Genomic DNA, 113,906 nt, shown 5'->3' on the forward strand with positions numbered 1-113,906 from the left:
TCGCGCGGGCCTTCGTCAACCGGCCCAAGCTGCTGATCGCCGACGAGCCCACCGGCAACCTCGACCCGCAGACCTCCGTCGGCATCATGAAGCTGCTCGACCGCATCAACCGCACCGGAACCACCGTGGTGATGGCCACGCACGACCAGAACATCGTGGACCAGATGCGCAAGCGCGTCATCGAGCTGGAGAAGGGCCGTCTCGTCCGCGACCAGGCTCGCGGCGTCTACGGCTACCAGCACTGACCGCCGCCCGAGACACGTCCACGGAAAGGCTTGACCGAAGGCCATGCGCGCCCAGTTCGTCCTGTCGGAGATCGGTGTGGGTCTCCGCCGCAACCTGACGATGACCTTCGCGGTCGTCGTCTCCGTCGCCCTGTCCCTCGCCCTGTTCGGCGGGTCGCTGCTGATGAGCGACCAGGTCAACACGATGAAGGGCTACTGGTACGACAAGGTCAACGTCTCGATCTTCCTCTGCAACAAGAGCGACGCCGAGAACGACCCCAAGTGCGCCAAGGGCGCCGTCACCGAGGACCAGAAGAAGGCGATCCTCGCCGACCTCGACAAGATGTCGGTGGTCCAGAAGGTCACCCACGAGTCCCAGGACGAGGCGTACAAGCACTACAAGGAGCAGTTCGGCGACTCCCCGCTGGCCAGCTCCCTCACGCCGGACCAGATGCAGGAGTCGTACCGGATCAAGCTGAAGAACCCCGAGCAGTACCAGGTCATCGCCAGCGCCTTCAACGGCCGTGACGGCGTGCAGTCCGTGCAGGACCAGAAGGGCATCCTGGACAACCTCTTCGGCCTGCTCAACGGCATGAACTGGGCGGCCCGCGCGGTGATGGCGCTGATGCTGGTGGTCGCGCTGATGCTGATCGTCAACACCGTGCGCGTCTCGGCGTTCAGCCGGCGCCGCGAGACCGGGATCATGCGCCTGGTGGGCGCCTCCGGCTTCTACATCCAGGCGCCGTTCATCATGGAGGCCGCGGTCGCCGGACTGATCGGCGGCACGGTCGCGTGCGGATTCCTCGTCGTCGCGCGGTACTTCATCATCGACCACGGCCTGGCCCTGTCCCACAAGCTCAACCTGATCAACTTCATCGGCTGGGACGCCGTGCTGACCAAGCTGCCGCTGATCCTCGCCACGAGCCTGCTGATGCCGGCGCTCGCCGCGTTCTTCGCGCTGCGCAAGTACCTCAAGGTGTGACGCACGCCTCCACGCGCCCGGAGGGTCGTACGGTCAAGGGGCCGTACGGCCCCGGAGCGTTGTCCTAGACTCACCGCCATGTCAGGTCGTGACCTGTTCTGCCCGCCCCGCCGCAGCCGCCGCGGGGCCGCCCTGACATTGGTCTTCGCCAGCGTCCTCGTGGCCGGCGCGGCCACCGGCTCCCTGCCCGGCTCCCCGCCCGGGTCCGGCGGCCGCAAGTCCCCGGCGCGCACGGCCGGTTCGGCCGCCCCGGCGCACCACGCGGCCGTGACGGAGGCCGCCGCCGAGGCCCTGGCCGACGGCAAGTCCCCCATGGAGGCCGCCGAACGGGCCGTCAGCCGCAGCGGCGACCGCTGGGGCGCCGTCTACTCCCAGGGCGACTTCCAGGAGTTCCAGGAGGCCCTGGACGGCCAGTACACCGGCGTCGGGCTGTGGGCCCGGCGCGAGCGGGACGGCGCCATCGACGTCACCCGGGTCCAGACGGGCTCGCCCGCCGCCGACGCGGGCATCCGCAGCGGCGACCGGCTGCGCAGCGTCGACGGCGAGAAGGTGGACGGCCTGCCGGTCACCGAGGTCGTCTCCTTACTGCGCGGCGACGCCGACGACGCGCCCGCGGGCACCGCCGTCACCCTCGGCCTGGAGCGCGGCACGCGCGCGTGGACCGAGACCCTGCGCCGGGCCCGCCTGTCGACCGACCCGGTCACCGTCCGCCGCCTCGCCGACGGCGTGACCGTCATCAGGATCGCCGCCTTCACCAAGGGCGTGGGCGACAAGGTCCGCACCGCGGTACGGGGCGCCCCCGCCGCCTCCGGGATCATCCTCGACCTGCGCGGCAACTCCGGCGGCCTGGTCACCGAGGCCGTCACCACCGCCTCCGCCTTCCTCGACGGCGGCCTGGTGGCCACGTACGACGTCGACGGCCACCAGTGCGCCCTGCACGCCGAGCCCGGCGGCGACACGGCCAGACCCCTGGTCGCTCTCGTCGACGGCGGCACGATGAGCGCGGCCGAACTGCTCACCGGGGCCCTCCAGGACCGCGGCCGCGCGGTCGTCGTGGGCTCGCGCACCTTCGGCAAGGGCTCGGTGCAGATGCCGAGCCGGCTGCCCGACGGTTCCGTCGCCGAGCTCACCGTCGGGCACTACCGCACCCCGGGCGGCCGCAGCGTCGACGGCCACGGCATCACCCCCGACCTGGACCCGGGCAGCGACGCCGTCCAGCGGGCCCGCACGGTACTGACCGGCCTGGGCGACCCCTCCTGACCTCTCACCTGGCCTGTTGAAGATCGCCGGGGCCGGGCGCCTGACGTATGCTGCGCCGCGTCGGCGACCGCACACGGCCACCACACCCCCCGCCCCGACGACCTGGGAGACCCCGATGATCTTCATCACCGCGAAGTTCCGCGTCCTGCCCGAGCACGCCGACGCCTGGCCCGAGATCACCCGCGAGTTCACCGAGGCCACCCGCCGCGAGCCGGGCTGCCTGTGGTTCGAGTGGTCCCGCAGCCTCGACGACCCGAACGAGTACGTGCTGACCGAGGCCTTCCGCGACGGCGAGGCCGGCGCGGCGCACGTCGGCTCAGAGCACTTCACGACCGCGCGCCAGGTCCTGCCGCGCCACCTCGCCGAGACCCCGCGCATCGTCAACGCCGACGTGCCCCAGGACGACTGGTCGCGCCTGGGCGAGATGGCCGTGCCCCAGGAGGGCTGACCCGGTCCGCGCCGCCACCGGAAACGACTGGCCCGGCGGCCCCCCTGCAGTGCGAAAATGGGCGGCACTATGGCTAAGGAAAAAGGGCGCAAGCTGATCGCGCAGAACAAGAAGGCGCGGCACGACTACCACATCCTCGACACCTACGAGGCCGGCCTGGTCCTCACCGGCACCGAGGTGAAGTCGCTGCGCCAGGGGCGGGCCTCGCTGGTGGACGGCTTCGTGCAGCTGGACGGTCACGAGGCGTGGCTGCACAACGTGCACGTGCCCGAGTACAGCCAGGGCACCTGGACCAACCACAGCGCCCGCCGCAAGCGCAAGCTGCTGCTGCACCGCGTCGAGATCGACAAGCTGGAGTCGAAGTCCCAGGAGACGGGTCACACCATCGTGCCCCTCGCCCTGTACTTCAAGGACGGCCGCGCCAAGGTCGAGATCGCGCTGGCGAGGGGCAAGAAGGAGTACGACAAGCGCCAGACCCTGCGCGAGAAGCAGGACCGGCGCGAGGCGGACCGGGCGATGTCGGCGGTGCGGCGCAAGCAGCGCGCCTAACCAGGTGACCGGCGGGAATACGGTGGCACGGGCGGGTGTTGTTCCCGTACGATGGGATCAGCACCCCAGGTGGGTGCGCACCTTGAGAAATCAACATGGGGATGATCGGTTTCGACAGCGGCTGTCGAAGCAGGGGAAGCGTGTCGAGGAAGCGGCCATGATCTCGTAAACCACAGGCCGAAAAAAATAATCGCCAACACCAAGCGCGATTCCTCCCAGGCTTTCGCCCTCGCTGCCTGATAAGCAGCTAGAGCGAGCCTCCTGACGGGAGTGTCAGCCCGGGGCTGTTCCCGACCCGGATCCTGGCATCAGCTAGGGAACTAAACCTTGATCCCGGTCACGGGGTGAAGAGGGAAACCAAACAGTGACTGAGCCCGTCGGAGACTTGTCCGCGTGATCTCCGGGGCTGAGAAAATCGAAGCGGACTGCACACGGAGAAGCCCTGATTCCGCACCGTTGGACGCGGGTTCGATTCCCGCCATCTCCACTTGCCCCATGTGGGCGAAGGCCCCGCCGCTCGCGAGCGACGGGGCCTTCGTCATGCCCGCGGCCCCCTCAGTGCTCCAGCTCCAGGACCAGCGAGGCCGTGCCCGCCCCCGCGTGCGCCACGCGCGTCCCGGTCGCCAGCGACCACGGCTTCGACGGGTCCGCGCACGTCGCCCGCAGCGCGCCCCCCTCGCGTACGACGGTGAAGTCCACCCCGCCGGCCCGTACCGCCACCCGCCGGCCGTCGCCCAGCCGGTACGCCCGCAGGGTGACGCCGTCCGCGTGGTCGTAGTCGGGCCGGTCCTCCACCGCGCCCACCGGGATCACCGCGCCGGGCCTGACCAGCAGCGGCACGCTGGAGAAGCCGTGCCGCTCGCGCACCCAGCCCGGGCCGCTCACCTCACGGCCGGTCACGAAGTCGGTCCAGGTGCCCTCGGGGACGTAGTACGTCACCTCGTCCTCGTCGCTGAAGACGGGCGCGACCAGCAGGTCCGGGCCGAGCATGTACTGCCGCTCCAGCTGGGCGCACCCGGGGTCGTCCGGGAAGTCCAGCACCATCGCCCGCATCATGGGCACGCCCTCGGTGTGGGCGGTGCGCGCGGCCTCGTACAGGTAGGGCATCAGGCTCAGCTTCAGCCGGGTGAAGTGGCGCAGCACGTCCACCGACTCCTCGTCGAACAGCCACGGGACCCGGTAGGACGACGACCCGTGCAGGCGGCTGTGCGAGGACAGCATCCCGAAGGCCAGCCAGCGCTTGAACAGCGCCGGTGACGGCGTGCCCTCGAAGCCGCCGATGTCGTGGCTCCAGTAGCCGAAGCCGGACAGGCCCAGCGACAGCCCGCCGCGCAGCGACTCGGCCATCGACTCATACGTCGCCTCGCAGTCGCCGCCCCAGTGCACGGGGAACCGCTGGCTGCCGGCGGTCGCCGAGCGGGCGAAGACCACCGCCTCCTGGTCGCCCCGGTGCTTGCGCAGCACCTCGAAGACCGTGCGGTTGTAGAGGTGGGTGTAGTAGTTGTGCATCCGCTCCGGGTCGGAGCCGTCGGACCAGGCGACGTCGACCGGGACGCGCTCGCCGAAGTCGGTCTTGAAGCAGTCCACGCCCTGCGCGAGCAGCGCCTCGAGCTTGCCCGCGTACCACTCGCGCGCGGCCGGGCTGGTGAAGTCGACCAGCGCCATGCCGGGCTGCCACAGGTCCCACTGCCACACGCTGCCGTCGGGCCGCCGCAGCAGATGGCCGAGCGCCTTGCCCTCCGCGAACAGCGGGGAGCGCTGGGCGATGTAGGGGTTGATCCACACCGAGATCCGCAGCCCCCGCTCCTTCAGCCGGGCCAGCATGCCCTCCGGGTCGGGGAAGACCCTGGGGTCCCAGCGGAAGTCGCACCAGTGGAACTCGCGCATCCAGAAGCAGTCGAAGTGGAAGACGGACAGGGGCAGTTCGCGCTTCCGCATGCCCTCGATGAAGGAGGTGACCGTCTCCTCGTCGTAGGAGGTCGTGAAGGACGTCGACAGCCACAGGCCGAACGACCAGGCGGGCGGCAGGGCGGGGCGGCCGGTGAGGGCCGTGTACTTGCGCAGGATCTCCTTCGGGCTCGGGCCGTAGACGACGTAGTACGTCAGCTGCTGCGTCTCGGCGCTGAACTGGACCCGCGAGACGGTCTCCGAGCCGACCTCGAAGGACACCTTGCCGGGGTGGTCGACGAAGACGCCGTAGCCCGCGTCGGTGAGGTAGAAGGGCACGTTCTTGTACGCCTGCTCGGTGGCCGTGCCGCCGTCCGCGTTCCAGATGTCCACGACCTGGCCGTTCTTCACCAGCGGGCCGAAGCGCTCGCCGAGCCCGTACACGCTGGTGCCGACGCCGAGTCCGAGCTGCTCGCGCAGATAGTGCGCCCCCGTCGCGTCCCGCATGATGCCCATGCCCTTGGGGCCGCTGCCGGTCAGCGTGCGGCCCTCCGCGAGGAAGTCGACCCGCCAGGGGCCGCCGCGGGCGACCCGCACCGACAGGGCGCCGGAGGTGAGCGTGGCGTGCTCGTCGTCGCAGGAGACCAGCGGGGTGTGCTCCGTGCGGTTCAGCTCGAACCGGGGTCCGCGCGGCTGCTCGCCCTGGAAGTGGGTGAGGGTGACGCCGACGACGTCGGGCATCGGCGCATGCGCGGCGATCGTCACCACCGGCCCCTTCAGCAGGTCGCCGCGGTGGCGGATGGGTTGGGTCGGCGCGTGGATCTCCAGCGTGCCGTCCCGCGCGGTGACGTCGAGCACCTCCACCGGGTGCGCGGCGGTGACGCCCTCGCGCAGCAGCCAGTAGCCGTCGGTGAACTTCACGCCGGTACCCCTTACTTGACCGCGCCCACGGCGATGCCGCGGGTCAGGGTCCGCTGGAAGACGAGGAAGAAGACGATCGCCGGCAGCACGCCGAGCAGCGCGGCCGCGTTGGTCATGGTGGCGTCCATCAGGCGCTGGCCCTGGAGGACGCCGAGGGCCACCGACACGGTCTGGTTGTCGTTGGAGATCAGCATGACCAGCGGCAGCAGGAACTCGTTCCAGGTCCAGATGAAGAAGAAGACCAGCAGCACGCCGAGGGTCGGGCGGCTGACCGGGACCACGATCCGCCACAGCACCTGCCAGGCGTTCGCCCCGTCGATGCGGGCCGCCTCGATGATCTCGCGCGGGAACCGCCCCAGCACCGAGGAGAGCAGATACGTGCCGAACGCGGCCTGGATCACCGTGAAGACGATGATCACGCTCAGCCGGGTGTCGTACAGGCCCACCTGCTTGCTCAGGTAGTACACCGGGTACACCAGCGCCTCCTGCGGGAGCACGTTGGCCAGCACGAAGAAGGCCAGCACCCAGGTGCGGCCCCTGATCCGCCCGATGCCGACGGCGTACGCGTTGAGCACCGACAGCACGGCCGCGAGCACCGCCACCGAGCCGCTGATCAGCACGGAGTTGACCAGTTTGCGGCCGAAGTCGACGCGCTGCCAGAAGTCCTTCAGGCCGTCCAGGTACAGCCCGCGGGGCAGGCTGAGCGGCCCGTGCCGGGAGTACTCGGCCGGCGACTTGACCGCGTTGACGGCGACGACCAGGAACGGCACCACCATGAACAGCGCGGCCAGGCACAGGGCGATGAGCACCGGGTACCGGCGCAGTGCGGTCGTCATGCGCGCCCTCCCTCCTCCGCGTCCTCCGCCCGGGTCTGCAGCCGCAGCCCCGCCAGGGCGAGCACGAGGATGATCACGGTCAGCACGGTGGAGATCGCGGCCCCGTAGCCGACCTGGGTCTTCTCGAAGAACGTGGTGAAGGAGAAGTACGACGGCACGTCCGTCGCACCGCCCGGGCCGCCCTTGGTCAGCACGTACACCGCGCCGAACACCTTCAGCGCGGCGATCGTGCACCAGGTCAGCACGACGGCGATCTCCGGGCGGATCTGCGGCAGCGTCACGTGCCGGAAGCGGCGCCACCAGCCGGCGCCGTCCAGTTCGGCCGCCTCGTACAGCTGCGGGTCGACGCGCTGGAGGCCCGCCATGAAGATCACCAGCGGGAAGCCGAGCTGCACCCACACCATCACGCCCATGACGCTGTAGAGCGCGATGTCCGGGTCGCCCAGCCAGTCCTGCTGCCAGGACGACAGGCCGACCGCCTCGAGCAGCGCGTTGAGCGAACCGCCCTCGGGGGCCAGGATCCAGCTCCACACGATGCCGGCGACCGCGATCGGCAGCACCTGGGGGAGGTAGAAGCAGGCCCGCAGGAATGCCGCGAGCCGGTCGCCGAAGTGCTTGCCGACGAAGTCGAACAGCGCGGCGGCCAGCACCAGCCCGGCGAGCGTCGGCACGGCCGCCATCGCCACCACCATGAACAGGCTGTGCCGGAAGGACGCCCAGAACTCCCCGTCCTCCAGGAGCCGCCGGTAGTTGGCGAGCCCGGTCCACCTCGGGGCGCCCACGCCCTGCCAGTCGGTCAGGCTCACGCCCGTGTTCATCAGGAACGGGACGATCACCACGGCGAGGAAGGCCAGGGCGCCGGGCAGCAGGAACAGGGCGTAGGAGGTGCGCGTGCCGCGCGGCGGCGCGGGGGCGGGGCGGCCGCCCGCCGTCCGCGTGCCGCGCGCTCCCTCTTCGACGGTGACCGTCATCGCTTCGGCACGCCCTGGTCGTACGCCTTCTGGAGGTTGCCGAGATAGGCGTCCGGCTTCTCGCTGCCCGTGATCAGCTTCTGGGTCTCGGAGACGAGGGTGTCGTAGAAGCCGGCCACCGGCCAGTCCGGGTAGAAGGCCAGCCCGTCACGGGCCGAGACGGTGTTGAAGCCGGAGATCAGGGCCTTGGCCCTGGGGTCGGTGATGGCCGAGGCGTCGGCCGCGACCGGGACGCCGCCCTTGTTGCCGAGCAGGTTCTGGATCTTCTTCGACAGGGTGATGTCGATGAAGTCGTAGGCCAGTTCCTTGTTCTTCGCGCCCTTGGGCACGACCCACAGGTTGCCGCCGGAGCCCAGGGTCAGGTTCGAGCCCGGCCACAGCGAGGTGTCCCAGTCGAACGTGGCCTCCGTCTGGAAGCGGCCGTACCACCAGCTGCCCGAGAACAGGATCGGCGCCTTGCCCCGGATCCAGGACACGCCCGCGTCCTCGGCCTTCGTGCCGCTGGACGCCTTGCTGATCCAGCCCTTCCTCACCCAGTCGGCGAAGGTGGTGGCGGCATACGTCCAGGCGGCGTCGTGGAAGTCGGTCCTGCCTTTGTAGAGCTCGTACTTGTCGACCCAGGAGCGGTCCGCCCTGGACAGGGCGAGCTGGTAGAGGTACTGCTGCGCCATGTACTCGGCGCCCGCGTTGGCGAGCGGGGTGACGCCGGCCCTGGCGAACTCGTCCATGGCGGCGGTCAGCCGGCCGAAGGTCCTCGGCTCGGCGATCTTGTACTTTCTGAACAGGTCCTTGTTGTAGAAGACCATCGTGTACTCGCCGTAGTTGGGCACGCCGTACCACTTGCCGGAGCCCATCACGCCGTTGGCGTCGTACATGCTGGTCGTGCGCACGCTCGCCGGGATCTCCTTGTCCCAGCCGCGCTTGCCGGCCTCGGCGGTCAGATCGGTGAGCAGGCCCTGGCGGGAGAGCAGCCCGGCCGTCGCGTTGCCCTTGTTGTACTCCATGATGTCTGGCGCGTCCGAGGAGTTCAGGACCATCGGCGCGGTCTTCTGGATCTGCTCGAAGCCCTTCTCCTCGAACTTCACCTTCACGCCCGGGTGCTTGGCCTCGAACTCCTTGATGGCCTCGTTCCAGGCCACGCCCATCGCGCTGTCGGGCCCCTCGTAGTGCCACAGCCGCAGGGTCTTTCCGTCGGACGTACCGCTGCCCGAGCCGCCGCAGGAGGTCAGGAGCAGTGATCCGGCCAGGACCACCGCCGTCGCCACCACACGCCTTCGTGCCGTCAACATCCCGTGCCTCCGGGGGGTCGGATGGGTTCCATGGGATTCCGCCGGGCGCCGCCCTGTCGCATGCATGCATGCATGCATGCATGCATGCCCGTCGAAGCGATTCGACCAACTGAATCGAAGCGCTTCGACGGGTGAACGTAGGTGGCCTCCGCAGGCGCGTCAATGGGTGCGACGGGAATCGCGGTCAGTGTTCGGCGGGCCGAACGGACCGCCGGGTGAGGGCGAGCCCGGCGAGGGAGATCAGCAGCGCCAGCGCCGCCGCCCCCACCGGCACCGCGTAACCGGCCGTCGGCGACACGTGCTCGACCACCCAGCCGCCCGCCGCGCTGCCGCAGCCGATCCCGCCGAGCAGACCGGTCACCGCCAGCGTCATGCCCTCGTTGAGCCGGCCCTCGGGGCTGCGCTCCTGCACCAGCGTCATGTTGGTGACCATGGTGGGCGCCGTCGCCGTACCGGCCACCAGCAGCGCCGTCGACACCAGCACCAGCGAGCCGGTGAGCGAGGCGGCCAGCAGCGGCAGCGCCATCAGCACCGTCATCGCGGCCACGCACCACGGCAGCCGCCGCTCGGCCGGTCCCGCCGGCCGCACCAGCCCGTACACCAGCCCGGCCGCGCACGACCCGGCCGCCTGGAGCCCCAGCGCCACGCCCGCCGCCGGCCGGTGCCCCTGGGCGTCGGCGAACGCCACGGTGACCACCTCCATCGCCCCGAACACCGCGCCCATGGCCAGGCACACCGCGAGCTGGGCGGGCATGCCCGGCGCCCGCAGCGGGGCCGTCGCGGGCGTACGGCGCCGGGGCGGCGGCTCGGTCGAGCGCTGCGTGGCGAACAGCAGCACGCCGGTGAGCAGCAGCACCGCCGCGACCAGCGTGCCCGCCTCCGGGAAGAACGTCCCGGTGAGGAAGGCCGCGAGGACCGGCCCGAGCATGTAGCACAGCTCGTCGGCGGCCTGCTCGAAGGAGTTGGCGGTGTGCACGGCCCCGGGATCGCCCTTGAGCAGATGGGCCCAGCGGGCACGGGACATCCCGCCCGTGTTCGGGGTCGTCGCGGTGGCGGCGTACGCGGCGAACAGCGTCCAGTCCGGGGCGCCGCCGCGCACGCAGAGCACCAGCGCCAGGCTGCCCAGCACCGCGCACACCGTGGCGGGCACGGCGACCCGGGCCTGCCCGTACCGGTCGACCAGCCGGGCGACCCAGGGCGCGGTGACGGCGGTCGCGGCGAGGCCGGTCGCGGTGACGGCCCCGGCGAGCGCGTACGAGCCGCGCGCGCCCGCGATCATCACCACCGCGCTGACGCCGAACATCCCTTGCGGCAGGCGGGCGATGAGGTTGCCGACGGTGAAGGCGCGGGTGCCGGGCAGGGTGAAGAGGCGGCGGTAGGGGTTGGGTCTCGCGGGTGGCTGAGCGGACTCCGTTGAGCTTCTCGTGGGTGGCTGAGCGGACTCCGTTGAGCTTCTCGTGGAACTTCTCCGGGAGCTGCTCGCGGCAGGGGGAGCGGTGGGCTTGGGTGGCATGTCCACCACCGTCGCGCCGAGTGGATCACAGCGTCCAACACCTTCTGAGGGCCGATTGACGCACTCGCGTTGTAAGTTCTGCGCATGCCCGCCCCGCACGCCCGCCACCTGGACCCGCGGCTGCTCGCCGCCTTCGTCGCCGTCGCCGAGGAACTGCACTTCACCCGCGCCGCGTCCCGGCTGTACGTCGCCCAGCAGGCACTGAGCCGGGACGTACGGCGGCTGGAGCGGGAACTGGGCGCGGAGCTGTTCGTCCGCACCACCCGGCAGGTCACGCTCACCGCGGACGGCGAACGGCTGCTGCCCCACGCCCGCCGCGCCCTGGAGGCCCAGGACGAACTGCTGGCCGCCTTCGGGCACGCCCGCCCGCTGCTGGTCGACCTCAACTCCCCGGGCCTGACGACCGGCCGCAGCGTGCTGCTCCGCGCCCGCGAACTCGTCCCCGAGCAGGAGATCATGGCCCGCTACGAGAGCGGACTGACCGGCGCGGCCGCCGAGTTGCTGGCGGGCCGCCTGGACGCCTCCTTCGGACGGTTCGCCGGTCTCGAACCGGCGCTGCGGGGCCGCCTCGACCACCAGTTCGTGCGCTACGAGCCGATGGCGATCGTGCTGCCCGAGGACCACCGGCTGGCCCCGCTGCCCGCCGTGCCGCTGGCCGGACTGGCCGGCGAGACCGTCTACGCCGGCGCCGGCAACCCGCGCACGCCGGAGTGGACCGACCTCGCCCACCTGCTCTTCGCCGGGCGCGGGATCGCGGTCGCGCCGCCCGCCCCCCTCGCGGTGGGAGTGGAGGAGTTCGAGCGGCTGATGGCCAAGACCGGCCACCCGGTCCTCGCCGTGGTCGGCTTCCCCGCGCTGCCGCACACCGTCGTACGGCCGCTCGTGGACCCCGTTCCGCTGTCCCCGGTGTCACTGGTGTGGCGCAAGGGGCTGGTGCATCCGGCGTTCGAAGCCGTTCGACGCGCGGCCGCGGAACTGGCGAGGACGGAGGGATGGTTGAGGCGACCCGAAACAGGATGGATTCCAGCCATCGACGAAGCGATCAATTCCGTTCACCATTGATACTTCGCAAATCCGGAACTCCCTCAGGCGCTAGGTTCGTGGCGCCGAGCACGGTGTGGCAAGGGGGCGCGCGGGACAGGTGGGGGCCTGGTTCCGGCGACGCGGGCTCGGGGTCGTACGCGCACCCGGAACTCCCTTGGGGGAAGGTACGTGCGCGTGAAAAAGGGGCCGGAAGAGGCCCAACCCGAATGGCCCGCCGCAGCATCCGCGACCGGTGAGACGCCTGCCGTGGAGGGCGGCGGAGCCGCCCGGAGACCGCAGCCGCAGACGTTCCCGGAGACGGGGGCGGTCGCGGAGGCCGGGGCGGCCGTGGAGGCGGAGGCGACCCCGCAGACCGGGGTGCTCCCGCAGGGCGGGCCCGGGAAGAGGGTGCGGGTCGAGGACCCGTGGGGGGACGGCGCGGGAGCGGGTGAGACGCCGGGCCCGGACCTGGATTCCGGCCTCGGTCCTGATCCTGAGGAGCTTACCGTCCGGCTTGACCGCGCAGCGGGACGGTCCGGCAAAACGTTCGCTCGTGCGAGCGAAGGGGGTATTGGCGGGACGGGACTTGACGGTTCAGGTGCCGGTGACCCTGAGGGCCCCGGCGGCCCCGGCGGGCTGGACGGCGGGCCGGTGTTCGTCGACGAGTCGGGCCGCCGCAGCCGCCGCTTCCGCCGGCTGGGGATGGCCGTGGGCCTCGCCTGCGCGGTGTACGCCGTCGTCATCGTCGTCACCCTGGTCTCGGGCAACTCCACCGCGCCCTGGCTGCCGGTGCCCGGCCAGGCCGACGACCGGCCCTCGAGCAAGGTCGACACCTCCCCGGTGCCCTCCGACCCCGCGCGCCCGCCCCGCACCGGCGGCGGATTCGTCGTACCCGAGGCACCCGTGACCGCACCGGGCGTCGTACGGCCGACACCGGGCGCCACCGGCACGGCGCCGCAGCCCTCCGCCGGACCGAGCAAGCCGGGCAGCACCCCGGCCGGTCCCCGGCCGAGCGCCGGCGGGCCCAGCAAGGTCCCGGGTCCGGGCACCACCGGCCCCGCCGCGCAGCCGACCCCGCCTCCCTCCTCCGCCTCGCCCGAGCCGAGCCCCAGCGGGGGCGGCGGCCCGTCCACGTCCCCCGATCCGTCACCCACGGCGGGCGGCACCGGTGGAGGGCCAGGCTCCGGCACCGGCGGGCCCGGCACGGTCGCGGACGGCCCCGGCACCCCCGTACCGGTGGCCGGCGGGACGGGTTCGGCGACGTCCCCGGGCTCCACGCCCCCCGGCCCCACCACCGCACCCGGCCCGACCACGGCCCCCGGCCCCACGGCCGGGCCCGGCGCCGGCGGGACACCGGCGGAGGCCGGACAGCGGTCCGCCTCACCCGCCCCGTCGACGGCGGCACCCGCCTCGCAGGGCTCCGGGACGACGGTCGTGATCTCCTCGAGGAGCACGACCTGATGGGACCCCGCAACCGCCGTACCACCGGCACCGCGACGGGACCCGCCCGTCCCTCACGGTCTTCCGGCTCCTCCCCCTCCTCCCGTTCCCTCCGCATGTCCGGGCCGGCCCCCCGGTCCGCCGCGCGGCGCCGCCGGCTGCCGCTGCGCCTGCTGCTGCCGACCCTCCTGCTGGCCGCGCTGATGGCGATGCTGATGCTGCGCGGTTACGTGCACAGCGAGATCCTCGCCGACCACCGGATCCGGCCCGAGGCCACCACCGACGAGGTGCCGCAGAAGATCCTCGACGGCGGCCCGGTCATCGACACCCGGGACGGCCACGAGACCGGCCTGCGCGTGCCCGACCACCGCCTGGTCCTCACCTTCGACGACGGCCCGGACCCGACCTGGACGCCCAAGGTGCTGGACGTGCTCGAGAGGCACCACGCGCACGCGGTCTTCTTCGTCACCGGCACCATGACCTCGCGCTACCCCGCCCTGGTCAGACGCATGGTGGCCGAGGGACACGAGGTGGGCCTGCACACCTTCAACCACCCCGACCTGTCGTACCAGTCCCGCAGCCGCATCGACTGGGAGCTGTCCCAGAACCAGCTCGCCATCACCGGCGCGGCCGGCGTGCGCACCTCGCTGTTCCGGCCGCCGTACTCCTCCTTCGCCGACGCCATGGACGACCGCTCGTGGCCGGTGACGCGGTACATCGGCTCGCGCGGCTACATCACGGTCGTCAACGACACCGACAGCGAGGACTGGCAGAAGCCGGGTGCCGGGGAGATCGTCCGCCGGGCCACCCCGAAGGGCGGCAAGGGCGCGATCGTCCTGATGCACGACTCCGGCGGCGACCGCCACCAGACCGTCGAGGCGCTGGACCGCTTCATCCCCGAACTCCAGGCGCGCGGCTACCGCTTCGACAACCTCACCGAGGCGCTCGGGGCGCCCAGCGCGCTCACCCCGGTCACCGGACCCGACCTGTGGCAGGGCAAGGCGTGGATCTTCCTCGTACAGGCCTCCGACGACATCACCGGAACGCTCGCGATCTGCCTCGCCGTGGTCGGCGGCCTGGTGATCGCCCGGTTCGCGCTGATGCTGCTGCTCTCGGGCGCGCACTCGCGCCGGGTGCGGCGCAAGGACTTCCGCTGGGGCCCGCCGGTCACCGAACCGGTGTCGGTGCTGGTGCCGGCGTACAACGAGGCCAAGTGCATCGAGGCCACGGTCCGTTCACTGGCCGCGAGCAAGCATCCCGTCGAGATCGTGGTCGTGGACGACGGTTCGGCGGACGGCACCGCGGACATCGTGGAGGCCCTGAACCTGCCCGGCGTACGGGTGGTCCGCCAGCGCAACGCGGGCAAGCCGGCCGCGCTCAACCGCGGCATCGCGCACGCCTCGTACGACCTGATCGTGATGATGGACGGCGACACGGTGTTCGAACCGTCCACGGTCCGCGAACTGGTCCAGCCCTTCGGCGATCCCGGGGTCGGCGCTGTGGCAGGCAACGCCAAGGTAGGCAACCGGGATTCGCTGATCGGGGCCTGGCAGCACATCGAGTACGTGATGGGCTTCAACCTCGACCGCCGGATGTACGACGTGCTGCGCTGCATGCCGACGATCCCGGGAGCGGTGGGCGCCTTCCGCCGCTCGGCCCTCGAGGAGGCCGGCGGCATGAGCCACGACACCCTCGCCGAGGACACCGACATCACGATGGCGCTCCACCGCGCCGGCTGGCGCGTCGTCTACGCCGAGAACGCGCGCGCCTGGACCGAGGCGCCGGAATCCGTCCAGCAGTTGTGGTCCCAGCGCTACCGCTGGTCGTACGGCACCATGCAGGCGATCTGGAAGCACCGCGGGGCCCTGCTGGACCGGGGCCCGTCGGGCCGCTTCGGCCGCGTGGGCCTGCCGCTGGTGTCCCTGTTCATGGTGGTGGCCCCGCTGCTGGCGCCCCTGATCGACGTCTTCCTCCTCTACGGGGTGGTCTTCGGCCCCACCCGCAGGACGGTCCTGGCCTGGCTCGGCGTACTGGCCATCCAGGCGGTCTGCGCCGCGTACGCCTTCCGCCTGGACAAGGAGCGCATGACGCACCTCATCTCCCTGCCGCTCCAGCAGATCCTCTACCGGCAGTTGATGTACGTGGTCCTGCTCCAGTCCTGGATCACGGCACTCACGGGCGGCCGCCTGCGGTGGCAGAAACTGCGGCGCACGGGGGTGGTGGAGGCGCCGGGTGGCCCGGTGCGACGCGAGCGGGCGGCCGTGGTATCCGGCGACGGGGGCGGCGTGGACCGGGCGCCGGATCGGAGCGCGGTGACATGACGGTGCCTGATGAGAAGGCGGAGCCTGCTGTGACGACGCGATCCGGTGAGGAGGCGGAGCCCGGTGGGCTGCCGCAGACACTGGCCACCGACCCGACGGCGGACCGCAGGCCACCGCCGCCCGGTGGCCGGGACCGCTACCTGGACCTCCTCCGGGCCCTGGCCCTGGTCCGGGTCGTCGTCTACCACCTCTTCGGCTGGGGCTGGCTGACGATCCTGTTCCCGTCCATGGGCGTGATGTTCGCCCTGGCCGGCTCGCTGATGGCACGCAGCCTGAACCGCCCCGCGCCGAGCGTGATCCGGGGCAGGCTGAGGCGACTGCTGCCCCCGCTGTGGGTCTTCGCGGCCGTACTGGTCCCGCTCATGCTGTACGCGGGCTGGAACCCGGTAAGCGACCCGGACCTGGGCGGCCTGACGGGCCTGCCGAAGCTCCTGGACTACCTGGTCCCGGTAGGCGCCCCGCCCTACCCCGAGCACCTGGGCTCGGACTCGGGCCTGCTGGACCCGACCTGGCCGACAGACGCGGCGGGCCCACTGTGGTACCTGCGCGCCTACCTGTGGTTCGTAGTGGCCTCGCCGGTGCTCCTGTGGGCGTTCCGCAGGGTCCCGTGGCCGACCCTGCTGGCGCCTCTGGCCCTCACGGCGGTGGTCGGCACGGGGCTGGTGACCATCCCCGGCGAGACGGGCGAGGCGATCAAGGACTTCGCGGTCTACGGCAGTTGCTGGATCCTGGGCTTCGCCCACCACGACGGAGCCCTGAGGCGAGTCCCGCGCTACATCGCGGTGTCGTCCTCGGCCCTGCTGATGGCGGTGGGCCTGTGGTGGGCGTCGGGTCACCGGGGCCCGGACGGCTGGGACCTGAACGACATCCCGTTGGCCCAGGCCACCTGGTCCTTCGGCGTGGTGGTGATCCTGCTCCAGTACTCCCCGTCCTGGACGGAACTCCCCGGCCGCCTGCGCCGCTGGGACGGCCCGATCACGTTGGCGAACAACCGAGCGGTGACGATCTACCTCTGGCACAACGCCCTGATCACCGCGGCCGTCCCCCTCCTGGACCAGGCCTACAACCTCCCCTTCATGCAGACCGACACGGCAACGTCCTTCCTGGACAAGACCTACCCCTTCTGGACCTTCACCCTGGTCTGGCCCCTCATAGCCCTGGCCATCCTCACCTTCGGCTGGATCGAGGACCTGGCAGCAAACAGAAGCCCCCGACTGTGGCCGAACGGGAGGGGAGGGCGGGGGAACAGGGCCTCTTAGCCTCGCGGAACATGACTGAGAGCCCGGTCACGGGCGAGTAGGCGCCAGGCTCTTGTGTGCGTCCTGGAGGTGGCTGGAAGTATCCACCAGCCGTCCTTCCTGGCCGAGCCGGCACCGTCCACACGTTGCCGGCCGCCGGCCACAACCGGCGCTCGATCCGGCGCCGGCTCGGCATATCCCGCTCGGCCCACAGGCGGTTAATCACGCGGCCGGTCGCAGCCGGGGCGAACCCATATGGATGGTGTCGCAGACCGTCGCACGAATCCGCCGGCCCCTGGGGTCGGTCATCTGCACCGAGGCGCCGTAGTCAGTGGGTGCCGGGTGCGGTGGTCGTGCGCTGATGCGGGGATCCTCGTCAGGCTGTATGGCGCAGTACCCGTCGCGGAGACGGACCGCCGGATAGAAGAGCGGAATCTCGATTGTGCGGCCGTGGCCCAGTAGCAGTCGGACCCGTGTCGTCGTCTTCGGCTTCGCGTCCACCGACGGCCCCTTGCCCAGATAGACCTCCAGATCCGGGTAACCGTCGAAGGTACAGGGCGTGGCACCGGTGTTCGTGAGGCTGAGCAGGGCAGTCGGCCCCTTGGACGGGTTGGCGGTGAGACGCGTCAGCCGCCATCGCAATTGCTCTGTGCCGCATGCGACACGCGCTCGGGCACCAGCCGAGGCCGTGGAGGACACACTCGTCCGGGTCGGACCGGGGCTTGATGCCGGGGGCCGCGACGGCGGTCGGGCGGTCGGCTTCCGCGTCCCGCCGTCCTGATGCGCCGGACCGCACGCCACAGCGACCCCGATCACTGCCAGGGTGATGGCGGAGACTGCGATGGTCCGCGGTGTTGCCACGACGACTCCCCTGGGAAAGTGGTCCCTGCGCGGCCGGGTGCCACCGCTTCTGCCTCCCGGTCGGGGAGATGAGTCCGTCTCCGCCGGGGTTCCGTGTTCGTGACTACGGCTTGACGCAGTCTTCAACCCGTCGCACATCCTCTTCACGGAACCCGAGTACCTGCTCGCCGAGGATCCGCGCATAGGCGACCGCGCCACCTACCACGCCATCTGGGAGGCCGTGGCCTCCGGCGCAGCCACGCCCACCCAGATCGGCGGGCTGGTCGGGATGGGCGCCAAGTCGCTGACGTACCACCTCAACATCATGAAGGCGGCCGCCTTCATCCGTTACGACCAGGACCTGCTCCTCCAGCGCAAACCCGTGATCACGGTCGCCGACCCGATCGTGCGGTTCCACGACCTGATCGTGCGGCCGAACCTCGTCGACTTCGAGATGCGGGAGGGGAGTGCGGCCTGGGAACGGTCGCGGGAGACCTTCTCCTCCAAGGTCCTGGGGCCGCACTTCGAGGACCTGGCCCGCCAGTGGACCCTGCGCTACGGCCGCGAGCGCGGCCTCGACGACATCGGGCAGGTGGGGACCACCACCGTCCCGTGCCGCGAGCACCGTGGGCACGAGGTCGACGTCGTCGCGCTCGGCCGGGAGTCCCGGGCGCGTGACAAGCGGGCGGCCCGCATCACCCTGCTCGGGGAGGCGAAGGCGACCAACAAGTCACGGACGACCGCCGATCTCAGACGGCTTGAGCACATCCGCGACGTGCTCTGCGCCCAGGGCTGGGACGCGGAGGGCTGTGCGCTCGCCCTGTATGCGCGCAGTGAACCCGCCCCCGATCTGGTCGCGGCGGCGAAGGAGGGGCGGGTGCTGCTCGTGGGGATGACCGAGATGTACGGCGGCACGCCGGCCCAGGCACCTCTCACAGGCCCGCCCCGCCCCCGGTGAGTGCAACGTTCCCTGCCGGTCACCCACAGCCACAGCGTGGAAACGCCGTCTCCCTACCTTCGGGAATCGGCCACTCAGCGGACCGTGGAGGCGTGATGGCAGGCAGTCGTGGGAGTCGTTGGATCGGGCGGTGGGATCCTGAGGACGAGGCGTTCTGGGCGGGCACCGGGCGGAGGGTCGCCCACCGGAACCTGCTCTTCTCCGTGCTCGCCGAGCACATCGGGTTCTCCGTGTGGACCATGTGGTCCGTGCTCGTGCTGTTCATGGGGCCCGAGTACGGGCTGAGCCCCGCCGACAAGTTCCTGCTCACCTCCGTGGTGACGCTGGTGGGGGCGGCGGTCCGGGTGCCGTACACCTTCGCGGTGGCCGTCTTCGGCGGGCGGAACTGGACGATCGTCGCCGCGAGTCTGCTGCTCCTGCCCACCGTGGCGGCGTTCGCCGTCATGCGGCCGGGCACCTCCTTCTCCACCTTCCTGTGGATCGGGCTGCTCGCCGGTATCGGGGGCGGCAACTTCGCCTCCTCCATGACCAACATCAACGCCTTCTTCCCGATGCGCGAGAAGGGGTGGGCGCTCGGGCTCAACGCCGGGGGCGGGAACATCGGCGTGCCCGTCATCCAGCTGGCCGCGCTCGCCGTCATCGGGGCGGGCGGCGGGCCGCGCGTGCTGCTCGGGATCTACATCCCGCTGATCGTCGCCGCCGCCGTGCTCGCCGCGCTGTTCATGGACAACCTCGCCGGCGTGAAGAACGACACCGGGGCCGCCCTGGACGCCGCCCGCGACCGGCACACGTGGATCATGTCCTTCCTCTACGTCGGGACCTTCGGTTCGTTCATCGGGTACAGCTTCGCCTTCGGGCAGGTGCTGACGAACCAGTTCGGCCGTACGCCGCTCCAGGCCGCGTACCTCACCTTCATCGGGCCGCTGCTCGGCTCGCTGATCCGCCCCCTGGGCGGCCGGCTCGCCGACCGGTACGGCGGGGCCCGCATCACCCTGTGGAACTTCGTCGCCATGGCCGCCGCGACCGGCGTCCTCGTCGTCGCGAGCACGCACAGGTCGCTGCCGCTGTTCGTGGCCGTGTTCGTGGTGCTGTTCGTGCTCAGCGGGCTCGGCAACGGGTCGACGTACAAGATGATCCCCGGGATCTTCCAGGCCAAGGCGCTCGCCCGCGGGCTGGAGGGCGAGGCGGCCGCGGCCTACGGGCGGCGGCTGTCCGGAGCCTCCATGGGGCTCATCGGGGCGGTGGGCGCGCTCGGCGGGGTCGGCATCAACCTCGCCTTCCGGCAGTCCTTCCTCTCCTACGGCTCCGGGACCGGCGCCTTCGTCGCCTTCCTCCTCTTCTACGGCGCCGCCTTCGCCGTCACCTGGGCCGTATACCTTCGCCGGACCGGCCCGCTTCCGGCCACCGCGGCCGCCGCCGGCACCGAGCCGCGGCTCGGCTACGCCGAGGTGTGACGCGAAGGCGTGGCGGACGGCGTAACACTGGTGACATCACACCGAACCGAGCCTGTCACGCACCGTTGACAGGCTCGGCGGTACGACAAGCGACACGACAAGCGACACGACGAGCGACACGACGAGCAGTGCGACGAGTGACACGACGAGCGGCACCACGACTCGAGCGCGGGACGAGAGCCATGTACGACGAACAGCAGTCACCGGAGCCGGGACCGGAGCCGGAACCCGAAGCGGCCCAGCGGGCGCGGCGGTCCGAGCACGGGCCCCTGGCCGGGTTCACCATCGGCGTGACGGCCGCGCGCCGGGCCGACGAGCTGATCGCGCTGCTCGAACGGCGCGGTGCCTCGGTCGTGCACGCGCCCGCGCTGCGCATCGTGCCGCTCGCCGACGACGGCGAGCTCCTCGCCGCCACCAAGGAGATCATCGACCAGGCCCCCGACGTCGTGGTCGCCACCACCGCGATCGGGTTCCGCGGCTGGATCGAGGCGGCCGAGGGCTGGGGGCTGGGCGAGGCGCTGCTCGCCGGGCTGCGCGAGGTGGAACTGCTCGCCCGCGGGCCGAAGGTCAAGGGCGCCGTGCGGGCGGCCGGGCTCACCGAGGAGTGGTCGCCGTCCTCGGAGTCCATGGCGGAAGTGCTCGACCGGCTTCTGGAGGAGGGCGTCGACGGGCGCCGGGTCGCCGTCCAGCTGCACGGGGAGCCGCTGCCCGGGTTCGTGGAGGCGCTGCGGGCCGGGGGAGCGGAGGTGGTCCCCGTGCCCGTGTACCGGTGGATGCCGCCGGAGGACGCCGGGCCGCTGGACCGGCTGCTGGACGCCACCGTCTCGCGCGGGCTCGACGCGCTCACCTTCACCAGCGCGCCGGCCGCCGCCTCGCTGCTGTCGCGGGCCGAGGAGCGCGGGCTGCGGGAGGAACTGCTCGCCGCGCTGGGCCATGACGTGCTGCCGTCGTGCGTGGGGCCGGTCACCGCGCTGCCGTTGCAGGCGCACGGGATCGGCACCGTGCAGCCGGAGCGGTTCCGGCTGGGGCCGCTCGTGCAGTTGCTGTGCCAGGAACTGCCGGGGCGGGCCCGGGCGTTGCCCGTCGCCGGGCACCGCATGGAGATCCGGGGGCACGCCGTGCTGGTGGACGGTGAGCTCAGGCCCGTACCGCCGGCCGGGATGTCGCTGCTGCGGGCGCTCGCGCGGCGGCCGGGCTGGGTGGTCTCACGGGCGGAGTTGCTGCGCGCGCTGCCCGGTGCCGGACGCGACGAGCACGCCGTGGAGACGGCGATGGCCCGGCTGCGCAACGCACTCGGTTCGCCGAAGCTGGTCCAGACGGTGGTCAAGCGCGGGTACCGGCTCGCCCTGGATCCGGCGGCCGACGCCAAGTACGCCGACGGGTAGCCCACCACGGCCCCGACGCCCCCTGCCCCGGTGGGCGGTACGGCTGCGGTACCGGGGCGGTACGAGGGGTTCCGGCCGCGGGAATGGGCAGGCACTGTGGGAGGGGAAGCTTCCTCCAGTCCTGACGAGCACTCCGTGCCGCCCTCCGGCGGGAACCGGAGTGGCCTAGGCGGTGACAGGCACATGGCACTGGGTACGGCCACGGTTCTGTACGAGCCGCGCTTCGACGCCGGGCGGATCTGTCTGGACCTCCTCGCCACGACCCACCCCGTGGAACGGCTGGACTCCCTCCCCCCGCTGCGCGCCTGGATAACCGGCTCCGGACTCGTCCCGCCGGGCACCCCGCTCGCCCACGCCGACACCTCCTGGCTCGCCGGCTTCCGGGAACTGAGGGTGTGTGTGGGGCAGTTGGTGCGCGGCAGCCTGGGCGGCGAGCACCGCTCGTACGATCTCGGCCCCGGCCGCGACCCCCGCTCGTACGATCTCGGCCCCGGCCGCGACCCCCGCTCGTACGACCGTGCTCTCAGCCGTGTCAACGATCTCGCCCGTGCCGCCGCGCCCCCGGCCCTCCGTGCCGTGCGCGGTGAAGACGGCGGGCTCGTGCGGGAGTTGGCGGGACCGCCCGAGTGCGCCGCCCTGCTCGCCGCCCTCGCGCGGGACGCCGTGGAACTGCTCACCGACCCCGTGGCCCGGGCGAGCCTGCGTCAGTGCGAGGGCGACAACTGCCCGATCGTGTACCTGGACATGTCGCGCGGGCGCAGAAGGCGCTGGTGCTCCAGCGAGGTGTGCGGGAACCGCGAACGGGTCGCCCGGCATCGCCGCCGCGCGGCCCTCGCCCGGGCCTGAACGGCCCGCCGCGCCAGGCCGGATGCCCGGATTGCGGCTCTTGTGAAGGGGGCCTTCGGGCATCTCCCAAGTGATTTCCGCAACATGCGGTTTGGCGTTCCCGGCCCACGGGCACTGTTGACAGCCTTTCTAACGTGTCGGAAATGTAAAGAACACACGGTGGGAATGTGCGCCCATGTCCCGCTCGTCACGTCACCCCGGGGAAAACTGTCGGTCCGGTTTGAACACCACGCGTTCCGCATCCGTACCCGTCGACGAGCGACCGACTGGGGGAACCCCCGGACATCGGAGGTGGGCGTGCGCAAGGATTCCGTCGTGGCCAATGAACGTGGATCGAGGGCCCGACATCGCATGTCCCAGCCCTCGGAACCTGACGAGGAGCTGATGCGTGCCCTGTATCGGGAGCACGCCGGACCCCTCCTTGCGTATGTCCTCAGGCTGGTCGCCGGAGACCGCCAGCGTGCCGAGGACGTGGTGCAGGAGACGCTCATCCGTGCCTGGAAGAACGCCGGCCAGCTCAATCGAGCGACCGGTTCGGTACGCCCCTGGCTGGTGACGGTCGCCCGGCGCATCGTCATCGACGGCCACCGCAGCCGGCAGGCCCGGCCGCAGGAGGTCGATCCGTCGCCGCTGGAGGTCATCCCCGCGGAGGACGAGATCGACAAGGCGCTGTGGCTGATGACTCTGTCGGACGCGCTCGACGACCTGACCCCTGCCCACCGGGAGGTCCTCGTCGAGACGTACTTCAAGGGGCGTACCGTCAACGAGGCGGCCGAGACACTGGGTATACCCAGCGGCACCGTGCGCTCACGGGTGTTCTACGCCCTGCGGTCGATGAAGCTGGCTCTGGAGGAGCGGGGGGTGACGGCGTGATGAGCATGTACGGGGGGTTCGGAACGGGTGGTTCGGGTATGTCTCGGTCCATGCAGGGATCACCGGCCCCGAACGAGCACGAGACAGTCGGCGCCTACGCCCTCGGCATCCTCGACGACGCCGAGGCGACCGCCTTCGAGGCCCACCTCGCCACCTGCGAGTGGTGCGCCCAGCAGCTCGACGAGCTGGCCGGAATGGAACCGATGCTGGCCGCCCTCGCGGACCTGCCCGGCTCCGGTACGCCCGCGATCGGTGAGTCCCTGTCGGCCAAGCCCAGCCCCAGGGTGGTGGAGAGGCTCGTCGACGAGGTCTCCGAGCGCCGCGCCCAGAAGCGCAGGCGCGGCTTCTACCTGGTCGCGGCGGCCGCGGCGCTGATCATCGGCGGCCCGATCGCGGTGCTCGCCGCGAGCGGCGGCTCGGACGGCGGGAGCGGTACCAACGTGGCGGCGAGCCCCGCGAAGGCGGCGTTCGACACGATGACGGACAAGGTCACCGCGACCGACCCGACGACGCACGCCACCGCGACCGTCGCGCTGGAGAAGAAGGACTGGGGCACCAACGCGGTCCTCCAGCTGAAGAACGTCACCGGCCCGGAGAAGTGCTCGCTCATCGCCGTCGGCAAGAACGGCGAGCGCGAGACCCTGACCTCCTGGTCCGTGCCGAACTGGGGCTACGGAGTGCCGAACGCCAAGACGGAGGAGGCCAAGAACCCCCTCTACGTCCGCGGCGGCGCGGCCTTCAAGCCGAACGAGATCGACCACTTCGAGGTCATGACCTTCGACGGCAAGCGCATCGTCCAGGTCAACGCATAGAGCGCCCGGCGGGACACAGCTTCCGCCGACGGGTCCCCTTCGCGTACGGTTGACGGCTGCCCAGCACGTCAGAAGGGGGCCCGGTGGCCGCTCAGGCTCAACATGATTCCGCGGTCGAATCGGTTCACGACGCGATCGACGGCGCGTCCCGCGCCGACGTTCACGACCACGCCCACGACTCCGTGCGCGAGCGCGAGATCGGCGTGGAGCAGGCCCACCTGGACCGGGTGTACCGGCGGCTCGAGGAGAAGATCCACGAGGCCGAGTTCCTCATGCGGGACGCGGCCAGGCGCGGCCAGGTCGGCACGCCCGGCGCGCTGGCCGAGCGGGACGCGCAGGTGTTCCGGGCGGGCGTCCACCTCAACCGCCTGAACAACGAGTTCGAGGACTTCCTCTTCGGCCGTATCGACCTGCTGCGCGGCAAGGACGGCAAGAAGGGACCGGACGGCGCCTACACCGCCGTCGAGCCGGCCGAGGGCGCGGTGCGCGAGGACGGCACCGCGGACATCGCCGAGACGCTGCACATCGGCCGTATCGGCGTCCTCGACGAGGACTACGCCCCGCTCGTCATCGACTGGCGGGCGCCCGCCGCCGCCCCCTTCTACCGCTCCACCCCGGTCGACCCCGGCCGGGTGGTGCGCCGCCGGGTCATCCGCTCCAAGGGGCGGCGCGTGCTCGGCGTCGAGGACGACCTGATGCGTCCCGAGCTGAAGGCGTTCCTCGACGGCGACGAGCTGCCCGTGATCGGCGACGGCGCGCTGATGGCCGCCCTCGGCCGGGCCCGCGGCCACACCATGCGCGACATCGTCGCCTCCATCCAGGCCGAGCAGGACCTGGTCATCCGGGCCCCCGCCGCCTCCGTGACGTACGTCGAGGGCGGCCCGGGCACCGGCAAGACGGCGGTCGCCCTGCACCGGGCGGCCTACCTGCTCTACCAGGACCGGCGCCGGTACGCGGGCGGCATCCTGATCGTCTCGCCGACCCCGCTGCTGGTGGCGTACACCGAGGGCGTGCTGCCCTCGCTCGGCGAGGAGGGCCAGGTCGCCATCCGGGCCATCGGCTCGCTCGTCGACGGCGCCGAGGCCACCGTGTACGACACCCCGTCCGTGGCCCGCGCCAAGGGCTCGTACCGGATGCTGAAGGTGCTGCGGAAGGCCGCGCGCGGGGCCCTGGAGGCGAACGAGCCGCCCACCCGGCTGCGGGTCGTCGCCTTCGGCCGGCGCCTGGAGCTGGAGGGCGCCGAACTCGACCGGATCCGGCACACCGCCCTCGGCGGCACGGCCCCGGTCAACCTGCTGCGCCCGCGCGCCCGCAAGCTGCTGCTGGACGCCCTGTGGGCGAAGTCCGGCGCCGGGGCCCGGCACACCGACCCCGAGCTGGCCGCCGAGCTGCGCTCCTCCTTCGACGAGGACGTCACCGCCGAGGACTCCTTCATCGCCTTCCTCGACGCCTGGTGGCCCGAGCTGACCCCCGGGGCCGTGCTCGCCGCGATGGCCGACGAGCGGCGCCTGGGCCGCTGGGCGCGCCGGATCCTCAACCCCGGCGAGGTGCGCCGCGTCGCCCGCTCGCTCAAGCGGGACGGGCACTCGGTGCACGACATCGCCCTGCTGGACGAGCTCCAGGCGATCCTCGGCACCCCGGCCCGCCCGCGCCGCAAGCGCGAGCTGGACCCCCTGGACCAGCTCACCGGTCTCGAGGAGCTCATGCCGGTGCGCGAGGAGTCGCAGCGCGAGCGGGCCGAGCGGCTGGCGCAGGAGCGCACGGAGTACGCGCACGTCATCGTGGACGAGGCGCAGGACCTCACGCCCATGCAGTGGCGCATGGTCGGCCGCCGCGGCCGGCACGCCACCTGGACGGTGGTCGGCGACCCGGCCCAGTCCTCCTGGTCCGACCCGGACGAGGCGGCCGAGGCCCGCGACGAGGCCCTGGGCTCCCGCCCGCGCCGCCGCTTCGAGCTCACGGTGAACTACCGCAACCCGGCCGAGATCGCCGAGCTGGCCTCCAAGGTGCTCGCCCTCGCCATGCCCGGCGCGAAAGCCCCCTCCGCGGTGCGTTCCACGGGCGTGGAGCCGCGCTTCGCCGTCGCGGACGGCGGCCTCGGGCACACCGTGCGGGAGGAGGCGGCACGCCTGCTGGACCGGGTGGACGGCACGGTCGGCGTGGTCGTCGCCATGAACCGGCGCGAGGAGGCCCGGCGCTGGCTCGCCGGACTCGGCGACCGGGTGGTGGCGCTGGGCAGCCTGGAGGCCAAGGGCCTGGAGTACGACGCGACGCTGGTCGTCTCGCCCGCCGAGATCGCCGACGAGTCCCCGGCCGGCCTGCGCGTGCTCTACGTGGCCCTCACCCGGGCCACCCAGCAGCTCACCGTGGTCTCCGGGGAACGCGACCAGCCGGACGCCTCGGGGGTGCCCGACCTGCTGCGGGACTGAGCCCCGGACGGTGCCCGAGCCGCCGCGGGACTGAGCTACAGGCGGTGCCTGACCTGCCTCGCGACCGGGATCCGGGCGCTCCCGCGGCAAGGGGAATGGCTCACGGGCATCTGTTTGTTAGCCTGGGTGTGGCACCGGCCCGATCCAAGCCCCCGGGCCCAACCTTAGTCGCTACGAGCGACCACTTGCCGCGAGGCGAGCATGGCGGGTCGGTGTCATTGAACGTCCGAGAGGTCCACGTCCGAAGTGACGTGGACCTCTTTCGTTCGTGAACAAAACGTCCGTAATCCGATGCGGCTACCACGTACTCGGTGGTAGGTGCGACGATCGGACGGCACAACTCGCGACACGGTGAAAGCAGAGGAAGTCGGCCATGGCAACGGCGCCCAGCGTCTCCTACTCGATGACCATCCGGCTGGAGGTGCCCGCGAGCGGAACGGCCGTCTCGCAGCTCACCACCGCCGTGGAGTCCTCCGGAGGCTCGGTCACCGGCCTCGACGTCACCGCGTCCGGCCACGAGAAGCTCCGTATCGACGTCACCATCGCGGCCACCTCCACCGCGCACGCCGACGAGATCGTCGAGAAGCTGCGCGGCATCGAGGGCGTCACGCTCGGCAAGGTCTCCGACCGTACGTTCCTCATGCACCTCGGCGGCAAGATCGAGATGGCGTCCAAGCACCCCATCCGCAACCGTGACGACCTGTCCATGGTCTACACGCCCGGCGTGGCCCGCGTCTGCATGGCGATCGCCGAGAACCCCGAGGACGCCCGCCGCCTCACCATCAAGCGCAACTCCGTTGCGGTCGTGACGGACGGCTCCGCGGTGCTGGGCCTCGGCAACATCGGCCCGAAGGCCGCGCTGCCCGTCATGGAGGGCAAGGCGGCCCTCTTCAAGCGCTTCGCCGGCATCGACGCCTGGCCGCTGTGCCTGGACACCCAGGACACCGACGCCATCGTCGAGATCGTCAAGGCGATCGCCCCCGGCTTCGCCGGCATCAACCTCGAGGACATCTCCGCCCCGCGCTGCTTCGAGATCGAGGCCCGGCTGCGCGAGGCCCTGGACATCCCCGTCTTCCACGACGACCAGCACGGCACCGCGATCGTCGTGCTCGCCGCCCTGACCAACGCGCTGCGCTGCACCGGCAAGTCGATCGAGAGCATCCGGGTCGTGATGTCCGGCGCCGGCGCCGCGGGCACCGCCATCCTCAAGCTGCTGCTCGCCGCGGGCGTGAAGAACGCCGTCGTGGCCGACATCCACGGCGTGGTCCACGCCGGCCGCGAGGACCTGCGCGAGGCCGCCCCCGGGTCGGCGCTGCGCTGGATCGCCGACAACACCAACCCCGAGAACCTCACCGGCACCCTGAAGGAGGCCGTGCGCGGCGCGGACGTCTTCATCGGCGTCTCCGCCCCCAACGTGCTCGACGGCGACGACGTGGCCGCCATGGCGGAGGGCGCCATCGTGTTCGCGCTCGCGAATCCCGACCCCGAGGTCGACCCGGCAATCGCCCGCCAGACGGCGGCGGTTGTGGCCACCGGCCGCTCCGACTTCCCCAACCAGATCAACAACGTGCTGGTCTTCCCGGGCGTCTTCCGCGGCTTGCTGGACGCGCAGTCCCGCACCGTCAACACGGAGATGATGCTGGCCGCGGCCAAGGCCCTGGCCGACGTGGTCACCGAGGACGAGCTGAACCCGAACTACATCATCCCGTCCGTCTTCAACGACAAGGTCGCGGGCGCGGTGGCCGGCGCGGTCCGCGACGCGGCGAGGACGGCCGCCCCGGCGGCCTCCGCGTCCTGAGGCCGGGCCCGTCCGGCACCCCTGTGAGGATCGCCACGGCCGTTCCCCGGCGCGTCGCTGAACCGGGCGCCTCGCCGCGCCCTCTATGGTGACGGCCGGGCCAGCCCTCTTTTCGTGTGACTCCCAAGGGTGTTCTCACGACTCCTACGGGTGCCGGATTGGCTTTACCGCCGCAGGTGGGGGCAGGATGCCTCCCTGGGCGCGAGGGTCTGGCGACGGACCCGGGTCCGGGGACCCACCGAGGATCCTGGCAGCATCGGCCTCGCTGTGCCCGATATGCGGCTGAGCCGCGTGGCACGCCTCAACGGCAAGAAGAACATGGGAGTAACAACATGAACCGCAGTGAGCTGGTGGCCGCGCTGGCCGACCGCGCCGAGGTGACCCGCAAGGACGCCGACGCCGTGCTGGCCGCGTTCGCCGACGTCGTCGGCGACATCGTCTCCAAGGGGGACGAGAAGGTCACCATCCCTGGTTTCCTCACCTTCGAGCGCACCCACCGTGCCGCTCGCACCGCCCGCAACCCGCAGACCGGCGAGCCGATCCAGATCCCGGCCGGCTACAGCGTGAAGGTCTCCGCGGGCAGCAAGCTCAAGGAATCCGCCAAGGGCAAGTGACCTTGCCGTCGGTACGCCGCGGGACGGCGTACTCGGCCCCCTAGGGCGGGCCACGACGTCAATGGGGCGGCCCCCCTTCCCGGGGGCCGCCCCATCGTCGTACGCGCGTCCTCGCGCGGTCAGCGGTCAGCGTCAGCGGCCGGCGTTCGGGTCAGCCGAGGGCCTGGCCCGGCAGTTCCACCTTCGCGCCGAGCTCGACGAGCTTCTCCATGAAGTTCTCGTAGCCGCGGTTGATCAGGTCGATGCCGTGGACACGGGAGGTGCCCTGGGCGGCGAGGGCGGCGATGAGGTACGAGAAGCCGCCGCGCAGGTCGGGGATGACCAGGTCGGCGCCCTGGAGCTTCGTCGGGCCGGACACCACCGCGGAGTGCAGGAAGTTGCGCTGCCCGAAGCGGCAGTCCGAGCTGCCCAGGCACTCGCGGTAGAGCTGGATGTGCGCGCCCATCTGGTTCAGCGCGGAGGTGAAGCCGAGGCGGGACTCGTAGACCGTCTCGTGGATGATCGACAGGCCGGTGGCCTGGGTCAGCGCGACCACCAGGGGCTGCTGCCAGTCGGTCTGGAAGCCGGGGTGCACGTCCGTCTCCAGCGCGATGGACTTCAACTGCCCGCCGGGGTGCCAGAAGCGGATGCCCTCGTCGTCGATCTCGAAGGCGCCGCCCACCTTCCGGTAGGTGTTCAGGAACGTCATCATCGAGCGCTGCTGGGCGCCGTGGACGTAGATGTCGCCCTCGGTCGCCAGCGCCGCCGACGCCCAGGACGCGGCCTCCAGGCGGTCCGCCAGGGCGCGGTGGGTGTAGCCGCCGAGGCTGTCCACGCCGGTGATGCGGATCGTGCGGTCGGTGTCCATCGCGATGATCGCGCCCATCTTCTGCAGTACGCAGATGAGGTCCTCGATCTCCGGCTCGACCGCCGCGTTGGACAACTCCGTGACGCCCTCGGCCAGTACGGCCGTCAGCAGCACCTGCTCGGTCGCGCCCACCGACGGGTACGGCAGGCGGATCTTCGTGCCGCGCAGCCGCTGCGGCGCCTCCAGGTACTGCCCGTCCGCGCGCTTCTCGATCCGCGCGCCGAACTGCCGCAGCACGTCGAAGTGGAAGTCGATGGGCCGGCCGCCGATGTCGCAGCCGCCGAGGCCGGGGATGAACGCGTGCCCGAGACGGTGCAGCAGCGGACCGCAGAACAGGATGGGAATGCGCGACGAACCCGCGTGGGCATCGATGTCGGCGACGTTCGCGCTCTCCACGTGGGTGGGGTCGAGCACCAGCTCACCCGGCTCCTCACCCGGACGGACCGTGACACCGTGCAGTTGCAGCAGACCGCGTACGACACGCACGTCACGGATGTCCGGAACGTTGCGCAGCCGACTTGGCGCACTGCCCAGCAGAGCGGCGACCATGGCCTTCGGTACGAGGTTCTTCGCACCGCGGACACGGATCTCGCCCTCCAGCGGGGTTCCGCCATGGACAAGCAGGACATCGTCGTTGACGGTCATGTATCTCGCGTTCCGATGAGTTGGGCAGGGGCCGGCCGATCACTTCGGTCAGGGGCCGGAGAGACAGAGTAATCGCCGTGCGCCCCCCTTAAGTAAGCCCGAGGACCACCCAGTCAGGTCATAGCTGTGTCACAACACGAACCGTTGAGCACCGGGCACATGGGGTCACCGGCGCCACCGTGCGCCCTCGGTGCTCCCGGCGGGCGTGAGCAGGCCTCACTCACGTAGCCGGATTGGCTCCCCACGCGTGGGGAAGATGCGGGATCATGTCTGGCATGACCGAGGTGTCCTCGCTCACAGGGCGGCTGCTCGTGGCAACCCCCGCCCTGGCGGACCCGAACTTCGACCGCGCGGTGGTGCTCCTTCTCGACCACGACGAGGAGGGCTCCCTGGGTGTCGTCCTCAACCGCCCCACCCCCGTGGACGTGGGCGACATCCTCGAGGGCTGGGCCGACCTCGCCGGGGAGCCCGGCGTGGTCTTCCAGGGCGGCCCGGTCTCGCTGGACTCCGCGCTCGGCGTCGCCGTCATCCCCGGCGGCGGCGCGGGCGGCCGGGCGCCCCTCGGCTGGCGCCGGGTGCACGGCGCGATCGGCCTGGTCGACCTGGAGGCCCCGCCCGAGCTGCTGGCCTCCGCCCTCGGCTCGCTGCGCATCTTCGCCGGGTACGCCGGCTGGGGCCCGGGCCAGCTGGAGGACGAGCTCGCGGAGGGCGCCTGGTACGTGGTGGAGTCCGAGCCCGGTGACGTCTCCTCGCCGTCCCCGGAGAGACTCTGGCGCGAGGTGCTGCGCCGCCAGCGCAGCGAGCTGGCGATGGTGGCCACGTACCCGGACGACCCCTCGCTCAACTGATGCGTGTGAGCTTCACCGGGGCTTCAGTACCCTGGGGCTTATGAGCACTCTCGAGCCCGAGCGCGGGACTGGTACGGGGACCCTCGTAGAGCCGACGCCGCAGGTGTCCCACGGCGACGGCGACCACGAGCGCTTCGCCCACTACGTCCAGAAGGACAAGATCATGGCGAGCGCCCTGGACGGGACGCCCGTCGTGGCGCTGTGCGGCAAGGTGTGGGTGCCCGGCCGCGACCCCAAGAAGTACCCCGTGTGTCCCCTGTGCAAGGAGATCTACGAGTCCATGGGCAGCGGCGACGACAAGGGCGGCAAGGGCGGCGACAAGTAGGGCCCAGCCATTCTTTGGTCCAGACCTCTTGTGGGCGCCGGGGGCAGTCCATAGGCTCGCCGCGTGCCGCAGGACGAGATCGACCGTGACGTTCATGACGTGATCCCGGCGCCGCGCTCCGTCGAGGGCGGGGCTCGCGGAGGGTTCCGGCTCGACCGGGACACCGCCCTGTGGGCCGCGCCGGGTACGGGGACCGCCGAGCGGTGGCTGCGCGGCACGCTCGGGGCCGCTCTCGGGCTGCCGTTCCCGGCCGCCCGCGACCGCGACGAGGCCGGGCCGAACGCGGTCCGGCTGGAGCTGGACGGCGCGCTGGCCCCCGAGGCGTACCGGCTGGACGTCACCGCCGGACACGGCGCCGAGATCCGGGGCGGCGGTCCGGCCGGCGTCTTCTGGGGCGCGCAGACCCTGCGCCAGCTGCTCGGCCCGGACGCCTTCCGCCGCGCCCCCGTACGCCCGGACGCCTCCCACGTCCTGCCCGCCTGCGCCGTCGAGGACGCGCCCCGCTTCCGCTGGCGCGGACTCATGCTGGACGTGGCCCGCCACTTCACGCCCAAGGACGGCGTGCTGCGCCACCTCGACCTGATGGCCGCGCACAAACTCAACGTGCTGCACCTGCACCTGACGGACGACCAGGGCTGGCGCGTCGAGATCCAGCGCCACCCGAGGCTCACCGAGGCCGGCTCCTGGCGGGCGCGCACCAGAATCGGCCACGGGACCTCCACCCTGTGGGAGGACAAGCCCCACGGCGGCCACTACACGCGCGACGACATCCGCGAGATCGTCGCCTACGCGGCCGAGCGGCACATCTCCGTGGTGCCCGAGATCGACGTGCCCGGCCACTCCCAGGCCGCCATCGCCGCGTACCCCGAACTCGGCAACACCGACGTCGTCGACACCGCCGCCCTCACCGTCTGGGACGACTGGGGCGTCAACCCCAACGTGCTCGCCCCCACCGAACGCACCCTGCGCTTCTACGAGGGCGTCTTCGAGGAACTCCTCGAACTGTTCCCCGCCGACGCCGGGCCCCTCTCGGCCTTCTTCCACATCGGCGGCGACGAGTGCCCCAAGGACCAGTGGCGCGCCTCGCCCACCGCGCAGGCCCGCATCAAGGAACTCGGGCTCGCCGACGAGGACGAGCTCCAGGCGTGGTTCGTCGGCCACTTCGACAACTGGCTCTCCGCGCGCGGGCGCAGGCTCATCGGCTGGGACGAGATCCTGGAGGGCGGCCTCGCCCCGGGCGCCGCCGTGTCCTCCTGGCGCGGTTACGCGGGCGGGATCGCCGCCGCGCGGGCCGGGCACGACGTGGTCATGTGCCCCGAACAGCAGGTGTACCTGGACCACCGTCAGGCGCCGGGCGGGGACGAGCCGGTGCCGATCGGGTACGTGCGCACCCTGGAGGACGTCTACCGGTTCGAGCCGGTCCCGCCCGAGCTGGAGCCGGCGCGGGCCCGGCATGTGCTGGGCGCACAGGCCAACGTGTGGACCGAGGTGATGGACAGCCAGGAGCGCGTGGACTACCAGGTGTTCCCCCGGCTCGCCGCCTTCGCCGAGGTCGCCTGGAGCGCCCTGCCCGCCCCGGAGCAGCGGGACTTCGCCGGCTTCGAACGGCGCATGAACAGCCACTACCGGCGCCTGGACGCCCTCGGCGTCGCCTACCGCCCGCCCGCCGGACCGCACCCCTGGCAGCGGCGCCCCGGAGTCCCCGGCCGGCCCGTGCAGGGGCAGCCGCCCGCCCGGTGAACGGTCCCTCGGGCTGTCTCGAACACACACGGGAAAAAACCCGCAAGAGTCAGCGAAGAGTGGGAATTCGCTCGCACCGGTGATGCCGTGCCAAATCGGACCATGTCCCCGATGAGGTGGGCGAATGCCTCCTAGCGGACCCCCGTCCTCGGCCCCTGCGAAGATGTGCCAGAGTTGCCACGTCCGGCCTGTCAGCACGTACCGTACGGCAGCACAGGTGGGACCAGTGGGGCAGTGGGAAGGGGCAGCCGGTTTGACCACGCACGCACCGCAGGCGGCGCAGGCCGTCACGCTGCCCACGACGCTGGACGAGGCCGTGGCGGCGCTCACCGCCATGCCCGCCGCCGTGCCCGTGGCCGGCGGCACCGACCTCATGGCGGCCGTCAACTCCGGGCAGCTCCGGCCCGCCGCGCTGGTCGGCCTCGGCCGGATCAGCGAGATCCGCGGCTGGCAGTACCAGGACGGCCACGCCCTCCTCGGCGCCGGCCTCACCCACGCGCGCATGGGGCGCCCCGACTTCGCCGCGCTGATCCCGGCGCTGGCCGCCGCGGCGCGCGCCGCCGGACCGCCGCACATCCGCAACGCGGGCACCCTGGGCGGCAACATCGCCTCGGCCGCCCCCACCGGGGACGCGCTGCCGGTGCTGGCCGCCCTCGAGGCGACGCTGATCATCGCGGGCCCGGGCGGAGCCCGCCGGGAGATCCCGGTGTCGCACCTGCTGGCCGGCGTGGAGATGCTCCGCGCGGGCGAGCTCATCGGCTACGTGCGCGTGCCGCTGCTGCACGCGCCCCAGGTGTTCCTCAAGGCCACCGGCCGCACCGGCCCGGGCCGCGCGACCGCCTCCGTGGCGGTCGTCCTCGACCCGGCCCGGCGCGGTGTGCGCTGCGCGGTGGGCGCCATAGCGCCGATGCCGCTGCGGCCCCTGGACGCCGAGCAGTGGGTGGCCGGGCTCATCGACTGGGACAACAACCGCGCGATCGTCCCCGAGGCTCTGAACGCCTTCGGCGAGTACGTCGCCGCGGCCTGCATCCCCGACCAGCCCCCGGCCGAGGACGGCTCCGTACAGCAGCTTCCGCCCGCCGTACTGCACCTGCGGCGCACCGTCGCCGCGCTGGCCCGACGAGCACTGGGGAGGGCGCTGTCGTGACAGACGACCAGCACGCGGAAGGCGCGGCGGGCAGCGGCGGCCGCTGGGACCCGCTGCCCCAGGGCGACTACGACGACGGCGCCACCGCGTTCGTGAGACTCCCCGAGGGCGGTATCGACGCGCTCCTGGCCGCCGACAGCCCGCTCGCCGCGCCCGGCCACGGGTACGTGCCCCCGCAGATAACGGTCACGTCCGCCCCGGCCGAGGCCACCGACCCGTCCGCCACCGGCGGCTGGGCCGCGCCCGGAGCCCCGGCGGGCGGCGACCGGTGGCCCGACCCCAACGCCGTGCCGCGGGACGCGGACACGGGCGCGGACGACCGGTTCACCTACCGTCCGGGCGCCACCCAGCAGTGGACCTTCGAGGACGCCCAGGCGGGGACGGCCGGCGCGGAGCAGGCGCCTTCCGCGCACGGACGGTCCGGGCACGGTGGTGACGCGGCCGGTCAGGATGTGACCGGGCAGTGGTCGATTCCCGTCGCCGGGGGCGATCTTCCGGACGAATCGGGCGAGTTCACCACCTCGTCCCTCGTGCAGCAGTGGGGCGGCACCCCGCCCGCCACCCTTCCCGGCGGCGCGCCCGCCCCCTGGGCGACGGAGCCGTGGGGCAGGCCGGAGCCCGAGGACGAGGGCGTGACCCCGCGCGGGGGCGCCGGGGAGGTCTCCGCCCAGGCGGCGACGCGGCCCGCGCCCGGCGCGGGTGAGTTCGCCCAGGGCGCCAGGGGCGACGAGGGAGCCGGGGGCGCCGAGGACGGGGAGGGCGCCGAGGACGGCGAAGGGGCCGTGGAAGGCGCCGGCGGGCCCGCTGAGCCGCCCGCGCACCCCTCCGTGGAGGAGGAGACCGGGCCGGCCGTCCGGGCCGCCGAGGAGGCCGTCACGGGTTCGGGCGGTGCCGGGGTTCCGGCCGCGTCCGCGCGGGACGCGTCGGCGGAGGCCGACTCCGCCGAGACGCATCCGCACGGCTCACCCGACGCGCACGGCCCGCGCGATGCGCACGGCTCGCCGGAGGAGGCCGCGCCGGCGGACGACCCGGGCGACGCGCCCCGGGCGCCCGAAGCACACGATCCGCCCCCCTCCGCCCCGCACGACGAACACCCCCTCGCCTCCTACGTGCTGCGCGTCAACGGCGTCGACCGGCCCGTCACCGACGCGTGGATCGGCGAGTCGCTGCTGTACGTGCTGCGCGAGCGCCTGGGCCTGGCCGGCGCCAAGGACGGCTGCTCGCAGGGCGAGTGCGGGGCGTGCAACGTCCAGGTCGACGGCCGCCTCGTCGCCTCCTGCCTGGTGCCCGCCGTCACCGCGGCCGGCAGCGAGGTCCGTACGGTCGAGGGTCTCGCCGCCGACGGGCAGCCCTCGGACGTGCAGCGGGCGCTCGCGCGGTGTGGCGCGGTGCAGTGCGGCTTCTGCGTGCCCGGCATGGCGATGACCGTGCACGACCTGCTGGAGGGCAACCCGGCCCCGACCGAGCTGGAGGCCCGGCAGGCCCTGTGCGGCAACCTGTGCCGCTGCTCGGGCTACCGGGGAGTGCTGGCGGCGGTCAAGGAGGTCGTCGCCGAGCGCGAGGCGCAGTCCGCCGGCGAGGACGCCGAACCGGACGGCGACGAGCCGCGCATTCCGCACCAGGCGGGCCCGGGAGCCGGGGGTGTGCACCCCTCGGCGTTCGAGCCCAGGGAACCGCACGGCCCGTACGGCCGGGACGGAGGCCAGGCGTGAGCAACGAGGCAACGACCGCCGCCACCGCTGCCGCCGCGGAGGCCGCACCGGCCCCGGAGCCGCTGCGGCACGGCCTCGGCTCCTCACTGCCGGCCGCCGACGCCCGCGCCAAGACCGAGGGCACCTTCCCCTACGCGGCCGACCTGTGGGCCGAGGGCCTGCTGTGGGCGGCCGTGCTGCGCTCACCGCACCCGCACGCGCGCATCGTGTCCATCGACACCACCCACGCGCGCGAGATGCCCGGTGTGCGTGCCGTCGTCACCCACGAGGACGTGCCCGGCCGCCCGCTGTACGGGCGCGGCACCGCCGACCGTCCCGTGTTCGCCTCCGAGGTCGTACGCCACCACGGCGAGCCCATCGCGGCCGTCGCCGCCGACCACCCCGACACCGCGCGGATGGCCGCCGCGGCCGTCATCGTCGAGTACGAAGTACTCGACCCGGTGACCGACCCCGAACAGGCCTTCCAGGCCGAGCCGCTGCACCCCGACGGCAACCTGATCCGGCACATCCCGCTGCGCCACGGCGACCCGGAGGCGGCCGGCGAGATCGTCGTCGAGGGCCTGTACCGCATCGGCCGCCAGGACCCCGCGCCCATCGGCGCCGAGGCGGGCCTGGCGGTGCCCCGGCCGGACGGCGGCGTGGAGCTGTACCTGGCCTCCACCGACCCGCACGCCGACCGCGACGCGCTCGCCGCCTGCTACGGCCTCGAACCCGAGCGCGTGAAGATCGTCGTCACCGGTGTCCCGGGCGCCACCGCCGACCGCGAGGACCAGGGCTTCCAGCTCCCGCTCGGCCTGCTGGCCCTGCGCACCGGCTGCCCGGTGAAGCTGACCGCGACCCGCGAGGAGTCCTTCCTCGGTCACGTCCACCGCCACCCGACCCTGCTGCGCTACCGCCACCACGCCGACGCCGAGGGCAGGCTGGTGAAGGTCGAGGCGCAGATCCTGCTGGACGCGGGCGCCTACGCCGACACCTCCGCCGAGGCGCTCGCCGCCGCGGTGTCCTTCGCCTGCGGCCCGTACGTCGTGCCGAACGCCTTCATCGAGGGCTGGGCGGTACGCACCAACAACCCGCCCTCCGGGCATGTGCGCGGCGAGGGCGCGATGCAGGTGTGCGCCGCCTACGAGGCGCAGATGGACAAGCTCGCCAAGAGGCTCGGGCTCGACCCGGCGGAGCTGCGGCTGCGCAACGTCATGGCGACCGGTGACGTACTGCCCACCGGCCAGACGGTGACGTGCCCGGCGCCGGTCGCCGAGCTGCTCCAGGCGGTGCAGGAGCACCCGTTGCCCCCGCTGCCCAAGGACACCCCCGAGGAGGAGTGGCTGCTGCCCGGCGGCCCCGAGGGCGCGGGCGAACCGGGCGCGGTGCGCCGGGGCGTGGGGTACGGCCTTGGCATGGTGCACATGCTCGGCGCGGAGGGCGCCGACGAGGTGTCCACGGCCACCGTGAAGGTGCAGGGCGGTGTGGCGACCGTGCTGTGCGCGGCCGTCGAGACCGGCCAGGGCTTCACCACGCTGGCGAGGCAGATCGTCCAGGACACGCTCGGCGTCGACGAGGTGCACGTGGCGCCGGTCGACACCGACCAGCCCCCGGCCGGCGCCGGCTGCCGCGGCCGGCACACCTGGGTGTCGGGCGGTGCGGTGGAGCGCGCCGCGAAGATGGTCCGTACGCAGCTGCTCCAGCCGCTGGCGCACAAGTTCGGCATGTCCACCGAGCTGCTGCAGATCACCGACGGCAAGATCACCTCGTACGACGGGGTGCTGTCCACGACCGTCACGGAGGCGATGGACGGCAAGGAGCTGTGGGCCACCGCGCAGTGCCGCCCGCACCCCACCGAGCCGCTGGACGGGGCCGGGCAGGGCGACGCGTTCGTGGGCCTGGCCTTCTGCGCGATCCGCGCGGTGGTGGACGTCGACATCGAGCTGGGCTCGGTCCGGGTGGTCGAGCTGGCGGTCGCCCAGGACGTGGGCCGGGTCCTGAACCCCGCCCAGCTGGCCTCGCGCATCGAGGCGGGCGTCACCCAGGGCGTCGGCATCGCCCTCACGGAGAACCTGCGCACCCCGCGCGGCCTGATCCGCCACCCCGACCTGACGGGCTACGCCCTGCCGACCGCCCTGGACGCGCCCGACATCCAGATCGTGAAGCTGGTCGAGGAGCGGGACGTCGTCGCGCCGTTCGGCGCCAAGGCGGTCAGCGCGGTCCCGGTGGTCACGTCCCCGGCCGCCATCGCCTCGGCGGTACGGGCCGCCACCGGCAGGGCGGTCAACCGCCTCCCGATCCGCCCCCAGGCCGCGGTGGTCACCGGCCGGTGACCGGCCCGTCCCCGGGTCTTCCACAGGGGTTTTCCACAGGCCGGGGGCGTTGTCAGTGGCGCGGCGTAGTGTTCCGGGCAGTGGGGCGAGGGCTTCGCGGCACTGTCAGGAACACGGGGGACCACATGCGCACGACCTGCACCGCCGCGGCGGTGATCACACGGACCGGGGAAGTCGCGGCCCGCTTCGCGCCCTACGCGACGCACCGCCGCGGCTCCTCGGGCCTGGCCCTGGACCTCCCGGGCCGCCTGCTGGAGCGGGAGTTCGGGCGGGGCCGCCTCATCCGGTTCGAGGAGGTCGACTTCCCGCCCACGCTCACCCACGAGCCGACCCGCCGCTTCCTCACCGAGACGGGCCTCCCCGACGACCCCCGCCTCCTCGCCCAGGACACGGACATCCCCCTGCCCACCCTCGCCGAGCACCACGCCGACGACCCGGCCACCGAACTACCTCCCCGCGCCGCCCACTTGATCCACCTCGGCACCATGCCGGGCGCCCGCACCCCGCTCCTCGACGGCGCCACGGGCGAGATACACCTGTGGAGCCCTTCACAAGCGACGGTCCACCCCCTGAACGAGGACATCTCCACCCTCGCCCACAGCCTGATACTGCTGCACCGGGCCATTGGCTGAGCCGGGGGATCCGCCGCCCGGCCGGGCTCTCTGGTTCCGTTCGCGCTGGGTGGCGTAAGCCGCGGCCACCGACGCGCAGTTGACCCGGGGGTTCCCGGCGGGCACCGACTGCTCCAGGTGCTGCAGGACGTGAACTCGTCCTCGTCGTCGACGCCGTTCTTCTTCAGGTCTTCCCGCGTGGCGTTGACGACGGCCGTCAGGCGCGGGCGGTCCTCCGTGCAGCGCGGCGCCAACGCGTCGAGAACTTGCTGGTACGCGCCGGCGGGCCGACCGTTGCCGTCGAGGTCGGCCTCTTTCCCCTGCTCAGCGGCTTCTTCGGCGCCGGAACTGGCTGCTGACCCACGATCCCCCCAGTACAGGCCGGGCGTCCCTCGTCCCGGACGCGGCATCGGGACCGTACACCTCACACGCACCGGAAGGGCGGCGCCCCGTGCGAGGTGCCGCCCTTTCCTTCCGCCTGATCAGGCAGTGGGAGGCCGTGGCGGGAATCGAACCCGCGTTGCTCGCTTTGCAGGCGAGCCCCTGATCCACTCGGGCACACGGCCGTGTCGGTGTTCGTGATCGACGGTAGGTGGGGGGTGGGGGTGGTTCAAGGGAGTGGGGCGGGCCGCAACGGGACTGCCATACGGCGTTCACGAAAGGGGGCGTACGACCAATGTCGGAGAAGGGAGTCCTACCCCCGACAGGGGTGAAGAGCGGGCTTGGACCTTACTCTGGCGGGCATGACCGTGCTTGAACCACGTGACACCGGCGTCACGGACGTACCCGGCGAAGCCGGCCCCGGCGACGAGGCGGGCGAGGGTGTGCTGAGCCGGGCCTACCGCTCGCTCAGCATCGGGATCGTCTCCGTCGTGCTGCTGATCGCCTTCGAGGCGACCGCCGTGGGCACGGCGATGCCGGTCGCTGCGCGGGAGCTGGACGGGGTGTCGCTGTACGCCTTCGCGTTCTCGGGGTACTTCACGACGAGCCTGTTCGGGATGGTGCTCGCCGGGCAGTGGTCGGACCGGCGGGGCCCGCTGGGGGCGCTGACCGGGGGGATCGGGGCGTTCGCGGCGGGGCTGGTGCTGGCCGGCACCGCGGGCTCGATGTGGGTGTTCATCGCGGGACGGGCCGTGCAGGGGCTCGGCGGCGGGCTGGTGATCGTCGCGCTGTACGTCGTCGTCGGCCGGGCCTACCCGGAGCGGCTGCGGCCGTCGATCATGGCGGCGTTCGCGGCGGCCTGGGTCGTGCCGTCGATCGTCGGGCCGCTCGCCTCGGGTGCGGTGACCGAACACCTCGGCTGGCGCTGGGTGTTCCTCGGCCTCCCGGTGCTCGTGGTGTTCCCGCTGGTCATCGCCCTGCCGCAGATACGCAGGCGGGCGTCCGGACCGGTGGGGGAGACCGCGGGGGAGGACTTCGCAGGGGCCTCGTTCGGTCCGCGCCGGATCCGGCTCGCCCTCGGCATCTCGCTCGGCGCGGGGCTGCTCCAGTACGCGGCCCAGGACCTGCGCTGGCTGTCCCTGCTGCCCGGGGCCGCGGGGGCCGCGCTGGTCGTCCCGGCCGTACGCGGGCTGCTGCCGCGCGGCACCTGGCGGGCGGCGCGCGGACTGCCGTCCGTGGTGCTGCTGCGGGGCGTCGCGGCGGGCTCCTTCATCGCCGCCGAGTCCTTCGTCCCGCTGATGCTCGTCACCCAGCGCGGCCTGTCGCCCACGCTCGCCGGGTTCTCGCTCGCCGCGGGCGGGTGCACCTGGGCGCTGGGCTCCTGGGTGCAGTCACGGCCTCGCGCCGCGCCGTACCGGGAACGGCTGATGACCCTCGGCATGGTGCTGGTGGCCGCCGCCATCGCCGCCGCGCCCAGCGTGCTCGTCCACGCCGTACCGGTCTGGACGGTCGCGCTCGCCTGGGCGTTCGGCTGCTTCGGCATGGGCCTGGTCATCGCCTCCACCAGCGTGCTGCTTCTCCAGCTGTCCGCCCCCGAGGAGGCCGGCGCCAACTCGGCGGCCCTCCAGATCTCCGACGCCCTGTCCAACGTCCTCCTGCTCGCCGCGGGAGGCGCCGCCTTCGCCGCGCTGGGCGGCGGCACGGTGAGCCACGTCACGGCGACGGCCGGCGGCCCGGCCGCCCACCCGGCCGCGTTCGCCGCGGTGTTCCTGCCGATGGCCGCGGTGGCGCTGGCCGGTGCCTGGGTGACCAGGCGGCTCCGGGAGCGGTGAGGCTGCCGGGTGGCGTGGTGGCGTGGTGGCGCGTCGGGGTGTGGGGGGTACTGACGTGGTGACGTTGGTGATCTGTGACCCGTGTCGCAACTGCCTTCCCCGCGGCGTCGTTGGCCCGAGTGGCGGGTGGGGTCACCGGTAGGGTGGCCCGGTTGTCATACGTAGCCGAGCCCCCAGCACCACGAACGAACCGGAGACCGTGAGTACCGCCGCCAGCTCCAGCTCGTCACACTCGCACCACCTCTCGCCCGCCTTCCCCGGGCGCGCGCCCTGGGGTACCGCCAGCAAGCTGCGCGCCTGGCAGCAGGGCGCGATGGAGAAGTACGTCCAGGAGCAGCCGCGCGACTTCCTCGCGGTGGCCACCCCCGGCGCCGGAAAGACCACCTTCGCGCTGACGCTCGCCTCCTGGCTGCTGCACCACCACGTCGTCCAGCAGGTCACCGTGGTCGCGCCCACCGAGCACCTGAAGAAGCAGTGGGCGGAGGCGGCCGCGCGGATAGGCATCAGGCTCGACCCCGAGTACAGCGCGGGCCCGCTCAGCCGGGAGTACCACGGCGTCGCCGTCACCTACGCCGGTGTCGGCGTGCGGCCCATGCTGCACCGCAACCGCGTCGAGCAGCGCAAGACGCTCGTCATCCTCGACGAGATCCACCACGCCGGCGACTCCAAGTCGTGGGGCGAGGCGTGCCTGGAGGCGTTCGAGCCGGCGACGCGGCGGCTGGCGCTCACCGGTACGCCGTTCCGGTCGGACACCAACCCGATCCCGTTCGTGACGTACGAGGAGGGACCGGACGGCATCCGGCGGTCCGCCGCCGACTACACCTACGGCTACGGCTCCGCGCTCTCCGACGGGGTCGTGCGGCCCGTCATCTTCCTCTCCTACAGCGGCAACATGCGCTGGCGCACCAAGGCCGGCGACGAGATCGCGGCGAGGCTCGGCGAGCCGATGACCAAGGACGCCGTCAGCCAGGCATGGCGGACCGCGCTCGACCCGCGCGGGGAGTGGATGCCGGCCGTGCTGCGCGCCGCCGACCGGCGGCTGACCGAGGTCCGCAAGGCCATCCCCGACGCCGGCGCCCTGGTCATCGCCTCCGACCAGGACTCGGCGCGCGCCTACGCCAAGCTGATCCGTGAGATCACCGGCAGCGGGGCGACCGTCGTCCTGTCCGACGACGCCGGCGCCTCGAAGAGGATCGACGAGTTCAGCGCGGGCGACGACCGGTGGATGGTCGCGGTGCGCATGGTGTCCGAGGGCGTCGACGTGCCGCGGCTCGCGGTCGGGGTGTACGCGACGACCATCTCCACACCGCTGTTCTTCGCCCAGGCCGTGGGCCGTTTCGTACGGTCCCGGCGGCGCGGCGAGACGGCCTCGGTGTTCCTGCCGACCGTGCCGGACCTGCTCACCTTCGCCAACGAGATGGAGGTGGAGCGGGACCACGCCCTCGACAAGCCGAAGAAGGAGGGCGAGGAGGACCCGTACGCCGAGTCCGAGAAGGAGATGGAGGAGGCGAACCGGGAGCAGGACGAGGACACCGGTGAGCAGGACATGCTGCCGTTCGAGGCGCTGGAGTCGGACGCGGTGTTCGACCGGGTGCTGTACGACGGGGCCGAGTTCGGCATGCAGGCCCATCCGGGGAGCGAGGAGGAGCAGGACTACCTCGGTATTCCGGGGCTTCTCGAGCCGGAGCAGGTGCAGTTGCTGTTGCAGAAGCGGCAGGCTCGGCAGATCGCGCACAGCCGGAGGAAGCCGGATGAAGAGGCCGATCTGCTGGAGTTGCCCGCCGAGCGGCGGCCTGTGGTCAGTCACAAGGAGCTCATGGAGCTGCGGCGGCAGTTGAACACGTTGGTGGGGGCGTACGTCCATCAGAGCGGTAAGCCGCACGGGGTGGTGCACACGGAGTTGCGGAGGGTTTGCGGGGGGCCGCCGAGCGCGGAGGCCACTGCGGGGCAGTTGCGGCAGCGGATCGACAAGGTGCGGGAGTGGGCCACTCGGATGCGGTGAGCTGCGCTGGGCTTGTGGGGTGTGTTTCCCACCCGCCCGCCCGTCTCGGTGGGCCGAGCAGCCCCCGCCACGGGGCTCCGCCCCGGACCCCGGCGGGATCGGCCCACCCTGCACCCCCCGCCCCGCCGCGGGGCTCCGCCCCCAACCCCGGCGGGATCGGCCCACCCTGCACCCGCCCGGGGCCCGGTGCCGTACTCCGCGCCCCGTGCGTGCCCCAACGCGCCTGGGGCGTATGGGGACAAAGGCAGGTAGTCCGAACCGGTCACTGACCGGATTCTGGACGGAGGCTTCCGCTGAGCGAACCGGCTTCGCTAATGTCCCGCTACGCACACGCCCCGTGGCAGCGCCGCCGCGGAGCGCAGCCGTGAAGCGACTTGGGCCCGGAACCGCAGCCGGCCCGCCGGCCGATCGGCGGCCTCTGTTGCAGCGTCACTGACGGGACTCGGTGACGTACACCGCCGCGCGGAGGGACGCCGACCTCACCACTTAAGGAGTGGGCGTCGTGACCGCGGAGACCTCCCAGACGCTCGACCGGGGACTCAGGGTCCTCAAACTGCTGGCCGACACGGACCACGGGCTGACCGTCACCGAACTCTCCCAGAAACTGGGGGTGAACAGGACCGTCGTCTACCGGCTGCTCGCCACGCTGGAACAGCACGCCCTGGTGCGCCGCGACCTCGGCGGCCGTGCCCGCGTCGGGCTCGGAGTGCTGCGGCTGGGGCGTCAGGTGCACCCACTGGTACGGGAGGCGGCGCTGCCCGCACTGCGGTCGCTGGCCGAGGACATAGGGGCGACGGCCCACCTGACCCTCGTCGACGGGTCCGAGGCGTTGGCCGTCGCCGTGGTCGAGCCGACCTGGACGGACTACCACGTGGCCTACCGCGCCGGTTTCCGGCACCCGCTGGAACGGGGCGCCGCCGGCAAGGCCATCCTCGAGGCCCGTCGCCGGCCGGCCGCGGACCCCGGCTACACACTCACCCACGGCGAACTCGAGGCCGGAGCCAGCGGCGCCGCCGCCCCGCTCCTCGGCGTCACGGGCGTCGAGGGCAGCGTGGGTGTCGTCATGCTCGCCGACTCCGTGCCGGAGCGCGTGGGACCGCGGGTCGTCGACGCTGCGCGCGAGGTCGCCGAAGCCCTCCGCTGAGCCGAGACCGGCGGCACTCGGTCCGGCGCGGGCGCCGGGGCCGCGCTGACGCGTGATGGGCTGCCGCGACTGCCGACAGCAGGGCGCGGACCACCCCGTCCTCGAACACGCACGCGTGCCACCCGCACCACGCCTCGCCCTCGCACCGCGGGCGTAGGACGCCCAGCAGGCGCAGCGCGGCCCGCTCGGCTCGGGCGCGCTCGCGGCGGAGTCCAGTACGAGCGCGTCGACCCGCACGGCGGGCTCGGGGCCCAGGCGGTGACCGGCCCCGGCCGGACGCCCTGCCCCGCTTCACCCGGGAACGGCGGGACCGTTCAGCAGACGAGGCGGACAGTCCCGCCGCAGACACCAGGCAGGCACGCCCGCCCGCCGCCGGTCCCCAGGTAAGGCTGCGGTGACCGTCGCCCGGCCGGATGCGGTCCTCGCGTTAGATTGATCCCGTGCTCTCACGCCTCACACGCCCCCAGGCCCTCACCGTCTGCGCGCTGCCCGTAGTGGGCCTCCTCGCGGCGGCGGTGTTCGCGCCGCTGCCGTTCTCGGTGGCGCAGCCCGGGATGACGGCGAACGTGCTCGGCCAGAACAAGGGCACGGAGGTCATCACCATCACCGGCGCGCCCACCCGCACGACGAGCGGGCAGCTGCGGATGACGACGATCGAGGCGACCGGCCCGGACGCGAGCGTCTCGCTCGGTGACGTGATCGACGGCTGGTTCGCCACCGACCGGGCGGTCATGCCGCGCGACGCGGTCTACCCGAGCGGCAACAGCGTCACGGAGATCGAGCAGCACAACGCCGAGCAGATGAAGCAGTCCCAGGACGCGGCCACCCGGGCCGCCCTGGGCTACCTCGGCGACAGCGACAAGCACATCAAGGTCACCCTGCGGCTCGCGGATGTCGGCGGGCCCAGCGCGGGTCTGCTGTTCTCCCTCGGCATCGTCGACAAGCTCGACGGCGACGGCAGCGGCGGCGACCTCACGGGCGGCCGCACCATCGCGGGTACGGGCACGATCAGCGCCGACGGCACGGTGGGGGCGGTCGGAGGCGTCTCCCTCAAGACCCAGGCGGCCCGCCGCGACGGCGCCACCGTCTTCCTCGTCCCGAAGGCCGAATGCTCCGACGCCCGGGCAGAACTCCCCAAAGGCCTCCGCCTGATCCCCGTGACCACCCTCAAGGGCGCGGTGAGCGCCCTGACCGCCCTGGAAAAGGGCAAGGGCGCCATCCCCAGCTGCTAGCCCACCCCCGCCGACGCCCGGCAGCGGGGGCCCGCGCCCCCGCTACTCCCCGGCCGCCTGTTCCACCAGGGGGATGATGCGCAGGGGGACCGGGTTTTCCATGACGATGGCTGTGGAGGCTCTGACGATGCCCTCGATGGCCACCACGCGGTCGATGACGCGTTGGAGGTCGGCGTTGGAGCGGGCGACCAGGCGGCAGAGCATGTCGCCGGTGCCGGTGGTGGTGTGCAGTTCCAGGACCTCGGGGACGGTGGCGAGGTGGGCGCGTACGTCCGGGCCCTGGCCCTGCCGGATCTGGAGGGTGGCGAACGCCGTCACCGGATAGCCGAGGGCCGCCGGGTCCACCTCCGGGCCGAAGCCGCGGATCACCCCGCGCCACTGGAGGCGGTCCAGGCGGGCCTGGACCGTGCCGCGCGCCACCCCCAGCCGCCGGGACATCTCCAGCACGCCGATGCGCGGCTCGCGCGCCAGCAGCACGATGATGCGGCCGTCCAGATGATCGATCGCCATGCGCCCGCCTCCCGGGTTGGACATCCTGCACAGAAAGCCCGAAGAGCTCCGCCTTTCACTGGTCAGAATGCCCAGTGAAAATGCGAACTATTGCGCACCTTGCAGGGCCGGGTGACCCTTCCGCTATGACGCAGACCACACACCACACTCCCGACGCGACCGCCCGGCAGGCCGACCCCTTCCCGGTCAAGGGAATGGACGCGGTCGTCTTCGCCGTGGGCAACGCCAAGCAGGCGGCGCACTACTACTCCACCGCCTTCGGCATGAAGCTGGTCGCCTACTCCGGACCGGAGAACGGCAGCCGGGAGACCGCCGCCTACGTCCTGGAGAGCGGCTCCGCCCGGTTCGTCCTCACCTCGGTCATCAAGCCGGTCACCACCTGGGGCCACTTCCTCGCCCAGCACGTGGCCGAGCACGGCGACGGCGTCGTCGACCTCGCCATCGAGGTGCCCGACGCCCGTGCCGCGTACGCCTACGCCATCGAGCACGGCGCCCGCTCGGTGGAGGAGCCGTACGAGCTGAAGGACGAGCACGGCACGGTCGTCCTCGCCGCGATCGCCACCTACGGCGAGACCCGCCACACCCTCGTCGAGCGCACCGGCTACGACGGCCCCTACCTCCCCGGTTACATCGCCGCCAAGCCCATCGTCGAGCCGCCCGCCCAGCGCTCCTTCCAGGCCGTCGACCACTGCGTCGGCAACGTCGAACTCGGCCGCATGAACGAGTGGGTGGAGTTCTACAACAAGGTCATGGGCTTCACGAACATGAAGGAGTTCGTGGGCGACGACATCGCGACCGAGTACAGCGCGCTGATGTCCAAGGTGGTGGCCGACGGCACCCTCAAGGTCAAGTTCCCCATCAACGAGCCCGCGATCGCCAAGAAGAAGTCCCAGATCGACGAGTACCTGGAGTTCTACGGCGGCGCCGGCGTCCAGCACATCGCGCTGAACACCAACGACATCGTCCAGACGGTCCGTCAGATGCGCGCGGCCGGCGTCGAGTTCCTCGACACCCCCGACTCGTACTACGACACCCTCGGCGAGTGGGTCGGCGACACCCGCGTGCCCATCGACACCCTGCGCGAGCTGAAGATCCTCGCCGACCGCGACGAGGACGGCTACCTGCTCCAGATCTTCACCAAGCCGGTCCAGGACCGCCCGACCGTCTTCTTCGAACTCATCGAGCGCCACGGCTCCATGGGCTTCGGAAAGGGCAACTTCAAGGCCCTGTTCGAGGCGATCGAGCGCGAGCAGGAGCGCCGCGGCAATCTGTGACGCACGGCCGCCGAAGCCGACGTAGGCTGCCCCCATGGCCAGGATCAACGACGTGGGCGGCACGGTCGGCTTCGGCGCCGTCGACACCGCCGACGACCCGGCGCCCTTCCACGCGGACTGGGAGGCCCGGGTCGTCGGGCTGTTCAACGCCCTGCGCGCCGAAGGGCTGTTCAACACCAACGAGTTCCGCGACGCCATCGAGTCGATGCCGCCCGCCGAGTACCTGACGACCTCCTACTACGAGCGCTGGTTCGAGGCGATCCGCGCCCTGCTGGAGCGCAAGGGCGTGATCGAGCCGGGTGAGCTGGATGACTGACCGGTTCCCGCCGGGCACCCGCGTGCGGACCTACGACCACGACCCCGCCCACCACACCCGCCTGCCCCGCTACGCCCGCGGCAAGCGGGGCGTCGTCGTGGAGCCGGAGGGACCGGCCGAACTGGCCGACATCAGCGCACAGGGCCGCGGCGACGCGCCCCTCCAGCAGATCTACGCCGTGCGGTTCGCCGCCCGCGACCTGTGGGGCGAGGGCGACCACCACGTCGTACTGGACCTGTGGGAGAGCTATCTGGAGGAGGACCCCGATGAGCGGTGACCACTCCGACGCGGCGATCGCCCGGCGGGTACGGCGCATGGAGACCCTGCTGGAGGAGAAGGGCGTCCTCTCCGGGGCCCGCCTCGACGAGATCATCGACGCCTCCCTCTCCGGGGCCTCACCGGCCAACGGCGCCCGCGTGGTGGCGCGCGCCTGGACCGACCCCGGCTACCGGCGCCGGCTGCTCGCCGACGGCACCGCAGCGGTCCGCGAACTCGGGTTCATGGAGGGCTCGTACCAGCGGCTGCGGGTCGTCGAGAACACCGCCGACACCCACAACGTCATCGTGTGCACGCTCTGCTCCTGCTACCCGCTGCGCCTGCTGGGCCCGTCCCCGAGCTGGTACAAGTCGGAGGCCTACCGCTCACGGGTCGTGCGCGAACCCCGCACCGTGCTCGCCGAGTTCGGCCTGGAGCTGCCGGCCGGCACCGAGATCACCGTGTGGGACTCCAGCGCGGAGACCCGCTACATGGTGCTGCCCCGGCGGCCCGAGGGCACGGAGGGCCTCGGCGAGGAGGAACTGGCCGCGCTGGTGACCCGCAACGCGCTCATCGGGACGGCCGCGGTCTGACGGCGGCCGCCGGGGAACCACCGGCCGGGGCCCCGTCGGCCCCCTGGCCCGCACCACCACCGGCCGCCTGGCCCCTGCCGGCTCCCGCACGCGTGGCGGGGGCCCCGGCGGCGCCTGCCGTCGCGCCGCCCGTGCCGCCGCCCGTCGTGGCCCCGGAGCCCGCCGGGGCGTCCGAGCCGGCCGTCGCCGTCGCCTCACCGCCGGAGGCGGCCGCCGGCCCCGCCTGTCCCTGCGCCTCCGTCCCGGCCGCCCCCGCCGCCCGCGCCCCCGTACCCGCCTCCGCTCCCGCCGCAGCACTCGCCGGCGAACCCGCGTCCGCGTCCCCCGGAACGTCCTCCACCGACGGCTCGCCCAGCGCGTCCAGCGCGGCCCGCGCCTCGGGCCCCCACAGCGGGGAGAAGTACGGGTTGGTCCGCAGCGCCTCCTCCAGATGGCGCCGGGCCGCCCCCGTCCGGTCCAGGCTCTGCTCGATCACCCCCCGGTGGAACGCGTACAGCGCGTCGCGCACCCCGCCGCCCTTGGTCGAGTCCATCGCGGCGGTGGCGAACTTGAGCGCCTCCTCGTCCTGGCCCGCCCGGTGCAGCGCCCACCCCAGCGCGTCGGCCACCGGGATCCCGGGCTGCCGCCGCCACTCCGCGCGCAGCCGCCGCACCGCCGGCTCGGCGCCCGCGTGGTCCGCCTCGAACCGGCCCAGCACCAGCTCGTCGTCCACCCCGGCCGCCGTCTCCTGCCGGACCCGGTCCCGCAGCCGGGCGTACTGCGCCGCCGCCTCCCGCTCCCTGCCCAGCGACTGGTACAGCTCGCCCAGCTCCAGCAGGTACTGCGGGCTCGGCCGCCGGTCGACCGCCTGGTGGTACGCCTTCAGCGCCTGCTCGGTGCGGCCCAGCGCGGCCAGCGCCCGCCCCCGCCCCGCCCGCGCCTCCCGCTGGTCGGGGTCCAGGCGCAGGGCCGCGTCGAAGTGGCGCAGCGCGTCCTCCCGGTCCCCGCGGTCGAAGGCGATCCGCCCCGCCCGCTCCACGTACGCCGCCTGCTCCACGGGCGTGGCCGCGGCCGCCGCCGCGTCCGACAGCTGGGCCGCCGCGTCCTCGCGCCAGCCCCGGTCCCAGTACACGCCCGCCGCGCGCGCCTTCACCGCGGGTGCGTGGCGCAGCTTCAGCAGCTTGTCGAGGGCACGCCCGGTGGCCTTGTAGTCGCCGAGCCCCGTGCAGGCGTCGATCAGCGGCGGATAGGCCGTCCACCGCTTGGGGTCCAGCTTCAGCGCCGCCTCGCCGTAGGAGCGGGCCGTACGGAAGTCCCGCCGCTCGTCCGCCAGCGCCGCGAGGCCCGCCAGCGCCTCCGCGTTGTCCTTCGGGCGCAGCCGCAGCGAGGTGCGCAACGCGTCGTCGGCCATCGGATAGTTCGCCGGGTTGGCCGTGCGCCGGCCCCGTTCGACGTACGCCGCCCCGAGCACGGCCCACGCCCCGGCGTCCCGCGGTCGCAGCCGCACCCTGCGCTCCCGCTCGCCGATCAGCGCCGCCAGATCGCCGAGCGCGGCCGGCGCCCCGTCGGTCACCGCGCTCAGCGCCTCCGTCCCGGGCGCCGGCGCGGGGGCCCGGGAGGCGGGCCGCTCGGCGGGCAGCGCGAGCCACACCGCGCCGAGCACCCCGGCCGCCACGAGCAGCGCGACCAGCAGCCGCAGCAGCAGCCCGGTCCGTGGGCGGCGCCGGCGCGGCGGCTCTGGGGTCAGGGACGTGGCGGGGCTCGGCGCGGGCTTCTCCATGGCCCACACTGTGCGCCCGCGCCCGCCCGCACCCCGGCCGCGACCCGGGCGTGGCACCCACCGCCACCCGGCAGGCGGAGGTCTGCGGCGCTCGGGCTTCACACGGATGGTCCCCGGTGCGACGCTGTGATCATGAGCCGTATTCAAGCCCCACCCGACGAAGCCCAGGGCAACCTCACCGACCGGCTCCTCGCGGGCCTGCCGGCCGAGGCGGTCCTCATCGATCCCGACGTCACGGCCTCCTACGCCAACGACATGGCGAGCTTCTGCCCGTCCGGCGCCCCGGCCGTGGTCGTCCTGCCGCGCACGGTGGAACAGGTCCAGCACGTCATGCGCACCGCCACCGAACTGCGTGTCCCCGTCGTCCCGCAGGGCGCCCGCACCGGCCTGTCCGGCGCGGCCAACGCCTCCGAGGGCTGCATCGTGCTGTCGCTGACCAAGATGGACCGCATCCTGGAGATCAACCCGGTCGACCGCATCGCCGTGGTCGAGCCGGGCGTGATCAACGCCGCGCTGTCCCGCGCCGTGAACGAGCACGGCCTGTACTACCCGCCGGACCCCTCCAGCTGGGAGATGTGCACCATCGGCGGCAACATCGGCACCGCCTCCGGCGGCCTGTGCTGCGTGAAGTACGGGGTCACCGCCGAGTACGTGCTGGGCCTCGACGTGGTGCTCGCCGACGGGCGGCTGATGTCCACCGGCCGGCGCACCGCCAAGGGCGTCGCCGGGTACGACATGACCCGCCTGTTCGTCGGCTCCGAGGGTTCGCTCGGGATCGTCGTACGGGCCGTCCTCGCGCTGAAGCCGCAGCCGCCCCAACAGCTTGTGCTGGCCGCCGAGTTCGCCTCCGCGGCCGCCGCCTGCGACGCGGTGTGCCGGATCATGAAAACAGAAGGGCGCGGAGCGCTTCCGCAGAAGGGTGGTGGTGGGCGACGGGCGGGAGGCCACGTGCCCTCGCTGCTGGAGCTCATGGACCGCACGACGGTGAAGGCGGTCAACGACCTCGCCCACATGGGCCTGCCCGAGACCACCGAGGCCCTGCTGCTGGTCGCGTTCGACACGCCCGACCCGGCCGCCGACCTCGCGGCCGTGGGCGCCCTGTGCGAGGCGGCCGGCGCCACCCAGGTCGTCCCCGCCGACGACGCCGCCGAGTCGGAGATGCTGCTCCAGGGCCGCCGGCTCTCGCTCACCGCGCTGGAGGCGGTCAAGGGCACGACGATGATCGACGACGTGTGCGTGCCCCGCTCCCGGCTCGGCGAGATGCTCGACGGCATCGAACAGATCGCCGGGAAGTACCAGCTCACCATCGGGGTCTGCGCCCACGCCGGGGACGGCAACACGCACCCCACCGTCTGCTTCGACGCCGGCGACGCCGACGAGTCGAGGCGGGCCCGCGAGTCCTTCGACGAGATCATGGCCCTCGGCCTGCGGCTCGGCGGCACGATCACCGGCGAGCACGGCGTGGGCGTGCTGAAGAAGGAGTGGCTGGCCCGCGAGATCGGCCCGGTGGGCGTGGAGATGCAGCGGGCGGTCAAGCAGGTCTTCGACCCACTGGGCATCCTCAACCCCGGCAAGCTGTTCTGAGGTCGCACGGGGATGGCCCGCTCGGGTGACCGGCCCGGCGTGAGTTCCAGGTCGCGCTCGACCACGGTGTGCCGCGTGGCTGCGCGTCCTCTCCGTCGTGTCCGGTGTGCGTGACCGCCGGGTCGTACGGGCCCGGAAGCGGGCTCGTGGAAGGGAGGAGGCGGGTGTGCGGCGGGCATGACGCGGTTGTGCCGGACTTTCTTCCGTCTCGGCTTCCGCGGTTGTGAAGCGGATGTACGAGGTTGCCCGGAAAGGAGTGGGTCCGGCCGGACTGGCGGTGCGGTCCTCGCGGGTCTGATAGATGTTGATGCCCCCAGACGACCCCGAGCAGATACGGGACGACGGACATGAGCGCCCCAACCCCGGCACCCGGTGACGACAGGCCCCGTGAGGGGTACTACCCGGACCCGTCCATCCCTGGATACGTCCGGTACTGGAACGGCGCCGCCTGGGTGCCGGGCACCAGCAGGCCGGCGCCGGGCGACGGCGAGCCGCTCAGCCCGCCGCCCGGAGCGCGCCCCGCGCGGCCCGTCACCCCGGCGGCGGTCGAGGAGACCGGCCCGCACTTCTTCGACGAGGACCCGGTCGACGCCGCAGGCCCCGGCCCGGGCCCGGCGGGCGGGGCCCCGGCGCAGCACGGCAGCCGTCCCGAGCCCGCCTCCGCCTGGGGCGCCGACCGCTCCCTCCAGTCCGGCTTCGGCGGCGACCAGGACCGCCGGGTCTCGTGGGGCGGGGGTGCGGGCGCCGACCCCAGGGCCGCCATCGCCGGGCCCGGCGCGGGCACGGGTGCCGGGGCGGGGCCCGCCGAGGGCGCCTTCCCCGCGCCCGCGATCCCGTCGCCCGGGGGGCCCGCAGACGAGGGGACGACGACCTTCCGCGGGGCGAGCGTGCCCGCCCAGGGCGGGGCGGCGCTGTCCGGCCCGCAGCACTCGGCGGGGGCGCCGGGTTTCGCGGCGGGCAGGGCGGCGGCCGAACGCGCGGCGACCGACCAGGGGCAGGCGCAGCCTCCGGCCCAGGCCCCGGCTCAGCCCGCCCAGCAGCAGGCCCGGCCCGCGCAGCAGCAGCCCGCATCGCAGCAGCCGGTACGGCAAACGCCCGTACATCAGCAGCCCCTACCGCAGCAGGTCCACGCACAGCCCGCCCCGCAGCCCGCCGTCCCGGCCGCATCCCAGGGCGAGCCCGCGTCCGCTTCCGCGGCGCCGGTCACCAGTGGTCCCGGTGGCGGGCAGTCCTCCTGGGCCCAGCAGGTGCACCAGCTCGCCGGGGCCGGCGAGGACCAGCCGGTGGTGCCGTGGAAGCCGCCGGTGGAGGACCCCTTCCAGGCGGTCGCGCGGCGGCAGGCGGCGGCCCGGCCCGCCGGTCTCGGGCGGCGGCTGGCCGCCCGGCTCGTCGACTCGCTCGTCCTCGCGGGCGTCACCGCCGTGGCCGCCGTGCCGCTCGGCACCCGGGCGGCCGACCACGTCCAGGCCAAGATCGACGCGGCCAGGCTCTCCGGCCGCACCGTCACCGTCTGGCTCCTGGACGGCACGACCGCCGGCTACCTCGGCGTCGTCGTCGGCGTGCTCCTCCTCTTCGGCGTCCTCTACGAGGCGCTGCCCACCGCCAAGTGGGGCCGCACCCTGGGCAAGAAGCTCTGCGGGCTCCAGGTGCGCGACATCGAGGCGCACGAGCCGCCCGGGTTCGGCGCGGCCCTGCGCCGCTGGCTCGTCTACAGCGTCCCCGGTCTGCTCGGCGTCGGTCTCCTGGGCGTGCTGTGGTGTCTGTTCGACCGGCCCTGGCACCAGTGCTGGCACGACAAGGCGGCGCACACCTTCGTGGCCGGCTGATCCGTGGCGGGCTGACGAGCGCGCCCCGGTACGGCCCCGGACCGGACGCGCCCGTGTCATCCGTACGGCCGCTCGCCGGATGCGACCGGACCGGCCCCGCGATGCACTCGCCCCATGAGCACCGAACCGCCCCCCGGCTCAGAACCGCCCCACGGCTCCGGACCACCGCCCACGCCCCCCGGTGACCAGCCCCCGCCCCCGGGCGGCAACCCGTACAGCGGCGGCCCGTACGGCGGCGATCCGCACGGCGGCGGCAGCCCGTACGGCGGCGGGAATCCGTACGGGGGCGGGAATCCGTACGGCGGAGGCGGCGACCCGTACGGCGGAGGCGGCCCGTACGGCGGTGGCGGCCCCTACGGTGGTGGTCCCTACCCCGGCGACCCGCTCGCCGGCATGCCCCCGCTCGCCGACAGCGGCAGGCGCACCCTGGCCCGGATCATCGACCTGATCCTGGTCGGCATCGTGGTCGGGCTGCTCACCTGGGCGTTCCAGGTCAACGAGTACGCGATGAACACCAACCGGGTGGAGGTGGGCAGGTCCATCGGGCAGTCGGTCATCGGCGTGGTGCTCTACATGGCGTACGACACCCTCATGATCGCCAGGACGGGGCAGACCCTGGGCAAGAAGTGGCTGGGGATGCGGGTGGCCAACCTGTCCGACGGCTCGAACCCGTCCGCCACGACCGCGCTGGGGCGCGCAGCGGTGCTCTGGATCCCGTTCTGGTTCTGCTGCGCCTGCATCTGGCTGGCGGTCGCGGGCGGTTGGAGCTACTTCGACCGCCCCTACAAGCAGGGCCTGCACGACAAGGCCGCCAAGACGGTGGTGGTCAGCACCGGTTGAGGACCGGGCCGGGCCGCGCCCGGCGGCTCAGGAGGCGGCCCGCTCCCGCACCGGCTCCGCACCGGCCGTGACGGACCGGCGCCGTGCGGCAGCCGCCTGCGGCCGGACAACCGCGGACGCGGGGCCGGGTGCGGCGGACGGGGCGGCGGAGGCGGGCGCGGCCGGCGCGGCGGTACGCACCGGCGCCACCGCGCGTGCCTTCGGCAGTGGCACGGTCATGGCGACCAGCAGCCCCAGCGCGAGCGCCGCGAGGGCGATGACCGCGATCCCGAGACCCGAACTCGTCTGTGACAGCAGCAGCATGGCGAGCGTCGAGAAGATCACGGTGCAGGAACCGTAGGCGAGCTGTGCGGCGGTCGGACGAGGCATGGCAATCGTGTCCTCGGAAGGATTCGGGGTGCGACGGGGGGTGACGGCCTGGCTTTCCGCCGACTTCCGGGCGTTCCGCCAATCGACTCTAATGGCCTGCATGCCCGAGCGGAACGCCTGGTAAGCGTGACCTAACCCACGGTGCCGATGCACAGGGGGCGCACGGAGTCATGGCGTCCACCAGGTGGACATCCCGCGCGCCCGTGGCTCGTGTCCGTAAAGCGAACGTCGGCTCCGCATAGTGCACTTGAACTGTCCAAGTCAAGATCTGTCTTTTCTCGTAAACCTCTAGTCAAATGTCGTCACTTGACTACACGCGTTGCTCGCGCGGACTTTCGCATGCCCGAAGCCCCCCTTCCGCGCCCAGGGGCACGCGTCAGGGGAGGACATCAAGTGACAACTAGACCCTGGACGTTCAGAACGGCCGCGATCGGTGTCGCGCTCGCGGCGGCCACCGCCACGTTCTCGACGTTCGCCGTCGCGGAGGCCGCCACCACGGGCGCCTCCGCCTCCGCGAACCGGCACGACCCGCAGCCGGTCAAGATGGAGAAGCACGACCTCGACGGCCCGCTGAGCAAGACCCAGGACGCCCAGCGCCAGGAGGCCCTGAACCAGCTCATCGCCGGCAAGGCCAAGGTGCAGGACCGCCACGGCTCCAAGGTCGTCCAGCTCAAGGGCAAGAAGGGCGACACCAAGTACGTCGAGCTGGGCCGGGAGAAGACCGACAAGATCTTCACCATCCTGGTCGAGTTCGGCGACAAGACGGACCCGAAGTACGGCGGCACGCCCGGCCCCCTGCACAACCAGATAGCCGCGCCGGACCGCAAGCAGGACAACTCCACGGCCTGGCAGAAGGACTACAACCAGCAGCACTTCCAGGACCTCTACTTCGGCACCGGCAAGAAGACCGAGTCGGTGAAGAAGTACTACGAGAAGCAGTCCTCGGGCCGCTACTCGGTCGACGGCGAGGTCTCGGACTGGGTCAAGGTCCCCTACAACGAGGCCCGTTACGGCTCCAACTACTGCGGCTCCACCAACTGCCCGAGCGTGTGGAACGTCGTCAAGGACGGCGTCAACGCCTGGGTCGCCCAGCAGAAGGCCGCCGGCAAGTCCGACGCCGACATCAAGGCGGACCTGGCCAAGTACGACCAGTGGGACCGCTACGACTACGACGGCGACGGCAACTTCAACGAGCCGGACGGCTACATCGACCACTTCCAGATCGTGCACGCCGGTGAGGACGAGTCCGCGGGCGGCGGCGTCCAGGGCACCGACGCGATCTGGGCGCACCGCTGGTACGCCTTCGGCACCGACGCCGGCGCCACCGGCCCGGACGCCAACAAGCTCGGCGGCGCGCAGATCGGCGACTCCGGCATCTGGGTCGGCGACTACACCATCCAGCCGGAGAACGGCGGACTCGGCGTCTACGCCCACGAGTACGGCCACGACCTCGGTCTGCCCGACGAGTACGACACCGCGGGCGGCGAGAACTCCACCGGCTTCTGGACGCTGATGTCCTCCGGTTCCTGGCTCGGCCGCGGCAAGGACGCCATCGGCGACCTGCCCGGCGACATGAACGCCTGGGACAAGCTCCAGCTGGGCTGGCTGAACTACGACACCGCCAAGGCGGGCGTGAAGTCCTGGCACAAGCTGGGCGTGGCCGAGTACAACACCAAGTACCGGCAGGCCACGGTGGTCTCGCTGCCCGACAAGGCGGTCACCACCCAGGTCGTGAACCCGGCGCAGGGCGCCACCCAGTGGTGGAGCGGCAGCGGTGACAACCTCAAGAACACGCTGACCCGTTCCGTGGACCTCACCGGCAAGAAGTCGGCCACCCTCTCGCTCGACGGCTGGTACGACATCGAGGCCAACTACGACTACCTCTACACCGAGGTCTCGACCGACGGCGGCGCCAACTGGACCGCCGTGGACGGCACGGTGGACGGCCAGGCCATCCCGCGCGACGGCAGCGACAAGCCGGCGCTCACCGGTTCGGTCGACGCCTACAAGAAGCTGTCGTACAACCTCGACGCCTACGCGGGCCAGAAGATCCAGCTGCGCTTCCGCTACCAGACGGACGGCGGCGTGGCGCTCAAGGGCTTCGCGGCCGACGAGATCGCGCTGACCGCCGACGGTTCGCCGCTGTTCTCCGACAACGCCGAGAGCGCCGACCCGGCGTGGACGGCGAGCGGCTTCTCCCGCATCGGCGCGTCCTTCACCAAGGACTACAAGCAGTACTACATCGCCGAGAACCGTCAGTACGTCTCGTACGACACCACCCTGAAGACCGGCCCGTACAACTTCGGCTTCAAGTCCCGTCCGGACTGGGTGGAGCACTACGCGTACCAGAACGGCCTGCTGATCTGGAAGTGGGACACCTCCGAGGCGGACAACAACACCAGCGCCCACCCGGGCACCGGTCTGATCCTGCCGATCGACTCCCACCCGGCCCCGCTGAAGTGGAGCGACGGCACGCTGATGCGCAACCGCATCCAGGCCTACGACTCGCCCTTCAGCAAGTACGGCACCGACGGCATGCTGCTGCACAAGGCCGACGTCGCCGCCTGGGTTCCGTCGTCGGACGGGGTGCCGGTCTTCAACGACCACGCGAGCACCTACTACGACGCGTCGAACAAGGCGGCCGGTGTCAAGGTCACTGACACCAACACCAAGATCAAGATCACCAAGGAGCCCAAGGACGGCTCCACGATCGAGTTCGAGGTCGGCCGCGCGGTGAAGTAGTCGACATCCCCGCAGGTCAAACGCGTATCGGCGGCAACCCCCTGGCGGGTTGCCGCCGATCGTGTTTAGGTGCGTGCTGTGCCTTTCTTATTGACACCGACCGGAACGGGGATGTGAACGCATGGCCGCAGGAGGCTTCAGCAAGCTGCCGGACGGCAGGGTGGTGGTGGCCCTGAACCTGCCGGGCACCGCCCCCGACGGCGTCGGCGGCGTCCGGGTGCTCGTCCACGCCCAGAACCGCCCCCGCGCCCTGACGCGCCTGCGCAACCTGGGTCTGCGCGCGGTCTACCTCCGGGGCAACGCCGCCCCGCCGACCCCGGACGAGATCACCGCGGTGCTGCACCACCCCGACGGCCTGATATGGCGTACGTCCCCCGACAACGCTGTCGGCGCCCCGGCCGGCTGCCCCGAGCTGTGGCACCCGATCAGGACCCTGCTGAGGAGCCGCACGGCCGCCCAGGTCCGGCCCTGACAGCACGCGGCCCGGGCGACGACGGAAGTCAGACCACGACGGGGGCCAGGCCGCGACGGGAGTCAGACCGGGGAGCCAGGCCACGACGGGAGCTAGGCCACGACCGGCTTGCCCGAGAGCTCCACGCCCGCCTGGCGCAGCTCCTCGAGGGCCCGCTCGGTGGTCTCCGCGGCCACCCCGGCGGTCAGGTCCAGCAGGACCTGGGTGCGCAAGCCCTCCTTGACGGCGTCCAGGGCGGTGGCGCGCACGCAGTGGTCGGTGGCGATGCCCACCACGTCCACCTCGTCGATCTCGCGGTCCCTGAGCCAGTCGGCCAGGGACACGCCGTTCTCGTCGGTGCCCTCGAAGCCGCTGTAGGCCGCCGAGTAGGCGCCCTTGTCGAACACGGCGTCCACCGCGCCGGAGGCGACGGCGGGGGCGAAGTTCGGGTGGAAGCCCACGCCCTCGGTCCCCGCCACGCAGTGCGCGGGCCAGGAGCGCACGTAGTCGGGGTCGTCGGCGAAGTGGCCGCCGGGTGCGATGTGGTGGTCGCGGGTGGCCACCACGTGCCGGTAGCCGGCGGGTGCCTGCCCGATCAGCTCGGTGATCGCGGCGGCCACGTCGGCGCCGCCCGCGACCGCGAGGCTGCCCCCCTCGCAGAAGTCGTTCTGCACGTCTACGACGATCAAGGCGCGGCGCATGGTCGGTGTCCTTCGGCTGTCGGTTCGGAGGGGAGGTAGGGGATACGGGGCCCGGTCGGTGAACCTACGAGCCTAGGGACTTCGCCGGCCGCGGGGGAGGGCACTTTCGGCGCTGTCGTGGGGGAGCGGGCGGGGGACACCAGCTTTAGCTACCCGAGGGCCCGTGCACGTACTCCGTCGGGAGGACCGCTTCCCCGCGCGAGAGCTGGGTCGCCGACAGCGGCAGGCCCGCGCGGGCGGCCGCGTGCCGGTCGCGTACGACGTCCAGCGGCTCGCGGGCGACCACCTCGCCGCCCTTGACCAGCTGGACCAGCAGCTGCCGGTCCGCCAGCTCGGCCGGCACCGGCCCGGTGCCCACGACCTCGGCCTCGGCGACCCCGTCCGCGTCCAGTCGGCGGGCCGCCCACTTGCGGCCGCCCACGGAGGTCTTGCCCCCGCTGGACTTCTTCGCCACCGGCTTCAGCGGCGCGTCCGGCTCGGCGCTCTCGGCGCGCGCGACCAGCTTGTAGACCATGGAGGCCGTCGGGTGGCCGGAGCCGGTGACCAGCTGGGTGCCCACGCCGTAGGCGTCCACGGGGGCGGCGGCGAGCGAGGCGATGGCGTACTCGTCGAGGTCGGAGGTGACGACGATCTTGGTGTCGCGGGCGCCCAGCTCGTCCAGCTGCTGCCGCACCCGGTGCGCGACCAGCAGCAGGTCCCCGGAGTCGATGCGCACGGCGCCGAGGCCGGGCCCGGCGACCTCGACGGCGGCGCGCACCGCCTCGGCGACGTCGTAGGTGTCCACCAGCAGCGTGGTGTCCCGGCCGAGGGCGTCGACCTGCGCCTGGAAGGCGTCCCGCTCCCGGTCGTGCAGCAGGGTGAAGGCGTGGGCGGAGGTGCCGACGGTCGGGATGTTGTAGCGGAAGCCGGCGGCCAGGTCCGAGGTGGTGGCGAAGCCGCCGATGTAGGCGGCGCGGGCGGCGGCGACGGCGGCCAGCTCGTGGGTGCGGCGGGCGCCCATCTCGATCAGCGGCCGGCCGGCCGCGGCGGAGGACATCCGGGAGGCGGCGGCCGCGATCGCCGAGTCGTGGTTGAGGATCGACAGGATCACGGTCTCCAGCAGCACGCACTCGGCGAAAGAGCCCTCGACCCGCATGACCGGCGAGCCCGGGAAGTACACCTCGCCCTCGGGATAGCCCCAGACGTCGCCGCCGAACCGGTAGTCCGCGAGCCACTGCAGGGTCGTGTCGTCGACGACGCCGCGCTCGCGCAGGAAGCGCAGCACGTCCTCGTCGAAGCGGAAGTTCTCCACCGCGTCCAGCACCCGGCCGGTCCCGGCCACCACGCCGTAGCGGCGGCCGTCGGGCAGGCGGCGGGTGAAGACCTCGAAGACACTGCGCCGGTCGGCGGTTCCCGCCTTCAGCGCGGCCTGGAGCATCGTCAGCTCGTAGTGGTCGGTGAAGAGCGCCGTCGAGGGCACGTCCACCGGCAGCCGAAGGTCCGCTGTGTTCATGGCGAGGAATCGTACTCCCATTTCGTCAGTCTGACGATTTAAGGGGTGCGGGACCCGTCCCGGCGCCGCCACCCGGGTGCCGCGCCCGCCCGTTTGTGCTCCCACCCCCCTGTGGTGGCAGCATGGGCCGTGTGACGGCAGCCGCACCCATCGAGATCGAGAAGACCGAGTCGGCGGAGGAGGTCTTCGCCGTACCAGAGCCCGACGTCCCCTGGGTGACGATCGTCCACAACGACCCCGTGAACCTCATGAGCTATGTGACGTACGTCTTCCAGACGTACTTCGGCTACCCCAAGGACAAGGCCACCAAGCTCATGCTCGACGTCCACCACAAGGGGCGGGCGGTCGTCTCCAGCGGGACGCGCGAGGAGATGGAACGGGATGTGCAGGCCATGCACGGCTACGGTCTGTGGGCCACTCTCCAGCAGGACCGCAAGTAGTACGTCCACCAGGACCGTGAGCGGCGCGAACAGCGCACGGTCCGGACCGCAGACAGCAGCCCGCAGACAGCCCGGACCCGGAAGCAGCGAACCCCCTCCATGCCAGGAACCTTCGAACCGCTCCCCGGCGGCGGCGCGGCCGTCGCCCTCGACGACGTAGAGATCTCCATCATCCGCTCGCTGGCGGTGCAGCTCCTGGAGCTGATCGGTCCCGGGCCCGCCGAGGACGCCCCGGGCGCCGGCGACCCGCTGGCAGAACTCTTCGCCGAGGGCCCGAGCGAGCCGCCCTCCGACCCGGTCCTCAGAAGGCTCTTCCCGGACGCCTACAGCGACCCCGCCCAGCCCCCGGCCACCGAGCAGGAGGCCGACGAGCGGCGCGCGTACTCGGCGGAGTTCCGCCGCTTCACCGAGAACGACCTGCGGGCGGGCAAGCGCGAGAACGCCCTCGCGGTCATCCGCTCGCTCAACGCGCTCGCGGCGGCGTCGGCCGGCGAGGGCGGCGCGGTGCTGAAGCTGTCGCCGCAGGAGTCGCGGCACTGGCTCGGCACGCTCAACGACCTGCGCCTGGCCATCGGCTCCCGGCTGGAGATCACCGACGAGGACGACACCGACGGCCTCTACGGTCTTCCGGACGAGGACCCGCGCAAGCCGATGGTGATGGCGTACCTGTGGCTGGGCGGGCTCCAGGAGACGCTCGTCTCCACGCTCATGCCCTGACTCGTCCACATTTGTGGGGATTTCTCGTTCGCTCAGCGGACGCTCAAATCCGGATAACGATCCCGTCACCGTAGCGGCCGGTTGTGCACCCTTCGGGCGCACTTTGTCCGCTTCTTCCTGTGTCTTGCGCCACACGGGGCCCGGGCGATCAGTGTTGCGGGCGTGATAAATCTTCACGACCGCCCGCCGGACACCACCCATGTCCGTCCGGGTGCGCCACCGAGCCGGCGACCGCCGGCCAGGCACCAACTCCATCATCCGGGGGGATCGAAACCCGATCCGCGGCCGACGAGCGGCCCGGGTCGGCATGGAGAAAGGCGCACAGCACATGACCTCCTCGAAGGTCGAGAACACCGCTTCGCAGGGCACCGAAGCCCCCGAAGAGGGTTATGAGCGAGGGCTCGGCAGCCGACAGGTCCAGATGATCGCGATCGGCGGCGCGATCGGCGTCGGCCTCTTCCTGGGAGCCGGGGCGAACATCGCCAAGGCCGGCCCCAGCCTCATCCTCATGTACGCCCTGGCCGGCCTGATCATCTTCTTCATCATGCGGGCGCTCGGCGAGCTGCTGCTCTACCGCCCGGTCTCGGGCTCCTTCGCGGAGTACTCCCGGGAGTTCCTCGGTCCGTTCTTCGGCTACTTCACCGGCTGGACGTACTGGCTGATGTGGGTCGTCACCGGCATGGCCGAGCTCACGGCCGCCGCGATCTACGTCAACTACTGGTTCCCCGCTGTTCCGCAATGGGTCACGGCGCTGGTCTTCCTGGTGATCCTCTTCGGTGTCAACCTGATCTCCGTCAAGCTCTTCGGCGAGCTGGAGTTCTGGTTCTCGATGGTCAAGGTCACCGCGCTCATCGGCATGATCGTCATCGGCCTGGGCGTGCTCACCTTCGGTTTCAGCCAGGCCGGCGACACCGCCACCGTCTCCAACCTCTGGCAGTTCGACGGCTTCTTCCCCAAGGGCATCGGCTCGTCCCTGATGACCCTCCAGGGCGTGATGTTCGCCTACCTCGCCGTCGAGCTGGTCGGCGTCACCGCCGGTGAGTCGGAGAACCCGGAGAAGACCCTCCCCAAGGCGATCAACACCCTGCCCTGGCGCATCGCCCTGTTCTACGTCGGCGCCCTCACCGTCATCCTGTGCGTGGTGAAGTGGACCGAGTTCGCCGCCGGCGTGAGTCCCTTCGTCAGGGCGTTCGCGGTCATCGGCATCCCGGCCGGCGCCGGCATCGTCAACTTCGTGGTGCTCACCGCGGCCCTGTCCTCCTGCAACTCGGGCATGTACTCCACCGGCCGCATGCTGCGCACCCTCGCCGACAACGGCGAGGCCCCCCGCGGCTTCAGCCGCCTGTCGGCCTCCAAGACCCCGGCGCTCGGCATCACCGTCTCCGTCGCCTTCATGGGCATCGGCGTCCTCCTCAACTACGTCGTCCCGGAGAAGGCCTTCGGCTACGTCACCTCCGTCGCCACCGCGGCCGGCATCTGGACCTGGCTGATGATCCTGGTCAGCCACGTGCTGTACCGCAGGGCCGTGGTCGCGGGCCGGCTGCCCGCCTCCGCCTTCCCGGCGCCGGGCGGCGCGAAGTGCTCGTACGTGGCCATCGCCTTCCTGCTCTTCGTCACCTGCCTGATCGCCTACGATGCCGACTCCCGGGTCTGCCTGTACGTGATGGCGGTGTGGGCCGCCGCCCTGGCCGTCGGCTGGGCGGTGCTCAAGGCGCGCAACCCGCAGGTCACCGAGCGCCGCGAGCCGGAGCTCGAGAAGGTCGGCTGAACCGGCCGGAGGGCGGCCCCGCGGGGCGCCTTCCACCCAAGGGCCGGACGTCCCGCCGGAGCGGATACTCGTGGAAACCGCTCCGGCAGCCGCTCAGGACGTCCGTCATGTGGGCCGTTCCGTACCACTCCCCGGTACGGAACGGCCCCTCTCCTATCCTTGCGGGCATGCTGACCATCACCCAGTCGCTCCACGACCAGATCGTCGCCCACGCGCGCGCCGACCACCCCGACGAGGCCTGCGGGGTCGTCGCCGGCCCGGTGGGCTCCGGCCGGCCCGAGCGGTTCATCCCCATGCTGAACGCGGCCCGCTCGCCCACCTTCTACGAGTTCGACTCGCAGGACCTGCTCAAGCTGTACCGCGAGATGGACGACCGCGACGAGGAGCCGGTGATCGTCTACCACTCGCACACGGCCACCGAGGCCTACCCCTCCCGCACCGACATCTCCTACGCCAACGAGCCCGGCGCCCACTACGTGCTGGTCTCCACCGCGGACGCCGACGGGGCCGGGGAGTTCCAGTTCCGCTCCTTCCGCATCCTGGAGGGCGAGGTCACGGAGGAGGAGGTCCGGATCGTCGAGGCCTACTGATCCCAGGCCGGTCTCAGCTGATGGATGAGAACGGTCCGAGGTGTGGAACGACACTCCGGTTCGCGGGGCGGGAATCGATACGATGAGCCCATGGTTATTCACGACGTGAGCGAGAAGACGCCGGGCACGCTGCTCGTGGCGCGGCTGCACGTCGACCTGTGCAGGCTGGCCAGCGCCATCTGTTGACGCCCTCCCCTGCCGCCGTACGGCCGTGAGCCGGCGGCGCCCCGCACCGCGTCGCACCGGACGCCCGCGTCGCCCATCGTCGCGCCCACCGACCTGACTCTTCCCGACAGGAGCCCTGAAGCCATGGCCATCGAGGTCCGCATCCCGACCATCCTCCGCACGTACACCGACGGCCAGAAGGCGGTGGAGGGTGCCGGGGAGACCCTCACCGAGCTCTTCGCCGACCTCGAGTCCCGGCACCCGGGCATCCAGGCCCGCATCGTGGACGGCGACAAGCTGCGCCGCTTCGTCAACGTGTACCTGAACGACGAGGACGTGCGCTTCCTGGACGGCATCTCCACCAAGCTCGCCGACGGCGACAACGTGACGATCCTGCCGGCCGTCGCCGGCGGCATGCGCTGATCGGCCGCTGAGCAGCGATGCGCTACGACTCCCCGCTGGCCGCGGTGGGCAACACCCCTCTGGTGCGCCTGCCGCGGTTGTCGCCGTCCCCCGACGTCCGGATCTGGGCGAAGCTGGAGGACCGCAACCCCACCGGCTCGGTCAAGGACCGCCCCGCCCTGCACATGATCGAGCAGGCGGAGAAGGACGGCCGGCTCACCCCGGGCTGCACCATCCTGGAGCCCACCTCCGGCAACACCGGCATCTCGCTGGCCATGGCGGCCAAGCTCAAGGGCTACCGCATGGTGTGCGTGATGCCGGAGAACACCTCCTCCGAGCGCCGGGACCTGCTCGGCATGTGGGGCGCGGAGATCATCTCCTCCCCGGCCGCGGGCGGCTCCAACACCGCCGTACGGGTCGCCAAGGAACTGGCCGCGGAGCACCCGGACTGGGTGATGCTCTACCAGTACGGCAACCCGGACAACGCGGGCGCCCACTACGCCACCACCGGCCCCGAGATCCTCGCCGACCTGCCCTCGATCACGCACTTCGTCGCGGGCCTGGGCACCACCGGCACCCTGATGGGCGTCGGCCGCTATCTGCGCGAGCACAAGCCGGACGTGCAGATCGTCGCCGCCGAGCCGCGCTACGACGACCTGGTGTACGGCCTGCGCAACCTCGACGAGGGCTTCGTGCCCGAGCTCTACGACGCCTCCGTGCTGACCACCCGCTTCTCGGTCGGCTCCGCCGACGCGGTCACCCGCACCCGTGAACTCCTCCAGCAGGAGGGCATCTTCGCGGGCGTCTCGACCGGCGCCGCGCTGCACGCCGCGATCGGCGTGGGCAGGAAGGCGGTGAAGGCCGGACAGGCCGCCGACATCGCGTTCATCGTCGCCGACGGCGGCTGGAAGTACCTCTCCACCGGCGTCTACACGGCGGCCACCACGGAAGAGGCCATCGACACCCTCCAGGGCCAGCTCTGGGCGTAGTGCCGCCGCCTCCGCGCGAGGCGCGGCCCCGCGGGACGCGACTCAAGCCCGTGTCAGCCCCCTCCTATGAGGGGGCTAAGTCATTCCTATGGCCGGGCAAAGAAATGCGTCCACCCGCTGCCGGTCCGATCGTGGCGGGACTACGGTCCTCCCGCACCCTGTCATGTCACGATCAGCGACAAGGCGGGTGCCTGAGAGTGTCATGCTCATGACTGCGCGGTTTCGCCGCCGCTTCGCGCGTCACGGGCCTGCCAATCCAGTGCGAATCCCCACTTCACAACCGGAGGCAGTTCCCCATGCGTGAGTCACGCCCGAGCGGGCGCAGACGGAGTCTGAGAAGGCTCCTCTCCATAGCCCTCCCCTCGCTCGCCCTCACCGTCGCAGGCCTCGCGGTGGCCCCCACCGCCGGCGCCCAGCCCGCCACCGCGCACCCGCACACCTCCAAGGCCGCCCAGAACGCCAAGGCCCTCACCGACCCGAAGCGGCAGACCTTCCACAGCACCGGCAAGGCCGGCCAGAAGGTGCCCACCCAGCACCTGTGCGCCACCGCCCACCCCGGTCACGCCTCCTGCTTCGCCCAGCGGCGCACCGACATCAAGCAGCGCCTCGCCTCGGCGCTCGCCGCCGCGGCGCCCTCCGGCCTCAGCCCGGCCAACCTGCACAGCGCCTACAACCTGCCCACCACGGGCGGTTCCGGCCTGACCGTCGCCGTCGTCGACGCCTTCAACGACCCCAACGCCGAGTCGGACCTGGCCACTTACCGCTCGACGTACGGCCTGTCCTCGTGCACCAAGGCCAACGGCTGCTTCAAGCAGGTCAGCCAGACCGGCTCCACCACCTCGCTGCCCACCAACGACAGCGGCTGGGCCGGCGAGGAGGCCCTCGACCTCGACATGGTCAGCGCCGTCTGCCCCAACTGCTCCATCACCCTGGTCGAGGCCAACTCCGCCAGCGACACCGACCTCGGCATCGCCGAGAACGAGGCCGTCAGCCTCGGCGCCAAGGTCGTCTCCAACAGCTGGGGCGGGTCCGAGTCCTCCACCCAGACCAGTGAGGACTCGCAGTACTTCAAGCACCCCGGCGTCGCCATCACCGTCTCCGCGGGCGACTCCGGCTACGGCGCCGAGTACCCGGCGACCTCCCAGTACGTGACCGCCGTCGGCGGCACCGCGCTCACCACCGCCTCCAACTCGCGCGGCTGGAGCGAGTCGGTGTGGAACACCAGCTCCACCGAGGGCACCGGCTCCGGCTGCTCCGCCTACGACCCCAAGCCGAGCTGGCAGACCGACAGCGGCTGCTCCAACCGCATGGAGGCCGACGTCTCCGCGGTCGCCGACCCGGCCACCGGCGTGGCGGTCTACGACACCTACGGCGGCTCCGGCTGGGCGGTCTACGGCGGCACCAGCGCCTCCGCCCCGATCGTCGCCGGCGTCTACGCCCTCGCGGGCACCCCGGGCTCGGGTGACTACCCGGCGAAGTACCCCTACTCCCACACGGGCAACCTGTACGACGTCACCAGCGGCTCCAACGGCTCCTGCTCGACCTCGTACTTCTGCACCGCCCGCACCGGCTACGACGGCCCGACCGGCTGGGGCACCCCCAACGGCACCGCCGCCTTCACCGCCGGCACCACCACCGGCAACACGGTGACCGTCACCAACCCCGGCAGCCAGTCCACCGCCACCGGCGGCTCGGCGAGCCTGCAGATCCAGGCCAGCGACAGCGCGGGCGCGTCCCTCACCTACAGCGCGACCGGTCTGCCCCCCGGCCTGTCCATCAACAGCTCCACCGGCCTGATCTCCGGCACCGCGAGCACCGCGGGCACCTACCAGGTGACCGTCACCGCCAAGGACTCCACCGGGGCCTCCGGATCGACCTCCTTCACCTGGACCGTCGGCACCTCCGGCGGCTGCACCTCCGCCCAGCTGATCGGCAACGCCGGTTTCGAGTCCGGCAACACCACCTGGACCGCCTCCAGCGGAGTCATCACCAACGACACCGGTGAGGCCGCCCACTCCGGCTCCTACAAGGCCTGGCTCGACGGCTACGGCTCCAGCCACACCGACACCCTGTCCCAGTCGGTGACCATCCCCGCGGGCTGCAAGGCCACGTTCACCTTCTACCTGCACGTCGACACCGCCGAGTCCACCACCAGCACGCAGTACGACAAGCTGACGGTGACCGCCGGCTCCAAGACCCTGGCGACGTACTCCAACCTCGACGCCGCCACGGGCTACACGCAGAAGTCCTTCGACCTTTCCTCGCTGGCCGGCTCCACGGTCACGCTGAAGTTCAACGGCGTCGAGGACTCCTCGCTGCAGACCAGCTTCGTCGTCGACGACACGGCGCTGACGACCAGCTGACCAGCTGACCGACCCTGATCCGTGCGAGGGGCCCCGGCCGTGCAGCGGCCGGGGCCCCGGCGTGCGTGGGGGAAGGGATCCTGATGTGCTGGAGGAACGTCACATCGGCAGCGAGGCACTGGGTATCCGAAACGACGACGAGCAGAAAGGCGGCCGCCCCATGCGCCGTACGACGCCCCACCGCATCACCGTCGCCGCCGCGGCGGCCGCGACCCTGCTGCTCGCCGGCTGCGGGACGCAGAACGACGGCAAGGGCTCTACGGGCAGCGCGACGGCGTCCGGGCCGGCCGGCGCCCCGTCCACCTCCGCCTCCCCGGCCCCGTCGGCGTCCGGGTCGCTGCGGCCTTCGGCGACCCCCTCCGACTCGGCGTCGGCCTCCCACCCGGCGACCCCGTCCGGGTGCACCGCCAAGGCCGAACTCATCACCGCCGACAACGGCCGGACCGTGTGCCTCACCCCGGGCGGACAGCTCCGGCTCACCCTGGACGGCACCAAGGACCGCCCCTGGACGCCGGTCAAGGCCACCGGCACCGCGCTCAAGGCCGCCAACCCGGGCTTCGTCATCCAGCCCGGCGACGCCGTCGCCGCCTTCGACGCGGTCGCCCCCGGCACCGCCCGGCTGACCTCCTCCCGCCCCCTGTGCGCGACCCGCCCCGGGCAGGTGTCGTGCAAGGGCGTCCAGGAGTGGGCGGTCACGGTACGGGTGGCCGCTCAATGAACACCGCCGGACTCAGCCGGCCAGGTAGCGCACCTGGTCCCACAGGACCGGGTCCACGACCCCCACCCGGCGCCGGAAGTCCCACACCGGCACCTCGCGCACCTCGTCGGTCTCCAGGAAGCTGGTCCGCCCCTGCGCGTCTCCCACCGAGCCGGGCGGCAGCGGGATCACCCCGGCGCGCTCGTCGTGGTACTTGCTGGTGATCTTGGCGACCCTGGCGCGCTTGCCCCGCACGGACAGCACCAGACAGGGCCGGTCCTTGGACCCCGGGCCCTCCTCGTAGGGCACGTTGGCCCACCAGATCTCCGCCGGCTGCGGCCGCGCCGCACCGCCCCGGCGCTCCGGGCGCCCCGGCGGACGCGTCCTCCGCCCGGCGGGCCGGCGGCCACGTCCCCACCCGTCGACGAGCGTGGCGACGAGCGCGAGCAGGACCACTGCCGCGAGCGCCAGCCACCAGGACGTGTCCATAGGGACGACGTTACCGGCGCGCGAGATCCGGCGCGCGCCCTCTCCCGAACCCCATGCGCCCCACGTCCAGCCGAACCGGTGACACCACAGGTGAGTTCGCCCACAACAGCCCTTGCCGGAGGAGCCACTGGGGGTTTCGCGCCTTACTCTCGACGGACCGCACACCCCCGTCACCTTCCTTTTTGACGTTCCCCGCCAGCGGAGGTTTCTGCTCCATGAAGCTCACCGTCGTCGGCTGCTCGGGGTCGTTCCCGTCCGCGGAATCGGCCTGCTCGAGCTACCTCGTCGAGGCCGACGGCTTCCGGCTGCTCCTCGACCTGGGCAACGGCGCCCTCGGTGAGCTGCAGCGCCACTGCGGTCTCTACGACCTCGACGCGATCTTCCTGAGCCACCTGCACGCCGACCACTGCATCGACATGCTGGGCTACTTCGTGGCCCGCTACTACCGCTTCGACGGCGGCCGCCCCGGCCCCCTGCCGGTCTACGGCCCCGAGGGCACCGAGCACCGCCTCACCACGGCCTACGCGGACACCCCCACCGCCTCCTCGATGAGCGAGGTCTTCGACTTCCACACGGTCAAGCCGGGCACCTTCGAGATCGGCCCCTTCACCGTGCACACCGAGCGCGTGGCCCACCCCGTGGAGGCGTACGGCATCCGCGTCGAGCACGGCGGCCGGACGCTGACGTACTCCGGGGACACCGGACCGAGCGACGCGCTGGAGGAACTGGCGCGCGGGGCCGACCTGTTCCTGTGCGAGGCGGCTTTCACCCACGGCAAGGAGGACATCCCCGACCTCCACCTCAACGGCCGCGAGGCCGGCGAGACCGCCACCCGCGCCCACGCCCGCCGCCTGGTCCTCACCCACATCCCCCCGTGGACCGACCCCCAGGTCAACCTCGCCGACGCCCGCGAGGTCTTCGCCGGCCCGGTGCACCTGGCGGCGCCGGGGGCGACGTACGAGATCTGACGCACGTACGGGATCCGGCGCACGTACGGGATCCGGGGCGCCCGCGCATGACGAGGCCCCCGCAGCCGTGCGGCTGCGGGGGCCTCGTGGCGTCGGCGGGGCCTACGCCTTGGTGAGGTCCTCGACCTCCTCCTCGGGCTCACGGCCCGGGGTGGGGAGGTTGAACTTGGTGATGGCGAAGCGGAAGGTCACGTAGTAGACCGCCGCGAACACCAGGCCGATGGGGAGGATCAGCCATGGCTTGGTGGCCAGGTTCCAGTTGAGGACGTAGTCGATGGCGCCCGCGGAGAAGGTGAAGCCCGCGTGGACGCCGAGCGCCCAGGTGATCGCCATGGACAGGGCGGTGAGCACCGCGTGGATCGCGTAGAGCACCGGGGCGATGAACATGAACGCGAACTCGATCGGCTCGGTCACACCGGTGACGAAGGAGGTCAGCGCGACCGAGACCATCATGCCCATCACGGCCTTGCGGCGCTCGGGGCGGGCGGAGTGCGCGATGGCGATCGCCGCGGCCGGCAGGCCGAACATCATGATGGGGAAGAAGCCGGACATGAACTGTCCCGCGGTCGGGTCGCCGGCGAAGAAGCGGTTGAGGTCGCCGTGCACGATGTCGCCCGCGGCGTTCTTGAAGTCGCCGATCTGGAACCAGGAGACGGTGTTCACGAACTGGTGCATGCCGACCGGGATCAGCGCGCGGTTGACCAGACCGAACAGACCGGCGCCGGCCGCGCCGAGACCGGTGATCCACTCGCCGAGGTTGGAGATGCCCTCACCGATCGGCTCCCAGACCAGACCGAAGAAGACACCCATGACCGTGCCGACGAACGCCATGAGGATCGGCACCAGACGGCGGCCGTTGAAGAAGCCGAGCCAGTCCACCAGCTTGGTACGGTGGTAGCGCTGCCACACCACGGCGGCCAGCAGACCCATCACGATGCCGCCGAGGACACCGGGATTGTTGTAGGTTGCGGCTATGTCCGCACCCTTCTGGATCTTCGCCTCGGTGACCGGGAAGGCCTTGAGGACGTTGCTGTAGACCAGGAAGCCGACCAGACCGGCCAGGGCGGTGGAGCCGTCGGACTTCTTGGCGAAGCCGATCGCGACACCGATGCAGAACAGCAGCGGCAGGTTGTCGAAGATCGCGCCGCCGGCCGTGGCGAAGACCGCCGTGACCTTGTCGGGAAGGTGCAGCTTGTCGTGGATGTCCTGCTGGCCGAACCGGAGCAGGATGCCCGCCGCCGGCAGCACGGCGATCGGGAGCTGAAGGCTTCGGCCTACCTTCTGCAGGCCCTGGAACAGGCCTGATCCCCGCTTCTTCGCGGGGGCCGCCGCTGGTTTCTCGGTGGCGGTGCTCATGCTTCCTCCATCGGGTGGTGGTCTACACCACTCAGTGGTGTAGACCTGTTGTAGCACGATGAAGGCGGCGTAAGGAACCCACGATTCCTGCGACGAAACCGCTACTTTCCGTATGTGTCGCGGATCACGCCTTGGTGGTGTCCTCGACCTGCTCGACGGGCTCCCGTCCGGGCGTCCTGAGGCGGAACCTCGTGATCGCGAACCGGAACACCACGTAATAGAGGACGGCGAAGCACAGGCCGATCGGCACGACCGCCCACGGCCTGGTCGCCAGACGCCAGTTGATGACGTAGTCGATCAGCCCCGCCGAGAAGCTGAACCCGTCGTGCACCCCCAGCGCCCACGTCACCGCCATCGACACCCCCGTCAGCACCGCGTGCACCGCGTACAGTGCGGGCGCGATGAACATGAACGAGTACTCGAGCGGCTCGGTGATCCCCGTGACGAACGACGTCAGCGCCACCGACAGCATCAGCCCGCCCACCTCCGCGCGGCGCTCGGGCCGGGCGGTGTGCGTGATCGCCAGCGCCGCGGCCGGCAGCGCGAACATCATGATCGGGAAGAAGCCCGAGGTGAACAGGCCCGCGTTCGGATCGCCGGCCAGGAACATGTTGATGTCGCCGTGCACCACCTTCCCGTCCGGCTGCGTGTAGCCGCCGAACTGGAACCACAGCGGCACGTTCAGGAACTGGTGCAGCCCCACCACCAGCAGCGCCCGGTTCGCCACCCCGAAGATCCCCGCCCCGTAGGGACCCAGCCCGTACAGCCAGTCGCTGAAGCCCTCCAGCCCGCTGCCGACCGCCGGCCACACCCACAGACTCAGCCCCGCGAACGCGATCGCCACGAACGACATCACGATCGGCACCAGCCGCCGGCCGTTGAAGAAGCCCAGCCAGTCCACCAGCCGCGTGCGGTGCAGACGCTGCCAGAAGAACGCGGTCAGCAGCCCCATCACGATCCCCCCGAACACCCCCGGATTCTGGAACGTGAACGCCGTGAGGCTCCCGTCCGCCGACCGGCAGCCGAACTCCGGCACCACCCGCGAGCCGCCCGGGCACCTCGGGAACTGGCGCAGCACGTTGTAGTAGACGAGGAACCCCGCCACCGCCGCGAGCGCGGTCGAGCCGTCCGCCTTCTTCGCCATGCCGATCGCGACCCCGACGCAGAACAGCAGCGGCAGGCCGAGGGAACTGTCGAGCAGGGCGCCGCCCGCGCCCTTCATCACCTTCGACAGGCCGATCCAGCCGAGCCCGTCCGCGCCGAAGACGTCCGGCTGTCCGAGCCGGTTCAGGATGCCGGCGGCCGGCAGCACGGCGATCGGCAGCTGGAGGCTGCGGCCCATCTTCTGCAGCCCCTGGAACAGCGAGTTCCAGCGCTCGCGCACGGGGGAGGGGGCGGCCTGGGCGCCCCGGGCGCTGCCGGCACTCATGAACGACCTCCCCGCGTGGTCCGCGTGACCGGTGCGCGCACCGCGTTTGGCCACCGCGCCGACGGTGGTGTAGACCAGTCGGCACGGACGGTACCGCTGTCGTGAAGGCCATCCTTCGGCACCCACGGCACGGCCGCTCGCGAAGATGGGCCAACTGTGGATTACTGCGACTAAGCGGTTCGGATCAGGGAGACAGAACATGGCCAGCAAGGCTGAGAAGATCGTCGCCGGGCTCGGCGGAATCGACAACATCGAAGAGGTCGAGGGCTGCATCACCCGCCTGCGCACCGAGGTCAACGACGCCTCGCTGGTCGACGAGGCCGCGCTCAAGGCCGCCGGCGCCCACGGCGTGGTCAAGATGGGCAACGCCATCCAGGTCGTCATCGGCACCGACGCCGACCCCATCGCGGCCGAGATCGAAGACATGATGTGAACCCGCTGACGCACTGCTGAGGGGCCCTTCCCACCACGGGAAGGGCCCCTTTCGCGCACCGGAAGGGCCCTCTTCGCGCGCGGGACGCAGGGTTACGGGCCCCCGCCCCCGTGCGCACGGGCTTCCCGTACGAGGGAGCGGGCCCGGCGGGCTAGGCTCGGCGGCATGTCTCGAATCGACGGCCGCACGCCCGATCAACTCCGCCCGGTCACCATCGAACGCGGCTGGAGCAAGCACGCCGAGGGCTCCGTCCTCGTCTCCTTCGGCGACACCAAGGTCCTCTGCACCGCCTCCGTCACCGAAGGCGTCCCGCGCTGGCGCAAGGGCAGCGGCGAAGGCTGGGTCACCGCCGAGTACGCCATGCTGCCCCGCGCCACCAACACCCGCGGCGACCGCGAGTCCGTCAGGGGCAGGATCGGCGGCCGCACCCACGAGATCTCCCGCCTCATCGGCCGCTCCCTGCGCTCCGTCGTCGACTACAAGGCGCTCGGCGAGAACACCATCGTGCTCGACTGCGACGTCCTCCAGGCCGACGGCGGCACCCGCACCGCCGCCATCACCGGCTCCTACGTCGCCCTCGCCGACGCCATCGCGTGGGCCCAGGGCCGCAAGCTCATCAAGGCCGGCCGCCAGCCCCTCACCGGAACCGTCAGCGCGGTCTCCGTGGGCATCGTCGGCAAAGTGCCCCTCCTCGACCTCTGCTACGAGGAGGACGTGCGCGCCGAGACCGACATGAACGTCGTCTGCACCGGCGACGGCCGCTTCGTCGAGGTCCAGGGCACCGCCGAGGCCGAGCCCTTCGCCCGCGACGAACTCAACGCGCTGCTCGACCTCGCCGTCGCCGGCTGCACCGACCTCGCCGCCGCCCAGCGCGCCGCCCTGGAGGCCGCACAGGGCTGAGGCACGCGGGTAAAGGGAACCCCAAGGAACGCGGCCGGCGAGGGCAACCTCCCTCCCCTCTGCCCGCGTCCCTACCGGTACGGGCGTACGGCACACCGCCGTACGCCCGGCCAGCAACGGGGAAGGAACCGTACGCCATGCCCGCGAGCCGCCGCCGTCACCGCCACCGAGCCCGCACCGGCGCCGCCGTCGCCGCCACCGCGCTCGCCGCCCTGACCCTGACGACGACGGCGGCCTGCTCGGCCGTGAACAAGGCACTCGACTGCGTCCAGACCGCCGACTCCATCGCCGACAGCGTCACCGACCTCCAGCAGGCCGTGCAGAACGCGGCGAACGACCCGACGCGGACCGACGCGTCCCTCGCCGCCATCGACAGCGACCTGCGCGAGATCGGCGACAAGACCGACGACGCCGACGTCAACAAGGCAGTCGACGACCTCGGCCGCGCCGTGTCCAACGTCCGCACCGCCATCAAGAACGGCGACGACACCCCCGACATCAGCCCCGTCACCGACGCGGCCGGCGAACTCACCAAGGTCTGCACCCCCTGATACTGGGGGCATGACCCGCTTGATCCTCGCCACCCGCAACGCCGGAAAGATCACCGAGCTCAGGGCGATCCTCACCGACGCAGGCCTGCCCCACGAACTGGTCGGCACCGACGCCTACCCGGAGATCCCCGACGTCAGGGAAACGGGCGTGACCTTCGCCGAGAACGCCCTCCTCAAGGCCCACGCCCTGGCCCGGGCCACCGGCCTGCCCGCCGTCGCCGACGACTCCGGCCTCTGCGTCGACGTCCTCGGCGGCGCCCCCGGCATCTTCTCCGCCCGCTGGGCCGGCCGCCACGGTGACGACAAGGCCAACCTCGACCTGCTCCTCGCCCAGCTCGCCGACATCTCCGAGGACCACCGCGCGGCCCACTTCGCCTGCGCGGCGGCCCTGGCACTGCCCGACGGCACCGAGCGGGTCGTGGAGGGCCGGCTGCGCGGCACCCTGCGCTTCGAGCCCGCCGGCAGCAACGGCTTCGGCTACGACCCGATCCTCCAGCCGGACGGCGACACGCGAACCTGCGCGGAGCTGACCCCCGACGAGAAGAACGCGATCAGCCACCGCGGCAAGGCGTTCCGGGCACTGGTGCCGGTGGTACGGGAGTTGCTGGGCTGACGCGGAGAAGGGGCCGTCCGTCGGGACGGCCCCTTCCTCCTCCGTGCGGCCGGAGGGACTCGAACCCTCACGGGAGTTACCCCACTGGGACCTAAACCCAGCGTGACTGCCAGTTCCACCACGGCCGCCGGACGCTGCCCGGCCATGCTACTGGCCGGGCAGCCCGGTCAGATCCCCAGATCCTTGATGATCTTGGCCACGTGGCCGGTGGCCTTGACGTTGTAGAGGGCGCGTTCGACCTTGCCCTCCTCGTCGACGATCACCGTGGAGCGGATGACGCCGGTGACCGTCTTGCCGTAGAGCTTCTTCTCGCCGAAGGCGCCGTAGGCCTCGAGGACCTGCTTGTCGGGGTCGGCGAGGAGGGTGACGCGCAGGGACTCCTTCTCGCGGAACTTGGCGAGCTTCTCCGGCTTGTCGGGGGAGATGCCGATCACGTCGTACCCCGCGCCGGCCAGCAGTTCCAGGTTGTCGGTGAAGTCGCAGGCCTGCTTGGTGCAGCCGGGGGTGAGGGCGGCCGGGTAGAAGTAGACGATGACCTTGCGGCCCTTGTGGCCGGCCAGCGACACCTCGTTGCCGTCGGCGTCGGGGAGGGTGAAGTCGGGGGCCGCGTCCCCGGGCTGGAGTCGCTCGGTCATCGAAGGTCGTCTCCTCTTGCGTGTGCCGGCAATACCGTGTCGGTCCGAGGGTAACCGGGGGTGCCGACAGTGCGGTCGTGGCGAGAGCTGACAGACTGTGCTGAACAGGCATCAGTTGACTTCGGAGGCGGTACGGTGGCGGACACCGCGGACACCAGGACCCCGGCTGAGATCGAGGCGGACATCAGGCGCCGCCGCGAGCTGCTCGCCGAGACGCTCGACGAGATCGGGGTGCGCGTGCACCCGAAGACCATCGTCGGGGACGCCAAGGCCAAGGTCGTCTCCAACATCGACCACACCCTCGGGCGGGCCTATGTGCAGGTCAACCGGGTCGTGAGCGATGTGCGGGCGCAGTTCGTGGACGAGGAGGGCGCGCCGCGTCTGGAGCGGGTCGTACCGGTCGCGCTCGTGGCGGTGGGACTGGTCGGGCTGCTGGCTTTCGGCGCGCGCAGGCGCCGGGGCTGAGCGGCACGGCGACCCACTGGCGTACGGACCCTCTCGAGGCAGGTAGGTTCGAGGTGTGAGCGCCAACAGAAACGAGCACAGCACCCAGCACGACAAGCTGCCGATCCGGATGCTGCACGACCGCGTGCTGGTCCGGCAGGACACCAGCGAGGGCGAGCGGCGTTCGGGCGGCGGCATCCTGATCCCCGCCACGGCGGCGGTCGGACGCCGGCTGGCCTGGGCGGAGGTCGTCGCGGTCGGGCAGAACGTGCGGACCGTGGAGCCGGGCGACCGTGTGCTGTACGACCCGGAGGACCGCGCCGAGGTGGAGGTGCGGGGCATCGCCTACGTGCTGATGCGCGAGCGCGATCTGCACGCGGTGGCCGCGGACCGGTTCGAGGGGTCGGAGGACTCCACCGGTCTGTATCTGTAAGCGAGTCCGCGAGTCCGCGAGTACGTCCTAGAAGTCCTGGAGGGGCCGGCGACCTGGTCGCCGGCCCCTCCGTCGTATGCGGTCCCCCTGACGGGGGCCGGGTCAGCCGCCGGGCGGTCCGGCCGCCGTGCCCGCCGTCGTGCCGCCGTCGCCGGTGCCGGCGTCGGTGCCGCCGGTGGTGGGAGTGCCTCCGGTCGTGCCGCCGTTGTTCCCGCCGCCGGTCTGGCCGCCCGTGGTCGGGGTGCCTCCGGTCGTGCCGCCGTTGTTCCCGCCGCCGGTCTGGCCGCCCGTGGTCGGGGTGCCGCCGGTGCCGCCCGTGGTGGGGGTGCCGTCGGTGCCTCCGGTGGTCGGGGTGCCCCCGGTGGTGTCTCCAGTGGTGCCGCCGGTCTGGCCGTTGGTCTGGCCCTGGGTGTCCTGGCCGCCGGTTCCGGTGCCGGTGCCGGGCGTGCCGCCGTTGTCCTGGCCGCCGGTGCCGGGCGTCTGGGAGGACGGTCCGGTGGACGGCGGCTGGACCTGGTCCGCGCCGTCCTGGACCTGGAGGTCGAAGTCGGTGGCCGGGGTGCCCTCGAGGGCGTCGTGGGTGAACTGCGCCCAGATCTCGGCGGGCGCGCCGCCGCCGTTGACGCGGGGGAGGCCCATGGCGCCGTAGAGCGACTTGTGCGCGGCGGTGACGGGGTCCTGGCCCATGACGGAGACGACGGTGGCCAGGTCGGGCGTGTAGCCGGCGAACCAGGCGGCGGTGTCCTCCTCGGCGGTGCCGGTCTTGCCGGCGGCCGGGCGGCCGGCGCCCTGCGCGGCGGTCGCGGTGCCGTTCTCGACGACGGACCGCAGGACCGAGGTGGTGGTGTCGGCGGCCTCGCGGCTGACGGCCTGCGTCGTCTGCCGTTCGGGCAGTTGTACGGCGTCGGCGCCGTCCTTGGTGATCTTCTTGAGGATGGTGTACATGCCGTGCTCGCCGTGGTTGGCGAGCGTGGCGTAGGCCTCGGCCATGTCGAGGACGCTGGCGGTGGCCGGGCCGAGCGCGATGGACGGGGTGGGGGTCAGGTCGGGCGTGCCGCCGGGGATGCCGAGGGCGGTCGCGGTGTCCCTGACCTTGTCGGGGCCCACGTCCACGGCCATCTGCGCGTACACGGCGTTGACGGACTTGTCGGTGGCCTCGCGGACGGTGATGTTGCCGTAGGAGTGCTGGTCCTCGTTCTCGGGGGCGTACGAGCCGCCGGCCCAGCCCTGGACGGGGCGCTGGTTGGTGCCGTCGTAGACGGTGCCGGGGGTGATGGTGCGGCCGTCGAGGGTGGTGGAGTGGTTCTGTATGGCGGAGGTGAGCACGAAGGGCTTGAAGGTGGAGCCGACCTGGAAGTCCCGGCGGGTGGCGTTGTTCGTGTACTGCTTGACGTAGTCGATGCCGCCGTAGAGGGCGACGACCTCACCGGTCTTGGGGTCGACGGCGGCGCCGCCCGCCCGTACGTAGGTGTCGACCTTGCGGTTCTTCTTGTCGAGCTTGGACATCAGGCGGTCGTCGACGGCCTTCACGAAGGCGTTCTGCCTGCTCTTCTGGAGCGTGGTCGTGATGCGGTAGCCGCCGGCGGCGAGTTCGTCCTCGCTGAGGATCTTGTTGGCGGCGAGGTAGTCCTTGATGGCGCGCACGAGGTAGCCGCGCTGTCCGGACATGGTGGTGGGGACGGTGGCCTCCTTCGGGGCCGGGAACTTCATCCCGGCCCGCTCGGAGGCGCTGAGCCAGCCCTGCTTGACCATGCCGTCCAGGACGTAGTTCCAGCGGGCCACGGCGGCGGCCCTGTTCTCGGGGTGGGCCGAGACGTCGTACTCGCTGGGGGCGTTGACCAGTGCGGCGAGGTAGGCGGCGCGGGCCGGGTCGAGGTCCTTGGCCTTGACGCCGTAGTAGGCCTGGGCGGCGGCCTGGATGCCGTAGGCGTTGCGGCCGAAGTAGCTGGTGTTGAGGTAGCCCTCGAGGATCTTCGACTTGGACTCGTTGCGGTCGAGTTTGATCGAGATGAAGAACTCCTTCACCTTGCGGGTGACGGTCTGTTCCTGGCCCAGGTAGTAGTTCTTCACGTACTGCTGAGTGATCGTCGAGCCGGACTGCCTGCCCTTGCCGGTGGCCGTGTTCCAGGCCGCCCGCACCATCGCCTTGGGGTCGATGGCGGACTCGGTGTAGAAGTCCCGGTCCTCGGCGGCGAGCACGGCATGCTGGGCGTTCATGGAGACCTGGTCGAGGGAGACGTTCTCCCGGTTGATGTCGCCGTCACGCGCGATCTCGGTGCCGTCCGCGTACAGGTAGACGTTGGCCTGCTTCATGGCCAACGCGTTGGCGGGCGGGATCTTCACGAGGGAGTACCCGAGGAAGAACGCCCCGATCGCGATCAGTACGACGGTGATGAACCCTCCCAGCACCATCCGCCAGGTCGGGAACAGCCGACGCCACCCACTCCGCTTCCGCCGCCCGGCTTTACCACCGGCGCCACCGGCGGCACCCTCAACGGGAGGCCGGGCGGGGCTGGTTGAGCGGGGCGCGGGGGGCGCGGTGGGCGCGGGGCGGGGGCTCGGGGGCACCGGGGCCGGGCGCGCGGAGGCGTTCCCCGAGGGCCTGACCGGCTCCCCGGCGGTGCCCTCGGCCGAAGCGGCGACCGCCCTCTTGACCGGGGCCTTGCCCGCGCCCTCGGCGGAGGCGCCGGCCGGGGCCTTGCCCGCGCCCTCGGCGGAGGCGTAGCCCGAGCCCTCACCCGTGCCCGTGCCCACGTCCTCAGCCCGGCCCTGGCCCGAACGCTCAGCCGTGTCCTCACCCGGGCCCTTACCCGTGTCCTCACCCGGGCCCTTGCCCGTGTCCTCAGCCCGGTCCTTGCCCGCACTCTCACCCGGGCGTCCGCCCGAGTCTCCGGTCCGGGTCGCGTCCGGGACGTCAGTCGCGCCCTCGTCCGGTCCCCTGCCCGTGTCCTGAGCCCGGGCCCCGTCCGAGACGTCGGCCTTGCCCGTGTCCTTGCCCGAGTTCGGGTCCGCCCCGGGGGGAGCGGGGGATGCCGCGGGCTGTGGCTCGTCGTTCATGTCGTGCACGGACTCCTGTTTTCGCCTCGTACGTTCCCGTACGCCCTCATGCGCCTTGTGCGCCCCCGGATGAAGACTCTCGCACCAACCGTTCCGTTCCCGGTTCCAGGCATCCGTTCGGGCCGGAAAACGCGTGGCACGTCACATCACGTACGTACTAGGCTCCTGCGCTTCGGTGTCGGCGGACCTGGAAGGCGGTTGACGTGGGTGCTGGGCGGTTGTACGCGGCCGTCGCGGCGGGGGGATTCAGACGGTACGCGACGTACCGGACGGCGACGGCCGCCGGGGTGTTCACCAACACGGTTTTCGGCCTGATCCTCGTCTACACCTACCTCGCCCTGTGGGACGTACGCCCGCACCTCGGCGGCTACGACCGCGCCCAGGCGGTCACGTACGTCTGGCTGGGCCAGGCCTTCCTCGCGGCGCTCGCCCTCGGCGGCGGCGGGGCCGAGGACGAGCTGATGGAGCGCATCCGTACGGGTGACATCGCCATCGACCTCTACCGCCCCGCCGACCTCCAGCTCTGGTGGCTCTGCGCGGACGTGGGCCGGGCCATGTTCCAGCTGATCGGCCGGGGCGTCGTCCCCTTCGTCTTCGGCGCGCTGTGCTTCCCCGTCGCGCTCCCGGCGGACCCGCTGACCTGGCTCGCCTTCGCCGGCACCGTACTGCTGGCGATGCTGGTCGGCTTCGGCATCCGCTTCCTGGTCGCGCTGAGCGCCTTCTGGCTGATGGACGGCACCGGCGTGGTGCAGATGGCCTGGCTCGCCGGCTTCTTCTGCTCCGGCATGCTGCTCCCGCTCAACGTCTTCCCCGGCACCCTCGGCGAGGTCGTCCGTGCCCTGCCGTGGTCGTCGCTGCTCCAGGCCCCCGCCGACGTGCTGCTCGGGCACGCGGACGTCCCGGCCACCTACGCCTTCCAGGGCGCCTGGGCGCTGGCGCTCCTCGCCGCCGGCCGGCTGCTCCAGCGGGCCGCTACCCGGCGGGTGGTGGTCCAGGGTGGCTGAACACCGGCTCGGTGAGGCCCTGCGCGCCTACCGCCTGATCGCGGGCATGTGGGTGCGCTCCACGATGGCGTACCGCGCCTCCTTCCTCATGACGACCTTCGGCAACTTCGCGGCGACCGCCCTCGACTTCGTCGCGATCCTGCTGATGTTCTCCCGCGTCGGCGCGCTCGGCGGCTACCCGCTGCCCGAGGTCGCCTTCCTTTACGCGCTGACCAGCATCTCCTTCGGTCTCGCGGACCTGGCGATCGGCTCGATGGACCGGCTGGGGCGGCGGGTGCGCGACGGCACCCTCGACACCCTGCTGGTGCGCCCCGCGCCGGTGCTCGCGCAGGTCGCCGCCGACCGCTTCGCGCTGCGCCGGCTGGGCCGGGTCACGCAGGGCGCGCTGGTGCTGGGCTGGTCGCTCACCCGGCTCGACGTCGACTGGACGGCGTCCAAGCTGCTGCTGATGCCGGTGGCGATGGTGAGCGGCTGCGGGATCTTCTGCGCGGTATTCGTGGCCGGCGCCGCCTTCCAGTTCGTGGCGCAGGACGCCTCCGAGGTGCAGAACGCCTTCACCTACGGCGGCACCACCCTGCTCCAGTACCCGCCCACGGTGTTCTCGAAGGAGCTGGTGCGCGGGGTGACGTTCGTACTGCCGCTGGCCTTCGTCAACTGGCTGCCCGCGCTGTACGTGCTGGGGCGGCCGTATCCGCTGGACCTGCCACGCTGGACGGCGTTCGCGCCGCCGCTCGTCGCGCTCGCCTGCTGCGCGCTCGCGGGGGCCGCCTGGCGGGTGGGCCTGAGGTCGTACCGGAGCACGGGGAGTTGAGACCGCGGTACGGGAGCCGGGACCGCAGCACGCAGTACGGGAGTCGGGGCCGCAGTCCGCAGTACGCGGTAAGGGGAGTCGAGGAGGGAGACGGCGGCGATGGTGACGGCGACGGAAGCGGCGGCCAAGGGCGACGGTGAGGGTGAACGCCCGCCCGGCGAGGGTGTGTTCATCGAGCTCGACCGGGTCGAGAAGGTGTTCGAGGTGCGCAGGAAGACCGGCTTCCTGCGGCGCGAGCGCCGGCAGGTGCGCGCGGTCGACGCGCTGTCCTTCACCGTGGCGCGCGGCGAGATGGTCGGCTACATCGGCCCGAACGGCGCCGGGAAGTCCACCACGATCAAGATGCTCACCGGCATCCTCACCCCGAGCGGAGGCCGGCTGCGCGTGGCCGGCATCGACCCCTCCCGCGAGCGCACCCGGCTCGCACGGCGCATCGGCGTGGTGTTCGGCCAGCGCACGACCCTGTGGTGGGACCTGCCGCTCATCGACTCCTACCGCCTGATGCACCGCATGTACCGCATCCCCGACGCCCGTTACCGCGCCAACCTCGACCGCTGCGTCGAACTCCTCGAACTGGCCGACCTGCTGGACGTCCCCGTACGCCAGCTCTCCCTCGGCCAGCGCATGCGCGGCGACATCGCGGCGGCCCTGCTGCACGACCCCGAGGTGCTGTACCTCGACGAGCCGACGATCGGCCTGGACGTGGTCAGCAAGGCCAAGGTGCGCACCTTCCTGCGCGACCTGAACGCCGAGCGCGGCACAACCGTGCTGCTGACCACGCACGACCTTCAGGACATCGAGCAGCTGTGCTCCCGCGTGATGGTCATCGACCACGGGCGCCTGATGTACGACGGCCCGCTCGCCGGGCTGCACGAGGCGGCCGAGGGCGAGCGCACCCTCGTCGTCGACCTGGAGCGCGAGCTGCCGCCGATCGAGGTGCCGGACGCCCGTGTCGTGCGCGTGGAGGGCCCGCGGCAGTGGCTGGCCTTCCCGGCGGCCGCGTCGGCGGCACCGCTGGTGGCCCGGATCGCGGAGAGGTACCCGCTGGTCGACCTGTCGGTGCGCGAGCCGGACATCGAGGCCGTCATCGCGAAGATGTACGCGGGCAAAGCGGTCTCGTAGGCTGCTTCCCATGACGGAGGAACTCCCGGAGCTTCGCGCTTCCGACGCCGATCGTGAACGAGTCGCCGAGCACCTGCGGGACGCCCTCGCGGAGGGCCGTCTCGACATGGCGGAGTTCGAGGAGCGGCTGGAGGCGACGTACAAGGCGCGCACCTACGCCGAACTCGCCCCGATCACCCGGGACCTGCCTGTGCCAGGGGTGAGCGCGCCGGCTGTGAACATGGTCAAGCAGCCTGCGGAGGACGGGAGTTGGCCGGGCCGGATGGTCGGCGGCGAGGGCTCCTCGTCGTGGGCCGTCGCCGTCATGTCCGGGTTCCAGCGCAAGGGGCGCTGGACCGTGCCCAAGCGGTTCAACTGCTTCGCCTTCTGGGGCGGCGGCGAGATCGACCTGCGCGAGGCGAACTTCGCCGACCGCGAGGTCGAGATCAACTGCGTGGCGATCATGGGCGGGGTGCAGGTGATCGTGCCGCCCGGCGTCGAGGTGGTCGTGCGCGGGATCGGCGTGATGGGCGGCTTCGACCACCGCGAGGAGGGCACCCCGGGCGAGCCCGGCGCCCCCCGCGTGATCGTGACCGGCTTCGCCTTCTGGGGCGGGGTGGGGATCGAGCGCAAGCTCACCAGGGCCGAGCGCGACCGCTTGAAGGAGGAGCGCCGCCAGGAGCGCCTGGACCGCCGCGCGGAGCGCCGGGAACTGCAGGCGTCCCGCCGCGAGGAGCGCTGGGAGGCGGCCCGCGACCGCCACCGCTACCGCCACGGCCGCCGCCCCTGAGCCCCCGCGCGGCTACAGCTGCGCGCGCCCCGCGCCGTTCAGCAGGGTCAGGTCGAACGCCTGCGCCATCCGGCCGAACCCGGCGTCGCTGGGGTGCAGGTGGTCCCCGCAGTCGTAGGCGGCCGCCAGGTGCCGCGGGTCGTGGGGGTCGCGCAGGGCGCGGTCGAAGTCGACGACCGCGTCGAACACCGTGCCGGCCCGGATGCCGGCGTTGACCCGCTGCCGTACGGCCTCCCCGGCCGGGCTGTAGCCGCGGTGGCCCTCGAACGGGGTGAGGGTCGCCCCCACGGCCTTCAGGCCGCGCGCGTGCGCCTGCCGGACCAGCTCGCGCAGCCCGCCGAGGATGCGGTCCGGGTCGGCGGTCCCGGGGGCGCGCAGGATGTCGTTGATGCCGAGGTCGATGACCACGGCCTTCACGTTCGTCCGCTCCAGCACGTCCCGCCGGAAGCGGTGCAGCCCGCTGGGGTTGCCCGCCGGGCGCCCCGGCCCGTCCGCGAGCACCTGGTTGCCGCTGATGCCCTCGTTGACGACGCTGTAGCGCGGCACGTCCTGCCCGGCCCGCACGGCGTCCCACAGCCGCCGGGACAGCACGTCGGGCCAGCGCCGGTTGGCGCCCGGGGTCGAGGAGATGCCGTCGGTTATCGAGTCGCCGAAGGCGACGACCGTGCCGGCCGTGTCCTGGCCGAGCACGTCGAGCGCGGTCAGGTAGCGCCAGTACCGGGTCCGCTCGGTGTACGGCGCCCCGGTCACGTCCTCGGTGCGGTCGCCCGGTGCGGCGTACGAGATCTGCTGGGCGTGCGGGTGGTAGGTGACCGGGCCGGACGGGGTGGGGGAGTAGGTGGTGACCAGGACGTCGCCGTCGTCCGGCACGGCCACGCGGACCGCGTCGCTCATCGCCTGCCCGCCCGCCGGTATGACGACGGTGGGGGCGCCGGCGAAGGTGAGCCGCCGCATGGTGCCCGGGGCGGCGGCAGCGGTGCCCGGCCGGGCGGCCAGGGCCAGGGACGCGTGGGTGACGGTCAGCGGCGAGCTGCCGTAGAGGTTGGACAGCGTGACGCGGGCGCCCGTACCGGCGGCGCTCGTGTGCACGACGTTGCGCACCGAGCGCCCCGCCATCCCCAGCAGCGAGGTGCCCGGCTCGGCGGAGGCCGGCGAGGTGGCCCAGGCGGCGGCCCAGGTGCCGGTCGAGACGGGGGCGGCGGACTCCCGGCCGGCCCGTCCGGCGCCGTACGGACCGACGGCCGCAGAGCCGTCGCCGGACGGGGTCCCGGCCCACACGGCGGCGACGACCGCCGTGGCCAGGGCCACGAGCGCGGCGAGCAGGGCGTAACCGTGACGCCTGGTCATGCCGATGTGATTCCCCTCCACAGACGGGAGCCCCGAAAGCCCCGATCCGACGACCACATGATGCGTCATGAGGCCGGGGCGTTTGACAGGACCCTGCCCACACCGCCCTCGGGGACAGACACCGGGAACTTACTTTCTGTTCCAGGAGTCGGTCAGGAAGGGACAATTGTGTGCGGGATCACCGATCGGGGGACCTCACCGAGCGGGACCTCACCAATCGGCCCTTCACCGATCGGCATCACCCCGCGGCACCACCGAGCGGACGGAGTGGGATGGAACGAACGACACAGGCCGGCCCCGAAGCCACGGACGCCGCCGCCGTCCCGCAGGCCTCGCACCGCGCGATGAACGTCTTCAGCCCCGCCGACGAGGAACGCCGTCGCGGGGTGCGCCGCATGAAGCTGACCGCGACCGGCCTCCTGCTCCTCGTGGCGGTGGTCTACGTCCTCGCCAAGTGGGGCCAGCACGCGGGCGCCGGCGCCTGGGCGGCCTACGTCGCCGCGGCCGCCGAGGCCGGCATGGTCGGCGCGCTCGCCGACTGGTTCGCCGTCACCGCGCTCTTCCGCCACCCCCTGGGCCTGCCCATCCCGCACACCGCGATCATCCCCACCAAGAAGGACCAGCTCGGCGTGTCCCTCGGCGAGTTCGTCGGGGAGAACTTCCTCTCCGGGGACGTCGTACGCCAGCGGCTGCGCGCCGTGGGCATCGGCAGCCGCCTCGGCGCCTGGCTCGCCGTGCCCGAGCACGCCGACCGGGTGACGGCGGAACTGGCCACCGCGCTGCGCGGCGCGCTGACCGTGCTGCGCGACTCCGACGTCCAGGCGGTCGTCGGCGAGGCCATCACCCGCCGGGCCAACTCCCAGGAGATCGGCCCCGGCCTCGGCAAGATGCTGGAGAAGATCGTCGCCGACGGCGGCCACAGACGCGTCGTCGACCTCGTCGTCACCCGCGCCCACGACTGGCTGGTCCTGCACAGCGACTCCGTGATGGACGCCGTGCAGGGCGGCGCGCCCGGCTGGACGCCGAAGTTCGTCGACCGCAAGGTGGGCGAGCGCGTCTACAAGGAGCTGCTGCGCTTCGTCACCGAGATGCGCGACATGCCGGGCCACCCCGCGCGCGGCGCCCTCGACCGCTTCCTCGGCGACTTCGCCGCCGACCTCCAGTCCGACAGCGAGACCCGGGCGCGTGTGGAGCGCCTCAAGGGCGAGGTGCTCGGCCGCGGCGAGGTCCAGGACCTCATCGCGTCCGCCTGGACCGCCGTACGGTCGATGATGGTCTCCGCGGCCGAGGACGAGCGCAGCGAGCTGCGCCTGCGGGTGCGCGCGTCCCTGCTCTCGCTCGGCGCCCGGATGGCCGTCGACCCCAAGGCGCAGGGCAAGGTGGACCGCTGGCTGGAGGGCGCGGCGGTGTACGTGGTGACGACGTACCGCAAGGAGATCACCTCCCTGATCACCGACACCGTCGCCGGCTGGGACGCCGAGCACACCACCCGCAAGATCGAGGCCCACATCGGCCGGGACCTCCAGTTCATCCGCATCAACGGCACGGTGGTCGGCTCGCTGGCGGGCCTGGCGATCTACGCGGTGTCGCGGGCGCTCGGGGCGTAGGGGGCGGGGGCGGCAGGCCGCGGGCTGCGGGCTGCGGGCCGGCGCGGGTGCGTATGGCGCGGTGCGGGCGCGGGCGCGGGCGCGTACGGCGCGGTGCGGGCGCGGGTGCGTATGGCGGTGGGGTGCGGGCGCGTACGGCGGCACGGGCGCGTATGGCGGTGAGGCACGGCTGTGCACGGCGCTGCGGGCGCGTACGGCGGCCTAAGCCGTACGGCCCAACGCGCCCCGCGCAGGGCGTGATCCACGCGCTTCGGGGGAACCCGCTTGGCGTTCCGCTCGAGGAGGAGGGAGCCCATGACCACCGCTGAGGCCGAGACGGGCCGTACCGTGACCACCGACATCCCCGCCAGACTCGACCGCCTGCCCTGGTCCCGCTGGCACTGGACCATCGTCATCGGTCTCGGCACCGTATGGATCCTGGACGGCCTGGAAGTCACGGTCGTCGGCAACATCGCCAGCCGTCTCTCGGAGCCCGGCAGCGGCCTCTCGATCAGCTCCGGCCAGGTCACCGGCACGGCGGCCGCGCTCTACGTGGCGGGCGCGTGCACCGGCGCACTGTTCTGGGGGCGGCTGACCGACCGGTTCGGCCGCAAGAAGCTGTTCATGATCACCCTCGCGGTGTATCTCGCGGCCACCGCGCTGACCGCGATCAGCTTCGACGCCTGGTGGTTCTTCCTCTTCCGGTTCCTGACCGGCTTCGGCATCGGCGGCGAGTACGCGGCCATCAACTCCGCGATCGACGAGCTCATCCCCGCGAACTACCGCGGCCGCGTCGACCTGATCATCAACGGCAGCTTCTGGGTGGGTGCGGTCGGCGGCTCCCTGCTGTCGATCCTCGCGCTGAACACCTCCCTCCTCGCCGCCGACGTCGGCTGGCGGCTGACGTTCGCGCTCGGCGCCGTCCTCGCGCTGGTCATCCTGCTGGTGCGCCGGCACGTCCCGGAGAGCCCGCGCTGGCTGCTGATCCACGGCAGGGACCGCGAGGCCGAGGAGGTCGTCACCGGCATCGAGCGTCAGGTCGAGCGGGAGAAGGGCGAGGCGCTGCCCGAGCCGCACGGCGAGATCACCATCCACCAGCGCCGCAGCGTCAGCTTCGTCGAGATCGCCCGCACGGTCTTCGCCGACTACCGCCGGCGCAGCATCCTCGGCTTCTCCCTCTTCATCGGCCAGGCCTTCCTCTACAACGCCATCACCTTCGGCTTCGGCGCCATCCTGACCAAGTTCTACGGCATCCCCTCCGACCACACCGGCTACTACTTCGCCGTCATCGCGGTCGGCAACTTCCTCGGCCCGCTGCTGCTGGGCAGGCTCTTCGACACGGTCGGCCGCCGGGTGATGATCTCCTCCACCTACCTGCTGTCCGGGCTGCTCCTGTTCGGCACCGCCTGGCTCTTCGGCAACGGCTCGCTGAGCGCCACCACGCTGACGGCCTGCTGGTGCGTGGTCCTCTTCTTCGCCTCGGCCGGCGCCTCCAGCGCCTACCTGACGGTCTCCGAGGTCTTCCCGATGGAGACCCGCGCGATGTCCATCGCCTTCTTCTACGCCCTCGGCACCGCCGCGGGCGGCATCAGCGGCCCGCTGCTGTTCGCCGACCTCACCGGCACCGGCAAGACCGGCGACACGGTCCTCGCCTTCCAGATCGGCGCGGGCCTGATGTGCGCGGCGGGACTGGTCGCCGCCTTCCTGGCGGTCAACGCCGAGCGCCGCTCCCTGGAGGACATCGCCAAGCCGCTGACCGCGGTCACGCAGAAGGCGAAGGCGGTGACGGCACGCGGCCGCGACGGACGCGGCGGCCCCGGTGGCCGGGACGTCACGCCCCCGTCGTCGAGCCCGGCCTGACGATCATCAGGACCGTCACCGCGGCCCAGAGCAGGTTGAACACCCCGGTGGACATGGCGAGCCGGACGGTGTGCCGACGGGTCACGGTGACGGTGCCCGGCACGGTTGCCGCAGTGACGGCGACCCCGGCGACCCCGGTGACCCCGGCCGCCCTGGTGGCTCGGTCGGCTGCGTCGGTCCCGGTGACCCCGGCGGCCCCGTCGGCTGTGGTGGCTCCGTGAGTCCTGGAGGCCTTGTCGGCTTCGGCGGCTCCGGCGCCCCCGTCGGTCTCGCCGCTCGCTGCGGCGGCGGGGCCGTCCACGGCGGCCTCGGGCAGCAGCCCCCGTACCACCGCTTCCTGCCGCGGCAGCACGAGCACGACGAGCACGGCCGCCGCGAGCGCGGTCAGCACGATCGACGCGATCAGCCACGCGTCGCCCAGCACCCCCATGTTCTTCGCCGTGGCGAACCCGAACACGGGGACGACGACGCCGACGACGGCGTACACCCGGCAGATCCGGTGCAGCAGTTCCACCGTCGCCACGGCGTCCGCCGCCCGCGGGCCGCCGGGCGGCGGGTCGAGCGCGCGGCGCGCGGCGGGCGGGAACATGCTGGCGGCGACGGTGACGGGCCCGACCGCGACGATCGCGGCCAGCACGTGCACGGCGAGGAGGAACTTGGTCACCCGCCAGACCGTAGGCGGGCCGGCGGCACCGCAGGAGTGGCGAGAGTGCCAGGTATCGACGGATTCCCGCCACCCACCCCACGGACCGCCAGAGCCTGTGCCTACGCTCCCGCCATGCACACCGTGGCCGTCCTGGCGCTGGACCAGGTGATCCCGTTCGACCTCTCCGCCCCCGTCGACACCTTCGGCTGGGCGAGGCTGCCCGACGGCCGGGAGCTGTACGACGTACGGGTCTGCTCGGTGGCGGCCGAGGTGAGCGCGGCCGGCGGAGCGTTCACGGTCAGGGCGCCGTACGGCCTCGAGACCCTGGCGGAGGCCGACACGATCGTCCTGCCCGGAGCGGCGGACCCGGCCGCGCCCCTCCCGCCCGAAGTCGCGGAGGCGCTGCGCGCTGCGGCCGCCGCCGGCACCCGCATCGCCTCCGTCTGCGTCGGCGCCTTCGTACTCGCGGCCACCGGCCTGCTGGACGGCCTGCGCGCCACGACCCACTGGGCGGCCGCCGACGCCCTCGCCGAGCGCCACCCGGAGGTGACCGTCGACGCCAACGTCCTGTACGTCGACAACGGCCAGTTCCTCACCTCGGCGGGCGCGGCGGCGGCGCTGGACATGTGCCTGCACATGATCCGCAAGGACCACGGCTCGCAGGTCGCCGGGCACGCGGCCCGGATGTCGGTCATGCCGCTGGAACGGGAGGGCGGCCAGGCCCAGTTCATCGTCCACGAGCTGCCGCCGGCCCCGGCGGGCGCCACCCTCGAACCGCTGCTGCGGTGGCTGGAGGCCAACTGCGACCGCGACCTCGCCCTGGAGGAGATCGCCGCCCGCGCGGGCATGAGCACCCGCACCCTCAACCGCCGCTTCCGCGAGCAGACCGGCACGACGCCGTCGCGGTGGCTGCACCGGGCGCGGGTGCGGCGCGCGCAGCACCTGCTGGAGACGACGCCGTACCCGGTGGAGCGCATCGCCGCCCAGACGGGCTTCGGCTCCCCGACGGCGTTCCGGGAACGCTTCCGCAGGGTGGTGGGCACGAGCCCGAGGGCGTACCGGCAGTCGTTCCAGGCGGCCGATCAGGTGAGACCCAGGTCACACTGATCGCCCCCGCGGCCCTGTCACACGGACCGGCCGGCCTCCGTCGTACTTGCGTAACGCCGATCAGCAGCCGCGAGGCAAGCGAAGCCGAGCGAGCCGAGCGAGCACGCGAAGCCGAGCGAGCACGCGAAGCCGAGCGAGCCGAACCAGCCGAGCGAAGCCAAGCCGCCAAGGAGCAGCCACGATGGAAGCCCGTCTGAACGTCTTCGAGAACAACGTCACGGCCAAGTTCTTCCGCTACATCAACTCCGCGGGCAAGGTCCTGTCCGACTCGTCCCTGCCCGCCGCGACCCAGGAACTGGTGAAGATCCGCGCCAGCCAGATCAACGGCTGCGCCTTCTGCACCGACATGCACACCAAGGACGCCACGGCCGCGGGGGAGACCGCGCAGCGCCTGCACATGGTCGCGGCCTGGAGGGAGGCGAAGGTCTTCACCGACGCCGAGCGCGCCGCGCTGGAGCTGGCCGAGGAGGGCACCCGCATCGCGGACGCGGCGGGCGGTGTCAGCGACGAGGTCTGGGCGAACGCCGCGAAGCACTACGACGAGGAGCAGCTGGCCGCGCTCGTCTCCCTCATCGCCGTGATCAACGCCTACAACCGCGTGAACGTCCTGGTCCGCCAGCCGGCGGGCGACTACCAGCCGGGGATGTTCGGCTGACCCGCGGCCGGGCGGACGGCCAGGCGGACGTACGGACGGACGGCCGGGCCTCGCGCGGCCCGGCCCGGCCAGTTGCCACTGCCTCCCGCCGGGTCACTTCCGCCGGTCGGCGACGGCCCAGGAGGCCAGCGCCACGGCGCCGGCGACCCCGAACACGGACGGCCAGGCGCCCACCTTCTTGGCCAGCGGGTGCGACCCGGCGAACGCGGCGACGTACGCCGCCGTCAGCGCACCCGCGGCCTTCCCGCCGGCCCGCTGCCGCCACTGCTGCGCGGCGGCGGCCCCGGCGACCGCCAGCACGGCCCCGCCCAGCGGCCGCTTCCTGGTCCAGCGAGCCACGCCGTACCCACCGACCAGCCCGCCCGCCGCGACCACAGCGCTGGGAACCCTAGCCATCGATGCCTCCTATAAGTCCCTACGTCCTCATTGGACCCCATGCACCCCATGAGACCCACGGACCCTGTGCCACCCCATGGACCCCATAGACCCCATTGACACTACGCGCGCCCCACTTGCGAGCGCAGACCTGAGCCGTAGCTTGTCAACTTTCATCCGCCGAGCTATATAAGAAGGCGTAGGGCATCGCAACCAGTGCCACCTGAGAGGAGTGACCCGTGATGCTCATGCGCACCGACCCGTTCCGCGAGTTCGACCGCATCGCGCAGCAGGTCTTCGGCCCCGCCCGCCCGGGCCAGATGTCCATGGACGCCTACCGTTCGGGCGACGACTTCATCGTGCACATGGACATTCCGGGCGTCGACCCGGAGACCATCGACCTCGACGTCGAGCGGAACGTCCTCAACATTCGTGCCGAGCGCAGGTCCCCCGCCCCGGAGGGCGCGGAGCTGATCGTCGCCGAGCGGCCCACCGGCACCTTCACCCGCCAGCTCTTCCTCGGCGAGACCCTCGACACGGAGCGGATCGACGCCTCCTACGAGGCCGGCGTCCTCACCCTGCGCATCCCGGTGGCCGAGCAGGCCAAGCCGCGCAAGATCCAGATCACCGGCGGCAGCGAGCGCAGGCAGATCGGCTCCTGAGCCGCGACCGCGACCGACGCGGCCCATCACACCCCGGCGTTCCGCGGACGGACACCCCCTCCCGCCCGCGGAACGCACTCACGTACCCCGACGGCACTCGCACGTACCCCGACGGCACTCGCGTACCCGGACGGCGCTGACGTACCCGGACGGACGGACCTTTGGCGGAGGAGGCCCGCACCATGACGGTGACTGCACACCACCCCATGACCACCATCACGCGTGAACCGAAGGCGAGTTGGGCTGCCTTCACGGAAAGGGTGAGGGAGAACGGCCAGTACCGCACGAGAGTGGAGGCGGAACAGGTCGCCCGGACGGTCCTCTCGGCGCTCGGCGGCCACGTCACGGGAGACGAGCGGGTCGAACTCGCCGCCGCCCTGCCGGAGGAGGCGGCGAGGGTGTTCGCCTCGCAGATCCCCGCCGTCCGCCCGCTGACGGCGGCCGAGTTCGTCGACGCCGTCGCGGCCCGCATCGAAGGCTCCACCACGGCCACGGCCCGCTGGGACGTCAGCTCGGTGCTGAGCGTGGTGGCCGACCTGGTGGACGAGGACCTGACGCGACGCGTGATCGCCCAACTCCCGCCGGGCTACGCCTTGCTGTTCGGCAGGGCGCAACTGGTACCGGCGGCGGGCGGCCCGGACGGCCCCTGTACATGGCCCAGCAATTAGTCCAAGAATCAACCGAACTGAGAAACCTCAAATGTTGATCAACGAGGTTGAACCAGGCGACGCGCGCTCAATAGATTTCCAAGCGCACAAGGCGCCGCTGACCACGGCGCCGGACCCGCTCCGCGCACCGCTCAGCGAACAGCAACAGGGGGAACGAGCCGGCACGCCAGGCTCGCCCGCCAGCACTGCTCGGCACGCCCACTCCAGGAGTGACCCCGCGTAAGCCGACACTCAGGGGGGTGCCGGACACGCGGTTTCGTCCCCTCTATGACGACGCTCCACAGGCACGCCAGAGCAGCGCTGACGACCGCTCAACTGTGCGGAACACGCACGGGGCACGCACCAGGAACAGGTCCCGAGCGGCAGCTGGGTGAGGATGCCAAGCACCCCCACCCAACCACCGCCCGGGACCTGCCCCGGGGACCTACCCCCATCCGATGACCACCCCACCCAAGCCCCCCCCCACAACCCGCAGCCGGCCACGAGTCCCCGCCCGGCACATGGCACCCCGCCGCCCCACCCCTGAGGCCGCCCGGCCAGGACCCACCCGCGGTGGAGGGGCGTGTGTCAAGAGTGAAGCGAAGCGCAATCGGCGAAGCTGACGCCCGAAGGGCGCTCTTGACTCACACCCCGCAACCGCCACACTCCGCAAAACCGGGCGGCCTTGGGCACCAAGTCAACTTGGCTAAATACGAGGCGCCTTACGGCGCTGACGGCAACCTCAGCGATTGCCCAGGTCGAGCAGCAACACATCATGAAGCGCTGCCCATTCCCAGGGCCGAGCCTCCCCGACCTTGCAATACCCCCAGGCATGGTAAGCAACCAAAGCGGCTCTGCTCTCAGGGTGAACGTTGAGGATCACTCTCTCAACCTCCAGCCCACTGAGCAGAGCCTCGTGCAGCCGCCGCGCGATGCCTTGCCTGCGCCACGGCCCTCGTACAGCGAGTTCCATGAGCCCGAAGGTTCGGTGCCCGTCTTCCCGCCGCACGTCGTCGGCCACGGACTCGGTCAACTGGTCCCACCAGCCGGAGCTCGGACCCAGGGGATATCCGTACGCCATACCAACCGGTTCGCCGACGACCTCGGTCCGAGCCAGAGCACCGCGAAACGTCGGCTTGCGAGTCTGAGAGCGAAAGCGCCGGAAGGCCGCAGCGACGTCATCCTCCGTCTCGCGGTAAGGAGCCTCCGAAAAGACCTCGGCGTAGACGAGTCGGAACTCCCCCTCGGCCGCTGCGGAAGCCCTCCCCTCCAACCCCTCCACGGTGATGCCGGGTTGTTCCTTTATGTCACGCTCCCCAAGACCGTCATCCGAATGTGCTCACCGCACTCGCGGGCCACGGCGCTGTCGACCTTGATGATCGCTTGCCTGAAATCGCGAATCCTGGCCGGAAGGCGTGGAGATGAGATGCCACTGCATGTCGTACACCTGCGAGCTTCACTCGGTAGGAGGCGCTGTTGCTGGCGAGGCCTTCGCTGATGCCGAGAATGGCTCGTAGAAGGCGCCACCACGCGCCTGGGCTGCTTGGCGCACGACCCGCTACGCTTCGTCATCCGGGGAGTGCTTCTCTCAGTGCGATGAACAGGGCCTTCGGTAAGCCGAGCCCCAGCTCAGAGGCACTCTTCGCTTATTTGATCACTCCCGAACGGTCCATCGGGAAAGCCCGAGGTTCACGAGTCGTGCGGTTCGGAAGTCATCGGCACTGCCGCCAACTCCAACGCGGGGATGCTCTGTCTGAAACAGTAAACTTCACTGCCGTAAGACTCAGTTGCCCGATAGTATGATCACTGATTAGTCGCCGTCTCCCGCATTCGGGAGCTGACATGTGTCGCCGTCGCCCCCACTGGGGTGCTGACACAGGAGGAGAAGCCTTGCCCGGCAAGGACTACAGCTACGACATCCCGGACCATCCGATCAAGTACATCAAGGTTGATCCGAGGAGCATCAAGTTCGACCCCCGTGCGCAACGCAACCTTAACAAGGCCCGTGCGCAAGCCATCGCCGAGAAGCTGGTCCCCACCGCCCTCGGGACGCCGATCGTCTCGCAGCGGGAGGACGGTCTGTATGCGGTGGACGGCATGCACCGCGTCTACGCCTGCCAGCTCATCCTCACAGGGAAGATCTCGGCCTCGGAGGAGGTTCGCGACGCTGTTCAGGCCATCACCTGTGAGATCCACTCCGGCCTCTCGATGGCCAACGAGGCGTCGCTGTTCATCATCAAGAACAAGGAGTCCTCGAAGGTCGGGCCGAACGACGAGTTCAGGATCGGTGTGTTGGCTGGGCACCCGCTCTTCCAGGACACCAACACCGTCCTGGAGAAGCACCAGCTCAAGGTTGGCAGCAGCAGCGTCAACGGCGTGCGCGGCATCAAGGGGATCCTCAGCATCGTCATGGAGCACGGTCCCGAGGCCCTGGACCTGTCGCTCACCATCGCTGAAGATGCCTGGGGCCGCACTCCCGACACCTGGCACTCCGTCACTATCGGAGGCATCGCCACGGTGATGTCCAAGCACTCCGATGTGCTGAATCCGCAGGAGTTGGCGCAGAAGCTCAAGCGCCAGGGTGATCCCACATCTTTCAGGGCCAAGATTCAGACCATCGCTACCAACAACAACACTCGCCACGACGGCACCAAGGGTCGTCTCAAGGCCGCTCACTTGGCCGTTGCGTCCGCCTGGAACGCCAACCGCCGCGTCAACCGCATCCCTGTCCCGAACATCTTCGAGTAGCCCCAGCAGACACGGGTGCCCCACCCCTTAGTTGCGGTGCTGGACGCCACGCCTTCTCGGCTCGCATCCGTTAACTGAGACCGTCGACCGAATGGGCGGCAACCTGCGGAGGATGCCGCCCATTTGCTTGGCCTAGTCAAAGCTGGAGGCCGTGGAGGGGATCGTGCCCGCGTAGCTTGCTTTGCAGGCGAGCCCCTGAACCACTCGAGCACACGGCCGTGTGATGAGACCGTAGTTGCGGGAGCCGGTGGGGCGACGTGATCGCTGCTACATCACTTGGTGGGCCACGACCAGACGGACAGGGGTGGGCGGCGTGCTGGACAGCGCTGGGCCTACTCCGGAGTGCGCCGCCTACTGTCACCGTCCTGCGGCCTGGACCGCCAGGCCTGATGGCAAGGAACTACACGTCGAACACCCGGACATTTAGGCTCCCTTCAGGCGACGATAACCGGGGCCAAAAGGCTCACAGCCTCTCGATGTGGCTCTGCTGTTTGTCGTCCTGTTGGATGCGCACACGGCGACCAGATACACGGGGCTGTCTCTCAGGGCCTCGAGAAGCCCTATCTGTGAGCGAGTTGGGTACGGTGTGCACCAGCCACGAAGCCCGTCCATGCTTCCGTTGACACGCTGAGATGGGGATGCCCGGGTCGCTTGGAGTCCCGCACGAGCACGCCGGATGGGACGAAGGCGGCCTCTACGCACTCGGTCCCACTGCCGCCGCTGTAGGAGGACTTGAACCAGTGCACTTCCGCCGACGTCACCATCAAGGCTCCCTGCTAATCCGTTCAATGAGTTCAGCGGAGGACTCGAAGTCGAGTGCCTGTGCGCTGAGATATTCGAACGCCAACCTATAACGCTCCAGCTCCGGCGGCTTCTCCATGAACAGGCCACCGCCGATGAGATCTACGTACACCACGTCGAGTTCGGGAGCTTGCCCACGGAGGACGGCGAAGCTGCCAACGGCCGCTGCGTGCGCGCCGCATGCGAACGGCAGCACCTGGAGGGTGATGCGTGGGCGTTCGGACAAAGCCAGCAAGTGCTCCAGTTGGTGCCGCATGACCTCTCGGCCGCCCACCTTCCGCCGGAGCGCTGCCTCGTCGATCACGCACCAGATGTGTGGTGGTTCCTCGCGGCCCAACAACTCCTGCCGCTTCATGCGGATGTCGACCATGTGCTGGACCTCGCGCTCGGGGCACTGCACCTCCGAGGCTCGGTGCACGGCTTCCGCGTACGCGCGAGTTTGCAGCAGGCCAGGTACATACATGCAGGCGTAGTGGTCCTCACGCACCACTTCGTCTTCAAGGGTGAGCATCAAGTTCATGGACTCGGGGATGGGGTCGGCCAGTGAGCGCCACCAGCCCTGGATCCTCGCTCCCTTGGCGAGATCGACTAGCGCCAGGCGCTCTTCGTCCGACGCTCCGTACTCACGACAGAGCGCGTCGACGGCCGGCCACTTGACCGCGCCTTCCTTCGTCTCGTAGCGGCTGAGCGTCGCCTTGGAGATACCGACGCGTGCTCCGGCTTCCTCCAGGGTCAGCCCCTTGAGTTCGCGGAGGCGGCGCAGGTCAGCGCCGAGCTGCCGCCTTCGAGTGGTGGGTCCAACTGCCATGCCAACGGCCCTTCCTGAGGTCGCCTAGATCGTCGCTGTCTCTCGGTCACACGGCAAGGTGGTGCACGCCGGGGGCGCGTGCGATGGTGTCGCGCTCCCAATCCAGCCTTGTGAGAGTTTCATTTTGAGAGTTTCACTGCAACTCTGAGTGTGTGGCTGAAAGCGGAGGGCTCTGAGTGGTCAGAGTCTGTGGAGTGAGCCCAGGAAGTGGAGCAGGGCATGGACTGTACGGGGTGTACACCGAAGGGGCCGTGGGACGTCGAGTTCATGGCTGAAGCTGAGGAAGTAGCCGCCCTGCGGCGCATGCTGAGACTTCAGTTGGCGCTCTGGGGCCTGCAAGAACTGAGCGACGTAGCGCAGTTGTGCGTCAGCGAGCTTGTCGCCAACGTCATCAAGCATGTCGGGCCTGGGACGCCGACCACACTCGCTGTCTCCATGAGGGGCACGCACCTGCGTATCGAGGTGCGCGACCCCGACTCCCGCGCCCTCCCCACGTTGGCCGAGGCGGGGCCGGAGGCGGAGTCGGGCAGAGGGTTGGCGCTCATCGACTCCATTGCTGAGCGCTGGGGCGTCGAACTGACCGCAGACCGCAAGGTCACTTGGTGTGAGTTGGGCACGAGCGCGGCTGGTGCCAACGGGCACCATGTGCCTTCTGGTGTCAGACGAGCCGCGGAAGTGCTCCGCTACTACGGCAATGTGGCGAAGCACCCGCAGGGCGCGGCTTCTCAACGGCTCGCTGCGGCCATGGCCGAAGAAAGAGTGATCAAGCTGATCGCCGATCTCCTGCACTGGCTGAGCACGCACGGCCAGGACGCGGACGGCGTGCTCGACCGGGCCCAGGCCTACTTTGAGGCCGAGGTCGCGGCGCACTGATGACGAGTACCGCGCGACCCGAGCGCCAAAGTCAGGGGTGGAGACCAGGGAAAGCCTCCTGAAGGACCCTGAGCAGGTTCCGGGCCGCGTCGTCATCGAGTTGGATGCTCTGGCTGATCTTTCCGTGGATCTGTCGTTCCTCAGATCCGTAGGTGTCCAACTGCAACACGCGCCGACCGTTCACGGTGAACGTACGGTAGCCACAAGTCACCGGACCGTGCAGCTTCTGAGTGTCGGAAGACACCTGCTGGAATTCTCTGATCAAAGCCATGGGCACACTTTTACCTGAGTTGGCAGCGCACCACCAAGGGGGCGTTCGGCCCGGGCTGGGGCGTCGTCCGGTCACGGCGTTCTGCGTCTGGACACCTCGGACTCGTACTCATCAGTGCGCTCGCGCCTGGTCGGTCACACCCGCGTCCCGGAGCTGGTCGGCGTCCGCGTTGCGGGCGGTCTGGACGATTGATGGCGGGGACGCGGGCATGTGCTGAACGCTGATATCGGCCTACTGGACCTCGTAGTCTTCGTGCGGCGTCGCGCGTTCCCAGACGGCGTCGAATGCCGACGCGCACAGCTTCGCGACTTCGGGACGCTCGTCCAGCTCCGGGCCGGCCGAACCGCCGTCACCTGTGAAGTGGTTCCACATGATCACGCGCCTGTCGAAGAGCCAGAAGTCGTTCGCGGGGAGCGCGAGGTCCGATGCCTTCCGGCGCGGGAGCCAGCGGACCAGTTCCCCGGCCGCCAGGTTCTGGTAGGTGCAGGCGTGTTCGTAGCGGATGTAGTCGCTCACCGGTTCGGACACGATCCGGGCCCGGCGGAACACGACCCCTCTGGCCGTCGCGTCACGGACCCAGGTGTGGAAGTCGTTCCACCACGTGGCCGGGTCAGGGTCGGGCCGCCAGCCGGAACGCCACCTCTCGAACTCGGCCGCCTCCTCACCGATTCCGTAGGAGTTGCGCATCTCCAGGTGAACGGCTGAGTGGTACGTGTTGGCGAGCAGGTCAGTGAACGCCAAGTCGGTCTGCGACAACACTTGCCTCCCTGAGCACGGGCACTATGCGGCGGGGCCTACGACTTGGTGGCCACTATGTGGGGAAGCCCTACCGCCCGCTCTCCCCGCCCCGCAACGAGGACAACACCAACCTCCCGTATCGCGTCGTAAGCGCCGCCACGGTCGCCGCGACCGACAAGCCGAGGCCCACGCAGAGGTGGGCTACCGACTGGTCGCCGAGGACCTGGAGGATGCCCAGGGCTGTGCCGAGGGGGAGGCCCAGGATGGTGAGGACGCCCAGGGCGCCGCTGATCTGCTGGCTCTCCTGGGTCTGGACGAGGCGGCTGTAGTCGGCGGCCTCGGCGAGGATCTCGGTGAAGCGGGCCGGGAGGCGGTGCTGGTTCTGGAAGGCGAGCAGGAGCTCGTTGGCGGGGCCGTGGGCGGTCAGGTGCTGGCGCCAGTAGCCGCTGCGGAAGAGGGCGATGCTGCGCTCCAGGGTGGCGACGCGGCGAGCCAGGCGTCGAGGGGAGGCGGTGAACACATCCGACAGTTCGTCGGTGAGTTCGTCGATGTGGTCGCGCTGGAGGGAGCCGAGCAGCAGGGCGTCGAGGTAGACGGTACGGGAGTGCAGCGCCCCGAACTCGAAGAAGTCGCCCTCGCCCGTGTCGGGCCGGTGGCCGAGGAAGGCAGCGCCCTGCCGTAGCACCAGGGCGCTCCAGTCCGCGGAGATCCGTACGGCCCCCTTGAGTTCTGCGGCGGCGGTCTCCGGGGCCAGAGGGAAGTCCGCCGAGTTGGAGCGGGAAGCCAGCTGCCACAGCCAGCGGTCGGCCGTAGCGGGCACCTCTTCCTCCGGGCTGACGCGGAGGGCGGGGGTGTGCCGGTCCGTCGGGGTCAGGAAGGCGATCGTGTACGGGCGGGCGAGGGCGAAGGGTGTGGCGGAGTCGCGTACGTCGGCGATCCCGGCGAGGAGCGCGGCCGGGTCGAACGGGCCGGTGAGGCCGGGCACCGGCTCGTCGTCCGCGGCGGGCCGTCGGCCGGCGAGGGACCGCAGGACCGGCAGCAGCGGTCGCTCCACGGTGAAGTGGAGTACGGCGAGGGCGTGCTCGGGGTCGCGGGCGGTGGCAGCACGGAGGAGTTCCAGACCGAGCAGGCGCAGCCCGTCATGCTTGACGTCGAGCGGCAGGTGCCAGCGCCGTGGCCGTCCGAGAGCGCCGTAGAGGGCACGGGCGGAGGCCGGGGTGAAGTACGTCGACCTGGTCGGCGCGTCCGTACGGCGGCTGCCGAGCTCGAAGGGGAAGGGGCCCTCCGGCCAGCCGGGAGCGCTGCGGAGCCGGGCGGGCAGGACGACGGTCAGCTCCTGCCGGGCGCCCGTGACATCGTCGAGGCGTGGTACCTCGTTGCCGGTCACCGGTAGTACGCCGCCGGGTCGGGCTGGTCGAGGCGGATGACGAACTCCGCGCGGTCGGGACTCTCGGGGGAGATGTGGAAGCGGACCCGTTCACCGGTGCGGATGGTGCGGAATCCCTCGGTCACGATCTGCCGGTAGTCGAAGCTGTAGTACCGCTCCTCCTCCTCGTCCCGGACGATGTAGGAGCCCAGTGCGCCGCTTGCTCCGCCGCCGCTCGGCCGGCGGTCGACGATGGTGCCGTGCCGTGGTCCGCCGCTCATGCCGTCGTCGTTCCTTCCGTCGCGCTCGTGCCGGCTGCCGGCGTCGTGGCGGGGCCGTCCACCGGGTCGACGTCCTGTACGCAGCGGAAGCCGACCGCGTTGCTTCCGCCGCGCTTGCGGTAAAGGCCCTTGGTGCTGGTCTGCACCGCGCGCATCGGGTTGTCGTAGCTGCCGCCGCAGATGACGGCCTCGGCGGGGTCGTCCAGGCTCGTGGAGGTCCACTCCCAGCAGTTGCCCACCATGTCCCGCACGCCGAACGGGGAACGGTTGCCGGGACGTTCGTCGGAGGGGGTCGCGCCGGCGCGGCGGACGGCGTCGCCTGCGAAGTCCCGGTACCACGCCTGGTAGGTCACGACGGGATGCCCGACCCAGGCGTCGGCGCAGTTGACGCGGCTGGTGTCCGGGGCGTCGCCCCAGGGGAAGAGGCGTCCGTCGGCGCCGCGTGCGGCCGCTTCCCATTCGAGAGCGGTCGGCAGCCGCTTGCCCTCGAACGCGGCGAAGGCGTAGGCGCTCCACCAGTTGACGCAGATCGCCGGGTGGTCGTCGTAGCGCGGGTTCTCGTAGTAGTCGCGGTGGCGCAGCCGGTCGGTCCACGGGCGGTGGGTGACGTGCGCCGGCTGGTCGGGGTGGTCCCAGCGCGATGTGCCGTCCGCGTCGAGCGCGTCGAGGAAGCGGCGGTAGCGTGCGACGGTCACGGCACGGCGGTCGAAGCGCACGGGGCGCTCGACGCGGCGGATCAGCAGCCGTTCGGCCGGCCCGACCACGTAGGCCCCGGCGGGCAGCACGCAGTCGTCGCGCGTGTCGCCGGCGTCGCCGGACAGGCCCGCGAGGAAGGCGCGTACCTGTTCAGTCAGGAAGGCGCCGCCGGGGATGTCCGCGGCCGCGTCCAGGTTGGCCGGGTCGCTGAGATACCGGGCAGCCAGCAGTTCCTGGTACGCGGTGTGCACGAAGGCGACGTGGTCCGGCCCCGCGGGGCGCAGCAGCGGGGCGAGGACGCAGGCCGCCGGGTCGAGGCGTCCGCCCGTGAAGGCGTCGGCACCCAGGACGCGGTGCAGGTCGAGCAGGGAGAAGACGGTCCGGTCGGCGAGGAACGGCCGGCCGAGCGCGGCGGGCAGGCGCCGCTCCAGGTCCGGCCGGCCGGCCTCGGCGAGCGTTCGCGTGATGTGGGCGCCCAGGATGTCCGCGAGCGGCTGCCCCAAGGGGAGGCCGAGCCGGGTGGTCAGCCGCCTTTCCAGCGGGGTCGCCTCGGGCTCGGTCAGGCGTACCACGTGGAAGTGCGGGACGCGGGACGGTTCGATGCCGTTCGCGTACATCTGCTCGACGAGTTGTTCGGACCGTCCGGCGCCGTTGTCGAGCAGTTGGCGCACCTGGGGTGAGTCCGCGAGGAAGGAGACCCTGGAGCTCATGACGACGGCCGACTCGGCGGACAGCACGGCCGCGAGATCGGTGAACAGGCGCAGGAACCCGGCGGCGCTCGGTTCCTCGACGCCCTCGTCCACGGCGTCGAGCACGCACAGGGCGGTCCCGGAGCGGATCAGGTAGAGGAAGAGGTCGTACGCGCGGGAGCGGTCCGAAGGGGCCATGGCCGGGGCGAGGAGGCGGGCCGCGTACTCGGAGAAGGGCTCGTCCTTCGGCTTGAGGCCGAGGTCGAAGTAGAAGCGGAAGCGGCGGATGCCGGGGTCGGTGGCCAGGGCGCACAGGAGGGTGCTCTTGCCGCTGCCCGGCCGGCCGGTGACGAGGATGTTGGCGCTTCCGCGTGCGAGCCGGGTCAGGAGGCCCGCCGCGTCACCCGACTCCGTCACCGTCTGCTCGCCGGTGCGCGGGTCAGTGGTCAGGGCCGTGGCGGCGACGGCGAGTCGCGGTTGCGGCGTGGTGCCGTCGGCGACCTCCTCGACGGTGTTGCCGGTGAGTCCGGAGAGGTGGATGTCGAGGCTGACGACGGTGTCGACGAAGCCGTCGTACCGCACGATCCGGAAGTCGGTGCCCAGGAGTTGGTGGAGAGCACCGGAGCCTCCGCTCCTGCCGTCATCGTCCACGACGACGAAACGGGTGAGTTTGGGCAGCCGGGTGCGCAGCAGTTCACCTCCCCGCGAGGCGAGGACGGCGCCCAGGTCGTCGGCGTCCCGCGAGAGCATCAGCTCCACGTATTCGAGCCGGATCCCCGACTCCCGGCAGAACAGCAGGTACACGGTGTCCGGGCTGAGGACGAAGCGCTTGGCCTGCCGGTAGCCGAGGGTGACGTGGAGCCCGGCCAGGAATTCGCAGCGGCGTGCCACCTCAGGCGCGAGATCGGGTTCCCCGCCGAGCAGGGCGGCGCTGCCGGTGTCGGTGAACCAGACCAGCACGTCCACGAGTCGGCGGACCGCGAGCAGCCCGTCCTCGTCGCTGATGTCGTAGCCGTCGTGGGTGGAGCGGTTGCGCAGGCGCCGGATGTCGTCGAGCGCGTCGAGGACCGTGCTGCTGCGGATGTACGGACGGCAGCGCTTCACGAGGTCGTTCAGCGCCTTGGTGGCAGGGTCGCCCTCGACGTCGTGGTGGCGCCACAGTTCTTTGAGGAGCTTCTCGGTCAGCTTGCCTACGAGCGCGACCGCGTTCTCGGGATAGCCGTCGTTCAAGGACCGTAACGGGCGCTCCAGGTCGAGACCGAGACGGTCGGCGATCCGCGAGTGGTCGTCCAGCTCCCTGCGCAGCCGCCGCAAGCGCTCGTCCACCACGGTGCTCACGCGCTCTCCTCCGGTCGTCGGCCGAGGACGAAGGCGAACCGGTCGGGAAAGACCAGGACGGGCTCCGGGTGGGCGGCTCGCATCTCCTCGACGCCCTTCTGGATCTCGGCGTCGGTGAAGGTGGAGAGCAGGGACATGTAGCGGGCGCGGACCATGCCGAGGTACTTGTCCCGGTCGATGCGCAACTCGTGCTGCACGTGGTCGAGCCGGGTCTCGAGTCCCGCGTCTCTCAGATGTCCCTGGATGACGGCCGGGTCCGGCTGGAGTTCCTCGAAGCGGGCGAGGGCGGCCGCGAACAAGGGGTACTGGATGGTGGCGGGAAGCATGACCACCAGGAGCCGGCCGCCGGGAGCCAGCCGGCCTGCGAGGCCTCGCAACGTGTGCGCGGGGTCGGCGACGTGGTGCACCGACTCCTTCAGCCACATCGCGTCGAGTCGCTCGTACGGAAGGCGCGTCCGGCCTTCGGCGATGTCCTCGGCGGACGCGACGACCGGCGTCAGCGTGGGCGGAGGCGGTGTGCCGAGCCCGCGCAGCATCGCTTCGGAAGGGTCGACGCACAGGACGGGCCGGCGGGGTCGTAGCTGCCGGGCCACTTCCCTCGCGAACAGACCTGTGCCCGAACCGATGTCCGCGATGCGGTCGGTGGGACGGAGTTCCAACGCTTCCGCGATCCGGGCGGACATCCATGGGATGTACTCGGGGCCGTAGACCCAGTGCTCGTCGTAATCGGCTGCGAGCCCGTCATAGTGATCTCGCACCTCGCGCCGCCCCACGGTCCCCCCGCGTCTCACCTGGTGTGCCGTCACAGTCCACCCCGCAGGTTATCGCGGGTGTCGGTGCGGCGACAGTGCGTAACGCGACACCGGCTCCGCACGCGCGGGCGCGTGGTCGCACGCGGCTGCCGCAGCGGGTGGCGCCCTCCCCGTAACCCGGAGAGACCCCCAACGCTCACGCTCGTACGGTCAGTTAGTGTCGGCTGCCTCTTGGCTTGGGCTGGGGGTGCGTGACGCTTCGTGGCCGGAAAGGTCTGCTTCCTCGTAAGGCGCCTCGACGGTGTGGGCGCTGCTGTTTAGGGTCGTGCGCGCGCATCGCGTGTCGGTCACCGGCTGGGTGAGGCATGGAGGTGCCGTGAGGTGCCTTGCGGAGGCATTCCACACATGTCAGTCGAGTTGAATCACACCATCATCCATGCCCGGGACAACCGGGAGTCGGCCGAGTTCCTGGCGCGCATCCTGGGGCTTGAGGTCGGGACCGAGTGGGGTCCGTTCGTTCCCGTGGCCACCAGCAACGGGGTCACCCTGGACTTCGCCGCCGTCCCGGCGGAGTCGATCGTCATGCAGCACTACGCGTTCCTGGTCTCCGACGCGGAGTTCGACGCGGCCTTCGAGCGTATCCAGCAGGGCGGTGTCACGTACTACGCCGATCCGCATCTGAAGCAGCCTGGAGAGATCAACCACCACCACGGTGGACGCGGCCTGTACTTCCTGGATCCGGCCGGGCATGGCATGGAGATCATCACGCGTCCCTATGGCAGCCATGAGCGGACACCGGCGGCTTCGTCGACGGCTTCATGAGGCAGCGGCAGGTCAGGGCGGCGCCTGGCCTGCCGGTGTATCGGCTCCACCTGTTCCGCCGACCTCGTTGCGGAGCCGGGCCCGGCCGGTGGCCGCGCTCGTGCTCCGCTTCGGTGCTGACTTGTTCGCGTGGGTGCCGGTCTGCCGGTGGCTCAGTCGGTTGCCGTAGGTGTGGGGACTCCGTGGCAGTCGGTGTAGGGGCGGTTCGAGCCGCACCAGCAGGACTCGCCTCGCTGGGGTGGCCACGGGACCGCGCGGCCCCTGGCCGCCAAAGTCGTCGCGTACTGGGGCAGGAGGGCCGGGTCGGACGGGGAGGTGCCCTCCGAGGCCGCGAAGGCCTCGTAGGAGGGGACCGTGCCGGTGACGATGCCCAGGTTGGGGGTGCCGGAGGCGGACAGTTCGCGTAGGGACGCCTCTATCGTCGCCAGGTGGGCCTCGTGGGAGGGGTACTCCGCAGCGAGGTCGCCGTACGCCGTGAGGAGTTCGGCCAGTTCCGGCGCCGGCCAGTGCAGGACGGCTACCGGGAAGGGGCGCGAGAGGGCCTCGCGGTAGGTGCCCAGCTCCGCGCGCAGGCGGGCGATCTCCGCCTCCAGCTCCGCCGGGTTCTCCGAGCCGAGGGACCAGACCCGCTTGGGGTCGTGGAGCTCGTCCAGGGAGACCGGGGAGGAGTGCAGGGTGTCGGCGAGCATGTCCCAGTCGTCGTGGGCCGCGCCCAGCATGCGGCGCACCCGGTGGCGGCCGAAGAGCAGCGGATGCGTGGCGTACGGGGGCTGCTCGGCGTCGGCCAGCAGCAACTCCACGGCCTCCGTGAAGGTCTTGTGCGCCGCCTCCAGCTCGTCGTGGGTCTCCAGTGACTCCGCGACGATCACCCAGGGGGCCGGGTCCCTGGGCGCGGTGGCCCTGATTCCGTCGATGATCGCCCTGGCCTCCGCCTCGTGGTCGTACTCCCACAGGTTGGCGGCCTTCAGGGCGCGGATCAGGTGGGGGTTCTCCAGGCCGTCGGGGGACGACAGCAGGCGGTCGTAGAGCGTCGTCGCGGCGGGGCGGTCGCCGGACAGTTCCAGGTGGGCCGCGGCCCGGAGGAGCAGGGCCTCGGCGTCCTCGGGATACAGGCCTGCGGTCCGCTCCAGGCGGGCGGCTTCGGCGGTGTGGTCGACGTTTTCGGCGGGCGTGTCGGGGCGCATGGGGGACACCGTACTGCCGGGCGGCGACAACAGTCAGGTATCTGCAGGCCAGGGGGACGGGAGGGACGTCGTTCTCCGCCGGCTTCCGGCCCTCGGTGCGTATGGCTGGCAACCTTCGGCCGCCGCTCGTATGGTGCGCCGGGCCGAGGCGGGAGGAGGGCGGGCGTATGCGGGTTCCCGTCGTGCAGCACCGGACCCGGCGGAGGCGCGCGCTGCGGCGGCGGGCGCTGTGGACCGGGGGCGAGGTGCTCCTCACCGCGGGGGTGCTGCTCCTGCTGCTGGTCGTCCACCAGCTGTGGTGGACCAACCGGGAGGCGAGGCAGGGGGCCGCGCGGGAGGTGCGGGCCCTGGAGCGGGAGTGGGGGGTGTCCCGCGCGGGTGGGGCGGCGCGGGGAGCGCCGGCATCGGCGGCATCGGCGGCGGGGGGTGACTCGGGGGCGTCCCGTGCCATCGGCGGGTCCGGTGCGTCCGGTGGGCCGGCGGCGGGTGGTGGCGGCCAGGGGTCTGCGCCGACCGCCGTGTCCGGGCCGCCGCGGCCGGACTGGTCGCAGGCCTACGCCGTTCTCGTCATCCCCCGTCTCCACCTCCGCGTGCCCGTCGCCGAAGGGGTCGGACGCCAGGACGTGCTCAACAAGGGGTACGCCGGTCACTACCCCGGCACCCAACAGCCCGGACAGGCGGGCAACTTCGCGCTCGCCGGGCACCGCAACACGCACGGCGAGCCCTTCCGGTACCTCGACCGGCTGCGACCGCGCGACCTCGTCGAGGTCGAGACGCGCACCGCCGTCTACGCCTACGCCGTCGACCAGGTCCTCCCGCAGACCTCGGCGCGGGACGACGGGGTGATCCGGCCCGTGCCCAGGAGCCTGGTGAGGCCCGCGTACGGATACCGGAGCCCCGGCTGCTACGTCACCCTCACCACCTGCACCCCGGAGTTCACCTCCCGGTACCGGCTCGTGGTCTGGGGCACCCTCACCTCGATGCGGCCACGATGACCGCGCCGGCCGTGGCCAGGACCGCGGCCAGGACCGCGGCCTCGTGGAACCGTCGTACCCGTCGGCCGCGTCCTCACGGTACGAAGACTCCGACGCGAGGGACGCCAGGGAGGCGAGCCGTGATCCGTGACCGGCTTCGTCGCCGTCCCCTCGCCACCGCCGCGCCGCCGGCGCTGATGCTGCTTCCGGTCCTGCTCCTCGTCGTCCAGCTCGGGCTGTTCGACGGCGGGGGCCTGTCCGTGACCGTCGCCGCCGGGGCGGCGCTCGTCGCCTGCGCGCTGCTCGCCTCGCGGTGCGTGCCCGTCGTTCCGCCGACCCGGGTGCGTACGGCACTTCGGGACCGGGACCGCCGTACGGCCTTCCTGCCGCAGCGTGATCCCGACGCGCCCGGACGTCGCCGGCCCAGAGCGCCCGGGCGCGCTCCTGCGGCGACCGTCGTCGCGTAGGGCGCGTTCTTGCTGTTCCACCACCCAGCTCGCCCTGCGCGGGTCGTCCTGCCGTCATGTCCTCGCTTCCGGCACGACGAGACCCCCGGAGGGCTCACCCATGTCCGTACTCACCCACCTGCTCGAGCGCCTGGTCGAGCAGCTCGCCGACCTGCTCCAGCCGCTGTTCCACGCCTCCGCGGCCGCCGCCGCGATCGTCCTGTTCACCGCGCTCGTACGGCTCCTCGTCCATCCCCTCTCCCGGGCCGCCGCGCGCGGACAGCGGGCCCGGGCCGCGCTCCAGCCGAGAATCGCCGAGCTGCGGAAGAAGCACCGGAAGGATCCGCGGAGGCTGCGGCAGGCGGTGCTGGAACTGCACGCGGCGGAGAAGGTGTCGCCGCTGTCGGGCGTGCCGGCGAGTCTGTGCCAGTTGCCCGCCTTCTTCCTCCTCTACCACCTGTTCTCGCGTCCCGCGCCGAGTGACGGGTCCGGCGGGCTGCTCGGGCACGGGCTGTTCGCGGCGCCGCTCGGCGGGCGGTGGGTGGACGTGCTCGGCGACGGCCAGGTCTTCGGGGCGGCCGGGGGCGTGTACGGGGCGCTGTTCGCGGTCGTCGCCCTCCTCGCCGGCCTCAACTACCGGCGCGCGCGCCACAGTACGGAAGTCCTGCCCGCACCGGAGGGCGGCGGTGCGGCCGGTGCGATCGCCAGGGCCCTGCCGTTCATGTCCTTCCTCACGCTCGTCACCGTCGCCGTCGTGCCGCTGGCCGCCGCGCTGTACGTGGTGACCAGTACGGCGTGGAGCACGGTCGAGCGGGTGCTGCTGTACCGGTGATCAGGTGAGGTGAGGTGCGGCGGGGGGACCATGACCCGGTCCAGTACGTGAACCGGGTCTTGCGGAGTGGACGGTGGGCTTGGAGGATCGGACAGGCCTCCGACGGACGGTACCGCCGCACCCGGATCGTGACGCTCGGGCGGGCCGCCCGCGAGTGAGGGAGATGGGGAAGATGAAGCTGCTGCGAGTCGGTACGGCGGGTGCGGAGCGCCCTGCGCTGCTGGACGCGGACGGGACCCTGCGGGACCTGTCGGGCGTGGTCCCGGACATCGACGGGGCCCTGCTCGCCGACGACGCCGCGCTCGGCCGGGTACGGGACGCCGCCGTGGCGGGGCAGCTTCCCGTGCTGGACGCGGCCGGGCTGCGGATCGGGCCGCCGCTCGCACGGATCGGCAAGATCGTGTGCATCGGGCTGAACTACCACGACCACGCCCGCGAGACCGGCGCGGCGCCGCCCGCCGAGCCGGTGATCTTCCTCAAGGCGCCGGACACCGTGGTCGGCCCCGACGACACCGTGCTGGTGCCGCGCGGGTCCACGAAGACGGACTGGGAGGTCGAACTCGCGGTCGTCATCGGGCGTACGGCCCGCTATCTGGAGTCGCACGAGGAGGCCCTCGCGCACGTGGCCGGGTACGCGGTGGCGCACGACGTGTCCGAGCGCGAGTTCCAGATCGAGCGCGGCGGGACCTGGGACAAGGGGAAGAACTGCGAGACCTTCAACCCGCTGGGCCCCTGGCTCGTGACGGCGGACGAGGTGCCCGACCCGCAGCGGCTGCCGCTCCGGCTGTGGGTCAACGGGGAGCTCAAGCAGGACGGCAGCACCGCCGAGCAGATCTTCCCCGTCGCCGAAGTCGTGCGCTACGTGAGCCAGTTCATGACTCTCCACCCCGGCGACGTCATCAACACCGGTACGCCCGCCGGGGTGGCCATGGGCCGGCCCGACCCCAAGCCCTACCTGAGGGCCGGGGACGTGGTCGAACTGGAGGTGGAGGGGCTGGGGCGCCAGCGCCAGGAGCTCAAGGACGCCTAGCCGCCCCGCCGTTGAGGGTCCGCGCTCAGCCGAGGAGGGCCGCCACGCGGCGCCACCCCTGCCTCGGCAGCGACTCGCGTTCGGCGCCCGCCACCACCACCTGGAGCGCCACGTGGTCCGCGCCCGCCGCGAAGAACTCCTCCACGCGGGCGCGGATCCGGGCGTCGTCGCCCCACGCGAACACCGCGTCGACCAGGCGGTCGCTGCCGCCGTCCTTGAGGTCGTCCTCGGTGAAGCCCAGCCGCAGGAAGTTGTTGGTGTAGTTGGGCAGCGCGAGGTACATGGCGAGGTAGTCCCGGGCCGTCGTACGCGCGCGCTCGGGGTCCTCGTCCAGGACGACCTTCAACTCCGGGGCCAGGAGCGGGGCTTCGCCCAGCACCTCGCGGGCCTGCGCGGTGTGCTCCGCCGTGACCAGGTACGGCACCGCGCCCGCCGCCCGGTCCCGGGACAGCTCGAGCGTCTTCGGGCCGAGCGCCGCCAGCACCCGGCGCCCGGCGGGCACCCCGGCCGCGTCCAGGGCGTCGAGATAGGCGACCAGCGCCGAGTACGGGCGGCGGTACTGCTCCGCGAGCTTGGCGTGGCTCACGCCGAGGCCCAGTACGAAACGGCCGGGGTGGGCCGACTCCAGCCCGGCGAAACCGGCCGCGCTCGCCTCGGCGTCGTGCTGCCAGATGCTCTGGATGCTGGTGCCCACGACGAGCCGCGAGGTCGCCTCCAGCAGCGGGGCGGCGTTGCCGGGCGCGCTGCTGCCGCCGAGCCAGGCCGTGCCGTAGCCGAGCTCCTCCAGCTCGGCGGCCGCGTCGGCGATCTCACCGCGGCGCGCGGGGTCCTCCGAGCGCAGGCCGATGCTCCAGACGCCGTAGCGTCCGACCCTCTGCTTCAGCGGTGCTGCCGTGTCGCTCATCGTTCCAGTCCCTCCGGGCGGGTGCCGTGATCATCGCGCCTACAGCCACCCCAACCCTGGGGAACGCGCCGATAATCCCCGGGGGAGCCGCGAAGGGGCTACTCGTCCCGCCCTTCGAGGAACCGCTCCAGCGCCTCCACCACCAGCCGGTGGTCCTGGAGCTGGGGCAGGCCGGAGACGGTCACCGCGCCGACCACGCCGACGCCGTCCACGGTGACCGGGAAGGAGCCGCCGTGCGCCGCGTAGGCGTCGGGGTCCAGCCGGGAGGAGTCCTCGAAGGTCGTCCCCTTGGCCCGGAAGCGGGCGCCGACCAGGTACGACGCCGAGCCGTACCGCTCCACCACCCGCCGCTTGCGGGCGATCCAGGCGTCGTTGTCCGGCGTCGAGCCGGGCAGGGCCGCGTGGAAGAGCTGCTGGCCGGCGCGGTGGATGTCGATCGCCACCGGGGCCTGCCGCTCCCGCGCCAGCTCCACCAGCAGCGAGCCGAGCGCCCAGGCGTCGTCGTGGGTGAAACGCCGGAAGACCAGACGGCGTTCCTGCGCCTCCAGCTCCTCGATACCCGGGGTGATCTCGGCGGACTCGGGGGCGGAGCCGGGGACGGACCTCGGGGTGGGCCTGTTCGTCGTCACAGGGTCACCGCCACGCCCTCGCGGGCCGAGCGCCGGGCCGCCTCGAGCACGTCGAGCGCGGCGGCCGCCTCGTCGGCGGTCACCGGGTTGGGGGCGCCCTCGCGCAGGGCGGCGGCCACGGCGGCGTAGTACGCCGGGTAGTCGCCGGGCAGGGTCGGTACGGGACGGCCGCCGCCGGTCAGCGGGGACTCACCGGCGCCGACGCGGCCCCACAGGGACTCCTCCTCCGTGCCCCAGCCGCCTTGGCCCGGGCGCCCGGGGCGCCGTCCGTCGCGCAGGTCCGCCTCCTGGGGGTCGAGGCCGTACTTCACGTAGCCCGCCCGCGAGCCCAGCACCCGGAAACGCGGGCCCAGTTGGGCCGCCGTCGCGGAGACGTAGAGGTGGGAGCGGACGCCGTTCGCGTGGGTGAGCGCGATGAACGTGTCGTCGTCGGTCTCCGCCCCCGCCCGGCGCACCACCGACTCGGCGTACACCTGGGTCACGGGACCGAACAGCACCAGCGCCTGGTCGACGACGTGGCTGCCGAGGTCGTAGAGCAGGCCGCCGATCTCCACCGGGTCGCCGGACTCGCGCCAGCCGCCCTTGGGCTTGGGGCGCCACCGTTCGAAGCGGGACTCGAACCGCCAGACGTCGCCCAGCTCGCCCTCGGCGATCAGCTCGCGCAGGGTGAGGAAGTCGTTGTCCCAGCGGCGGTTCTGGAAGACGGACAGCAGCAGGCCGCGCTCCCGCGCGAGGGCGGCCAGGCCGCGCGCCTCGGCCGCCGTACCCGCGACCGGCTTGTCCACCACGACCGGCAGACCGGCCTCCAGGGCGGCGGTGGCGAGCGGGACGTGCGTCTTGTTCGGGGACGCCACGACGATCAGGTCCAGCTCGGCGGAGCGGGCGAACAGCTCGTCGGGGCCGGCGGCGATGCGGACGTCCGGGAACTCCGCGCGGGCCTGCGCCTGCCGCTCCGGGTTGGAGGTGACCACCGTGTCGAGGACCAGGCCCTCGGTGGCTGCGATCAGCGGGGCGTGGAAGACGGAGCCGGCGAGGCCGTAGCCGACGAGACCTGCGCGGAGGGGTGTGCCAGTCATGCGTCCTACTTTCGCAACGCTGTTGCCGAAGTGCAAGCGCGGGGGAGAATGGGGGCGAGGAGCCGGTGGGCGGGAGGGGGAGTGGGAGTGGCAGCGGTGAGGATGAGGTGGGTGTGGGTGTGAGCGGAGGCGTGGGCGCTGGGCCGGGGGCGGGCGCGCGCGTCGGAGGGGGGCCGGGGCCGGGAGCGGGTACGGGCGCCGGGGCCAACCTGCTCGCGCTGCGGAGCCACAACACCGCCCTCGTGCTCGACCTGCTGCGTGGGGCCGGGGCCGGGGGCATCAGCCGGCTGGAGCTCGCCGAGCGCACCGGGCTCACCCCGCAGGCCGTCAGCAAGATCACCGCCCGGCTGCGCGCGCAGGGGCTCGCCGCCGAGGCCGGCCGGCGGGCGTCCACGGGGGGCAAGCCGCGCACGGTGCTGCGGCTGGTTCCCGGGGCGGGACACGCGATCGGGGTCCACGTCGACCGGGACGAGGTGCGCGCGGTGCTGGCCGACCTGAACGGGACGGTGGTCGGCGAGCGGTGCGGTCCCCTGGACGCGGCGGGCCCGGGGGTGGGTGCGCAGGCCGTGGTGGAGGCGGTGGCCCGGCAGGTCGAGGGCCTGGTGCCGCCGGTCGCCGAGTCGCTGCTCGGGGTCGGGGTCGCGCTGCCCGGGCCGCTGGACCACCGCGGCGGGGTGCTGCGCCGGGTGACCGGGTTTCCCGAATGGGAGGGCTTTCCGCTGCGGGACACACTGGCGCGGCGGCTCGGGGTGCCCGTGGTGGTCGACAAGGACACCAACGCGGCCGCGCTCGGGCTCGCGGTCGCGAGGGGCGACGACGACGGCGGTGGCGGTGGCGGCGCGGGATCGTTCGCGTATCTGCATGTGGGTACGGGCATCGGGGCCGGGCTGGTGATCGGGGGCGGTGTGCACCGGGGGGCGCGGACGGGGGCGGGGGAGTTCGGGCACCAGGTGATCCAGCTGGACGGGCCGCCGTGCGAGTGCGGGGACCGGGGGTGCGTGGAGGCGCTGTGCCTTGCGGCGGTGGCGCGCGGGGAGACGGAGGAGGCGGCGCGGGTGCTGGGCGCCGGTGCCGCGAACCTGGTGGGGCTGCTGGACATCGAACTGGTCCTGCTGGGTGGCCGTACGGTGGCCGCGGCGCCGGACGTCTTCGTGGCGGGCGTGTCGGCGGTACTGGCCGCCCGGGCCCACCGCGAGGGCCTCCCGGCCGGCGCGGTACCGGTACGACTCGCCCCCGGCGGCGAACGCGCGGTGGCCGAGGGCGCGGCCCAACTGCTCCTCGCACCGGTGTTCGGCCGGGGCGAGGGTCGAGAGGGCCTGCGTGCCGGCCGGGGGACGGCTGAGCGGGGGCTGCCCGCCGGCCGGGGTGGCGGCTGAGTGGGTCGGCCTGCCGGCTGCTGCGGCGGCTGGGAGGGGCGCACGCTGAACGGATCCGCCCGCCGGGTGAGGGATTTCGCGGGGCCGTTCGGGGGCGGTTGGGCCCGTGGTGTCGCTCGATTGCCTGGTCGCTGCGGCATGGTCATGTGTTCATGCGACTGTGCTCGTCCCTGTCCCTCTGCCTTGCCGCAGCCGCCCTCGTCCCGGCCGGGCCCGCCCACGCCGACTCACTTCCCGCTGACACCGGCTCGCGTGCCGCCCACGCCGACCCGCGTCCTACCTCCTCCGGTTCGCGTCCTACCTCCTCCGGTTCGCCTCCCGCCGATGCCGGTTCGCGTTCCGTCTGCGGTGGGGCCGGTGATCGGCGCTTTCCCATCAGCAGCCGCATTCACGGCGGCCCCGACCGTTACACCGCCGGAGGGGGATACGGGAGCTTCTCCATCGATCTCACCAACACCACCTCCGTCAGCTGTGCCGCCATCCACCCGGTGGTCGTGCTCGTCGACGCCAAGCGCGCGCTGAAGGCCGGGCAGGTGCGGCTGGAGTTCTACGACGGTTCCCGTCCTCATCCGGTGCGCCTGGAGACCACCGACCAGGCCGAACTCGTCGGCCCGTTCGACGCGGGGCTGCCCGGGTTCACCGTGGGCCCGCACAAGACCGTCACCGTGAGGGCGCGGCTCGCGATCACCTCCGACGCCGTGGCCGACGACGTCACCGCGAACGCGGCCGTCGTCCAGCGGCACGACGACGACGGCGACTGGGTCGGCCAGTCCGGCGACTACCGCTTCCACATCGACTCCGGCACGGCCACCGCCCCCGCCACGGCCACCGCCCCCGCCAC

At 71.9% G+C, this 113,906-nt stretch carries 106 protein-coding genes, 2 tRNA genes and 1 other RNA gene (2 of these 109 cut by a window edge); 74 read left to right on the top strand and 35 right to left on the bottom strand.

The genetic code is table 11. From position 1 onward, the window contains the following. The 6 genes from ftsE to ssrA all read left to right on the top strand — a co-directional run. On the top strand, positions 1–245 hold the end of the coding sequence (gene ftsE / locus IE217_RS14460) for a cell division ATP-binding protein FtsE (RefSeq protein ID WP_030943440.1). Its footprint begins 445 nt before the window's first position; only the last 245 of its 690 coding nucleotides appear in the window; the start codon falls outside the window, past its left edge; the stop codon is at positions 243–245. A gap of 43 nt (positions 246–288) precedes the next feature. Further along, positions 289–1,206 carry a permease-like cell division protein FtsX gene (gene ftsX / locus IE217_RS14465; RefSeq protein ID WP_190178262.1) on the top strand — a complete coding sequence of 306 codons (918 nt, stop codon included), beginning with the start codon at positions 289–291 and terminating at the stop codon, positions 1,204–1,206. Positions 1,207–1,284: 78 nt separating this feature from the next. Continuing rightward, positions 1,285–2,466: a S41 family peptidase gene (locus tag IE217_RS14470; protein ID WP_190178263.1), complete on the top strand. Its 1,182-nt coding sequence runs from the start codon at positions 1,285–1,287 to the stop codon at positions 2,464–2,466. 115 nt (positions 2,467–2,581) lie between these two features. Beyond that, positions 2,582–2,914, top strand: coding sequence for a putative quinol monooxygenase (locus IE217_RS14475; protein ID WP_190178264.1), 333 nt, complete (start codon positions 2,582–2,584; stop codon positions 2,912–2,914). A gap of 69 nt (positions 2,915–2,983) precedes the next feature. Beyond that, the gene (gene smpB, locus IE217_RS14480) at positions 2,984–3,463 is read left to right on the top strand and encodes an SsrA-binding protein SmpB (RefSeq protein ID WP_190178265.1); all 480 of its coding nucleotides are present in this window, start codon (positions 2,984–2,986) and stop codon (positions 3,461–3,463) included. A gap of 97 nt (positions 3,464–3,560) precedes the next feature. After that, positions 3,561–3,953: a transfer-messenger RNA gene (ssrA, locus tag IE217_RS14485) on the top strand. Positions 3,954–4,018: 65 nt separating this feature from the next. Here the strand turns inward: ssrA and yicI are convergent. The 5 genes from yicI to IE217_RS14510 all read right to left on the bottom strand — a co-directional run bounded on the left by yicI (position 4,019) and on the right by IE217_RS14510 (position 10,880). Then, positions 4,019–6,271 carry an alpha-xylosidase gene (gene yicI, locus IE217_RS14490; protein ID WP_190178266.1) on the bottom strand — a complete coding sequence of 751 codons (2,253 nt, stop codon included), beginning with the start codon at positions 6,269–6,271 and terminating at the stop codon, positions 4,019–4,021. An 11-nt stretch (positions 6,272–6,282) separates the two neighbouring features. Continuing rightward, positions 6,283–7,107, bottom strand: a complete 825-nt coding sequence (locus tag IE217_RS14495; protein ID WP_190178267.1) for a carbohydrate ABC transporter permease — start codon at positions 7,105–7,107, stop codon at positions 6,283–6,285. After that, positions 7,104–8,078, bottom strand: coding sequence for a carbohydrate ABC transporter permease (locus IE217_RS14500; protein ID WP_190178268.1), 975 nt, complete (start codon positions 8,076–8,078; stop codon positions 7,104–7,106). The genes IE217_RS14495 and IE217_RS14500 overlap by 4 nt, the downstream gene beginning before the upstream one ends. Beyond that, a complete protein-coding gene (locus tag IE217_RS14505; protein WP_190178269.1) occupies positions 8,075–9,367 on the bottom strand; it encodes an extracellular solute-binding protein in 1,293 nt (430 codons plus the stop codon). Before IE217_RS14505 ends, IE217_RS14500 begins: the two co-directional genes overlap by 4 nt. Positions 9,368–9,551: 184 nt before the next feature. Further along, complete coding sequence (locus IE217_RS14510) at positions 9,552–10,880, bottom strand: MFS transporter (RefSeq protein WP_190178270.1); 1,329 nt, start codon at positions 10,878–10,880, stop codon at positions 9,552–9,554. A gap of 84 nt (positions 10,881–10,964) precedes the next feature. On the opposite strand from IE217_RS14510, the gene IE217_RS14515 reads away from it, so the two are divergent. From IE217_RS14515 to IE217_RS14530, 4 genes are all read left to right on the top strand, one after another. After that, a complete protein-coding gene (locus IE217_RS14515; RefSeq protein WP_190178271.1) occupies positions 10,965–11,942 on the top strand; it encodes a LysR family transcriptional regulator in 978 nt (325 codons plus the stop codon). Between the two features lie 612 nt (positions 11,943–12,554). Continuing rightward, complete coding sequence (locus IE217_RS14520; RefSeq protein WP_190178272.1) at positions 12,555–13,364, top strand: translation initiation factor IF-2; 810 nt, start codon at positions 12,555–12,557, stop codon at positions 13,362–13,364. Positions 13,365–13,459: 95 nt separating this feature from the next. Next, positions 13,460–15,664, top strand: coding sequence for a bifunctional polysaccharide deacetylase/glycosyltransferase family 2 protein (locus tag IE217_RS14525; RefSeq protein ID WP_190178273.1), 2,205 nt, complete (start codon positions 13,460–13,462; stop codon positions 15,662–15,664). Continuing rightward, positions 15,661–16,923 carry an acyltransferase family protein gene (locus IE217_RS14530; RefSeq protein WP_190178274.1) on the top strand — a complete coding sequence of 421 codons (1,263 nt, stop codon included), beginning with the start codon at positions 15,661–15,663 and terminating at the stop codon, positions 16,921–16,923. The genes IE217_RS14525 and IE217_RS14530 overlap by 4 nt, the downstream gene beginning before the upstream one ends. A gap of 201 nt (positions 16,924–17,124) precedes the next feature. Here IE217_RS14530 and IE217_RS35375 read toward each other — a convergent pair whose 3' ends face one another. Then, positions 17,125–17,946 carry a DUF4232 domain-containing protein gene (locus IE217_RS35375; RefSeq protein WP_373298022.1) on the bottom strand — a complete coding sequence of 274 codons (822 nt, stop codon included), beginning with the start codon at positions 17,944–17,946 and terminating at the stop codon, positions 17,125–17,127. 37 nt (positions 17,947–17,983) lie between these two features. On the opposite strand from IE217_RS35375, the gene IE217_RS14540 reads away from it, so the two are divergent. The 9 genes from IE217_RS14540 to IE217_RS14580 all read left to right on the top strand — a co-directional run bounded on the left by IE217_RS14540 (position 17,984) and on the right by IE217_RS14580 (position 28,911). Continuing rightward, positions 17,984–18,700 (top strand): hypothetical protein, encoded by a 717-nt coding sequence (locus IE217_RS14540; RefSeq protein ID WP_190178276.1) that lies wholly within the window; start codon positions 17,984–17,986, stop codon positions 18,698–18,700. A gap of 95 nt (positions 18,701–18,795) precedes the next feature. After that, the gene (locus tag IE217_RS14545; RefSeq protein WP_190178277.1) at positions 18,796–20,154 is read left to right on the top strand and encodes a NarK family nitrate/nitrite MFS transporter; all 1,359 of its coding nucleotides are present in this window, start codon (positions 18,796–18,798) and stop codon (positions 20,152–20,154) included. Positions 20,155–20,336: 182 nt separating this feature from the next. Beyond that, positions 20,337–21,539 carry a uroporphyrinogen-III synthase gene (locus IE217_RS14550; protein WP_190178278.1) on the top strand — a complete coding sequence of 401 codons (1,203 nt, stop codon included), beginning with the start codon at positions 20,337–20,339 and terminating at the stop codon, positions 21,537–21,539. A gap of 183 nt (positions 21,540–21,722) precedes the next feature. Next, complete coding sequence (locus IE217_RS14555; protein WP_190178279.1) at positions 21,723–22,385, top strand: ABATE domain-containing protein; 663 nt, start codon at positions 21,723–21,725, stop codon at positions 22,383–22,385. A gap of 351 nt (positions 22,386–22,736) precedes the next feature. Further along, entirely contained in the window at positions 22,737–23,258 is a 522-nt protein-coding gene (locus IE217_RS14560) for a sigma-70 family RNA polymerase sigma factor (protein ID WP_010039908.1), read from the top strand. A 50-nt stretch (positions 23,259–23,308) separates the two neighbouring features. Beyond that, on the top strand, positions 23,309–24,070 hold the full coding sequence (locus IE217_RS14565) for an anti-sigma factor family protein (RefSeq protein ID WP_190178280.1): 762 nt from the start codon (positions 23,309–23,311) through the stop codon (positions 24,068–24,070). Between the two features lie 83 nt (positions 24,071–24,153). Then, on the top strand, positions 24,154–26,499 hold the full coding sequence (locus tag IE217_RS14570) for a HelD family protein (protein WP_190178281.1): 2,346 nt from the start codon (positions 24,154–24,156) through the stop codon (positions 26,497–26,499). Positions 26,500–26,872: 373 nt separating this feature from the next. After that, positions 26,873–28,297 (top strand): NAD-dependent malic enzyme, encoded by a 1,425-nt coding sequence (locus IE217_RS14575; RefSeq protein ID WP_190178282.1) that lies wholly within the window; start codon positions 26,873–26,875, stop codon positions 28,295–28,297. A 332-nt stretch (positions 28,298–28,629) separates the two neighbouring features. Next, positions 28,630–28,911 (top strand): HU family DNA-binding protein, encoded by a 282-nt coding sequence (locus IE217_RS14580; RefSeq protein WP_112468873.1) that lies wholly within the window; start codon positions 28,630–28,632, stop codon positions 28,909–28,911. Positions 28,912–29,062: 151 nt separating this feature from the next. Here the strand turns inward: IE217_RS14580 and murA are convergent, their stop codons facing one another. Then, positions 29,063–30,403, bottom strand: coding sequence for a UDP-N-acetylglucosamine 1-carboxyvinyltransferase (gene murA / locus IE217_RS14585; RefSeq protein WP_190178283.1), 1,341 nt, complete (start codon positions 30,401–30,403; stop codon positions 29,063–29,065). Between the two features lie 275 nt (positions 30,404–30,678). Between murA and IE217_RS14590 the strand changes: the two genes are divergently transcribed. The 7 genes from IE217_RS14590 to IE217_RS14620 all read left to right on the top strand — a co-directional run bounded on the left by IE217_RS14590 (position 30,679) and on the right by IE217_RS14620 (position 39,119). Beyond that, positions 30,679–31,251 (top strand): YqgE/AlgH family protein, encoded by a 573-nt coding sequence (locus tag IE217_RS14590; RefSeq protein WP_190178284.1) that lies wholly within the window; start codon positions 30,679–30,681, stop codon positions 31,249–31,251. A 40-nt stretch (positions 31,252–31,291) separates the two neighbouring features. Next, a complete protein-coding gene (locus IE217_RS14595) occupies positions 31,292–31,576 on the top strand; it encodes a DUF3039 domain-containing protein (protein WP_189709776.1) in 285 nt (94 codons plus the stop codon). A 63-nt stretch (positions 31,577–31,639) separates the two neighbouring features. Then, a complete protein-coding gene (locus tag IE217_RS14600; protein ID WP_373298023.1) occupies positions 31,640–33,316 on the top strand; it encodes a beta-N-acetylhexosaminidase in 1,677 nt (558 codons plus the stop codon). 253 nt (positions 33,317–33,569) lie between these two features. Beyond that, on the top strand, positions 33,570–34,463 hold the full coding sequence (locus IE217_RS14605) for an FAD binding domain-containing protein (RefSeq protein WP_190178285.1): 894 nt from the start codon (positions 33,570–33,572) through the stop codon (positions 34,461–34,463). Next, positions 34,460–36,175, top strand: a complete 1,716-nt coding sequence (locus tag IE217_RS14610; protein ID WP_190178286.1) for a 2Fe-2S iron-sulfur cluster-binding protein — start codon at positions 34,460–34,462, stop codon at positions 36,173–36,175. Before IE217_RS14605 ends, IE217_RS14610 begins: the two co-directional genes overlap by 4 nt. Next, positions 36,172–38,487, top strand: coding sequence for a xanthine dehydrogenase family protein molybdopterin-binding subunit (locus tag IE217_RS14615; protein ID WP_190178287.1), 2,316 nt, complete (start codon positions 36,172–36,174; stop codon positions 38,485–38,487). The genes IE217_RS14610 and IE217_RS14615 overlap by 4 nt, the downstream gene beginning before the upstream one ends. A 125-nt stretch (positions 38,488–38,612) precedes the next feature. Further along, entirely contained in the window at positions 38,613–39,119 is a 507-nt protein-coding gene (locus IE217_RS14620) for an SUKH-4 family immunity protein (protein ID WP_190178288.1), read from the top strand. Positions 39,120–39,592: 473 nt separating this feature from the next. Here the strand turns inward: IE217_RS14620 and IE217_RS14625 are convergent. Beyond that, a tRNA-Cys gene (locus IE217_RS14625) sits at positions 39,593–39,664 on the bottom strand. Positions 39,665–39,841: 177 nt separating this feature from the next. On the opposite strand from IE217_RS14625, the gene IE217_RS14630 reads away from it, so the two are divergent. From IE217_RS14630 to IE217_RS14645, 4 genes are all read left to right on the top strand, one after another. Beyond that, positions 39,842–41,311 carry an MFS transporter gene (locus IE217_RS14630; RefSeq protein ID WP_190178289.1) on the top strand — a complete coding sequence of 490 codons (1,470 nt, stop codon included), beginning with the start codon at positions 39,842–39,844 and terminating at the stop codon, positions 41,309–41,311. 199 nt (positions 41,312–41,510) lie between these two features. Beyond that, positions 41,511–43,313 carry a DEAD/DEAH box helicase gene (locus tag IE217_RS14635; protein WP_190178290.1) on the top strand — a complete coding sequence of 601 codons (1,803 nt, stop codon included), beginning with the start codon at positions 41,511–41,513 and terminating at the stop codon, positions 43,311–43,313. A 502-nt stretch (positions 43,314–43,815) separates the two neighbouring features. Next, a complete protein-coding gene (locus IE217_RS14640) occupies positions 43,816–44,457 on the top strand; it encodes an IclR family transcriptional regulator (protein WP_190178291.1) in 642 nt (213 codons plus the stop codon). Between the two features lie 440 nt (positions 44,458–44,897). After that, positions 44,898–45,689: a S16 family serine protease gene (locus tag IE217_RS14645; RefSeq protein WP_190178292.1), complete on the top strand. Its 792-nt coding sequence runs from the start codon at positions 44,898–44,900 to the stop codon at positions 45,687–45,689. Positions 45,690–45,731: 42 nt separating this feature from the next. On the opposite strand, the gene IE217_RS14650 is transcribed toward IE217_RS14645, so the two are convergent. Next, the gene (locus IE217_RS14650) at positions 45,732–46,199 is read right to left on the bottom strand and encodes an Lrp/AsnC family transcriptional regulator (protein ID WP_189705715.1); all 468 of its coding nucleotides are present in this window, start codon (positions 46,197–46,199) and stop codon (positions 45,732–45,734) included. Positions 46,200–46,324: 125 nt separating this feature from the next. On the opposite strand from IE217_RS14650, the gene hppD reads away from it, so the two are divergent. From hppD to nthA, 4 genes are read left to right on the top strand one after another with little or no spacing between them, the layout of a single operon-like run. Continuing rightward, positions 46,325–47,473, top strand: coding sequence for a 4-hydroxyphenylpyruvate dioxygenase (gene hppD, locus IE217_RS14655; RefSeq protein WP_190178293.1), 1,149 nt, complete (start codon positions 46,325–46,327; stop codon positions 47,471–47,473). Positions 47,474–47,507: 34 nt separating this feature from the next. Then, positions 47,508–47,789: an SH3-like domain-containing protein gene (locus IE217_RS35380; RefSeq protein ID WP_190178294.1), complete on the top strand. Its 282-nt coding sequence runs from the start codon at positions 47,508–47,510 to the stop codon at positions 47,787–47,789. Beyond that, the gene (locus IE217_RS35385) at positions 47,782–48,066 is read left to right on the top strand and encodes an SH3-like domain-containing protein (protein WP_190178295.1); all 285 of its coding nucleotides are present in this window, start codon (positions 47,782–47,784) and stop codon (positions 48,064–48,066) included. The genes IE217_RS35380 and IE217_RS35385 overlap by 8 nt, the downstream gene beginning before the upstream one ends. Continuing rightward, positions 48,056–48,637, top strand: coding sequence for a nitrile hydratase subunit alpha (gene nthA / locus IE217_RS14670; protein WP_190178296.1), 582 nt, complete (start codon positions 48,056–48,058; stop codon positions 48,635–48,637). The genes IE217_RS35385 and nthA overlap by 11 nt, the downstream gene beginning before the upstream one ends. Here the strand turns inward: nthA and IE217_RS14675 are convergent. Beyond that, a complete protein-coding gene (locus tag IE217_RS14675; RefSeq protein ID WP_190178297.1) occupies positions 48,615–50,396 on the bottom strand; it encodes a tetratricopeptide repeat protein in 1,782 nt (593 codons plus the stop codon). The two genes, nthA and IE217_RS14675, sit on opposite strands and share 23 nt — an antisense overlap. A gap of 126 nt (positions 50,397–50,522) precedes the next feature. Here IE217_RS14675 and IE217_RS14680 point away from each other — a divergent pair, with 126 nt between their 5' ends. The 3 genes from IE217_RS14680 (at position 50,523) to IE217_RS14690 (ending at position 54,646) form a co-directional block, all read left to right on the top strand. Then, the gene (locus IE217_RS14680) at positions 50,523–51,980 is read left to right on the top strand and encodes an FAD-binding oxidoreductase (protein WP_190178298.1); all 1,458 of its coding nucleotides are present in this window, start codon (positions 50,523–50,525) and stop codon (positions 51,978–51,980) included. A 347-nt stretch (positions 51,981–52,327) separates the two neighbouring features. After that, the gene (locus tag IE217_RS14685) at positions 52,328–53,806 is read left to right on the top strand and encodes an RDD family protein (RefSeq protein WP_190178299.1); all 1,479 of its coding nucleotides are present in this window, start codon (positions 52,328–52,330) and stop codon (positions 53,804–53,806) included. 114 nt (positions 53,807–53,920) lie between these two features. Continuing rightward, complete coding sequence (locus IE217_RS14690; protein WP_190178300.1) at positions 53,921–54,646, top strand: RDD family protein; 726 nt, start codon at positions 53,921–53,923, stop codon at positions 54,644–54,646. A gap of 27 nt (positions 54,647–54,673) precedes the next feature. Here the strand turns inward: IE217_RS14690 and IE217_RS14695 are convergent, their stop codons facing one another. Then, complete coding sequence (locus IE217_RS14695; RefSeq protein ID WP_190178301.1) at positions 54,674–55,015, bottom strand: hypothetical protein; 342 nt, start codon at positions 55,013–55,015, stop codon at positions 54,674–54,676. A 393-nt stretch (positions 55,016–55,408) separates the two neighbouring features. Between IE217_RS14695 and IE217_RS14700 the strand changes: the two genes are divergently transcribed. Both IE217_RS14700 and IE217_RS14705 read left to right on the top strand, forming a co-directional pair. Beyond that, positions 55,409–57,757 (top strand): immune inhibitor A domain-containing protein, encoded by a 2,349-nt coding sequence (locus IE217_RS14700; RefSeq protein ID WP_190178302.1) that lies wholly within the window; start codon positions 55,409–55,411, stop codon positions 57,755–57,757. Between the two features lie 121 nt (positions 57,758–57,878). Then, entirely contained in the window at positions 57,879–58,229 is a 351-nt protein-coding gene (locus tag IE217_RS14705; protein WP_190178303.1) for a hypothetical protein, read from the top strand. Between the two features lie 92 nt (positions 58,230–58,321). On the opposite strand, the gene IE217_RS14710 is transcribed toward IE217_RS14705, so the two are convergent. Both IE217_RS14710 and IE217_RS14715 read right to left on the bottom strand, forming a co-directional pair. Next, on the bottom strand, positions 58,322–58,909 hold the full coding sequence (locus tag IE217_RS14710) for an isochorismatase family protein (RefSeq protein ID WP_190178304.1): 588 nt from the start codon (positions 58,907–58,909) through the stop codon (positions 58,322–58,324). 145 nt (positions 58,910–59,054) lie between these two features. After that, positions 59,055–60,401 carry a nicotinate phosphoribosyltransferase gene (locus IE217_RS14715; protein ID WP_190178305.1) on the bottom strand — a complete coding sequence of 449 codons (1,347 nt, stop codon included), beginning with the start codon at positions 60,399–60,401 and terminating at the stop codon, positions 59,055–59,057. Between the two features lie 122 nt (positions 60,402–60,523). On the opposite strand from IE217_RS14715, the gene clpS reads away from it, so the two are divergent. The 9 genes from clpS (at position 60,524) to IE217_RS14755 (ending at position 68,553) form a co-directional block, all read left to right on the top strand. Further along, positions 60,524–60,841, top strand: a complete 318-nt coding sequence (gene clpS, locus IE217_RS14720) for an ATP-dependent Clp protease adapter ClpS (protein ID WP_190178306.1) — start codon at positions 60,524–60,526, stop codon at positions 60,839–60,841. Between the two features lie 99 nt (positions 60,842–60,940). Next, positions 60,941–61,558, top strand: coding sequence for a DUF2017 domain-containing protein (locus IE217_RS14725; protein WP_190178307.1), 618 nt, complete (start codon positions 60,941–60,943; stop codon positions 61,556–61,558). A gap of 328 nt (positions 61,559–61,886) precedes the next feature. Continuing rightward, the gene (locus tag IE217_RS14730) at positions 61,887–63,326 is read left to right on the top strand and encodes an amino acid permease (RefSeq protein WP_190178308.1); all 1,440 of its coding nucleotides are present in this window, start codon (positions 61,887–61,889) and stop codon (positions 63,324–63,326) included. Between the two features lie 167 nt (positions 63,327–63,493). Continuing rightward, a complete protein-coding gene (locus tag IE217_RS14735; RefSeq protein ID WP_190178309.1) occupies positions 63,494–63,916 on the top strand; it encodes a M67 family metallopeptidase in 423 nt (140 codons plus the stop codon). A gap of 90 nt (positions 63,917–64,006) precedes the next feature. Further along, positions 64,007–64,102 carry a putative leader peptide gene (locus tag IE217_RS35390; protein WP_373298024.1) on the top strand — a complete coding sequence of 32 codons (96 nt, stop codon included), beginning with the start codon at positions 64,007–64,009 and terminating at the stop codon, positions 64,100–64,102. A gap of 123 nt (positions 64,103–64,225) precedes the next feature. After that, entirely contained in the window at positions 64,226–64,504 is a 279-nt protein-coding gene (locus IE217_RS14740) for a MoaD/ThiS family protein (protein ID WP_190178310.1), read from the top strand. Between the two features lie 17 nt (positions 64,505–64,521). Further along, positions 64,522–65,472 carry a PLP-dependent cysteine synthase family protein gene (locus tag IE217_RS14745; protein WP_190178311.1) on the top strand — a complete coding sequence of 317 codons (951 nt, stop codon included), beginning with the start codon at positions 64,522–64,524 and terminating at the stop codon, positions 65,470–65,472. Between the two features lie 296 nt (positions 65,473–65,768). Then, the gene (locus IE217_RS14750; protein ID WP_190178312.1) at positions 65,769–67,835 is read left to right on the top strand and encodes a putative Ig domain-containing protein; all 2,067 of its coding nucleotides are present in this window, start codon (positions 65,769–65,771) and stop codon (positions 67,833–67,835) included. An 85-nt stretch (positions 67,836–67,920) separates the two neighbouring features. Further along, the gene (locus IE217_RS14755; RefSeq protein WP_373298025.1) at positions 67,921–68,553 is read left to right on the top strand and encodes a hypothetical protein; all 633 of its coding nucleotides are present in this window, start codon (positions 67,921–67,923) and stop codon (positions 68,551–68,553) included. 12 nt (positions 68,554–68,565) lie between these two features. On the opposite strand, the gene IE217_RS14760 is transcribed toward IE217_RS14755, so the two are convergent. Further along, positions 68,566–69,021, bottom strand: coding sequence for a type II toxin-antitoxin system PemK/MazF family toxin (locus IE217_RS14760; protein WP_190178313.1), 456 nt, complete (start codon positions 69,019–69,021; stop codon positions 68,566–68,568). A gap of 215 nt (positions 69,022–69,236) precedes the next feature. Here IE217_RS14760 and IE217_RS14765 point away from each other — a divergent pair, with 215 nt between their 5' ends. Continuing rightward, positions 69,237–69,989, top strand: a complete 753-nt coding sequence (locus tag IE217_RS14765) for an MBL fold metallo-hydrolase (protein ID WP_190178314.1) — start codon at positions 69,237–69,239, stop codon at positions 69,987–69,989. Positions 69,990–70,091: 102 nt separating this feature from the next. On the opposite strand, the gene IE217_RS14770 is transcribed toward IE217_RS14765, so the two are convergent. Together IE217_RS14770 and IE217_RS14775 are read right to left on the bottom strand one after the other, a co-directional pair. After that, positions 70,092–71,345: a PTS transporter subunit EIIC gene (locus IE217_RS14770; RefSeq protein ID WP_189705695.1), complete on the bottom strand. Its 1,254-nt coding sequence runs from the start codon at positions 71,343–71,345 to the stop codon at positions 70,092–70,094. Between the two features lie 124 nt (positions 71,346–71,469). Further along, positions 71,470–72,774, bottom strand: a complete 1,305-nt coding sequence (locus IE217_RS14775; protein WP_190178315.1) for a PTS transporter subunit EIIC — start codon at positions 72,772–72,774, stop codon at positions 71,470–71,472. Between the two features lie 199 nt (positions 72,775–72,973). On the opposite strand from IE217_RS14775, the gene IE217_RS14780 reads away from it, so the two are divergent. The 4 genes from IE217_RS14780 to rdgB all read left to right on the top strand — a co-directional run bounded on the left by IE217_RS14780 (position 72,974) and on the right by rdgB (position 75,271). Then, positions 72,974–73,207 carry a PTS sugar transporter subunit IIB gene (locus IE217_RS14780; protein WP_030167375.1) on the top strand — a complete coding sequence of 78 codons (234 nt, stop codon included), beginning with the start codon at positions 72,974–72,976 and terminating at the stop codon, positions 73,205–73,207. A gap of 165 nt (positions 73,208–73,372) precedes the next feature. Beyond that, a complete protein-coding gene (gene rph, locus IE217_RS14785; RefSeq protein WP_190178316.1) occupies positions 73,373–74,107 on the top strand; it encodes a ribonuclease PH in 735 nt (244 codons plus the stop codon). Positions 74,108–74,244: 137 nt separating this feature from the next. Then, a complete protein-coding gene (locus tag IE217_RS14790; protein ID WP_190178317.1) occupies positions 74,245–74,658 on the top strand; it encodes a hypothetical protein in 414 nt (137 codons plus the stop codon). 10 nt (positions 74,659–74,668) lie between these two features. Continuing rightward, positions 74,669–75,271, top strand: a complete 603-nt coding sequence (gene rdgB, locus IE217_RS14795) for an RdgB/HAM1 family non-canonical purine NTP pyrophosphatase (RefSeq protein WP_190178318.1) — start codon at positions 74,669–74,671, stop codon at positions 75,269–75,271. Positions 75,272–75,315: 44 nt separating this feature from the next. Here the strand turns inward: rdgB and IE217_RS14800 are convergent. Both IE217_RS14800 and bcp read right to left on the bottom strand, forming a co-directional pair. Further along, positions 75,316–75,399: transfer RNA gene (locus IE217_RS14800), tRNA-Leu, on the bottom strand. A 39-nt stretch (positions 75,400–75,438) separates the two neighbouring features. After that, entirely contained in the window at positions 75,439–75,906 is a 468-nt protein-coding gene (gene bcp, locus IE217_RS14805) for a thioredoxin-dependent thiol peroxidase (RefSeq protein ID WP_190178319.1), read from the bottom strand. A 135-nt stretch (positions 75,907–76,041) separates the two neighbouring features. On the opposite strand from bcp, the gene IE217_RS14810 reads away from it, so the two are divergent. Then, on the top strand, positions 76,042–76,371 hold the full coding sequence (locus IE217_RS14810) for a DUF3618 domain-containing protein (RefSeq protein ID WP_190178320.1): 330 nt from the start codon (positions 76,042–76,044) through the stop codon (positions 76,369–76,371). 55 nt (positions 76,372–76,426) lie between these two features. Further along, entirely contained in the window at positions 76,427–76,783 is a 357-nt protein-coding gene (locus tag IE217_RS14815; RefSeq protein ID WP_189705687.1) for a GroES family chaperonin, read from the top strand. A 102-nt stretch (positions 76,784–76,885) separates the two neighbouring features. On the opposite strand, the gene IE217_RS14820 is transcribed toward IE217_RS14815, so the two are convergent. Next, positions 76,886–79,849, bottom strand: a complete 2,964-nt coding sequence (locus IE217_RS14820; protein WP_373298026.1) for a transglycosylase domain-containing protein — start codon at positions 79,847–79,849, stop codon at positions 76,886–76,888. A gap of 194 nt (positions 79,850–80,043) precedes the next feature. Here IE217_RS14820 and IE217_RS14825 point away from each other — a divergent pair, with 194 nt between their 5' ends. The 4 genes from IE217_RS14825 (at position 80,044) to IE217_RS14840 (ending at position 83,546) form a co-directional block, all read left to right on the top strand. Further along, entirely contained in the window at positions 80,044–80,844 is an 801-nt protein-coding gene (locus IE217_RS14825; RefSeq protein ID WP_190178321.1) for an ABC transporter permease, read from the top strand. A 46-nt stretch (positions 80,845–80,890) separates the two neighbouring features. Beyond that, on the top strand, positions 80,891–81,655 hold the full coding sequence (locus tag IE217_RS14830; protein ID WP_229865330.1) for an ABC transporter permease: 765 nt from the start codon (positions 80,891–80,893) through the stop codon (positions 81,653–81,655). A gap of 99 nt (positions 81,656–81,754) precedes the next feature. Further along, entirely contained in the window at positions 81,755–82,777 is a 1,023-nt protein-coding gene (locus IE217_RS14835; RefSeq protein ID WP_229865302.1) for an ABC transporter ATP-binding protein, read from the top strand. Positions 82,778–82,787: 10 nt separating this feature from the next. Beyond that, on the top strand, positions 82,788–83,546 hold the full coding sequence (locus tag IE217_RS14840) for a DUF1707 SHOCT-like domain-containing protein (protein ID WP_190178322.1): 759 nt from the start codon (positions 82,788–82,790) through the stop codon (positions 83,544–83,546). A gap of 12 nt (positions 83,547–83,558) precedes the next feature. Here IE217_RS14840 and IE217_RS14845 read toward each other — a convergent pair whose 3' ends face one another. Beyond that, positions 83,559–84,893, bottom strand: coding sequence for an SGNH/GDSL hydrolase family protein (locus tag IE217_RS14845; protein ID WP_190178323.1), 1,335 nt, complete (start codon positions 84,891–84,893; stop codon positions 83,559–83,561). 272 nt (positions 84,894–85,165) lie between these two features. On the opposite strand from IE217_RS14845, the gene IE217_RS14850 reads away from it, so the two are divergent. Then, a complete protein-coding gene (locus IE217_RS14850) occupies positions 85,166–86,500 on the top strand; it encodes a DUF445 domain-containing protein (protein ID WP_373298027.1) in 1,335 nt (444 codons plus the stop codon). 294 nt (positions 86,501–86,794) lie between these two features. Then, the gene (locus IE217_RS14855; RefSeq protein WP_190178324.1) at positions 86,795–88,339 is read left to right on the top strand and encodes an MFS transporter; all 1,545 of its coding nucleotides are present in this window, start codon (positions 86,795–86,797) and stop codon (positions 88,337–88,339) included. Here IE217_RS14855 and IE217_RS14860 read toward each other — a convergent pair. Further along, positions 88,311–89,003 carry a protease gene (locus tag IE217_RS14860; RefSeq protein ID WP_190178325.1) on the bottom strand — a complete coding sequence of 231 codons (693 nt, stop codon included), beginning with the start codon at positions 89,001–89,003 and terminating at the stop codon, positions 88,311–88,313. The two genes, IE217_RS14855 and IE217_RS14860, sit on opposite strands and share 29 nt — an antisense overlap. A 114-nt stretch (positions 89,004–89,117) precedes the next feature. On the opposite strand from IE217_RS14860, the gene IE217_RS14865 reads away from it, so the two are divergent. Both IE217_RS14865 and IE217_RS14870 read left to right on the top strand, forming a co-directional pair. Next, entirely contained in the window at positions 89,118–90,092 is a 975-nt protein-coding gene (locus tag IE217_RS14865) for a GlxA family transcriptional regulator (RefSeq protein ID WP_190178326.1), read from the top strand. A gap of 181 nt (positions 90,093–90,273) precedes the next feature. After that, the gene (locus IE217_RS14870) at positions 90,274–90,747 is read left to right on the top strand and encodes a carboxymuconolactone decarboxylase family protein (RefSeq protein WP_190178327.1); all 474 of its coding nucleotides are present in this window, start codon (positions 90,274–90,276) and stop codon (positions 90,745–90,747) included. Positions 90,748–90,840: 93 nt separating this feature from the next. Here the strand turns inward: IE217_RS14870 and IE217_RS14875 are convergent, their stop codons facing one another. Continuing rightward, on the bottom strand, positions 90,841–91,143 hold the full coding sequence (locus IE217_RS14875; RefSeq protein ID WP_190178328.1) for a hypothetical protein: 303 nt from the start codon (positions 91,141–91,143) through the stop codon (positions 90,841–90,843). 221 nt (positions 91,144–91,364) lie between these two features. Here IE217_RS14875 and IE217_RS14880 point away from each other — a divergent pair, with 221 nt between their 5' ends. Continuing rightward, complete coding sequence (locus IE217_RS14880; RefSeq protein ID WP_190178564.1) at positions 91,365–91,784, top strand: Hsp20/alpha crystallin family protein; 420 nt, start codon at positions 91,365–91,367, stop codon at positions 91,782–91,784. A gap of 182 nt (positions 91,785–91,966) precedes the next feature. After that, entirely contained in the window at positions 91,967–92,452 is a 486-nt protein-coding gene (locus tag IE217_RS14885; protein WP_190178329.1) for a DUF2267 domain-containing protein, read from the top strand. Positions 92,453–93,173: 721 nt separating this feature from the next. Here the strand turns inward: IE217_RS14885 and IE217_RS14890 are convergent. After that, the gene (locus IE217_RS14890; protein ID WP_190178565.1) at positions 93,174–93,704 is read right to left on the bottom strand and encodes a GNAT family N-acetyltransferase; all 531 of its coding nucleotides are present in this window, start codon (positions 93,702–93,704) and stop codon (positions 93,174–93,176) included. 617 nt (positions 93,705–94,321) lie between these two features. On the opposite strand from IE217_RS14890, the gene IE217_RS14895 reads away from it, so the two are divergent. After that, positions 94,322–95,179, top strand: coding sequence for a DUF6551 family protein (locus IE217_RS14895; protein ID WP_190178330.1), 858 nt, complete (start codon positions 94,322–94,324; stop codon positions 95,177–95,179). A 560-nt stretch (positions 95,180–95,739) separates the two neighbouring features. Here the strand turns inward: IE217_RS14895 and IE217_RS14900 are convergent. Both IE217_RS14900 and IE217_RS14905 read right to left on the bottom strand, forming a co-directional pair. Then, positions 95,740–95,943: a DUF397 domain-containing protein gene (locus tag IE217_RS14900; RefSeq protein WP_190178331.1), complete on the bottom strand. Its 204-nt coding sequence runs from the start codon at positions 95,941–95,943 to the stop codon at positions 95,740–95,742. Next, positions 95,943–96,788, bottom strand: a complete 846-nt coding sequence (locus tag IE217_RS14905; RefSeq protein WP_190178332.1) for a helix-turn-helix domain-containing protein — start codon at positions 96,786–96,788, stop codon at positions 95,943–95,945. Before IE217_RS14905 ends, IE217_RS14900 begins: the two co-directional genes overlap by 1 nt. A 267-nt stretch (positions 96,789–97,055) precedes the next feature. Between IE217_RS14905 and IE217_RS14910 the strand changes: the two genes are divergently transcribed. Then, positions 97,056–97,661 carry an ATP-binding protein gene (locus tag IE217_RS14910; protein ID WP_229865303.1) on the top strand — a complete coding sequence of 202 codons (606 nt, stop codon included), beginning with the start codon at positions 97,056–97,058 and terminating at the stop codon, positions 97,659–97,661. Positions 97,662–97,692: 31 nt separating this feature from the next. Here the strand turns inward: IE217_RS14910 and IE217_RS14915 are convergent, their stop codons facing one another. From IE217_RS14915 to IE217_RS14940, 6 genes are all read right to left on the bottom strand, one after another. Then, complete coding sequence (locus tag IE217_RS14915) at positions 97,693–97,932, bottom strand: hypothetical protein (protein ID WP_190178333.1); 240 nt, start codon at positions 97,930–97,932, stop codon at positions 97,693–97,695. 231 nt (positions 97,933–98,163) lie between these two features. Further along, positions 98,164–98,688: a DUF6879 family protein gene (locus IE217_RS14920; RefSeq protein WP_190178334.1), complete on the bottom strand. Its 525-nt coding sequence runs from the start codon at positions 98,686–98,688 to the stop codon at positions 98,164–98,166. A 70-nt stretch (positions 98,689–98,758) separates the two neighbouring features. Continuing rightward, entirely contained in the window at positions 98,759–100,057 is a 1,299-nt protein-coding gene (locus IE217_RS14925; RefSeq protein WP_190178335.1) for a hypothetical protein, read from the bottom strand. Then, positions 100,054–100,317, bottom strand: a complete 264-nt coding sequence (locus IE217_RS14930; protein ID WP_190178336.1) for a hypothetical protein — start codon at positions 100,315–100,317, stop codon at positions 100,054–100,056. Before IE217_RS14930 ends, IE217_RS14925 begins: the two co-directional genes overlap by 4 nt. Continuing rightward, positions 100,314–103,040: an SUMF1/EgtB/PvdO family nonheme iron enzyme gene (locus tag IE217_RS14935; protein WP_190178337.1), complete on the bottom strand. Its 2,727-nt coding sequence runs from the start codon at positions 103,038–103,040 to the stop codon at positions 100,314–100,316. Before IE217_RS14935 ends, IE217_RS14930 begins: the two co-directional genes overlap by 4 nt. Continuing rightward, complete coding sequence (locus IE217_RS14940) at positions 103,037–103,798, bottom strand: class I SAM-dependent methyltransferase (protein ID WP_229865305.1); 762 nt, start codon at positions 103,796–103,798, stop codon at positions 103,037–103,039. Before IE217_RS14940 ends, IE217_RS14935 begins: the two co-directional genes overlap by 4 nt. A gap of 399 nt (positions 103,799–104,197) precedes the next feature. Between IE217_RS14940 and IE217_RS14945 the strand changes: the two genes are divergently transcribed. Next, entirely contained in the window at positions 104,198–104,614 is a 417-nt protein-coding gene (locus IE217_RS14945) for a VOC family protein (protein ID WP_190178338.1), read from the top strand. Between the two features lie 152 nt (positions 104,615–104,766). Here the strand turns inward: IE217_RS14945 and IE217_RS14950 are convergent, their stop codons facing one another. Then, positions 104,767–105,798 (bottom strand): SEC-C domain-containing protein, encoded by a 1,032-nt coding sequence (locus IE217_RS14950; RefSeq protein ID WP_190178339.1) that lies wholly within the window; start codon positions 105,796–105,798, stop codon positions 104,767–104,769. A gap of 167 nt (positions 105,799–105,965) precedes the next feature. Between IE217_RS14950 and IE217_RS14955 the strand changes: the two genes are divergently transcribed. From IE217_RS14955 to IE217_RS14970, 4 genes are all read left to right on the top strand, one after another. Next, positions 105,966–106,793, top strand: a complete 828-nt coding sequence (locus IE217_RS14955) for a class E sortase (RefSeq protein ID WP_190178340.1) — start codon at positions 105,966–105,968, stop codon at positions 106,791–106,793. A gap of 119 nt (positions 106,794–106,912) precedes the next feature. Beyond that, positions 106,913–107,239, top strand: a complete 327-nt coding sequence (locus tag IE217_RS14960) for a DUF6412 domain-containing protein (protein WP_373298028.1) — start codon at positions 106,913–106,915, stop codon at positions 107,237–107,239. A gap of 100 nt (positions 107,240–107,339) precedes the next feature. Then, positions 107,340–108,050, top strand: a complete 711-nt coding sequence (gene yidC / locus IE217_RS14965) for a membrane protein insertase YidC (RefSeq protein WP_190178341.1) — start codon at positions 107,340–107,342, stop codon at positions 108,048–108,050. Positions 108,051–108,222: 172 nt separating this feature from the next. Beyond that, complete coding sequence (locus tag IE217_RS14970) at positions 108,223–109,080, top strand: fumarylacetoacetate hydrolase family protein (protein ID WP_190178342.1); 858 nt, start codon at positions 108,223–108,225, stop codon at positions 109,078–109,080. 25 nt (positions 109,081–109,105) lie between these two features. Here the strand turns inward: IE217_RS14970 and IE217_RS14975 are convergent, their stop codons facing one another. The 3 genes from IE217_RS14975 to IE217_RS14985 form a co-directional block, all read right to left on the bottom strand. After that, positions 109,106–109,984, bottom strand: coding sequence for an LLM class F420-dependent oxidoreductase (locus tag IE217_RS14975; RefSeq protein WP_190178343.1), 879 nt, complete (start codon positions 109,982–109,984; stop codon positions 109,106–109,108). A gap of 98 nt (positions 109,985–110,082) precedes the next feature. After that, complete coding sequence (locus IE217_RS14980; RefSeq protein WP_190178569.1) at positions 110,083–110,553, bottom strand: heme-degrading domain-containing protein; 471 nt, start codon at positions 110,551–110,553, stop codon at positions 110,083–110,085. A gap of 56 nt (positions 110,554–110,609) precedes the next feature. Further along, complete coding sequence (locus IE217_RS14985) at positions 110,610–111,689, bottom strand: Gfo/Idh/MocA family oxidoreductase (protein ID WP_190178344.1); 1,080 nt, start codon at positions 111,687–111,689, stop codon at positions 110,610–110,612. 119 nt (positions 111,690–111,808) lie between these two features. On the opposite strand from IE217_RS14985, the gene IE217_RS14990 reads away from it, so the two are divergent. Both IE217_RS14990 and IE217_RS35250 read left to right on the top strand, forming a co-directional pair. Then, positions 111,809–113,065 (top strand): ROK family transcriptional regulator, encoded by a 1,257-nt coding sequence (locus tag IE217_RS14990; RefSeq protein WP_190178345.1) that lies wholly within the window; start codon positions 111,809–111,811, stop codon positions 113,063–113,065. A 488-nt stretch (positions 113,066–113,553) separates the two neighbouring features. Beyond that, positions 113,554–113,906 carry the 5' portion of a hypothetical protein gene (locus tag IE217_RS35250; RefSeq protein WP_190178346.1) on the top strand. It continues 199 nt past the right edge of the window, so 353 of the gene's 552 nt are visible here — the first part of the coding sequence; the start codon lies at positions 113,554–113,556; the stop codon falls past the right edge of the window.

The sequence above is a fragment of the Streptomyces naganishii JCM 4654 genome, assembly GCF_014650575.1.
In the GTDB taxonomy this organism is placed as follows: Bacteria; Actinomycetota; Actinomycetes; order Streptomycetales; family Streptomycetaceae; genus Streptomyces; species Streptomyces naganishii.

Coding starts and splice junctions, on each gene's coding strand:
- murA (WP_190178283.1), bottom strand. CDS start 30,403: ATGACCGTCAACGACGATGTCCTGCTTGTCCATGGCGGAACCCCGCTG.
- IE217_RS14715 (WP_190178305.1), bottom strand. CDS start 60,401: ATGAACACAGCGGACCTTCGGCTGCCGGTGGACGTGCCCTCGACGGCG.
- IE217_RS14735 (WP_190178309.1), top strand. CDS start 63,494: ATGCTGACCATCACCCAGTCGCTCCACGACCAGATCGTCGCCCACGCG.
- IE217_RS14850 (WP_373298027.1), top strand. CDS start 85,166: ATGGAACGAACGACACAGGCCGGCCCCGAAGCCACGGACGCCGCCGCC.
- IE217_RS14930 (WP_190178336.1), bottom strand. CDS start 100,317: ATGAGCGGCGGACCACGGCACGGCACCATCGTCGACCGCCGGCCGAGC.
- IE217_RS14835 (WP_229865302.1), top strand. CDS start 81,755: ATGGTGACGGCGACGGAAGCGGCGGCCAAGGGCGACGGTGAGGGTGAA.
- IE217_RS14955 (WP_190178340.1), top strand. CDS start 105,966: ATGCGGGTTCCCGTCGTGCAGCACCGGACCCGGCGGAGGCGCGCGCTG.
- IE217_RS35385 (WP_190178295.1), top strand. CDS start 47,782: ATGACTGACCGGTTCCCGCCGGGCACCCGCGTGCGGACCTACGACCAC.
- IE217_RS14530 (WP_190178274.1), top strand. CDS start 15,661: ATGACGGTGCCTGATGAGAAGGCGGAGCCTGCTGTGACGACGCGATCC.
- IE217_RS14550 (WP_190178278.1), top strand. CDS start 20,337: ATGTACGACGAACAGCAGTCACCGGAGCCGGGACCGGAGCCGGAACCC.
- IE217_RS14865 (WP_190178326.1), top strand. CDS start 89,118: ATGCACACCGTGGCCGTCCTGGCGCTGGACCAGGTGATCCCGTTCGAC.
- IE217_RS14590 (WP_190178284.1), top strand. CDS start 30,679: ATGACCGAGGTGTCCTCGCTCACAGGGCGGCTGCTCGTGGCAACCCCC.
- IE217_RS35380 (WP_190178294.1), top strand. CDS start 47,508: ATGGCCAGGATCAACGACGTGGGCGGCACGGTCGGCTTCGGCGCCGTC.
- IE217_RS14505 (WP_190178269.1), bottom strand. CDS start 9,367: ATGTTGACGGCACGAAGGCGTGTGGTGGCGACGGCGGTGGTCCTGGCC.
- IE217_RS14620 (WP_190178288.1), top strand. CDS start 38,613: ATGCGCACGACCTGCACCGCCGCGGCGGTGATCACACGGACCGGGGAA.
- IE217_RS14525 (WP_190178273.1), top strand. CDS start 13,460: ATGTCCGGGCCGGCCCCCCGGTCCGCCGCGCGGCGCCGCCGGCTGCCG.
- IE217_RS14690 (WP_190178300.1), top strand. CDS start 53,921: ATGAGCACCGAACCGCCCCCCGGCTCAGAACCGCCCCACGGCTCCGGA.
- IE217_RS14880 (WP_190178564.1), top strand. CDS start 91,365: ATGCTCATGCGCACCGACCCGTTCCGCGAGTTCGACCGCATCGCGCAG.
- IE217_RS14845 (WP_190178323.1), bottom strand. CDS start 84,893: ATGACCAGGCGTCACGGTTACGCCCTGCTCGCCGCGCTCGTGGCCCTG.
- IE217_RS14545 (WP_190178277.1), top strand. CDS start 18,796: ATGGCAGGCAGTCGTGGGAGTCGTTGGATCGGGCGGTGGGATCCTGAG.
- IE217_RS14510 (WP_190178270.1), bottom strand. CDS start 10,880: ATGCCACCCAAGCCCACCGCTCCCCCTGCCGCGAGCAGCTCCCGGAGA.
- IE217_RS14950 (WP_190178339.1), bottom strand. CDS start 105,798: ATGCGCCCCGACACGCCCGCCGAAAACGTCGACCACACCGCCGAAGCC.
- IE217_RS14745 (WP_190178311.1), top strand. CDS start 64,522: ATGCGCTACGACTCCCCGCTGGCCGCGGTGGGCAACACCCCTCTGGTG.
- rph (WP_190178316.1), top strand. CDS start 73,373: ATGTCTCGAATCGACGGCCGCACGCCCGATCAACTCCGCCCGGTCACC.
- IE217_RS14575 (WP_190178282.1), top strand. CDS start 26,873: ATGGCAACGGCGCCCAGCGTCTCCTACTCGATGACCATCCGGCTGGAG.
- IE217_RS14580 (WP_112468873.1), top strand. CDS start 28,630: ATGAACCGCAGTGAGCTGGTGGCCGCGCTGGCCGACCGCGCCGAGGTG.
- IE217_RS14975 (WP_190178343.1), bottom strand. CDS start 109,984: ATGAGCGACACGGCAGCACCGCTGAAGCAGAGGGTCGGACGCTACGGC.
- IE217_RS14470 (WP_190178263.1), top strand. CDS start 1,285: ATGTCAGGTCGTGACCTGTTCTGCCCGCCCCGCCGCAGCCGCCGCGGG.
- IE217_RS14875 (WP_190178328.1), bottom strand. CDS start 91,143: ATGGCTAGGGTTCCCAGCGCTGTGGTCGCGGCGGGCGGGCTGGTCGGT.
- IE217_RS14595 (WP_189709776.1), top strand. CDS start 31,292: ATGAGCACTCTCGAGCCCGAGCGCGGGACTGGTACGGGGACCCTCGTA.
- IE217_RS14885 (WP_190178329.1), top strand. CDS start 91,967: ATGACGGTGACTGCACACCACCCCATGACCACCATCACGCGTGAACCG.
- IE217_RS14560 (WP_010039908.1), top strand. CDS start 22,737: ATGTCCCAGCCCTCGGAACCTGACGAGGAGCTGATGCGTGCCCTGTAT.
- IE217_RS14855 (WP_190178324.1), top strand. CDS start 86,795: ATGACCACCGCTGAGGCCGAGACGGGCCGTACCGTGACCACCGACATC.
- IE217_RS14500 (WP_190178268.1), bottom strand. CDS start 8,078: ATGACGGTCACCGTCGAAGAGGGAGCGCGCGGCACGCGGACGGCGGGC.
- IE217_RS14685 (WP_190178299.1), top strand. CDS start 52,328: ATGAGCGCCCCAACCCCGGCACCCGGTGACGACAGGCCCCGTGAGGGG.
- IE217_RS14970 (WP_190178342.1), top strand. CDS start 108,223: ATGAAGCTGCTGCGAGTCGGTACGGCGGGTGCGGAGCGCCCTGCGCTG.
- IE217_RS14675 (WP_190178297.1), bottom strand. CDS start 50,396: ATGGAGAAGCCCGCGCCGAGCCCCGCCACGTCCCTGACCCCAGAGCCG.
- IE217_RS14840 (WP_190178322.1), top strand. CDS start 82,788: ATGACGGAGGAACTCCCGGAGCTTCGCGCTTCCGACGCCGATCGTGAA.
- IE217_RS14725 (WP_190178307.1), top strand. CDS start 60,941: ATGCCAGGAACCTTCGAACCGCTCCCCGGCGGCGGCGCGGCCGTCGCC.
- rdgB (WP_190178318.1), top strand. CDS start 74,669: ATGACCCGCTTGATCCTCGCCACCCGCAACGCCGGAAAGATCACCGAG.
- IE217_RS14750 (WP_190178312.1), top strand. CDS start 65,769: ATGCGTGAGTCACGCCCGAGCGGGCGCAGACGGAGTCTGAGAAGGCTC.
- IE217_RS14945 (WP_190178338.1), top strand. CDS start 104,198: ATGTCAGTCGAGTTGAATCACACCATCATCCATGCCCGGGACAACCGG.
- IE217_RS14910 (WP_229865303.1), top strand. CDS start 97,056: ATGGCTGAAGCTGAGGAAGTAGCCGCCCTGCGGCGCATGCTGAGACTT.
- ftsX (WP_190178262.1), top strand. CDS start 289: ATGCGCGCCCAGTTCGTCCTGTCGGAGATCGGTGTGGGTCTCCGCCGC.
- IE217_RS14565 (WP_190178280.1), top strand. CDS start 23,309: ATGCAGGGATCACCGGCCCCGAACGAGCACGAGACAGTCGGCGCCTAC.
- IE217_RS14765 (WP_190178314.1), top strand. CDS start 69,237: ATGAAGCTCACCGTCGTCGGCTGCTCGGGGTCGTTCCCGTCCGCGGAA.
- IE217_RS14740 (WP_190178310.1), top strand. CDS start 64,226: ATGGCCATCGAGGTCCGCATCCCGACCATCCTCCGCACGTACACCGAC.
- IE217_RS14905 (WP_190178332.1), bottom strand. CDS start 96,788: ATGGCAGTTGGACCCACCACTCGAAGGCGGCAGCTCGGCGCTGACCTG.
- IE217_RS35375 (WP_373298022.1), bottom strand. CDS start 17,946: ATGCGCGGATCCTCGGCGAGCAGGTACTCGGGTTCCGTGAAGAGGATG.
- IE217_RS14650 (WP_189705715.1), bottom strand. CDS start 46,199: ATGGCGATCGATCATCTGGACGGCCGCATCATCGTGCTGCTGGCGCGC.
- IE217_RS14780 (WP_030167375.1), top strand. CDS start 72,974: ATGGCCAGCAAGGCTGAGAAGATCGTCGCCGGGCTCGGCGGAATCGAC.
- IE217_RS14710 (WP_190178304.1), bottom strand. CDS start 58,909: ATGCGCCGCGCCTTGATCGTCGTAGACGTGCAGAACGACTTCTGCGAG.
- IE217_RS14915 (WP_190178333.1), bottom strand. CDS start 97,932: ATGGCTTTGATCAGAGAATTCCAGCAGGTGTCTTCCGACACTCAGAAG.
- bcp (WP_190178319.1), bottom strand. CDS start 75,906: ATGACCGAGCGACTCCAGCCCGGGGACGCGGCCCCCGACTTCACCCTC.
- IE217_RS14705 (WP_190178303.1), top strand. CDS start 57,879: ATGGCCGCAGGAGGCTTCAGCAAGCTGCCGGACGGCAGGGTGGTGGTG.
- IE217_RS14790 (WP_190178317.1), top strand. CDS start 74,245: ATGCCCGCGAGCCGCCGCCGTCACCGCCACCGAGCCCGCACCGGCGCC.
- IE217_RS35390 (WP_373298024.1), top strand. CDS start 64,007: ATGGTTATTCACGACGTGAGCGAGAAGACGCCGGGCACGCTGCTCGTG.
- IE217_RS14630 (WP_190178289.1), top strand. CDS start 39,842: ATGACCGTGCTTGAACCACGTGACACCGGCGTCACGGACGTACCCGGC.
- IE217_RS14900 (WP_190178331.1), bottom strand. CDS start 95,943: ATGGTGACGTCGGCGGAAGTGCACTGGTTCAAGTCCTCCTACAGCGGC.
- IE217_RS14760 (WP_190178313.1), bottom strand. CDS start 69,021: ATGGACACGTCCTGGTGGCTGGCGCTCGCGGCAGTGGTCCTGCTCGCG.
- IE217_RS14770 (WP_189705695.1), bottom strand. CDS start 71,345: ATGAGCACCGCCACCGAGAAACCAGCGGCGGCCCCCGCGAAGAAGCGG.
- IE217_RS14870 (WP_190178327.1), top strand. CDS start 90,274: ATGGAAGCCCGTCTGAACGTCTTCGAGAACAACGTCACGGCCAAGTTC.
- IE217_RS14775 (WP_190178315.1), bottom strand. CDS start 72,774: ATGAGTGCCGGCAGCGCCCGGGGCGCCCAGGCCGCCCCCTCCCCCGTG.
- hppD (WP_190178293.1), top strand. CDS start 46,325: ATGACGCAGACCACACACCACACTCCCGACGCGACCGCCCGGCAGGCC.
- IE217_RS14830 (WP_229865330.1), top strand. CDS start 80,891: ATGTGGGTGCGCTCCACGATGGCGTACCGCGCCTCCTTCCTCATGACG.
- clpS (WP_190178306.1), top strand. CDS start 60,524: ATGGGCCGTGTGACGGCAGCCGCACCCATCGAGATCGAGAAGACCGAG.
- yidC (WP_190178341.1), top strand. CDS start 107,340: ATGTCCGTACTCACCCACCTGCTCGAGCGCCTGGTCGAGCAGCTCGCC.
- smpB (WP_190178265.1), top strand. CDS start 2,984: ATGGCTAAGGAAAAAGGGCGCAAGCTGATCGCGCAGAACAAGAAGGCG.
- IE217_RS14555 (WP_190178279.1), top strand. CDS start 21,723: ATGGCACTGGGTACGGCCACGGTTCTGTACGAGCCGCGCTTCGACGCC.
- IE217_RS14495 (WP_190178267.1), bottom strand. CDS start 7,107: ATGACGACCGCACTGCGCCGGTACCCGGTGCTCATCGCCCTGTGCCTG.
- IE217_RS14985 (WP_190178344.1), bottom strand. CDS start 111,689: ATGACTGGCACACCCCTCCGCGCAGGTCTCGTCGGCTACGGCCTCGCC.
- nthA (WP_190178296.1), top strand. CDS start 48,056: ATGAGCGGTGACCACTCCGACGCGGCGATCGCCCGGCGGGTACGGCGC.
- IE217_RS14695 (WP_190178301.1), bottom strand. CDS start 55,015: ATGCCTCGTCCGACCGCCGCACAGCTCGCCTACGGTTCCTGCACCGTG.
- IE217_RS14515 (WP_190178271.1), top strand. CDS start 10,965: ATGCCCGCCCCGCACGCCCGCCACCTGGACCCGCGGCTGCTCGCCGCC.
- IE217_RS14730 (WP_190178308.1), top strand. CDS start 61,887: ATGACCTCCTCGAAGGTCGAGAACACCGCTTCGCAGGGCACCGAAGCC.
- IE217_RS14475 (WP_190178264.1), top strand. CDS start 2,582: ATGATCTTCATCACCGCGAAGTTCCGCGTCCTGCCCGAGCACGCCGAC.